General features: G+C 67.6%; 97 protein-coding genes and 2 pseudogenes (1 of these 99 cut by a window edge). 61 read left to right on the forward strand and 38 right to left on the reverse strand.

The features are described 5' to 3' along the window. On the forward strand, positions 1 to 837 hold the 3' portion of the coding sequence (locus GV792_RS16750; RefSeq protein WP_163825060.1) for an endolytic transglycosylase MltG. Its footprint begins 678 nt before the window's first position; only the last 837 of its 1515 coding nucleotides appear in the window; its start codon lies off the left edge, out of view; it ends in the stop codon at positions 835 to 837. Next, positions 827 to 1660 (forward strand): shikimate dehydrogenase, encoded by an 834-nt coding sequence (locus GV792_RS16755; protein ID WP_163825061.1) that lies wholly within the window; start codon positions 827 to 829, stop codon positions 1658 to 1660. The genes GV792_RS16750 and GV792_RS16755 overlap by 11 nt, the downstream gene beginning before the upstream one ends. Before the next feature lie 7 nt (positions 1661 to 1667). On the opposite strand, the gene trpB is transcribed toward GV792_RS16755, so the two are convergent. After that, positions 1668 to 2927 (reverse strand): tryptophan synthase subunit beta, encoded by a 1260-nt coding sequence (gene trpB / locus GV792_RS16760; RefSeq protein WP_256667920.1) that lies wholly within the window; start codon positions 2925 to 2927, stop codon positions 1668 to 1670. A gap of 162 nt (positions 2928 to 3089) precedes the next feature. Here trpB and GV792_RS16765 point away from each other — a divergent pair, with 162 nt between their 5' ends. Then, a complete protein-coding gene (locus GV792_RS16765) occupies positions 3090 to 3560 on the forward strand; it encodes a B-4DMT family transporter (RefSeq protein ID WP_256667921.1) in 471 nt (156 codons plus the stop codon). Positions 3561 to 3594: 34 nt separating this feature from the next. Here GV792_RS16765 and aroB read toward each other — a convergent pair whose 3' ends face one another. The 6 genes and pseudogenes from aroB to GV792_RS16795 form a co-directional block, all read right to left on the reverse strand. Next, positions 3595 to 4719, reverse strand: coding sequence for a 3-dehydroquinate synthase (gene aroB / locus GV792_RS16770; protein ID WP_163825063.1), 1125 nt, complete (start codon positions 4717 to 4719; stop codon positions 3595 to 3597). A 359-nt stretch (positions 4720 to 5078) separates the two neighbouring features. Then, positions 5079 to 5600: pseudogene (locus GV792_RS29620) on the reverse strand (shikimate kinase); the annotation flags it as partial. Then, the gene (gene aroC / locus GV792_RS16780; protein WP_175583348.1) at positions 5597 to 6823 is read right to left on the reverse strand and encodes a chorismate synthase; all 1227 of its coding nucleotides are present in this window, start codon (positions 6821 to 6823) and stop codon (positions 5597 to 5599) included. The gene aroC and the pseudogene GV792_RS29620, both read right to left, overlap by 4 nt. Before the next feature lie 87 nt (positions 6824 to 6910). Then, positions 6911 to 7441: a prepilin peptidase gene (locus GV792_RS16785; protein WP_163825065.1), complete on the reverse strand. Its 531-nt coding sequence runs from the start codon at positions 7439 to 7441 to the stop codon at positions 6911 to 6913. 134 nt (positions 7442 to 7575) lie between these two features. Next, positions 7576 to 8094: an acyl-CoA-like ligand-binding transcription factor gene (locus tag GV792_RS16790; RefSeq protein ID WP_163825152.1), complete on the reverse strand. Its 519-nt coding sequence runs from the start codon at positions 8092 to 8094 to the stop codon at positions 7576 to 7578. A 184-nt stretch (positions 8095 to 8278) separates the two neighbouring features. Next, complete coding sequence (locus GV792_RS16795) at positions 8279 to 10516, reverse strand: MMPL family transporter (RefSeq protein WP_163825066.1); 2238 nt, start codon at positions 10514 to 10516, stop codon at positions 8279 to 8281. 101 nt (positions 10517 to 10617) lie between these two features. On the opposite strand from GV792_RS16795, the gene GV792_RS16800 reads away from it, so the two are divergent. The 4 genes from GV792_RS16800 to GV792_RS16815 are packed head-to-tail and all read left to right on the forward strand — an operon-like array spanning position 10618 to position 13117. Next, on the forward strand, positions 10618 to 11745 hold the full coding sequence (locus tag GV792_RS16800; protein WP_163825067.1) for a M24 family metallopeptidase: 1128 nt from the start codon (positions 10618 to 10620) through the stop codon (positions 11743 to 11745). A gap of 35 nt (positions 11746 to 11780) precedes the next feature. Further along, a complete protein-coding gene (efp, locus tag GV792_RS16805; protein WP_163825068.1) occupies positions 11781 to 12344 on the forward strand; it encodes an elongation factor P in 564 nt (187 codons plus the stop codon). 6 nt (positions 12345 to 12350) lie between these two features. Next, positions 12351 to 12860 carry a transcription antitermination factor NusB gene (gene nusB / locus GV792_RS16810; RefSeq protein WP_163825069.1) on the forward strand — a complete coding sequence of 170 codons (510 nt, stop codon included), beginning with the start codon at positions 12351 to 12353 and terminating at the stop codon, positions 12858 to 12860. After that, on the forward strand, positions 12860 to 13117 hold the full coding sequence (locus tag GV792_RS16815) for a YciI family protein (protein WP_163825070.1): 258 nt from the start codon (positions 12860 to 12862) through the stop codon (positions 13115 to 13117). The genes nusB and GV792_RS16815 overlap by 1 nt, the downstream gene beginning before the upstream one ends. A 100-nt stretch (positions 13118 to 13217) precedes the next feature. On the opposite strand, the gene GV792_RS16820 is transcribed toward GV792_RS16815, so the two are convergent. Then, positions 13218 to 14723, reverse strand: a complete 1506-nt coding sequence (locus GV792_RS16820) for a serpin family protein (RefSeq protein ID WP_163825071.1) — start codon at positions 14721 to 14723, stop codon at positions 13218 to 13220. A 483-nt stretch (positions 14724 to 15206) separates the two neighbouring features. On the opposite strand from GV792_RS16820, the gene GV792_RS16825 reads away from it, so the two are divergent. Beyond that, positions 15207 to 15737 (forward strand): DUF4334 domain-containing protein, encoded by a 531-nt coding sequence (locus tag GV792_RS16825; RefSeq protein WP_163825072.1) that lies wholly within the window; start codon positions 15207 to 15209, stop codon positions 15735 to 15737. A gap of 68 nt (positions 15738 to 15805) precedes the next feature. Here GV792_RS16825 and GV792_RS16830 read toward each other — a convergent pair whose 3' ends face one another. After that, positions 15806 to 16780, reverse strand: a complete 975-nt coding sequence (locus GV792_RS16830; protein ID WP_256670513.1) for a quinone oxidoreductase family protein — start codon at positions 16778 to 16780, stop codon at positions 15806 to 15808. An 84-nt stretch (positions 16781 to 16864) separates the two neighbouring features. Here GV792_RS16830 and GV792_RS16835 point away from each other — a divergent pair, with 84 nt between their 5' ends. After that, positions 16865 to 17440 (forward strand): TetR/AcrR family transcriptional regulator, encoded by a 576-nt coding sequence (locus tag GV792_RS16835; RefSeq protein WP_163825073.1) that lies wholly within the window; start codon positions 16865 to 16867, stop codon positions 17438 to 17440. A gap of 103 nt (positions 17441 to 17543) precedes the next feature. Here the strand turns inward: GV792_RS16835 and GV792_RS16840 are convergent, their stop codons facing one another. Continuing rightward, positions 17544 to 18257, reverse strand: a complete 714-nt coding sequence (locus tag GV792_RS16840) for an HD domain-containing protein (RefSeq protein ID WP_163825074.1) — start codon at positions 18255 to 18257, stop codon at positions 17544 to 17546. A 190-nt stretch (positions 18258 to 18447) separates the two neighbouring features. Further along, the gene (locus GV792_RS16845) at positions 18448 to 19074 is read right to left on the reverse strand and encodes an alpha-ketoglutarate-dependent dioxygenase AlkB (RefSeq protein WP_163825075.1); all 627 of its coding nucleotides are present in this window, start codon (positions 19072 to 19074) and stop codon (positions 18448 to 18450) included. Between the two features lie 107 nt (positions 19075 to 19181). On the opposite strand from GV792_RS16845, the gene GV792_RS16850 reads away from it, so the two are divergent. The 15 genes from GV792_RS16850 (at position 19182) to GV792_RS29625 (ending at position 37953) form a co-directional block, all read left to right on the forward strand. After that, complete coding sequence (locus GV792_RS16850; RefSeq protein ID WP_218579959.1) at positions 19182 to 19832, forward strand: maleylpyruvate isomerase family mycothiol-dependent enzyme; 651 nt, start codon at positions 19182 to 19184, stop codon at positions 19830 to 19832. 95 nt (positions 19833 to 19927) lie between these two features. Then, entirely contained in the window at positions 19928 to 21397 is a 1470-nt protein-coding gene (gene cycA, locus GV792_RS16855) for a D-serine/D-alanine/glycine transporter (RefSeq protein ID WP_175583009.1), read from the forward strand. A 186-nt stretch (positions 21398 to 21583) separates the two neighbouring features. Continuing rightward, positions 21584 to 22261 (forward strand): bifunctional pyr operon transcriptional regulator/uracil phosphoribosyltransferase PyrR, encoded by a 678-nt coding sequence (gene pyrR / locus GV792_RS16860; protein WP_175584453.1) that lies wholly within the window; start codon positions 21584 to 21586, stop codon positions 22259 to 22261. Further along, complete coding sequence (locus GV792_RS16865) at positions 22258 to 23214, forward strand: aspartate carbamoyltransferase catalytic subunit (protein ID WP_163825076.1); 957 nt, start codon at positions 22258 to 22260, stop codon at positions 23212 to 23214. The genes pyrR and GV792_RS16865 overlap by 4 nt, the downstream gene beginning before the upstream one ends. Beyond that, entirely contained in the window at positions 23211 to 24530 is a 1320-nt protein-coding gene (locus GV792_RS16870) for a dihydroorotase (protein ID WP_163825077.1), read from the forward strand. Before GV792_RS16865 ends, GV792_RS16870 begins: the two co-directional genes overlap by 4 nt. Beyond that, positions 24530 to 25024 carry a PH-like domain-containing protein gene (locus GV792_RS16875; protein ID WP_163825078.1) on the forward strand — a complete coding sequence of 165 codons (495 nt, stop codon included), beginning with the start codon at positions 24530 to 24532 and terminating at the stop codon, positions 25022 to 25024. The genes GV792_RS16870 and GV792_RS16875 overlap by 1 nt, the downstream gene beginning before the upstream one ends. Beyond that, positions 25021 to 26136 (forward strand): glutamine-hydrolyzing carbamoyl-phosphate synthase small subunit, encoded by a 1116-nt coding sequence (carA, locus tag GV792_RS16880; protein WP_163825079.1) that lies wholly within the window; start codon positions 25021 to 25023, stop codon positions 26134 to 26136. The genes GV792_RS16875 and carA overlap by 4 nt, the downstream gene beginning before the upstream one ends. Then, the gene (gene carB, locus GV792_RS16885) at positions 26136 to 29477 is read left to right on the forward strand and encodes a carbamoyl-phosphate synthase large subunit (protein ID WP_163825080.1); all 3342 of its coding nucleotides are present in this window, start codon (positions 26136 to 26138) and stop codon (positions 29475 to 29477) included. Before carA ends, carB begins: the two co-directional genes overlap by 1 nt. 29 nt (positions 29478 to 29506) lie before the next feature. Then, complete coding sequence (pyrF, locus tag GV792_RS16890; RefSeq protein WP_163825157.1) at positions 29507 to 30331, forward strand: orotidine-5'-phosphate decarboxylase; 825 nt, start codon at positions 29507 to 29509, stop codon at positions 30329 to 30331. 907 nt (positions 30332 to 31238) lie between these two features. Beyond that, complete coding sequence (gene mihF / locus GV792_RS16895; protein ID WP_163825081.1) at positions 31239 to 31559, forward strand: integration host factor, actinobacterial type; 321 nt, start codon at positions 31239 to 31241, stop codon at positions 31557 to 31559. A 21-nt stretch (positions 31560 to 31580) separates the two neighbouring features. Beyond that, a complete protein-coding gene (gene gmk, locus GV792_RS16900; protein ID WP_163825082.1) occupies positions 31581 to 32153 on the forward strand; it encodes a guanylate kinase in 573 nt (190 codons plus the stop codon). 47 nt (positions 32154 to 32200) lie between these two features. Further along, the gene (gene rpoZ / locus GV792_RS16905) at positions 32201 to 32482 is read left to right on the forward strand and encodes a DNA-directed RNA polymerase subunit omega (protein WP_163825083.1); all 282 of its coding nucleotides are present in this window, start codon (positions 32201 to 32203) and stop codon (positions 32480 to 32482) included. A gap of 84 nt (positions 32483 to 32566) precedes the next feature. Beyond that, positions 32567 to 33790 carry a bifunctional phosphopantothenoylcysteine decarboxylase/phosphopantothenate--cysteine ligase CoaBC gene (gene coaBC, locus GV792_RS16910; protein WP_163825084.1) on the forward strand — a complete coding sequence of 408 codons (1224 nt, stop codon included), beginning with the start codon at positions 32567 to 32569 and terminating at the stop codon, positions 33788 to 33790. A 328-nt stretch (positions 33791 to 34118) separates the two neighbouring features. Continuing rightward, positions 34119 to 35330: a methionine adenosyltransferase gene (metK, locus tag GV792_RS16915; protein ID WP_163825085.1), complete on the forward strand. Its 1212-nt coding sequence runs from the start codon at positions 34119 to 34121 to the stop codon at positions 35328 to 35330. A gap of 73 nt (positions 35331 to 35403) precedes the next feature. After that, the gene (locus GV792_RS29625; protein ID WP_445738780.1) at positions 35404 to 37953 is read left to right on the forward strand and encodes a primosomal protein N'; all 2550 of its coding nucleotides are present in this window, start codon (positions 35404 to 35406) and stop codon (positions 37951 to 37953) included. 299 nt (positions 37954 to 38252) lie between these two features. Here the strand turns inward: GV792_RS29625 and GV792_RS16930 are convergent, their stop codons facing one another. After that, on the reverse strand, positions 38253 to 39101 hold the full coding sequence (locus GV792_RS16930; RefSeq protein ID WP_256671549.1) for an NAD(P)H-binding protein: 849 nt from the start codon (positions 39099 to 39101) through the stop codon (positions 38253 to 38255). A 72-nt stretch (positions 39102 to 39173) separates the two neighbouring features. Between GV792_RS16930 and GV792_RS16935 the strand changes: the two genes are divergently transcribed. From GV792_RS16935 to GV792_RS16965, 7 genes and pseudogenes are all read left to right on the forward strand, one after another. Next, on the forward strand, positions 39174 to 39752 hold the full coding sequence (locus tag GV792_RS16935) for a TetR/AcrR family transcriptional regulator (RefSeq protein WP_163825086.1): 579 nt from the start codon (positions 39174 to 39176) through the stop codon (positions 39750 to 39752). Positions 39753 to 39902: 150 nt separating this feature from the next. Then, the gene (locus tag GV792_RS16940; protein ID WP_163825087.1) at positions 39903 to 40568 is read left to right on the forward strand and encodes a PadR family transcriptional regulator; all 666 of its coding nucleotides are present in this window, start codon (positions 39903 to 39905) and stop codon (positions 40566 to 40568) included. Positions 40569 to 40630: 62 nt separating this feature from the next. Then, the gene (locus tag GV792_RS16945) at positions 40631 to 41656 is read left to right on the forward strand and encodes an esterase/lipase family protein (protein WP_375154314.1); all 1026 of its coding nucleotides are present in this window, start codon (positions 40631 to 40633) and stop codon (positions 41654 to 41656) included. A gap of 162 nt (positions 41657 to 41818) precedes the next feature. After that, positions 41819 to 42361, forward strand: coding sequence for a peptide deformylase (gene def / locus GV792_RS16950; protein WP_163825088.1), 543 nt, complete (start codon positions 41819 to 41821; stop codon positions 42359 to 42361). Beyond that, a complete protein-coding gene (gene fmt, locus GV792_RS16955; RefSeq protein WP_163825089.1) occupies positions 42361 to 43284 on the forward strand; it encodes a methionyl-tRNA formyltransferase in 924 nt (307 codons plus the stop codon). The genes def and fmt overlap by 1 nt, the downstream gene beginning before the upstream one ends. A 596-nt stretch (positions 43285 to 43880) precedes the next feature. Continuing rightward, positions 43881 to 45209: pseudogene (locus GV792_RS16960) on the forward strand (RsmB/NOP family class I SAM-dependent RNA methyltransferase); the annotation flags it as partial. Between the two features lie 130 nt (positions 45210 to 45339). Then, positions 45340 to 45687: an MmcQ/YjbR family DNA-binding protein gene (locus tag GV792_RS16965; RefSeq protein WP_163825091.1), complete on the forward strand. Its 348-nt coding sequence runs from the start codon at positions 45340 to 45342 to the stop codon at positions 45685 to 45687. 21 nt (positions 45688 to 45708) lie between these two features. On the opposite strand, the gene GV792_RS16970 is transcribed toward GV792_RS16965, so the two are convergent. After that, positions 45709 to 46632 carry an RNA polymerase sigma factor SigF gene (locus tag GV792_RS16970; RefSeq protein ID WP_163825092.1) on the reverse strand — a complete coding sequence of 308 codons (924 nt, stop codon included), beginning with the start codon at positions 46630 to 46632 and terminating at the stop codon, positions 45709 to 45711. Beyond that, the gene (locus GV792_RS16975; RefSeq protein ID WP_163825093.1) at positions 46632 to 47054 is read right to left on the reverse strand and encodes an ATP-binding protein; all 423 of its coding nucleotides are present in this window, start codon (positions 47052 to 47054) and stop codon (positions 46632 to 46634) included. The genes GV792_RS16970 and GV792_RS16975 overlap by 1 nt, the downstream gene beginning before the upstream one ends. Positions 47055 to 47182: 128 nt before the next feature. On the opposite strand from GV792_RS16975, the gene rpe reads away from it, so the two are divergent. Next, positions 47183 to 47839: a ribulose-phosphate 3-epimerase gene (gene rpe / locus GV792_RS16980; protein ID WP_163825160.1), complete on the forward strand. Its 657-nt coding sequence runs from the start codon at positions 47183 to 47185 to the stop codon at positions 47837 to 47839. Between the two features lie 18 nt (positions 47840 to 47857). Here rpe and GV792_RS16985 read toward each other — a convergent pair whose 3' ends face one another. Then, the gene (locus tag GV792_RS16985; RefSeq protein WP_163825094.1) at positions 47858 to 48328 is read right to left on the reverse strand and encodes a hypothetical protein; all 471 of its coding nucleotides are present in this window, start codon (positions 48326 to 48328) and stop codon (positions 47858 to 47860) included. A gap of 839 nt (positions 48329 to 49167) precedes the next feature. On the opposite strand from GV792_RS16985, the gene GV792_RS16990 reads away from it, so the two are divergent. From GV792_RS16990 to GV792_RS17005, 4 genes are all read left to right on the forward strand, one after another. Continuing rightward, the gene (locus tag GV792_RS16990; RefSeq protein ID WP_163825095.1) at positions 49168 to 49791 is read left to right on the forward strand and encodes a riboflavin synthase; all 624 of its coding nucleotides are present in this window, start codon (positions 49168 to 49170) and stop codon (positions 49789 to 49791) included. A gap of 95 nt (positions 49792 to 49886) precedes the next feature. Further along, positions 49887 to 51131, forward strand: a complete 1245-nt coding sequence (locus GV792_RS16995) for a bifunctional 3,4-dihydroxy-2-butanone-4-phosphate synthase/GTP cyclohydrolase II (RefSeq protein WP_163825096.1) — start codon at positions 49887 to 49889, stop codon at positions 51129 to 51131. Between the two features lie 28 nt (positions 51132 to 51159). Beyond that, the gene (gene ribH, locus GV792_RS17000; RefSeq protein WP_163825097.1) at positions 51160 to 51639 is read left to right on the forward strand and encodes a 6,7-dimethyl-8-ribityllumazine synthase; all 480 of its coding nucleotides are present in this window, start codon (positions 51160 to 51162) and stop codon (positions 51637 to 51639) included. Positions 51640 to 51641: 2 nt separating this feature from the next. Then, positions 51642 to 52151: a PH domain-containing protein gene (locus tag GV792_RS17005; protein WP_175583010.1), complete on the forward strand. Its 510-nt coding sequence runs from the start codon at positions 51642 to 51644 to the stop codon at positions 52149 to 52151. A 112-nt stretch (positions 52152 to 52263) separates the two neighbouring features. Here GV792_RS17005 and ggt read toward each other — a convergent pair whose 3' ends face one another. After that, positions 52264 to 54213, reverse strand: a complete 1950-nt coding sequence (gene ggt / locus GV792_RS17010) for a gamma-glutamyltransferase (protein ID WP_163825098.1) — start codon at positions 54211 to 54213, stop codon at positions 52264 to 52266. A 110-nt stretch (positions 54214 to 54323) separates the two neighbouring features. Between ggt and GV792_RS17015 the strand changes: the two genes are divergently transcribed. From GV792_RS17015 to tpiA, 11 genes are all read left to right on the forward strand, one after another. Next, positions 54324 to 55130 (forward strand): NmrA family NAD(P)-binding protein, encoded by an 807-nt coding sequence (locus GV792_RS17015; protein WP_163825099.1) that lies wholly within the window; start codon positions 54324 to 54326, stop codon positions 55128 to 55130. Between the two features lie 258 nt (positions 55131 to 55388). Continuing rightward, entirely contained in the window at positions 55389 to 57062 is a 1674-nt protein-coding gene (locus GV792_RS17020; RefSeq protein ID WP_163825100.1) for a sigma-54-dependent Fis family transcriptional regulator, read from the forward strand. 83 nt (positions 57063 to 57145) lie between these two features. After that, positions 57146 to 58654 (forward strand): aldehyde dehydrogenase family protein, encoded by a 1509-nt coding sequence (locus GV792_RS17025; RefSeq protein WP_163825101.1) that lies wholly within the window; start codon positions 57146 to 57148, stop codon positions 58652 to 58654. Positions 58655 to 58681: 27 nt separating this feature from the next. After that, positions 58682 to 59800, forward strand: a complete 1119-nt coding sequence (locus GV792_RS17030; protein ID WP_163825102.1) for an NDMA-dependent alcohol dehydrogenase — start codon at positions 58682 to 58684, stop codon at positions 59798 to 59800. A gap of 175 nt (positions 59801 to 59975) precedes the next feature. Further along, complete coding sequence (gene uvrC / locus GV792_RS17035) at positions 59976 to 62006, forward strand: excinuclease ABC subunit UvrC (RefSeq protein ID WP_163825103.1); 2031 nt, start codon at positions 59976 to 59978, stop codon at positions 62004 to 62006. Between the two features lie 88 nt (positions 62007 to 62094). Further along, complete coding sequence (rapZ, locus tag GV792_RS17040) at positions 62095 to 63048, forward strand: RNase adapter RapZ (protein WP_163825104.1); 954 nt, start codon at positions 62095 to 62097, stop codon at positions 63046 to 63048. Then, the gene (locus GV792_RS17045) at positions 63045 to 64091 is read left to right on the forward strand and encodes a gluconeogenesis factor YvcK family protein (protein ID WP_163825105.1); all 1047 of its coding nucleotides are present in this window, start codon (positions 63045 to 63047) and stop codon (positions 64089 to 64091) included. The genes rapZ and GV792_RS17045 overlap by 4 nt, the downstream gene beginning before the upstream one ends. Continuing rightward, positions 64082 to 65065 (forward strand): DNA-binding protein WhiA, encoded by a 984-nt coding sequence (whiA, locus tag GV792_RS17050; RefSeq protein WP_163825106.1) that lies wholly within the window; start codon positions 64082 to 64084, stop codon positions 65063 to 65065. Before GV792_RS17045 ends, whiA begins: the two co-directional genes overlap by 10 nt. A 366-nt stretch (positions 65066 to 65431) precedes the next feature. Further along, complete coding sequence (gene gap, locus GV792_RS17055; protein ID WP_163825107.1) at positions 65432 to 66448, forward strand: type I glyceraldehyde-3-phosphate dehydrogenase; 1017 nt, start codon at positions 65432 to 65434, stop codon at positions 66446 to 66448. A gap of 5 nt (positions 66449 to 66453) precedes the next feature. Further along, positions 66454 to 67674 (forward strand): phosphoglycerate kinase, encoded by a 1221-nt coding sequence (locus tag GV792_RS17060; RefSeq protein ID WP_163825108.1) that lies wholly within the window; start codon positions 66454 to 66456, stop codon positions 67672 to 67674. Further along, positions 67674 to 68459 carry a triose-phosphate isomerase gene (gene tpiA, locus GV792_RS17065; RefSeq protein ID WP_163825109.1) on the forward strand — a complete coding sequence of 262 codons (786 nt, stop codon included), beginning with the start codon at positions 67674 to 67676 and terminating at the stop codon, positions 68457 to 68459. The genes GV792_RS17060 and tpiA overlap by 1 nt, the downstream gene beginning before the upstream one ends. Before the next feature lie 131 nt (positions 68460 to 68590). Here the strand turns inward: tpiA and GV792_RS17070 are convergent, their stop codons facing one another. Beyond that, a complete protein-coding gene (locus tag GV792_RS17070; RefSeq protein ID WP_163825110.1) occupies positions 68591 to 69388 on the reverse strand; it encodes an META domain-containing protein in 798 nt (265 codons plus the stop codon). Positions 69389 to 69630: 242 nt separating this feature from the next. Between GV792_RS17070 and GV792_RS17075 the strand changes: the two genes are divergently transcribed. The 3 genes from GV792_RS17075 (at position 69631) to secG (ending at position 72205) form a co-directional block, all read left to right on the forward strand. Further along, positions 69631 to 70203, forward strand: coding sequence for a hypothetical protein (locus GV792_RS17075; RefSeq protein ID WP_163825111.1), 573 nt, complete (start codon positions 69631 to 69633; stop codon positions 70201 to 70203). Between the two features lie 126 nt (positions 70204 to 70329). Further along, on the forward strand, positions 70330 to 71928 hold the full coding sequence (locus GV792_RS17080) for an MFS transporter (RefSeq protein WP_163825112.1): 1599 nt from the start codon (positions 70330 to 70332) through the stop codon (positions 71926 to 71928). A 43-nt stretch (positions 71929 to 71971) separates the two neighbouring features. Continuing rightward, entirely contained in the window at positions 71972 to 72205 is a 234-nt protein-coding gene (gene secG, locus GV792_RS17085; protein ID WP_163825113.1) for a preprotein translocase subunit SecG, read from the forward strand. A gap of 34 nt (positions 72206 to 72239) precedes the next feature. Here secG and GV792_RS17090 read toward each other — a convergent pair whose 3' ends face one another. Beyond that, a complete protein-coding gene (locus GV792_RS17090; protein WP_163825114.1) occupies positions 72240 to 73088 on the reverse strand; it encodes an SDR family NAD(P)-dependent oxidoreductase in 849 nt (282 codons plus the stop codon). Between the two features lie 55 nt (positions 73089 to 73143). Between GV792_RS17090 and GV792_RS17095 the strand changes: the two genes are divergently transcribed. Further along, positions 73144 to 74145 (forward strand): alpha/beta fold hydrolase, encoded by a 1002-nt coding sequence (locus tag GV792_RS17095; RefSeq protein ID WP_309138526.1) that lies wholly within the window; start codon positions 73144 to 73146, stop codon positions 74143 to 74145. A 60-nt stretch (positions 74146 to 74205) separates the two neighbouring features. Here GV792_RS17095 and GV792_RS17100 read toward each other — a convergent pair whose 3' ends face one another. Beyond that, positions 74206 to 74661, reverse strand: coding sequence for a nuclear transport factor 2 family protein (locus GV792_RS17100; RefSeq protein ID WP_163825116.1), 456 nt, complete (start codon positions 74659 to 74661; stop codon positions 74206 to 74208). Positions 74662 to 74835: 174 nt separating this feature from the next. Then, positions 74836 to 76056: an erythromycin esterase family protein gene (locus tag GV792_RS17105; RefSeq protein ID WP_163825117.1), complete on the reverse strand. Its 1221-nt coding sequence runs from the start codon at positions 76054 to 76056 to the stop codon at positions 74836 to 74838. 114 nt (positions 76057 to 76170) lie between these two features. Here GV792_RS17105 and GV792_RS17110 point away from each other — a divergent pair, with 114 nt between their 5' ends. Together GV792_RS17110 and GV792_RS17115 are read left to right on the forward strand one after the other, a co-directional pair. Beyond that, on the forward strand, positions 76171 to 76866 hold the full coding sequence (locus tag GV792_RS17110) for a MerR family transcriptional regulator (protein WP_163825162.1): 696 nt from the start codon (positions 76171 to 76173) through the stop codon (positions 76864 to 76866). Between the two features lie 88 nt (positions 76867 to 76954). Beyond that, positions 76955 to 77623, forward strand: coding sequence for a molybdopterin-dependent oxidoreductase (locus GV792_RS17115; protein WP_163825118.1), 669 nt, complete (start codon positions 76955 to 76957; stop codon positions 77621 to 77623). Between the two features lie 385 nt (positions 77624 to 78008). Here the strand turns inward: GV792_RS17115 and GV792_RS17120 are convergent, their stop codons facing one another. The 7 genes from GV792_RS17120 to GV792_RS17150 all read right to left on the reverse strand — a co-directional run bounded on the left by GV792_RS17120 (position 78009) and on the right by GV792_RS17150 (position 82593). After that, positions 78009 to 78845 (reverse strand): ESX secretion-associated protein EspG, encoded by an 837-nt coding sequence (locus GV792_RS17120; RefSeq protein WP_163825119.1) that lies wholly within the window; start codon positions 78843 to 78845, stop codon positions 78009 to 78011. Then, positions 78842 to 80206 (reverse strand): hypothetical protein, encoded by a 1365-nt coding sequence (locus GV792_RS17125; protein ID WP_163825120.1) that lies wholly within the window; start codon positions 80204 to 80206, stop codon positions 78842 to 78844. Before GV792_RS17125 ends, GV792_RS17120 begins: the two co-directional genes overlap by 4 nt. Continuing rightward, positions 80206 to 80610: a hypothetical protein gene (locus GV792_RS17130; RefSeq protein WP_163825121.1), complete on the reverse strand. Its 405-nt coding sequence runs from the start codon at positions 80608 to 80610 to the stop codon at positions 80206 to 80208. The genes GV792_RS17125 and GV792_RS17130 overlap by 1 nt, the downstream gene beginning before the upstream one ends. Before the next feature lie 45 nt (positions 80611 to 80655). After that, the gene (locus GV792_RS17135; RefSeq protein ID WP_163825122.1) at positions 80656 to 81219 is read right to left on the reverse strand and encodes a DUF3558 domain-containing protein; all 564 of its coding nucleotides are present in this window, start codon (positions 81217 to 81219) and stop codon (positions 80656 to 80658) included. A 190-nt stretch (positions 81220 to 81409) separates the two neighbouring features. After that, positions 81410 to 81787 (reverse strand): hypothetical protein, encoded by a 378-nt coding sequence (locus GV792_RS17140; protein WP_163825123.1) that lies wholly within the window; start codon positions 81785 to 81787, stop codon positions 81410 to 81412. A gap of 241 nt (positions 81788 to 82028) precedes the next feature. Next, positions 82029 to 82223 carry a hypothetical protein gene (locus tag GV792_RS17145; RefSeq protein ID WP_163825124.1) on the reverse strand — a complete coding sequence of 65 codons (195 nt, stop codon included), beginning with the start codon at positions 82221 to 82223 and terminating at the stop codon, positions 82029 to 82031. Positions 82224 to 82407: 184 nt separating this feature from the next. Continuing rightward, entirely contained in the window at positions 82408 to 82593 is a 186-nt protein-coding gene (locus GV792_RS17150; RefSeq protein ID WP_163825125.1) for a hypothetical protein, read from the reverse strand. A gap of 290 nt (positions 82594 to 82883) precedes the next feature. Here GV792_RS17150 and GV792_RS17155 point away from each other — a divergent pair, with 290 nt between their 5' ends. The 3 genes from GV792_RS17155 (at position 82884) to GV792_RS17165 (ending at position 86060) form a co-directional block, all read left to right on the forward strand. Then, positions 82884 to 83774: a helix-turn-helix domain-containing protein gene (locus GV792_RS17155; RefSeq protein ID WP_218579957.1), complete on the forward strand. Its 891-nt coding sequence runs from the start codon at positions 82884 to 82886 to the stop codon at positions 83772 to 83774. Further along, entirely contained in the window at positions 83771 to 83980 is a 210-nt protein-coding gene (locus tag GV792_RS17160; protein ID WP_163825127.1) for a DUF397 domain-containing protein, read from the forward strand. Before GV792_RS17155 ends, GV792_RS17160 begins: the two co-directional genes overlap by 4 nt. A gap of 670 nt (positions 83981 to 84650) precedes the next feature. Beyond that, positions 84651 to 86060 (forward strand): glycoside hydrolase domain-containing protein, encoded by a 1410-nt coding sequence (locus GV792_RS17165; RefSeq protein WP_163825128.1) that lies wholly within the window; start codon positions 84651 to 84653, stop codon positions 86058 to 86060. 43 nt (positions 86061 to 86103) lie between these two features. Here the strand turns inward: GV792_RS17165 and GV792_RS17170 are convergent, their stop codons facing one another. The 5 genes from GV792_RS17170 to GV792_RS17190 all read right to left on the reverse strand — a co-directional run bounded on the left by GV792_RS17170 (position 86104) and on the right by GV792_RS17190 (position 89995). After that, positions 86104 to 86454 (reverse strand): DoxX family protein, encoded by a 351-nt coding sequence (locus GV792_RS17170; RefSeq protein WP_163825129.1) that lies wholly within the window; start codon positions 86452 to 86454, stop codon positions 86104 to 86106. 144 nt (positions 86455 to 86598) lie between these two features. Then, positions 86599 to 86748: a hypothetical protein gene (locus GV792_RS17175; RefSeq protein WP_163825130.1), complete on the reverse strand. Its 150-nt coding sequence runs from the start codon at positions 86746 to 86748 to the stop codon at positions 86599 to 86601. Positions 86749 to 86766: 18 nt separating this feature from the next. Then, positions 86767 to 87240 carry a hypothetical protein gene (locus GV792_RS17180; protein WP_163825131.1) on the reverse strand — a complete coding sequence of 158 codons (474 nt, stop codon included), beginning with the start codon at positions 87238 to 87240 and terminating at the stop codon, positions 86767 to 86769. Positions 87241 to 87359: 119 nt separating this feature from the next. Continuing rightward, complete coding sequence (locus GV792_RS17185) at positions 87360 to 87635, reverse strand: DUF4242 domain-containing protein (protein ID WP_163825132.1); 276 nt, start codon at positions 87633 to 87635, stop codon at positions 87360 to 87362. 71 nt (positions 87636 to 87706) lie between these two features. Beyond that, on the reverse strand, positions 87707 to 89995 hold the full coding sequence (locus GV792_RS17190) for a thiamine pyrophosphate-dependent enzyme (RefSeq protein WP_163825133.1): 2289 nt from the start codon (positions 89993 to 89995) through the stop codon (positions 87707 to 87709). Between the two features lie 360 nt (positions 89996 to 90355). On the opposite strand from GV792_RS17190, the gene GV792_RS17195 reads away from it, so the two are divergent. From GV792_RS17195 to GV792_RS17215, 5 genes are all read left to right on the forward strand, one after another. Then, the gene (locus tag GV792_RS17195; protein ID WP_163825134.1) at positions 90356 to 90754 is read left to right on the forward strand and encodes a TOBE domain-containing protein; all 399 of its coding nucleotides are present in this window, start codon (positions 90356 to 90358) and stop codon (positions 90752 to 90754) included. 11 nt (positions 90755 to 90765) lie between these two features. Beyond that, positions 90766 to 91539, forward strand: a complete 774-nt coding sequence (modA, locus tag GV792_RS17200) for a molybdate ABC transporter substrate-binding protein (protein WP_218579955.1) — start codon at positions 90766 to 90768, stop codon at positions 91537 to 91539. Next, entirely contained in the window at positions 91536 to 92348 is an 813-nt protein-coding gene (modB, locus tag GV792_RS17205) for a molybdate ABC transporter permease subunit (RefSeq protein ID WP_163825135.1), read from the forward strand. Before modA ends, modB begins: the two co-directional genes overlap by 4 nt. After that, entirely contained in the window at positions 92345 to 93394 is a 1050-nt protein-coding gene (locus tag GV792_RS17210; RefSeq protein WP_163825136.1) for an ABC transporter ATP-binding protein, read from the forward strand. Before modB ends, GV792_RS17210 begins: the two co-directional genes overlap by 4 nt. Before the next feature lie 194 nt (positions 93395 to 93588). Next, the gene (locus GV792_RS17215) at positions 93589 to 94053 is read left to right on the forward strand and encodes an aminoacyl-tRNA deacylase (protein WP_163825137.1); all 465 of its coding nucleotides are present in this window, start codon (positions 93589 to 93591) and stop codon (positions 94051 to 94053) included. A gap of 107 nt (positions 94054 to 94160) precedes the next feature. Here GV792_RS17215 and GV792_RS17220 read toward each other — a convergent pair whose 3' ends face one another. The 6 genes from GV792_RS17220 to tkt form a co-directional block, all read right to left on the reverse strand. Further along, on the reverse strand, positions 94161 to 94712 hold the full coding sequence (locus tag GV792_RS17220) for a hypothetical protein (RefSeq protein ID WP_163825138.1): 552 nt from the start codon (positions 94710 to 94712) through the stop codon (positions 94161 to 94163). 155 nt (positions 94713 to 94867) lie between these two features. Further along, positions 94868 to 95623, reverse strand: a complete 756-nt coding sequence (pgl, locus tag GV792_RS17225) for a 6-phosphogluconolactonase (RefSeq protein WP_163825139.1) — start codon at positions 95621 to 95623, stop codon at positions 94868 to 94870. After that, the gene (gene opcA, locus GV792_RS17230) at positions 95616 to 96524 is read right to left on the reverse strand and encodes a glucose-6-phosphate dehydrogenase assembly protein OpcA (protein WP_175583011.1); all 909 of its coding nucleotides are present in this window, start codon (positions 96522 to 96524) and stop codon (positions 95616 to 95618) included. Before opcA ends, pgl begins: the two co-directional genes overlap by 8 nt. Then, positions 96521 to 98086 (reverse strand): glucose-6-phosphate dehydrogenase, encoded by a 1566-nt coding sequence (gene zwf, locus GV792_RS17235; protein WP_163825141.1) that lies wholly within the window; start codon positions 98084 to 98086, stop codon positions 96521 to 96523. The genes opcA and zwf overlap by 4 nt, the downstream gene beginning before the upstream one ends. Before the next feature lie 5 nt (positions 98087 to 98091). Next, positions 98092 to 99222: a transaldolase gene (gene tal, locus GV792_RS17240; protein ID WP_163825142.1), complete on the reverse strand. Its 1131-nt coding sequence runs from the start codon at positions 99220 to 99222 to the stop codon at positions 98092 to 98094. A gap of 6 nt (positions 99223 to 99228) precedes the next feature. Then, positions 99229 to 101370 (reverse strand): transketolase, encoded by a 2142-nt coding sequence (tkt, locus tag GV792_RS17245; RefSeq protein WP_163825143.1) that lies wholly within the window; start codon positions 101368 to 101370, stop codon positions 99229 to 99231. Positions 101371 to 101763 lie beyond the last annotated feature (393 nt).

Genomic DNA, 101763 nt, shown 5'->3' on the forward strand with positions numbered 1-101763 from the left:
GCCGACGCGGTGACGGCGCTGGTGAAGCCGGAGTCGCGCGTCGGCAATCTGGTCATCTCCGAAGGCAGGCAGCTGCACGACCAACACGATGTGAACACCGGCGCACGCCATGAAGGCATCTACACCAAGATCTCCGAGGCCAGCTGCGTCGGTGCCGAACCCGAGCGCAAGTGCGTCACCTACGAGCAGCTGGCGGCCGCGGGTGCCGGTATGGATCTGGCTGCGCTCGGCGTGCCGGAATGGGCGATGGAGTCGGTGCGCCAGGTCCCCGACCGTGCACGTCAGCTCGAAGGCCTGATCGCCGCGGGAAGCTTGGATTTCGATCCGAGCGGAACACCGGATCAAATTCTGAAGGAACTCGTCAGCGCGAGCGCCGCACTCTACGAATCCACCGGTCTGCTGCAGTCCGGCGGTGAGACCGGCCTGACGCCCTACGAGTCGCTGATCGCTGCCTCGCTGGTCGAACGTGAAGCGCTGCCGCAGGACATGGGCAAGGTCGCGCGAGTGATCGTGAACCGGCTGAAGGTCGATCAGCCACTGCAATTCGACTCCACCGTGAACTACTCCCTCGACACCACCGAGCTCGCCACCACCGACTCCGACCGGGCGCGGGTCACACCGTGGAACACCTACGCCATGTCCGGGCTGCCCGCCACACCCATTTCCTCGCCGTCGGCGGAGGCGTTGCGCGCGGTGGAACAGCCCGAACCCGGGCCGTGGCTGTACTTCGTGACGATCGATCAGCAGGGCACCACCTTGTTCACGCAGAGCTATTCGGAACATCTGCGCAATATCGACCGCGCCATGGAAAGCGGGATCCTCGACAGTGGGCGCTGAGTTCTCCAGCGCCGAGGTGCGCAAGGCCGCGGTGCTCGGTAGCCCGATCGCGCATTCGCGGTCGCCGCAACTGCATCTGGCGGCGTATCGGGCGCTCGGGTTGCCGTGGACCTACGAGCGCATCGAATGCACGGCCGAGCACCTACCGGGCCTGGTCGACGGACTCGGCCCCGAATGGGTGGGGCTGTCGGTCACGATGCCGGGCAAGGAGGCCGCGCTGGCGTACGCGACCGAGCGCACCGAGCGCGCGGAACTGGTCGGCTCGGCCAATACCCTGGTCCGTATCGACGGCGGCTGGCGTGCCGACTGCACCGATGTCGACGGCGTCCTCGGGGCGCTACGCGGCGGTGGCGTCGACTCGCTGTCGGAAGCGCTGGTGCTCGGTGCGGGCGGCACGGCACGTCCGGCGCTACTCGCCCTTGCCGAGCTGGGTGCCGAGGCAGTGACGATCGTGGCCCGCGATGCCGGGAGAGCCTCGAGTGCGGTGGATCTCGCGCATCGGCTGGGACTGAAGGCCACCGTGATCGGCTTCGACCCCGGCGCGGTGGGTGGTGCCGCCGCGCGGTCGGGCGCCGCGGTGAGTACCGTCCCGCCGTCGGCCGCGAGCGCCGTGGCCGATGCGGTCGCCGCCGCACCGGTGGTGCTCGACGCGATCTACAACCCGTGGCCGACCCCGCTGGCCGAGGCCGTGGCCCGCGCGGGCCACATCGTGGTCAGCGGACTCGACATGCTGATCAACCAGGCCTACGGGCAGGTCGAACAGTTCACCGGGCGCCCGGCCCCGCGCGCGGAAATGGCCGCGGCGCTCGACCCGATTCGCTGAACCGTCCTCAGCGGCCCACACCGAGCCGTTCGGACGCGATAGCCAGGTCTTTGTCGCCGGTTCCCGACAGGCACAGCACGACCAGCGCGCCCGGCGCCAGCTCGTCACGCTCGGCGCGCTCCATCAGGTGACCAACGGCATGCGCGGATTCGAGGGCCGCGAGCACGCCCTCCGTATGGCTGAGCGCCTTCAGGCCACGCAGTGCGTCGGCATCGGTGGCGGTACGGACGCTCGCCCGGCCGGCATCGCGCAGGTAGCTGAGTTCGGGGCCGACGCCGGGATAGTCGAGACCGGCGGCGATGCTGTGAGTGCGAATGATCTGGCCGTCTGTGTCCTGCAACAGATAGCTGAACGTGCCGTCCATCTCGCCGCGGCTGCCCGCAGTCAAGGTGGCGGCGTGCTCGCCGCTGGACACGCCACGTCCCGCCGCCTCGACGCCGACCAGTTCCACCTCGGGATCGGCCGCGAACGGATGAAACAGCCCGAGGGCATTGCTGCCACCACCGACACAGGCCAGCACGAGGTCGGGCAGCCTGCCTTCGGCCCGAAGGATGTCCGCGCGAGTTTCGGCGCCGATCACCGTCTGGAAATCCCGTACTATGCGCGGGTAGGGCGCGGGACCGACCACGGTACCGAGCAGCAAATGGGTGCTGGGGAGACTGGTCACCCACTCGCGGACCGACGCGCTGATGGCGTCCTTGACCCGGCGGCTGCCGGTCTCGACGGCCCGCACCTCGGCGCCGAGCAGCGTCATCCGGGCCACCGTGGCGGGCTGGCGGCGGATATCCTCGCCGCCCATGTAGATCACGCACTCCAGGCCGAGCATCGAGCACACGGTGGCCACCGCGACGCCGTGCTGCCCTGCGCCCGTCTCGGCCACGATCCTCGTCTTGCCCATGCGGGCCGCCAGTAGTGCCTGTCCCACCGCGTTGTTGATCTTGTGCGAGCCGGTGTGCGCCATATCCTCGCGTTTGAGATACACCGTCAGCCCCGGCACGCCGAGGCTCGCGGCGAAGCGGGGGACTTGATGCAATCGCGTCGGGCGTCCCACCCGCTCGTGTAGCAAGGTGGCGAGCCGGTCGGTGAACGCGGGATCGGAGCGTGCGGCCTTATACTCCTGCTCTAGTGCGAGCAGCGCAGGCATGAGGCCTTCGGGAACATAGCGTCCGCCAAAGGCGCCGAATCGGCCGTTCTCATCCGGATACTCGCCGTGTCGATAGATCGGCTCCACACCGAGATCGAGAACCATCCGCGTCTTCGCCTCCATCGTCGAGAACCGACCAAAAAGTCTTTACCAGTGGTGCGACTGCTTCGCCACGGCTGGGAAACGCCGCAGTGAACTGGCGGTGATGGCCGCTGACGGCGACGCGAGCAACTCTGTAACGGGTTCTAGTTTTGCGCGGAGGGGTTGAGGGTTATGGTGTTCGGCATGACAGCTTGGGTGTTGCGGGCCACAGTGCTCGGTGCGCTGGTCGTAGCCCTGCGGGTCCTGCTGGGGTTCGGCATGGTGAACTGGCCGACGCAGGGCGCGTGGATGCGGCTGCTCTGCTTGGTGGTGATCATCGGCGCGGTGGCCGGATGGGGCTTCCTCGACGGTCGCCGTGACCGGGCCGCTCACTCCGAGGGCGAAGGCAGCTCCGATCTGACGATCCTGTGGCTGAAGGCCGCGGTAGCAGGCGGTCTTGGCAGCGGTCTGGTGTCGTCGATCCTGGACATGGTGCCCAACGTCGACCTCGGCGACAACGGCCTGCTGTTCGAAATGACCGCGGGCGCGTCGTTCATCGTCCTGCTGATCTTCATCCCGGCCTTGGCCGGTATCGCGATCGGGCGCCGGGCTGCCGGACGCAAGAACGGTGCGGCTCCGGCCGGGTCCCACCAGCCGATAGCCGCCGCGTCCTGAATGGATGCTCCCGGGCGCGCCCGGGAGCATCGCTCTACAGCAGGATTGCGCCGCCCGCGCCCGGTTCGGCGTCACGGGCGATCGCCGAGTACGCAGCGGCGAGCAGCGTGGGATCGGGTCCTTCGAGGCGGCCGGGCTTGGCCAGACCGTCGAGGACCACGAAACGCAGGACGCCGGAACGGGTCTTCTTATCGGTCTGCATCGACTCGAGCAACTGCGGAAGGGCGTCCGCATCGTAGGTGGTGGGCAGGCCGACGCTGTCCAGGACCGTGCGGTGCCGGTCGGCGGTGGCGTCGTCGAGTCGCCCGGCCAGACGGCCGAGTTCGGCGGCGAACACCAGGCCCACCGAGACGGCGGCGCCGTGACGCCAGCGGTACCGTTCCCTGCGCTCGATCGCGTGGCCGAGAGTGTGTCCGTAGTTGAGGATTTCGCGCAGCGCCGCCTCCTTGAGATCGGCGGCCACCACCTCCGCCTTGACCGCGATCGCGCGGCGGATCAGTTCCGGCAGCACCTCGCCGGTGGGGTCGAGCGCGGCCTTCGGATCGGCTTCGATCAGCTCCAGGATCACCGGATCGGCGATGAAACCGGCCTTGATGATCTCGGCCATGCCCGCGACGATTTCGTTGTGCGGCACCGTTTCCAGAGTGGCCAGATCGACGAGGACCGCGGCAGGCTCGTGGAAGCAGCCGACCAGGTTCTTGCCTGCTTCGGTGTTGATGCCGGTCTTTCCGCCGACGGCGGCATCCACCATGGCGAGCAGGGTGGTCGGCACATGCACGATCTTCACCCCGCGCATCCAGGTGGCGGCCACGAACCCGGCGAGGTCGGTGGCGGCGCCGCCACCGAGACTGACGACGACGTCGTTGCGGGTCAGCCCGATCCGGCCGAGCACTTCCCAGCAGAAACCGGCCACGGCCAGTTCTTTACCGGCTTCGGCGTCGGGGATCTCGATGCGGTGTGCGTCGATCCCGGTGTCGGCCAGCGCCTTACGCACCACCTCGGCCGTTTCGGCCAGCGGCGGCTGATGGAAGATCGCGACCGTGCGCACGCCGGAACCACTGCCGGTGACCGACTCGACGAGCTCGCCGAGCAAACCGCGGCCGATGATCACCGGATACGGGTCGGCGGTGCGGACCTGGATGCGACTCGGCTCTGTCACGTGCTCTGCTCCGATTCTGTGCGTTCTTGTTGTGTGCGTGCGCGTGCGCGAGCCCGGCGAGCCCTGGCGCGGCGTGATCGACCGCTCGAGGAGGTGTTCGCGGCGGTTGCGTTCTGGCCGGTGGCAGCCGTGCCCGACTGCCCGGTAGTGGTGCCGGACTGCCCGGTGGTGACCGTGCCGGACTGCTCGGTTGTCCCGTTCTGTCCGTTTGCGGCTGCCTGCGCGGCTTTGCGGGCCGCTGCCCGTGCTCGAGATCGGCGGCGGGCCCTGGATCTGCTGCTGCCCTGCGGTGTGGTGGCGCGCGGCACCCGGTTCTGTGGCTCCGCGGTGTCGGCTGCGGCCGGTCGCACCGATTCCAGCGCCAGCTTGCCAAGGATCATCTTCACCACTCGGCCGGGGCTGCGCCCATCGGTGCGCACCCGAACGGTCGCGACCTCCCGATAGAGCGGACGGCGGCGGCGCATCAGCTCGCGGTATTTGGCGCCGGGATCGGTACCGTTGAGCAGTGGACGGGCATTGCTCGTCCCGGTGCGCCGAAGTCCTTCGGCCACACTGATTTCCAGGTACACCACGGTGCGGTCGCGCAGCAGGGCCCTTGTGTTCTCCGAGAGCACCGCGCCGCCACCGAGCGACACCACGCCCGGTTCGTCGAGAATCGCGCGGCGAACCACCCGCTCCTCGATCTTGCGGAACTCCTCCTCGCCGTCGGTGGCGAAGATGTCTGCGATGCTGCGCCCGGTCTCGCGTTCGATCCCTGCGTCGGTGTCGTACAACTCGACCCCGAGTTCGCGGGCGAGCTTGCGGCCGATCGTCGATTTACCTGCCCCGGGAGGTCCGACCAGCACCACGCGCGGAGCGCGCGGGTCGGCCTGGGAGATCATCGCGCCCGACTGTCCGCGTCGGTCGGCGCCACATGCGGACGGGAGCTGATGCGCTTGACGTAGCTGGTGACGTTGTCGGTGATCTCGGCAATCGAATCGCCGCCGAACTTCTCCAGCGCCGCCTGCGCGATCACCAGCGCCACCATCGATTCGGCAACCACACCCGCGGCGGGTACCGCGCACACATCGGAGCGCTGATGGATCGCCACAGCCTCCTCGCCGCTGCTCATGTCGACCGTCGACAGCGCACGCGGCACCGTGGAGATCGGCTTCATCGCAGCACGCACCCGCAGTGCTTCGCCGTTGGTCATACCGCCCTCGAGGCCTCCGGCGTGGTTGGTCGAGCGCAGCACACCGTCGGGGCCGGGCCGCATCTCGTCGTGCGCTTGGCTGCCGCGGCGCCGCGCGGTCTCGAAACCGTCGCCCACCTCGACGCCCTTGATCGCCTGGATGCCCATGAGCGCGGCAGCCAATCGGGAGTCGAGCCGGTTCTCGCCGCTGGTGAACGAGCCGAGGCCGACTGGAAGGCCCTCAACGACCACCTCGACCACACCACCGAGAGTGTCGCCGTCCTTTTTGGCTGCCTCGATCTCGGCGATCATGGCCGCTTCGGCGTCGGCGTCGAAGGCGCGCACCGGGCTGGCGTCGATCGCGTCCAGATCGGCCGCGGTCGGGGTGTGGCCGGTGGTGTTGGCAGCGGTGCCGATCGAGATCACGTGCGAGACGACCTCGACCCCGAAGGCCTGGCGCAGGAAGGAACGCGCCACCGTGCCTGCCGCGACACGGGCCGCGGTCTCGCGGGCGCTGGCGCGCTCCAGAACCGGACGGGCGTCCTCGAAGCCGTACTTGAGCATGCCCGAATAGTCGGCGTGACCGGGACGGGGGCGAGTGAGCGGGGCATTGCGGGCCAGATCGGCGAGCTCGGCCGGATCAACCGGATCGGCGGACATGACAGTGGTCCACTTCGGCCATTCGGAGTTGGCGACCTCGATGGCGACCGGGCCACCCATGGTGCGGCCGTGGCGCACACCGCCGACAATGGTGACCTTGTCGGCCTCGAACTTCATCCGGGCGCCGCGCCCGTACCCGAGGCGTCGACGCGCCAACTGTGCGGAGATCTCGTCCGACGTCACCTCGACCCCGGCCACCATGCCCTCGACGATGGCGACGAGAGCGGGACCATGGGATTCTCCAGCAGTTATCCAGCGCAGCACGCCGTCCATCTTCCCATGTGGACGCTCCCGGATGGGAAACCGGTCCGCCGTGATCAGCGGCACCCTCCTCGCCTGCGCGGAATGGTTGCCGCGCGGTCACCCGAACGCCACCGCCAGCAGCGTCGCCGCGCACATCGACGGGCCGTGCGGCACGATGACCGGGTCGGCGCCGATCGGTCGCGTCGGTGCGCGCACACGCCGCCACGGGGTCGCACTCCGGACCGATCCGGTCGACCGCCTTGCTGATGTGGACACCAACGGGTCGGCACAGACGGATCCCGAGAGCGCGGCGAGACCCGCGACCGCGGTCAACGCCGGTGCCACCACCGCGGCCCAGGCCCAGGCCTGCCCGCCGCTCATGCCCGCCGCCGCACCCAGCCCGACGGCGAGTTTGACGTCACCGGCCCCGAAAGCCGCCGGCGACACCAGATGCACCACGAGATATACAACGGTGAGCAGGGCCGCCCCCGAGGCAGCCGCGGCGAACCGGCCCGTACCCAGCGCAAAGATGAGGATGACGACGGCCCCGGGCGCGGTGAGCAGGTCGGGGAGACGACGTGACCGGATGTCGCTGATACTCAACGCGATACACCACGCGCCGAGCACGAGGAACGCGAATATCTCCATCTATCGACAGTGACGTACCGGCCGACGGCGTGATGCCCCCGCAGGCCGGGTTGTGGACAGCCGCCTCTGCTGTGAACACCCATAGTTTCGGAGGCAACGCGACCGGCGCTTGATGCGAATGAGGTGTCCGTCGATCAGAAAGACAGCCCCGCGGCGAGCCGGTCGAGTGCCTCGTCGAAGATCGGAACTACTTCGAGGTCGGGATCCTCTACCCAGCGGCGCATGAAGCCAAGCGCGATTCCCACGACAGCGCTGGTGAACCAGGTGATCTCCGGATCGTTGGCCGCGCGGCCGGTCTGGTGGGTGATCTGCTCGGCGATCGCGCGCTCCATGGTCATCAGGTTGGTCAGCGTGGCGCCGCGCAGGCCCGGTTCGGTCAGCATGAGCCGGGTACGTCTCCTGCCGAGCTCCATATCGGCTTGCGACATCGAGGCGGTCACCGAGTGCAGGGCAGCGCGCAACGATTCCACGACGGTCGAATCGGCGGGCTGCTCCGCGAGTTCGGTGAAGAAGACGTTGTCGAACTCGTCGGTGATGACCAGATCTTCTTTGGTGGCGAAATAGCGGTACACGGTGCTCGGGGCGACCTCGGCCGCCGCCGCGACAGCCTCCACAGTGGTGGCGTCGTATCCGTTGGCCTCGAACAAATCCATGGCGTGGCGCTGAATGGCCGCGGCCGTTCTGGCCTTCTTGAGCTCGCGGAGCCCGCGTGCTGGTTTCGCCGCACCGGTCGCCGGTTTCGCCCGGCCGGCTGACGGCCCGAGGGAAGGCTTTCCGGCGTCCCCGGATTGCTGATCTCGGACCGACGACCTCACCGTGTACCTCAACTTCCTGTGATCAACTCCGCGGATGCGCCTGCTTCGATTCTGCTACAGCGACCTCGGCCACCGTTGGTACCTCGCCAGGTGCTGCGGTCTGTGACGTGGCGGGCTCGCCCGAGGCGCCGTCGTCGAGCCGTCGGCCCTCCACATCCACCTCCGGCAGCAGACGATCGAGCCACCCCGGCAGCCACCACCCGTACTTGCCGAGCAGCGACATCGTCGCAGGGACCAGCGTCATCCTGACCAGGAACGCATCGAAGAGCACCGCGGCCGCGAGTGCGAATCCGAAGGACTGCACCATGGGCGTCGCCGAGAACAGGAACCCGGCGAAAACACTGATCATGATGATCGCGGCGGCGGTGACCACGCGAGCGCCCGCGGCGAAACCGTCGATGATCGCGACGTCGGTGCTCTCCCCGCGCAGGTGCTCTTCACGCATCCGGGTCACCAGGAATACCTGGTAGTCCATCGCCAGCCCGAACACCATGCCGATCAACACCACCGGCAGCAGATTCACGATGAGCCCGGAGGAATGCACGCCGAGCAGATCGTTGAGCCATCCCCACTGGAACACCGCCACCACCATGCCGAAGGTGGCGGCGACGCTGAGCAGGAATCCCGCGGCGGCCACCAGCGGTACCAACACCGAGCGGAAGACCAGGATCAGCAGGAGAAAGGCCAGCCCGCCGACCAGAGCGAGGTAGGGCAGGAGGGCAGCGCGCAGTTTCGCCGAGGAATCGATATCGATCGCGGTCTGACCGGTGACCATCACTCTGGCGTCACCCGGCAGCGCGGCGCCTCCGGCCTCGGTGCGGATGGCGTCGAGGGCATCCTCGGTGCCGGCGTCGGTCGGCCCGTGTTCAGGGACGACCGCCAGCAGCGCAGTGCCGCCGGAGGAGTCGAAGACCGGTGGTGCGACCGCCGCGACGCCCTCGAGGCTGTCGATGATCGCGCGCACCCTGGCCGCCGCCGTCGCGGCGTCACCCTCGGCACCCGCGTCGACGACAACAGTGAGCGGGCCGTTGACTCCCGGACCGAATCCGTCGGCGATCAGGTCGTATGCCTTGCGCTGGGTGGTGTCCGCCGGCGCGGTGCCGTCATCGGGGAAGCCGAGCCGAAGTCCGAGTACTGGGATCGCGGCGAGCAGCAGAACCGTTGTCGCGCCGAGCAATACCGCTAGACGATGCGTGACGACGAATCCCGCCCATCGCCTGCCCATCGGCACCCGCGCCGCAACCGCGACCCGCTGTGGCCTGCGGACCCGCACCAGCCGCTCACCGGCCAAGCCCATCAGCGCGGGCAGCAGCGTCAACGCCGCGAGCACCGCCATGGCGACGGTGAACGCCGCGGCAACACCGACCTGGGTGAGTGCGGGAATCCCGACCACCGACAAACCGGCCAGCGCGATGATCACGGTGAGCCCCGCGAACAACACCGCGGCCCCGGCCCGGCCGACCGCCTGGCCCGCCGCCTCCGGCCGGTCGTATCCGGCCGCCGCGAGCTGGCGGTAGCGCAGGATGATGAACAGCGAGTAGTCGATCGCGACGGCGATCCCCAGCATCAACGCCAGCGCCGAGGTATCGGTATTCAGATCCGTGAATCCGCTGGCCGCGGTGATTCCCGCCAGCCCGACGGTGAGCGCTGCGGAAGCCACTACCAGTGGCAATCCGGCCGCGAGCAGTGATCCGAGGGTGATCAGCAGAACCACAGCGGCGACCAGGACACCGATGGCCTCACCCGCACCCTCGTCGGGGGCCGCCGCCGCGTCTCCGCCGGCCTCGGCGGCCAATCCGGCCTGGCGCGCCGTGGTGAGCGCATCGGCGACGGCGTCGCGATCGGCGTCCGAGAGTTCTTCCCTGCCGACGCGATAGGACACCTCCAGCAGGCCGGTCCGCCCGTCCGGTGCGATCGCGCCCTCGCCGAGTTCGCTCACCTGCGCAACGTGCGGGCCGGCGCCGAGCTGGTCGCGAACCTGTTCCACTGCTTGCGACGCATCGCCGAGCCGGGTGCCCTCGGGCGCGACCAGCACCACGCGCGCCACCGCGCCGTTCGCGGCGACGTCGGGGAACCGTTGCGTCATCACATCGATCGCCCGCTGCGATTCGGTGCCGGGCACCGTGAACGAATCCGACGTCGGCCCGGACAGCACGGCCGCGCCCGCGATCGCCCCTGCGAGCACCGCGAGCCACAGCACAACGACCGCGCCGCGGCGGCGAAAGCACGAGACCCCGAGCCGATAGAGCAGCACTGACATAGGAGACACCACCTATTTGAGAGTGAACTATTAAATCGGAGTGTACTCCCAAACTGTGTTCGAATGTCGGGCCTGCCCCATGACGGCGGTAGTTTTGATCCATGTCTGCTGATGCTGCGGGGCTGCGGCCCGACTACGCGGCCCGTCGCGGCGCGCTGCGGAGTCTGCTGGTGGAGAACGAGATCGACGGATTACTGGTCACCGACCTGATCAACATCAGGTATCTGACCGGCTTCACCGGTTCGAACGCCGCGCTGCTTGTGTCGTCGTGGGACTCCCACGGCGCCGAGGATCACACCGTCATCGGGACCGACGGCAGATACCGCACGCAGGTCGCCGAACAGGTGCCGGATCTGCGCGCCGAAATCGTGCGTGCCAGCACCCGTCGAGTGGTGGAACTGGCGGGGGAGTGGCAGGTCGGCCGGGTCGGCTACGAAAGCCACGTGGTCACCGTCGATGAGCATCGCGGCTTCGAGGAACTCGGCACCGGCCTCGAGCTGGTCGCCACTCCGGCACTCGTGGAGCAGCTGCGCACCATCAAGGACGCCTACGAGGTGGATCGGCTGCGCGCGGCATGCGCGGTCGGTGACGCAGCCCTGGCCACCCTGCTCGAACGGGGCGCCCTGCGCCCCGGGCGCACCGAACGTCAAGTCGCCCGCGATCTGGAATGGGCGATGTTCGAACACGGCGGTGACGCCGTCGCCTTCGAGACCATCGTCGCCGCCGGCGCGAATTCGGCTGTCCCGCATCACCGTCCGACCGATGCCGTGCTCGCCACCGGCGATTTCGTCAAGCTCGACTTCGGTGCCGTCGTCGGTGGTTACCACTCCGATATGACCCGCACCCTGGTGCTCGGTCCGCCGACCGACTGGCAGCGCGAGGTCTACGCGCTGGTCAAGGAATCGCAGCGGGCAGGCCGGGAAGCGTTGCGGCCGGGTGTGCCGGTCGCCGACGTGGACGCCGCGGCCCGCGCGGTGATCGACGCCGCAGGCCACGGCGCGCTGTTCGTGCACGGGCTCGGACACGGCGTGGGACTGCGTATCCACGAAGCACCCGGAATCGCGAAAGCGGGCACGGGTACACTGCTGTCTGGCGTGGCGGTGACCGTCGAACCAGGTGTGTACTTTCCCGGCCGCGGCGGGGTCCGGATCGAGGACACGCTCGTGGTGCGCGAAGGGGGCCCTGAACTGCTCACCCGCACCAGCAAAGACCTGACCGTCGTCGAGTGACGCCGGTCGCCGAGAACCGAGGAGATCCGAAGACAGTGGCGGACACCAGCGACTTCAAGAACGGCCTCGTGCTGAAGATCGACAATCAGCTCCAGCAGATCGTCGAATTCCAGCACGTCAAGCCGGGCAAGGGCCCCGCGTTCGTGCGGACCAAGCTGAAGAACGTTGTCTCCGGCAAGGTCGTCGACAAGACGTTCAACGCTGGCGTGAAGGTCGAAACCGCGACCGTCGACCGTCGCGATATGACCTACCTGTATCACGACGGCTCGGACTACATCTTCATGGATGGCGAGACCTACGACCAGATCCACCTGGGTGAGGCCACCGTCGGCAAGGCCGGTGGCTTCCTGCTGGAGAACATGGGCGTCCAGATCGCCATGTACGAGGGCGAGGCACTGTTCATCGAGCTCCCTGTCTCCATCGAGGTCGCGGTCACCCACACCGAGCCGGGCCTGCAGGGCGATCGCTCCAGCGCGGGCACCAAGCCCGCCACCATCGAGACCGGTGCCGAGGTGCAGGTCCCGCTGTTCATCAATGTGGGTGACAAGCTGAAGATCGACACCCGCGACGGCAGCTACATCAGCCGCGTCAACTCCTGACGCCGGATGGCGGACCAGCCCGCGGAGAAGAAACCCGCATTCAAGAAGCTCGGCGCACGCCACAAGGCGCGGCGTCGCGCGGTGGATCTGCTGTTCGAAGCGGAGGCCCGCGATATCGACCCCGCCGATCTGATCGACGAGCGGATCGAACTGTCGGCCAGTGACCAGGCGGTCGCGCCGGTGCATGCCTACACCCGCACCTTGGTCGAGGGCGTCGCCGACGATCTGGACCGGGTCGATGGCACCATCGAGTCCTATCTGCAGGACTGGACGCTGTCGCGGCTGCCCGCCGTGGACCGTGCCATCCTGCGGATCGCGGTATGGGAGCTGTTCCACGCCAACGACGTGCCCCCGGTGGTGGCGGTCGATGAGGCGGTGGAACTGGCCAAGGAGCTGTCCACCGACGACTCGCCGTCATTCGTGAACGGCGTGCTCGGCCAGGTGGTGCTGGTGGCGCCGCAGGTGCGCGCCGCCGCCGCGGCCACCCGCGCGCCGCGCCCCGACCCGGAGCAGTGATGCACAAATACCTGGTCATGGTCATGCGCACGCCCAGCTTCGACCCTGCCGTCGTCGAACCGCACAAGCAGTTCCTCGCCGAACTGCGCGACAAGGGCATGCTGCAAGAGACCGGCCGATTCACCGACGGCACCGGCGGCGCCTACATAGTGCTGGCCGAATCGCTGGACCAGGCACGCGAGATCGTGTTCACCGATCCGGTGCACACCACCGGCGCGTCTGAGGTCACGGTGTACGAATGGGAGATCACCGGCTGAGGTTGCCGGTGGATACCAGACCACGGTCCCGGTCGCGACGTAGTTCGCGGCCGGGACCGCGTCATATCCAGGGCATCTCGCCGAGCGAGCGATCCCGCGATCAGGGCTCCTGCGACCATGAGGGCAGCGGGGGCGGCGGATCCTGCCGGTGTGGTTGCGGGGTCGGGTTTTGTTGTCGATCGGCGGGTGTTCCGGGGCTGCGCGGCGACGGAGCGGGCGGAGCCCAGTCGCGCTGCCATGGTGGCGCAGGTATGTCAGGGGGCAGCGGAGGTGGCGGTGGTGGGGGCGTCGGGTACCGGCGAGGCGTCTGCTGATGGGGGTGCGGTGCTGGTATCGGGCTCGGCGGCCATGCCGGTACCGGGCCCGGGTGCGGAACCGGCCGGGGGTGGTGGGAGTCGAAGTCGACAGGACGTTGGACGGCACGCTGTTCGTGCTTGGTAGGCGCCGGCGGTTCAGGTGGCCGGGAGGCGATCCAACCAGCGACGATGGCGAGACCTGTGGGGCGATGGACGGCGAGGAAGCCGAACGGGCGGTCGAAGGTCGCGGTATAGACCTTGATGCGATGTTCGGTCGGCGGTGGCGGCATGCCGCGGACGTCGAGGCTGATCGCGGTGACTGCGGCGGCCTCGAACCCCTCGCGCGTGAAACGGGCGAGGACATCTTGTGCGCCTTGCTCGACCGACAGGGGTGCCGGTGAGATTCCCGGGAAGTGATCGCCGTTTGTTCTCGCCGTTGTCAGGCCGAAGAGTGCGGCCAAGGTCGGACTGCACAGATCATGCTTCGACCGCACCGCGAACGGCGGCAGTGTGAGATGCAGCTGATCCCGTTCCTGCAGCGAAATCTCCTCGCGCACAGTCAGGCCTGGACCGTTCGTACCGACAGCGAGGGCTGGACGCACGTCGAGGCCCTCGGTGAGTGCGTTGAGGCCGGTGGTCAGCACATCGGCAGCTGTACCGGCGCCCTGCAACAGATGTACGTCGACGTCGCCCGTGCCCTCGACGATGATGCGCGTCACCGGGCTCGGCCCCTCGAGCAGCGTCGCGCACCACGCCGTGCCGGTGGTTCGGGACAAAGCGGGGACGGTCTTGTCCTGCCAGGGACCTGATGCCGGGGTCATTGTTGTCTCGTAGAACACCTCGCGCCAACTGGTTCGCGCGACGAGTGCAGTCGCGAGCACGAGCACCGTATCCCGTGTCAGCTGCAGCGGGAATTCCTTGATCAGCCCCTCGGTACTCTCGCCCGCCCATGCGTCGAGTGCGGCCTGGTCGGTGATCAGGTCGACCGTGCCACGGGGAAGGCTGCTCAGCCAGTCGCTGTTGAGCGGGAGCGTGCGTTTCACCCAAACCCCGAGCGCCGCGGACAGGTGACGTGAGTATCGCATCGTATCGATCAGCCGCAGGGCCGCCGAATGCGCTGCGTCGGCGGGGATTCCAACCGCAGCCTCCAATTCCATACGCGCAGGGTTCCGAGCGGCGGAGGCGAGCAGACCCAGCAGGGGCCACAATCCGGCCCCCGACACGACGAAATCCTCATTACCGGCTACTTCGCACCAGCGACGAGTGAGTCGGTTGGCGGCATCGACGTGGGGTTCGACTACGGTCCGCATTGCCCAACCCTATCGGCGGCAGGGCGTGCGGCTAGGCGGAATCCGGCCCGTTACCGCGTCGGTCCTGTGGTTCTGCTCACGTGAACCGCTGCCGGACAATCGGATTCGATGGCCGGTGCGCGGGAAGTCGCCGCGCGGTCAGGATAGCGGCGAGCGTCCGAACAACGCAGGCCGAGGACTGAGGCGCAGCACGCTCCCAGCTCGCAGATGATGAACGTTGGCACGAGCCAGGTCCGCCGACCATGTCCGCGCTCCCGCCGGGTGGGTGTACTGGAACCCGGCGAGAGCGCGAGCAGGAGCCGTGAACGGCCCAACTCGAGAATGAGGAGACGACCGGGAAGGTCGGTCCTCGGTCTCGGCGTCGATCCTGCATCCTCAACCGCACTCGAGGTCAATTCGGTTGTCGGTACCGCCCGGATGCCCGCCACAGTGAGAGACAGATAGAATTTCTCTCGCAACATTTCCACGGTGAGGAGTCGGGCGATGACCGAGAATCAGCGCACGGTACTGAGCGGACGCTGCACGCCGGAGCAGGCGTGGGCGGTGTTCGACGATCTGCCCGCCGCTCGTGTAGCCGAGGTGACCACCGGGCGCTGGCGCGGCAGCGAGGTGGATACCGGACATCCATGGGCCGGCGTGCTCGTCGAATCCGGCTGGTACGGGAAACAATTCGACAGCCCGGACGCGGTGCACCCCCTGCTGTTCTCCGATGAGAACGGTTCGATTTTCGCGGTCGATCCGCGCCGTGCCCCATTGGGGCTTGCCGGTCGCTTCCCGGCCACCTGGCTGCGTCCGGTGCGCAACAATCTGCGGATCCTCTCGCCTGCGCTGCGCACCAAGAAGCCGACCGCCCGGCTGCGCGATATCGACTATCGCGGCGTCGTCAGTGCGGCCATGGTCTATGACCATCTGCCGATCATCGACCACTTCCGCCGCCTCGACGAAGACGCTCTGCTCGGCGTGATGGATATGCGTGGCCTGGCCGAGCCGTACTTCTTCCTGCTGGAGCGCTGAGCGGCACTGACGACCGGCTCAGGCGTGTCGCGCAGCGGCCGCGGCGGCGGCAGCTGATCCGCGCTGGTCTATCGATCTGCGCCGGGCCGCAGGATGATCTTGCCGAGCGGCGCGCGCGATTCGACCAGCTCATGGGCCTTGCCCGCCTGCTCGAGCGGCAGCGTCTTCTCGACGGCCGGTGCCAGTGACGGGACACGTCGCAGAATGTCGGCGCGGCGCCCGGCTACCCGCTCCAGCCAGGCCGGTCCTGCGCAGCCGATGAGGGTGAGCCCACGGGGGATCAGGTCGGCCGCCGACACCTGTGCCGACGCACCGGACAACCAGCCGTAGCTGAGTATTCGGCCGCGCCCGGGGGTCATCGTGTCGAGTAGGTCGAGTGCGGACGTCCCGCCGAGGGAATCGAAGACGACATCGACAGTGGCGCCGTCCAGCTGCTCACGCAAGGCAGTAGTCCACTGCGCTTCCCGATGATCGACCACCTCGTCGGCTCCCAACTCGCGGGCCCGTTCGATCTTGGTCGCCCGGCCCGCGGTCGCGATCACACGCGCCGCGCCGAACTCCTTGGCCAGCTGGACCAGGAAACTGCCGACGCCCGTTGCCCCGGCCTCGACCAGCACCGTCTCGGTTCCGGTGAGCTCGGCGGCCTCGAGCAGTGCGATCGCCACCGAACCGCTCATGACCGCCGCCGCAGCATCGTCGGCGGAGACTCCGTCGGGAATGGGAACGGCCGCATCGACGGGAGCGCAGACGAACTCGGCATAGGCCCCGGCGCCCAACGTGTTCACCATCATCCGGCGGCCAACCAGGCTCGGATCGACCCCGGCGCCCACTTCGGTCACCTCGCCCGCCGCCTGGAATCCGAAGACCACGGGCGGTTCTGCGGCCATGGGGAAAATTCCTGAGCGCAAGAGGGTTTCGGGGTAAAGCACGGGAATGGCCTCGGTGCGGATCATGATCTCGCCGGCTTCCGGCCGCGGCGCGGGAACCTCGCGAGCGACCAGCACCTCCGGCCCGCCCACGCTCGTCATTACGATTGCCTGCATCAGAACTCCATAAGTTGACTGACGGTCAAATTATCGTTGCCAACGATATGGACCGCCGGTCAACTTGTCAATGAAAGTGGTGCGATGACCGACCGCCGTCCGAAGGAACGCGCGGATGCCGCGCGCAACCGGCGCGCGATCCTAGAAGCGACCGCCGCCCTGCTCGCCGAGCACGGTGCCGAGGCGATCACGATGGATCGGGTCGCCGCGGCCGCAGGCGTCGGGAAAGGGACCATCTTCCATCGCTTCGGGAACCGAGCCGGGCTGTTGCACGAGATGGTGGCCGAAAGTGCGCTGACCCTGATGGGGGCGGTCAAAGATGGTCCGCCGCCACTAGGGCCGGGCGCGCCGGCGGGGGAGCGGCTCGTCGCGTTCTTCGAGGCGATGGCGTGGCTGGTGATCGACAATCTCGAGCTGATGGCCGTCTACCGGACGGAGCCGCCGCACCCGAGAACCGCCGAGTTCCACCAGTTCTGGTTTGAGCACATCACCGCATTGCTGCGGGAGGCTCGTCCCGACCTCGATGCCGAGATCGTCGGACGGCTCCTGCTGGACAGTCTGGCCGGGCAGACCGTGCCCGACCTGGTCCGGTCCGGCGACACCGATCGGGTGCTGTCGGCGGTCCGTGCCCTGATGGAATCGGTGCTGCGGACCTCGTGAAGCGCGGCGGGACCCTGTGAACGGGCGGGGTGCACAGCCACGGTGGGTGTCGCGGCCGCTCGGATGCCGGGTCCACGGGGGTGCCGCGAGTTCGGCCGACTTTTCAGTGCGGCGCCAGGATGGCGTCGAATCGTTGGTCGGCCAAGTCCAGCTGCTCGAGGATATGCACCTTGACGTGCTCGGCGAGCGGGGTGTCCGCACGGAGCACCAGATCACGGTAGACGTCGGTGAGCGGCCGGTATTTGGCGGCGAGTTTGTGCAGGACGGGCCCTGTGGCATACAGGATGCCCACGCCGTTGTCGGTGAAGTCCGACAGTTTCACCACCCGTGCCCAGGGTGCGCGCTCGAGCTCGGTGGTGACATGCTCGCGGTATTGCTCGTGCCGGTCGCGGGTGGGGTCTGGCGCCGGGGTCGTCACCGCCGCAACGATATCCGCGACCCGCTCACCGAAGCGGTCGGCCAGCTCAGCCAACGCACCGGCAGTCCCCGGTTCGGGGCGGGCGCCGGCCAGCTCCGTGGCATGGTCTTCTACCGCGTCGTGCAGCAGGCCCGCGATCACCACCTCGGCGTCGCGCACCTCGTAATGGCTGGCGATTCGGATCGCCACGCGCAGTAGGTGATTGATATACGGCTCGCGACCGTACCGATCGTCGCGGTGTAGTTCGGTGGCCAGCTCGAGCGCCGCGGTGAGCCGTTCGGCATCGGGTGACTCCGCTGTTTCGAGCCGGAACCGTCCGCGCAGGCCCTCTTCGCCGTACACATCGCTGATCGTGTGCAGCGGCATCACCGCCAGCACCCCCGCCCCAGGATCATTCATGCGCCAAATGTAGCGGTGGGGTCCGACACTCCGCTGTGGCCGCCGCCACGTTCGATCGTGCCGGTGCCCCCGGAGCTGACCGTGCTCACCAAGCGCGTGCGCTGATCCGGGGACGCTCCAGCGGCAGGTCCGGATCCGCTCCGCAGAGATTCGGCGGATCGCCCGTGTGGGACCTCCCGCGAGCCGACCCTTAGCGCACGCCGCGTGGGCGGAATTGGATGCTGATGCGCGGGCCGACTGCTTTACGGGTCTTGGGAACGGCGTGCTCCCAGGTGCGCTGGCATGAGCCACCCATGACGAAGAGGTCGCCGTGGCCGGGATGGAAGCGCAGTGCGCTGCCGCCCGAGCGGTGCCTGAGTAGCAGCGGCCGCGGCGCGCCCAGAGTCAGAATCGCCACCATGGTGTCGTGCGTGGCTCCGCGTCCTATGGTGTCACCATGCCACGCCACGCTGTCGCGCCCGTCGCGGTAGTAGCACAGGCCTGCGGTACGAAATGGCTCGCCGAGCTCCGGTCGGTAGTGCTCGGTGAGCGCGTCGCGGGCGCGGTCCAGAATCGGATCCGGCAGTGAATCGGATTCGCCGTAGAAGGACAGCAGTCGTGGCACGTCCACGATGCGGTCGTACATCGGCCGACGCTCGGCGCACCACGGGACCTCTCCCGCCAACCGTTCGAACAACTCGTCGGCACCGCGCAACCAGCCCGGTCGCAGATCCACCCATGCCCCATCGTCGAGCTGCCTGCGATGCACCCCGGTCAACGGCTCCAGTTCGATCTCTCCGAACCCGTCGAGCAGCGATCCTTGCAGTGGTGTCGGCATGCCGACAGCCTACTCCGACATTCGAACATATGTTCGCATTTGCCGGAGGTGATTGATCGAGGGTCCGCCCGACCAAGCGAATCGGGACGAAACCACTTGGAGGAATCATGACCAGTTCCGAACACGAAGGCGACGCACCGGCAGCCGACGAACAGCATGCGACGCCGTCTGCCGCGATGGCTGCGCCCAGCAGCCCGGCCCAGCGGCACGCCTACGACGCCGCTCGCTTCACCGAACTGGTCGTATCCGCCTCGGCAGGCGACTGGGCACGTCCGAGCCCGGTCGCGGAGTGGACAGCACTCGACATCGTGAAACACCTCGTCGAGTGGTCGCGCGGTTTCCTGCGTGGCGCCGGGATCGAACTCGAGGCGCTGGACGTCGACGCCGACCCGGTCTCCGCCTGGAATCAGCACACCGCCGACATCCAGGCCATCCTCGACGAGCCCGGCGGGCGTATGCACAGCGATCCGCATACCGGTGACAAGCCGGTGGACGAGGCGATCGATGAGTTCTACACCGCCGATATCTGGATGCACTCCTGGGACCTCGCCAAAGCGCTCGGTCGTGAACCCGATCTCGGTGAGCAGCGGTGCCGTACCGCACTGGCCGCCATGGAACCGATCGAGCAGATGCTGCGCGACAGCGGACATTTCGGTAGCCGCGTCCCGGTCGCCGACGGTGTCTCGGCGCAGGATGAGCTCATGGCCTTCATCGGGCGTGACCCCGCCTGGCGGCCCGGGCGCCGAGCGGGCGGCTAGCGGATCGATCCGGGTGAACATCAGGTCCGCCGATCGCCGCCGAGCACCGTGATGGTCGAATGGGACGCTACGCGCTCGTTTTCGGAGGGAGATCTATGGCCGTGCTGCAGAAAGGCGCAGGTTCGGGGGACGAGGGGCGAGACGGTGGCGGCCAAGGCCACCTGAGCCGACAGCTTGCCAACCGGCACATCCAGCTGATCGCGATCGGCGGCGCCATCGGTACCGGCCTGTTCATGGGTTCGGGTAAGACGATTTCGCTGGCCGGGCCCTCGGTGATCCTCGTCTACATGATCATCGGCTTCTTCCTGTTCTTCGTCATGCGGGCGATGGGCGAGTTGCTGCTGTCGAACTCGGAGTACAAATCGTTCAGCGATTTCGCCGGTGATCTGCTCGGGCCGTGGGCGGGGTTCTTCACCGGATGGACCTACTGGTTCTGCTGGGTCGTCACCGGTATCGCCGACGTGGTCGCGATCGCCGGTTATGTCGCGTACTGGTGGCCGGAGCTGCCGTTGTGGATTCCGGCGCTGATCTGCATTGCGGTGCTGCTGGTGCTGAACCTGCCCACGGTGCGGGCGTTCGGTGAGACCGAGTTCTGGTTCGCGCTGATCAAGGTGGTCGCCATCGGTGCACTGATCGTCACCGGTCTGGTGATGGTGCTGACCGGCTTCACCGGTGACAGCGGAAGCACGGCCTCTTTGGCCAACTTGTGGAACGACGGCGGCTTCTTCCCGATGGGACCGATGGGATTCGTGGCCGGATTCCAGATCGCGGTGTTCGCCTTCGTCGGTATCGAGCTGGTCGGCACGACCGCCGCCGAGGCGAAGGATCCGGAACGGACGCTGCCACGGGCGGTGAACTCGATTCCGGTGCGCGTGCTGCTGTTCTATGTCGGTGCGCTGATCGTCATCTGCGCCGTGACGCCGTGGCGGGAGGTCTCGGCCGACGAGAGTCCGTTCGTGGCGATGTTCACCCTGGCCGGGCTGGGGATCGCGGCGAGCGTGGTCAACTTCGTGGTGCTGACCAGCGCCACCTCGAGCGCCAATTCGGGCATCTACTCCACCTCGCGCATGGTGTACGGCCTGGCCGGTGACGGCGATGCGCCCGCGGTGTTCGGCAAACTGTCGCGCAGGCATGTGCCAGCCAACGCACTGCGCTTCTCCTGCGCATTCCTGATGATCGGCGTGGTGCTGCTCTACGCGGGCCAGTCGATCGTCGAAGCGTTCACGGTCGTCACCACGATCTCGTCGCTGTGCTTCATGTTCGTGTGGACGATGATCCTGGCCAGCTACCTCGTCTACCGGCGCCGTCGCCCGCACCTGCACGCCGCCTCGACGTTCAAGATGCCCGGTGGTGTGCCGATGGTCTGGGCGGTGCTCGGATTCTTCGCGTTCCTGGTCTGGGCGTTGACCCAGGAGTCCGACACCCTGCAGGCGCTGTTGGTGACGCCGATCTGGTTCGCGGTGCTCACGCTCGCCTACCTGGTGGTCCGGCGCCGCCCGCACCACAAAGCCCTGCGTGAACAGCATCGCGACAAGGTCCTCGCCGAAACCTCCGCCCTGGGGTGATCGGAGGACCGGCCGTTGTGCGGGTTGTCGGGCTCACATGTGCACTGGATCGCCCCGTCCGTGTCCTCGCTCACACCTCCCGGCCATGCCCTCACCTGGTGAAAAGCCGCCGCGCGGGGCTGATAGGCTGCTCGGCGTAAGACATCCTTTAACGGACCGTCCGGTGAGGCGGGGAAGGAGGTCGGCATGGCTGTGCCCGAAGAACGGGCAGCCGCGTCGGGCGCTGCCGAGGCCGAATCGTCGGCAGGCAGCAGCGACGCGAGCGGGGCATCAACCCCCGCGGAGCGACACACCCCGGAATGGGTGTCGGCGGGACGGGAACTGTTGTCCCCCTCCGACGTCGGTCGCACCATTGCGCGCATCGCGCACCAGGTCATCGAGAAGACCGCCCTCGATTCGGGTGATCCCGCCGCACCACGGGTGGTGCTGATCGGCATCCCGACCCGCGGCACCACCCTCGCGGCCAGGCTCGCGGACAAGATCGAGGAATTCTCCGGTGTTCGCCCCGCACTCGGGTCGCTGGACATCACCCTCTACCGCGACGACCTGCGCAGCAGGCCGCACCGCCCGCTCGAACGCACCTCCGTCCCCGAGGGCGGCATCGAAGACGCGCTGGTCGTCCTCGTCGACGATGTGCTGTTCTCCGGCCGCACTGTCCGCTCGGCCCTCGACGGCCTGCGCGACCTCGGCCGCCCCCGCGCCGTGCAGCTCGCGGTCCTGGTGGACCGCGGCCACCGCGAACTGCCGATCCGCGCGGACTTCGTCGGCAAGAACGTGCCGACCGCCCGCAGCGAGGACATCTCGGTCCTGCTCACCGAACATGACGGCCGCGACGGTGTGTACCTGCACCAGGAGGAAGCGTGAGGCACTTACTGACGGTCACCGATCTGGATCGGGCCACCGCCACCGAGCTACTCGACGAAGCCGAACGTTTCGAACAGGCGCTGCTGGGTCGTGAGGTCCGCAAACTGCCGACCCTGCGTGGCCGCACCGTGATGACGGTGTTCTTCGAGAACTCCACCCGTACCCGGGTCTCGTTCGAGGTCGCGGGCAAATGGATGAGCGCCGACGTCATCAATGTCAGCGCGAGCAGTTCCTCGGTCGCCAAGGGGGAGTCACTGCGCGATACCGCGCTCACCCTGCACGCCGCGGGCGCCGACGCACTGATCGTGCGCCATCCCGCCTCGGGTGCGGCGCATCAGATCGCACGCTGGTTCGAGGACTGGGCACAGACCGCGGGCGGATCGGTTCCCGCGGTCATCAATGCCGGTGACGGCACACACCAGCACCCCACCCAGGCACTGCTGGACGCGCTCACCCTGCGTCAGCGCCTCGGCACCATCGACGGCAAGCGGGTGGTGCTCGTCGGTGACATCCTGCACAGCAGAGTCGCCCGATCCAATGCCTTCCTGTTGTCCACCCTCGGCGCGGAGGTGGTGCTGGTCGCACCGCGCACGCTGCTGCCGATCGGCGTGGACAGCTGGCCGGTGCGGATCTCGCACAGCCTCGACGCCGAACTGCCCGGCGCGGACGCGGTGCTGATGCTGCGAGTGCAGGCCGAACGGATGAACGGCGGCTTCTTCCCGTCGGCGCGCGAGTACGCGGTGAACTACGGCTTGTCCGAGCGCAGGCTCGCTCTGCTGGACGAGCATGCGGTGGTGCTGCATCCCGGCCCGATGCTGCGCGGTATGGAAATCGCGTCGTCGGTGGCGGATTCGCCCAAGGCCGCGGTGCTGCAACAGGTGACGAACGGAGTGCATATGCGAATGGCGGTGCTGTTCCGGCTGCTGGTCGGTACCCAGGAGGCGGTGGCGTGAGCTCCGTGTTGCTGAAGGGCGTGCTGGTCTACGGCGAGGGCGAGCCGGTCGACGTTCTGGTCGCCGACGGTGAGATTCGCGAGATCGCCACCGACCTCGGTGTCATCGACGGGGCCGAGACCATCGACGGCAAGGGGGAGGTCCTGCTGCCCGGTTTCGTCGACCTGCACACCCACCTGCGTGAACCCGGACGCGAGGACACCGAGACCATCGAGTCCGGTTCGGCGGCGGCCGCACTCGGCGGCTACACCGCGGTCTTCGCGATGGCCAACACCAACCCGGTGGCCGATTCGCATGTGGTCACCGATCATGTGTGGCGGCGTGGTCAGGAAGTCGGCCTGGTCGACGTCTATCCGGTCGGTGCGGTCACGGTCGGACTCGCGGGCAAGCAGCTCGCCGAGATGGGCACCATGGCCGCCGGGATCGGCGCGGTGCGGATGTTCTCCGATGACGGCCACTGCGTCTACGACCCGCTGATCATGCGTCGTGCGCTGGAATACGCGAACTCGCTCGGCGTGCTGATCGCCCAGCACGCGGAGGAACCGCGGCTGACGGTCGGCGCCGTGGCGCATGAGGGCCCCACCGCGGCCCGGCTCGGGCTGGCAGGCTGGCCCCGCGCCGCCGAGGAATCCATCGTCGCCCGTGACGCCCTGCTCGCTCGCGATGCCGGCGCCAGGGTCCACATCTGCCACGCCTCGACGGCGGGCACGGTGGAACTGCTGAAATGGGCCAAGGCCCAGGGCATCTCGATCACTGCCGAGGTCACGCCGCACCACCTGTTGCTCGACGACTCGCGGCTGGAGACCTACGACGCGGTCAACAAGGTCAATCCGCCGCTGCGCGAGGCCTCCGACGCCGTCGCGCTGCGGCAGGCGCTGGCCGAGGGCATTCTCGACTGCGTCGCCACCGACCACGCACCCCACGCCGAGCAGGACAAGTGCTGCGAATTCGCCGCCGCCCGCCCCGGAATGCTCGGACTGGAGACCGCCCTGTCGATCGTGGTGGAGACCATGGTCCGGCCCGGTCTGCTGGACTGGCGCGGTGTGGCGAAGGTGATGAGCGAGCGGCCCGCCGAGATCGTCGGGCTGGACGGACATGGCCGGCCGATCGCGGTCGGTGAACCGGCCAACCTGGTGCTGGTCGACCCCGACACCACCTGGACAGTGCGCCCGAAGGAACTGGCGAGCATCTCCGACAACACGCCCTACGCGGACATGACGCTGCCGGCGCGCGTCACCACCACGATGTTGCGCGGCCGGATCACCGCCCGCGACGGTGCGGCGGTGCCTGCGGCACTGGCCGGAGGTGACGTGTAATGGAGCGGACACTGTGGGTGGTCGGCCTGCTGCTCTTCTGGGCGGTGCTGATCTATCTGATGTACCGCGGCTGGCAGAACCGCGCGCAGCGCCAGGCCGCGCGGATCGGTGAACTGCCGCCGGTCCCGCAGGAGCTGGGCGCTCAGGTGCTGGAACCGACCACCGGCCTCTACCTCGGCAGCACCATGGCGCCGAGCTGGCAGGACCGGATCGCGGTCGGTGATCTCGGCTTTCGAGCCACCGCCGAACTCACCAGGTTCGAGCGGGGCATCCTGCTGGAGCGCGACGGCGCGGCGGTGATCTGGATTCCTCAGGAGTCCATCACGGCGGTGCGCACCGAACGCGGCCATGCGGGCAAGGTGATGACCGAAGATGGTGTGCTGGTGATTCGCTGGAAACTGCCGACCGGAACCGAGATAGATACCGGTTTCCGAGGTGACGACAAGACGGTGTATCCGGCGTGGGCACGGGTGACGACGGGAGACGAGGGATGAAGCAAGAAGCGGCTTTGGTGCTGGAGGACGGCCGGGTATTCCGTGGCACGGCCTACGGCGCCGTCGGCGAAACACTCGGTGAGGCGGTGTTCTGCACCGCGATGACCGGCTACCAGGAGACCCTCACCGACCCCAGCTATCACCGCCAGATCGTGGTGGCCACGGCCCCACAGATCGGCAACACCGGCTGGAACGACGAGGACGACGAGTCCGGCAAGATCTGGGTCGCCGGCTACGCGGTGCGCGACCCGGCACGCCGCGCCTCCAACTGGCGCGCCACCCGCACCCTGCCCGATGAGCTGGATCGCCAGGACATCGTCGGTATCGCGGGCATCGATACCCGCGCGGTGGTGCGCCATCTGCGCACCCGCGGTTCGATGAAGGCAGGCATTTTCAGCGGTGACGCCGTCGCCGCCACCGTCGACGAGCTGGTGGCCAGGGTCAACGGCCAGCCGTCCATGCTCGGCGCGGACTTGGCCGAGGAGGTCAGCACCGACGGGCTCTACACCATCGAACCCAGTGGCGACCACCGCTTCACCGTGGTGGCGGTCGATCTCGGGATCAAGACCAACACCCCGCGCATGTTCGCCGAACGCGGCATCCGGGTGCATGTGGTGCCGTCGAGCACCTCGTTCGACCAGATCCGGGAGCTGAATCCCAACGGCGTGTTCCTCTCCAACGGCCCGGGTGACCCGGCCACCCAGGACGGCGCGGTCGAACTCACCCGCGAGATCCTCGGTGCGGGTCTGCCGCTGTTCGGCATCTGCTTCGGCAACCAGATCCTGGGCCGGGCACTCGGCCGCGGGACCTACAAGATGAAGTTCGGCCATCGCGGCATCAACATCCCGGTCGTCGAACACGAGACCGGCCGCATCTCGATCACCGCGCAGAACCACGGCTTCGCCCTCGAAGGCGAGCAGGGGGAACAGTTCGACACCCCCTTCGGCAAGGCCGAGGTCAGCCACGTCTGCGCCAATGACGGCACCGTCGAGGGTGTGCGCCTGGTCGACGGCCGCGCATTCTCCGTGCAGTACCACCCCGAAGCCGCCGCCGGCCCCCATGACGCCGCGTACTTGTTCGACCGTTTCGCCGGTCTGATGGAAGGAGCCTGATGCCTCGCCGCACCGATCTGAACCACATTCTGGTGATCGGCTCGGGCCCGATCGTCATCGGTCAGGCCTGCGAGTTCGACTACTCCGGCACCCAGGCCTGCCGGGTGTTGCGCTCGGAGGGCCTGCGGGTCTCGCTGGTCAACTCCAACCCGGCCACGATCATGACCGACCCGGAGTTCGCCGACTCCACCTATGTCGAGCCGATCACCCCGGAGTTCGTCGAGAAGGTCATCGCCAAGGAGCGCCCCGACGCCATCCTGGCGACCCTCGGCGGGCAGACCGCGCTCAACACCGCCGTCGCCCTGCACGAACGTGGCGTGCTGGAGAAGTACGACGTCGAGCTGATCGGCGCCGACTTCGACGCCATCCAGCGTGGTGAGGATCGGCAGAAGTTCAAGGACATCGTCGCCAAGGTCGGTGGCGAAAGCGCCCGCTCCCGCGTCTGTTTCACCATGGACGAGGTGCGCGAGACCGTCGCCGAACTGGGCTTCCCTGTCGTCGTGCGGCCCTCGTTCACCATGGGCGGCCTCGGCTCGGGTATGGCCTACAACGACGCCGACCTCGACCGCATCGCCGGTGGCGGCCTTGCCGCCTCGCCGACGGCGAACGTGCTCATCGAGGAATCCATCCTCGGGTGGAAGGAATACGAGCTCGAGCTGATGCGCGACGGTCGCGACAATGTCGTGATCGTCTGCTCCATCGAGAACGTCGACCCGATGGGCGTGCACACCGGTGACTCGATGACCGTGGCGCCGGCCATGACGTTGACCGACCGCGAATACCAGAAGATGCGCGATCTCGGCATCGCCATCCTGCGCGAGGTCGGTGTCGACACCGGTGGCTGCAACATCCAGTTCGCGGTGAACCCCGCCGACGGGCGCCTGATCGTCATCGAGATGAACCCGCGTGTGTCGCGGTCCTCGGCGCTGGCGTCGAAGGCCACCGGCTTTCCGATCGCCAAGATCGCCGCCAAGCTGGCCATCGGCTACACCCTGGACGAGATCGTCAACGACATCACCAAGGAAACCCCGGCCTGCTTCGAGCCGACGCTCGACTACGTCGTGGTGAAGGCGCCGCGGTTCGCGTTCGAGAAGTTCCCCGGCGCCGACGCCACCTTGACCACCACCATGAAGTCGGTGGGTGAGGCGATGTCGCTTGGCCGCAACTTCACCGAGGCGCTGGGCAAGGTGCTGCGCTCACTGGAGACCAAGTCCACCGGGTTCTGGACCACCGACGACGGTGTGTGGGCGCCGGCCTCCGATACACCCGAGGCGATCCAGGCCGCGATCACCGCCATCCTCGACGACCTGCGCGTGCCCACCGAGGGGCGCATCTACCAGGTGGAGCGGGCGCTGCGGCTGGGCGCGAGCATCGAGGACGTCGCCGCCGCCTCCGGGATCGACCCGTGGTTCGTCGCCGAGGTCGCCGGCCTGGTCGAGTTGCGTCAGGAACTGCTCGAGGCGCCCGTGCTGGACGAGTCGCTGCTGCGGCGGGCCAAGCACTATGGTCTTTCCGATCGCCAGATCGCGGCGCTGCGTGCCGAGCTGGCAGGGGAGAGCGGTGTGCGTGCGCTGCGGCACCGGCTCGGTGTGCGCCCGGTGTTCAAGACCGTCGATACCTGCGCGGCCGAGTTCGAGGCCAAGACCCCGTACCACTACTCGGCCTATGAGCTCGATCCTGCGGCGGAGTCCGAGGTCGCGCCGCAGCGTGAACGCGACAAGGTGCTGATCCTCGGTTCCGGCCCGAACCGGATCGGTCAGGGCATCGAATTCGATTACTCGTGCGTGCACGCGGCGCAGACGCTGTCGCAGGCCGGGTACGAGACGGTGATGGTCAACTGCAACCCGGAGACCGTCTCCACCGACTACGACACCGCCGATCGCCTGTACTTCGAGCCGCTCACCTTCGAAGATGTGCTCGAGATCTACCACGCGGAGTCCGAATCGGGCACCGTCGCCGGCGTCATTGTGCAGCTCGGCGGCCAGACCCCGCTCGGCCTCGCGCAGCGGCTCACCGACGCGGGCGTCCCGGTGGTGGGCACCAGCGCTGCCGCCATCGATCTGGCCGAGGACCGCGGCGAATTCGGCGACGTCCTGGTCGCGGCCGGGCTGCCGGCACCGAAGTACGGCACCGCGACCACCGTCGAGCAGGCCAAGAAGATCGCGGCCGGGATCGGCTACCCGGTGCTGGTGCGGCCGTCCTACGTGCTCGGCGGTCGCGGGATGGAGATCGTCTACGACGAGACTTCGCTCGAGGGCTACATCTCCCGCGCGACCGAGCTGAACCCGGAACATCCGGTGCTGGTCGACCGCTTCTTGGAAGACGCCATCGAGATCGACGTCGACGCGCTCTGCGACGGCGAAGAGGTCTACCTGGGCGGCGTGATGGAGCACATCGAGGAGGCCGGTATCCACTCCGGTGACTCCGCCTGTGCGCTGCCGCCGATCACTCTCGGCCGCAGCGATATCGAGGCCGTGCGCCGCTCCACCGTCGCGTTGGCCAAGGGCATCGGCGTCAAGGGTTTGCTCAACGTGCAGTATGCGCTCAAGGACGATGTGCTCTACGTGCTCGAGGCCAACCCGCGTGCCAGCCGCACCGTGCCCTTCGTTTCCAAGGCCACCGCCGTACCGCTGGCCAAGGCCGCCGCACGGATCATGCTCGGCGCCACCATCGCCGAACTTCGCAAGGAGGGCATGCTGCCCGGTGAGGGCGACGGCGGCCACGTCGCGCTCGATGCGCCGGTCGCCGTGAAGGAGGCCGTGCTGCCGTTCCACCGGTTCCGCAAGGCCGACGGCAGCGGCGTGGATTCGCTGCTCTCGCCGGAGATGAAGTCGACCGGCGAGGTCATGGGTATCGACGCCGATTTCGGTACCGCCTTCGCCAAGAGCCAGGCGGCGGCCTACGGTTCGCTGCCGACCGAGGGCACCGTGTTCGTCTCGATCGCCAACCGCGACAAGCGGGCGATGGTGTTCCCGGTCAAACGTCTCAACGATCTGGGCTTCCGCATCCTCGCCACGGAGGGCACCGCGGAGATGTTGCGCCGCAACGGTATTCCCTGCGAGCGGGTGCGCAAGCACTCCGAGGACGGTCCGGTCGATGAGCCGACCATCGTCGAGCAGATCCGTGACGGCGAGGTCGACATGGTGTTCAACACCCCCTACGGCAACTCCGGACCGCGCGTCGACGGATACGAGATCCGCAGCGCGGCAGTGGGTGTGAACATTCCGTGCATCACCACGGTGCAGGGTGCGGCCGCGGCCGTGCAGGGCATCGAGGCCAGTATCAATGGTGGAATCGGGGTCCGGTCGCTGCAGGAACTGCACGCCGTACTGCGCGGGTGAACCACGAACAGGAGAACGGAGCGGGATCGGTGAAGACCTTCGGCGACCGGCTACAGCACGCCATGCGGCATTTCGGGCCGCTGTGTGTCGGCATCGATCCGCATCCCGGCCTGCTGTCCCAGTGGGGCCTGACCGACGACGTGGACGGTCTGGAGGCCTTCGCGGAGATCTGCGTCGAAGCCTTCGACGGCTGCGTCGCACTGGTCAAACCACAGGTGGCGTTCTTCGAGGTGTACGGCGCGGGCGGGATCGGTGTGCTCGAGCGCACCATCGAGGTGCTGCGTGATTCCGGCACCCTGGTGCTGGCCGATGCCAAACGCGGCGATATCGGCTCCACCATGGACGCTTACGCCCGTGCCTGGCTCGGTGACGGCCCGTTGGGCTCGGATGCGGTGACGGTGTCGCCGTATCTGGGCTTCGGCTCGCTGAACCCGGCCCTCGAGCTGGCGCAGGCCAATCACCGCGGTGTGTTCGTGCTCGCAGCGACCTCGAACCCGGAAGGCGCCGAACTGCAGCGCGTCATCGCAGGCGACGGCCGCACCATCGCTCAGACGATGGTCGACGCCGCCGCGGCCCGCAACGCGGATACCGCCTTCGGTTCGGTCGGTGTCGTTGTCGGTGCCACGCTCACCGAGGCACCCGATGTGAGCGCGCTCAACGGGCCGATCCTCATGCCGGGTGTCGGCGCCCAGGGCGGGGGAGCGGAGTCGATTCGCGCCCTCGTCCCCGACCACCTGCTGCACGGCGTGGTCCCCAACGTCTCGCGTGAGGTACTGCGCGAGGGTCCCTCGGTCCCCGCGCTGCGCGATCGACTCACCGCCCTGCAGGAAGACTTCGCCTTCCTCCAGGCTTGATTCTGCGCGAGCAGTACACGATCGCGGCGTTCGTCGCGGCGATTCGCGTCGGGATGTCTCATGCACGACGCATCGGCCGTGGTGCTGGTGTCGGCGTCACGGCGGTGGGATGCTGTGGAGGTTGGACGGGGGATCGTCGGCGGGGCAACGACCGGCGGTTCGTCCACACGGCACCTCGCTCTTGCGGGGGACATCAGGTCCGGCCCGCCCACCCCTCGGGCCGGGCCTGATTCGTGTCCGCGACCGTGCGAGCCGACGCGGAGCGTCTTCCGAACCGGCGCGTGCCGGTGGTGTTCACGCCGAGTGTGCTTCCTGGTGCCCTGAGGGATCGCTGAAACGCCGAGTGGTCAGTTATGGGGGAAATATCGGGGGACGCCGTGTCGCTCCCCGTAGACGTGTCCACCGGCCCGTGCGGCCCTGTTCGGATCGGCCGACCGTGTGTTGCGGGCCGGCACTGACACCGTCGCAGCAACCGATGATGCCCGGATGAGGGGTGTCGGCAAGACCCTGTTCGCAGGCACTCGCGACGTCCGGAGTCGCCCGCAGAGTGCTCGGTGTGCGACACGCGTGTGATTCCTGGGGCGACACGCAGAAATTTTCCAGAAAGTTCCTGGTCGGGAGGTTTTGAGTTTGCCAGCGGCGTGTCGGGCTCCGTGGCAACCGGTCCGCTAATTCGTTCCGTGTACGAAAACGCCCTGCTGACAGGCTGTTTCGTGCATTCGAACCGGTGTTCGGGAGGGTGGGCGAGCCGGGTCGGGCATTGCCTCCGGCGTCCCCTACGGCATCGTCGAATCATGCGCTGACCTGGGGGGTGGGTTCGCAATCGGCCGGAGTCGTGGGTACGGTCGCTGTCACTGCCGGGTTATCGGGCAGTAGTTGATGCAATGAACGATGAGACGGAGGAACCGTGGCCCTTCCCCAGCTGACTGACGAGCAGCGCGCCGCTGCTTTGGAGAAGGCGGCTGCCGCTCGCCGCGCTCGGGCGGAGCTCAAGGAGCGCTTGAAGCGTGGCGGCACCGACCTGAAGAAGGTCCTCGCCGACGCCGAGACCGATGAGATCATCGGCAAGATGAAGGTGTCCGCCCTGCTGGAAGCCCTGCCCAAGGTCGGCAAGGTCAAGGCGGCGGAGATCATGACCGAGCTGGAGATCGCTCCCACCCGCCGTCTGCGCGGCCTGGGCGATCGGCAGCGCAAGGCCCTGCTGGCCAAGTTCGACCTCGGCGCCTGACAACCGCCGGTGGTCGAACACATGACGAAGGGTCGGCTGGTTGTTCTGGTCGGCCCCTCGGCCGTGGGCAAATCCACCGTGGTGCGCTGCGTTCGTGAACGTCTACCGCACCTGGTGTTCAGTGTGTCGGCCACGACCCGGGCCCCCCGGCCCGGGGAGGTCGACGGCCGTGACTACCGGTTCGTCACCCGCGCCGATTTCGACGCGATGATCGAAGCCGGTGACCTGCTCGAATGGGCCGACATCCACGGCGGACTGCAGCGCTCCGGAACCCCGGCCGTACCAGTACGTGAGGCATTGGCCGCAGGCCTGCCCGTCCTGGTCGAGGTCGACCTGGAAGGCGCTCGTTCGGTGCGCAAGGCGATGCCCGAGGCGATGCTGGTGTTCCTGGCCCCGCCGAGCTGGGATGAACTGGTCTCCCGGCTGCGCTCGCGCGGCACCGAATCGCCGGAGGTCATCGAGCGCAGGCTCGAGACCGCGCGGACCGAACTGGCCGCCTGTGACGAGTTCGACATCGTCATCGTGAACGACGAGGTGACCAGTGCCTGCGAGCAGTTGGTATCGTTGTTCGTTAGCACAAATTCGAGTTCGTGACATCAGTCCGCGACAACATCGGTAAACAACCCGCAGGAGCCCCCCTAGTGAGCAGTTCGGACACTCTCGCCGCGCCCGCCTACGACACTCCGATCGGCCTCACGAACCCGCCGATCGACGAGCTGCTCGAGCGCACTTCGTCCAAGTACGCCCTTGTCATCTACGCCGCCAAGCGGGCACGTCAGATCAACGACTACTACAACCAGCTCGGTGACGGCATCCTCGAGTACGTCGGCCCGCTGGTCGAGCCCGTCGCGCAGGAGAAGCCGCTGTCGGTGGCCATGCGTGAAATCCACTCCGACCTGCTCGAGCACACCGAAGGCGAGTGACCTCGTCCCGGTGAGCCCGGTGCGCGTCACTGTCGCTCGCCGGGCAGACCGGGCGCTGGTGTCCCGCACAACACAGGAGGCGCAATGACCACACGGGTCGTTGTCGGGGTCGGCGGGGGCATCGCCGCCTACAAGGCGTGCGCTCTCGTGCGCCGCTTCACCGAAACCGGACACCAGGTCCGGGTGATTCCCACCCAATCGGCCCTGGAGTTCGTTGGCAAAGCTACCTTCGAGGCGCTGTCGGGCAACCCCGTGCACACCGGGGTCTTCGCCGACGTGCCCGAGGTTCCGCATGTGCGGCTCGGTCAGGAAGCCGACCTCGTCGTCATCGCGCCGGCGACCGCCGATCTGATGGCGCGCGCCGCCACCGGCCGGGCCGACGATCTGCTCACCGCCACCCTGCTCACCGCGCGATGTCCGATTCTCTTCGCGCCCGCGATGCACACCGAGATGTGGGAGCATCCGGCCACCGTCGCCAATGTCGCCACCCTGCGTGCGCACGGCGCCAATGTGATGGAACCTGCCTCGGGCCGGCTCACCGGCACCGATACCGGTCCAGGACGGCTGCCCGAACCCGAGGAGATCTTCGGCCTGGCGACGCTGCTGCTGGAACGCGCCGACGCCATGCCGCGTGATCTCGAGGGCCGCCGGGTGGTCATTACCGCCGGTGGTACCAGGGAGCCGCTGGATCCGGTGCGTTTCCTCGGCAACCGCAGCTCCGGTAAGCAGGGGTACGCCCTGGCGCGGGTGGCCGCCCAGCGCGGGGCGCACGTCACGCTCATCGCGGGCAATACGATCGAGATGGCCGCCCCCGCGGCGGTCGAGTTGGTCCACATCACCACCGCCGACCAGCTCAAATCCGCCGTGGACAAGCACGCGGCCGGCGCGGACGCGGTGATCATGGCGGCGGCGGTGGCCGATTTCCGGCCGACCAATGTGGCCGCCGCCAAGATCAAGAAGGGTGCCGGTGAACCCGACACCATCGCGTTGACCAAGAACGACGACATCCTCGCCGGCCTGGTCCAGGCGCGCCGCGACGGGCAGCTGCCCGGCACTGCGATCGTAGGATTCGCCGCCGAGACCGGAGATGAACACGGTGACGTGCTCACCCACGCGCGCGCCAAACTGGCCCGCAAGGGGTGCGATCTGCTGGTCGTCAATGCGGTCGGCGAGGGCAAGGCGTTCGAGGTCGATACCAACGACGGCTGGCTGCTCGGTGCCGACGGCACCGAACAGTCGCTGGATCACGGGTCAAAGGCGCTGCTGGCGAGCCGGGTGCTCGATGCGCTCGGACCGCTGCTGAGCTGAGCCGACGCGGCGGGCACCATGGCAGACCGACTCCGAGATGCGTTGCGCGACCGGCGTAATCACGTCAACTCGGTGCGCGAGAACGCATCGGCGGCGTCTAATGGGAGCGGGTAGTCGAACAATGCCACCGGCGGATGGGACCGCAGTCCGGGACAGCGGACCGGCATGTCGGTGGTTTGGAATAGTCTGGGACCAGGATTGCGCCCCGGCGTGGGAACGTTGTCGTCGAACCGAGTGGTGTCGCCGAACGTAGGCATCGCAGCAGCGGCAGCGCGGCGCTAGGGTCGCAGACCGAGAAGAGCAACCCGTTGAGGGAGAGGGAACAACTGTGCGCACGACCGGCAGTCGGCTATTCACCAGTGAGTCCGTGACCGAGGGTCATCCGGACAAGATCTGTGACGCCATCAGCGATTCCATCCTCGACGCGTTGCTCGCGGAGGATCCGCGCAGCCGGGTCGCGGTGGAGACTCTGGTGACCACCGGGCAAGTGCACGTCGCCGGTGAGGTCACCACCGAGGCATACGCGGACATTCCGCGCATCGTCCGGGAAAAGGTCCTCGAGATCGGATACGACTCTTCGGCAAAGGGTTTCGACGGCAACTCCTGCGGTGTGAACATCGCCATCGGCGCGCAGTCCCCGGACATCGCGCAGGGCGTCGACACCTCGCACGAGGCGCGCGTCGGCGGCTCCGACGACGAGATCGAACAGCAGGGCGCCGGTGACCAGGGCCTGATGTTCGGTTACGCCACCACCGACACCCCGGAGCTGATGCCGCTGCCGATCGCGCTGGCGCACCGGCTCTCGCGCAGGCTCACCGAGGTGCGTAAGACGGGTGTGCTGCCGTATCTGCGTCCGGACGGCAAGACCCAGGTCACCATCGAGTACGAAGGTGATCGCCCGGTCCGGCTGGACACGGTGGTCATCTCCACCCAGCACGCCGCCGATATCGATCTGGACAACCTGCTCGCCCCGGATATCCGCGAGAAGGTCGTCGAGTCGGTTCTGACCGACCTGTCGCTGCCCAGCCTCGACGTCGCCGACGTGCGGCTGCTGGTCAACCCCACCGGCAAATTCGTGCTCGGCGGCCCGATGGGTGACGCGGGCCTGACCGGCCGCAAGATCATCGTCGATACCTACGGCGGCATGGCCCGTCACGGTGGTGGCGCGTTCTCCGGCAAGGATCCGTCGAAGGTCGACCGGTCGGCCGCCTACGCCATGCGCTGGGTCGCCAAGAACGTGGTCGCCGCGGGCCTGTCCGACCGGGTGGAGGTGCAGGTCGCCTACGCCATCGGTAAGGCGGCGCCGGTCGGCCTGTTCGTGGAGACCTTCGGCACCGAGAAGGTCGACCCGGCGCGGATCGCCAGCGCCATCACCGAAGTCTTCGACCTGCGTCCCGGTGCGATCATCCGCGATCTGGACCTGCTGCGCCCGATCTACGCACCGACCGCCGCGTACGGCCACTTCGGCCGCACCGACGTCGACCTGCCCTGGGAGCACACCGACCGCGCCGACAAGCTGCGCGCCGCCGCCGGCCTGTAGTTTCCGCGCCCGGGTGAACGAACTCGCGGCCGATAGCACCCCCGGCGACGCACCGTCGCCGGGGGTGTCGGCTGTGTCGGGGACGTCGCCGGGGGCCGACGCGGTGCTGTCGCTTCCGATCGCCCGGGTGCTTCCACTGCTGACCCCCGCGCACCTGGACCGCGACTTCGACTATCTCGTTCCCCCCGAACTCGACGCGATCGCCCAACCCGGCGTCCGGGTCCGCGTCCGCTTCTCCGGTCGTCTGGTCGACGGCTACCTGCTCGCGCGGCTGACGCGCAGCGACCACTCGGGGAAACTGGCACCCCTGGACCGAGTGGTGTCGGCCGAACGGGTCCTCACACCCGAAATTCTGCGCCTCGTTACCTCCGTTGCCGCTCGCTATGCCGGCACCCGCGCCGATGTCCTTCGTCTTGCCATACCGCCACGGCATGCGCGCACCGAGAACGGTATGACGGCCGAGTCCGCAACGAAGAAGTCGTCCAAGGCGAATAAGTCGTCCGAGGGCGAGAAACACGCTGCGGGCGGGGAGGATTCGCCGACTGCCGTGGGGTTCGCGAATCCGCCCGCCCCCTCATCGGCAAGCGCCGGCAGCGACACCGGCTCGGACACAATCGAAACCGACGTCAACATGCCGCAGGACCGGCATCCGGTCGATCCCACGCCGTCGATGGTGAGTACCGAGGACTCCGCGCCGATCCCGAATCGTATTGCCGCGGAGCCGGACTCATCCCATCGATCGTCTTCGGCGCCTTCGCCTCCGAGTGGGACGGCCGGTCCCGGCACGCAAACCGTTCGGCATGGCGGGCACATCGCCGTTCCGGAGGACGACTTCGACGCGGCTCCGCGGTCAACCTCCCGTGACGTCGGCAGCGTCGAAACCTCTGTGCGCGAGGGGGATCGGGCCATCGCAGAGGCGACCCCCCGCGCCGACGGGCCCGATCATTCGGCCGACCAGACGTACATCGCGGCAAGCGAGGCACCATCGGATCTGTTCTCGCGCGCCGGTGTCGATCCCGCACGGTGGAGCAGATACCAGCACGGCGGGAGTTTCCTCGAAGCGTTGGCGCACGGTAAAGGTGTGCGGGCGGCGTGGCAGGCGTTGCCGGGGGAGCAGTGGGCCGCACGGTTGGCGGAGCTGGCGGCGGTAATGGTCGCCAGTGGTCGCAGTGCGGTGCTGATGGTGCCCGACCAACGGGATCTCGATCGCGTGCTGGCCGAATGTCAGCGGCTGGTGGGGGACAAGGCGGTGGGTTTGTCGGCGGGGCTCGGGCCCGCGGCACGCTATCGGCGCTGGCTGGCGGTGCTGCGCGGGACAGCGCAGGTGGTCGTCGGAACCCGCAGTGCGGTGTTCGTTCCCGCCAACGACCTCGGCCTGATCGCGCTGTGGGACGACGGTGACGACACCTATGCCGAGCCGCGTGCCCCGTATCCGCACGCCAGGGAAGTGGCGATGCTGCGCGCCCACGAGACCGGCGCGGCATTCGTGGCGGGCGGGTTCGCACGGACCGCCGAGATCCAGGCCGTGGTCGACTCGGGATGGGCGCATGATCTGGTCGCCGACCGGGCGACGCTGCGATCGGCCGCGCCGCGGATCAGCGCACCGGGTGACACCGATGTCGCCCTGGAACGCGATCCGGTCGCCCGCGCGGTGCGCATACCGGGCGCGGCGTTCGCCGCGGCACGTGCCGCGCTGAAGGAAGGTGCGGCCGTGCTGGTGCAGGTGCCGCGCCGCGGCTATGTGCCATCCCTGGCCTGCGGGAAATGCCGGACGCCTGCGCGCTGCCGACACTGCAACGGCCCGCTCGCCCTGCCGGAGAACCCCCGCCGCGGCGGACACGAACCGTCCGATATCGCGCACAGTCCCAGTTGCCGCTGGTGCGGTCGCACCGAGGCGGGTTTCCGATGCCCGGCCTGCGGATCGCGGGCACTGCGTGCGGTCGTGATCGGCGCAGCCCGCACCGCGGAGGAACTCGGCCGGGCCTTCCCCGGCGTGCCCATCCGGGGGTCCGGCGGTGGCTCCGTCATCGACACGGCCGAACCCGGTCCACAGGTCATCGTCGCGACCGTCGGCGCCGAACCGGTGCTGCCGGGCGGCTACGGCGTCGCCCTTCTCCTCGACGGGTGGGCCCTGCTCGGCCGCGCCGACCTGCGCGCCGCCGAAGACGCCCTGCGCCGCTGGATGACCGCCGCCGCACTGGTTCGTGCACACGGCCAGGTGCTCGTCATGGCCGAACCGTCCATCCCGACGGTCCAGGCGCTCATCCGCTGGGATCCGATCGGGCATGCCAGGGCCGAGGTCGACAGTCGCGCCGAGGTCGGTTTCCCGCCCGCGGTGCGCATGGCGGCTGTCGACGGCACCGCCGAGGCCATCACCGAGCTCCTCGCGGCCGCCACCCTCCCGGAATCAGCCGATCTGCTCGGCCCGGTGCCGTTGCCGCCCTTTGCCCGCAAACCCTTCACCGGCGACTCCCCGGCCGAGGTCGAACGCATGCTGCTGCGCACCCAACGCCGCGACGCCGCAGGGCTGTCCCGGGCGCTGGCCGCCGCCCAAGCCGTCCGCAGCGCCCAACGCTCCGACGCCCCGTTGCGCGTACAGATCGATCCCGTTGACATCGGCTGACCTTCTGGCAGCGGGGTGTGCCGGTGTCGCCCGGGTTCGCGATGCGTCGGTGCCTCGCCGCGGGTGCCGATCGATCCGTCGAGGTCGGCCGACTTCGTGGCCACGGGTGCAGCGGTATTGCCCGAGTCCGCGACGGTCGCCGTCGGCCGGTCCTGCCGCAGCGGGTCCCGTGCGCCGAGCGTTTGCCCCGAGTTCGCGACGCTCCGGTGCCTGGCGGGGGTGCGGATCGATCGGTCGACGCCGCCGCCCCGCGCGCCGGTGCGCGCGGGGCAGGACCGTGCGACCGGCGCCTCCTGAACTCAGCGGAACGCGGCGATATGCGCCTGCGCCCACTCGGCGAACGTACGCGCCGGTCGGCCGAGCACGTTCTGGATATCGGGGCTGATCCGCAGCTCATCGGCAGTGGGAGCGCCGATGATGTCCAGCGTGGTCTCGACTACCGGTTCGGGCATGAACCCCAGCATCGCTTCCCGAGCCTGCGCCCGCGTCTGCTCGACGAACCGGATCGGCTCACCGAGAGCCGCGCCCAATGCCGCGGCCCGCTGCCGAGGGGTGCTGAGCTCAGGCCCGGTGAGCGTGTAGACCCGGCCGGTGTGAGTGTCGTCCAGCAGCGCCGCAGCCGCGACCTCGGCGATATCGCGCGGGTCGACGATGGGCAGCCCGATATCACCGAATGGTGCCGCGACCGTCCGTGCTTCGCGAACCGACCCCGCCCAGGCGTAGGCGTTGGAGTCGAAGGCTCCTGGCCGCAGGATGGTCCACTCCAGCGCCGACTGGCGGACGGCTTCGTCGAAGCCGAGCGCGACAGTGCCGTGTGAGGCCGAATCCGGCCGGGTGGCCACGCCCTGGGAGGACAGCAGCACCACCCGGCGGACGCCACCGGCCTTGGCGACATCGAGGATGTCGGCCGGCCGCATCAGATGCGCACTCATGCCGGTGTCGTGCAGGAATAGGGCCTCTGCTCCGTCGAGGAGGGGACGCAGGCTTTCCGGATCCGTCACATCTGCCTGGCGTGTGCGCACACCCTGCGGGACCGAGTCGGGTGTGACAGTGCGCGACACTGCCGTCACGTCCGCGCCCGCTGCGGCTAGGGCGCCCACCAGCGGGGTGCCGACATTTCCGGTTGCTCCGGTGACCACGATCATCATTCAATCCTTAGTTAGTTGGCTGACTTAATCGACCATAGCGGAAGCGTCACGCACTTGTCTAGAGTTAGTTGTATGACTGACTCAGTGCGTGCGGTGAAGGTGGGAAAGCGGGAGCGGTTGATCGAGGCCGCCGTTCAGGTCTTCTATGAACGCGGCGTGGAGAAGACCACTATTGCCGATATCGCCAAGGTGGCCGATGTGCCGGTGGGCAACGTGTACTACTACTTCAAGACCAAGGATCAGCTGATCGAAGCGGCGGTCAGTGCGCATCGGCAACGGTTGGCGCGACTGCTCGATGAGCTCGATCGCCTCGGCAACCCGCAGGCTCGACTACGCGGCCTCATCGCCGGATGGGTCGACCTGCGCGACCAGGCGGCGCAGTTCGGCTGCCCGTTCGGCACGCTCGCCTCGGAGATGGACAAGCGCCCCGAGATCCTCGACGAGGAGATCGCCGCCACGATGCGCGTCCTCGTGGACTGGACGCAACAGCAGTTCGAGGCCATGGGCCGCACGGATGCGGCCGAACTCGGCGTCGCCCTCATTGCCGCATATCAAGGAATATCGCTGCTCACCAATACTTTTCGTGATCCAGGCCTGATGGCCGCCGAGGGTGACCGGTTGGGGCGCTGGATCGATTCGCTGGCTGCCTGAGGCCTCGACCATGCGCCGGCGGGGCGCCCGTTTCGTGCGGAGCGTCACGCCGGCGGCGCTGAAGAATCTCGAAGAAGGGGTTGTCATGGATAGATTGCCGATATATCGTCGATAGTGTTCAACAAGCACGAGAGCCTGAGGAGGCTTGACATGGAAAACACAGAGATGCATCGAGAGCATGGGCGTCGCGGTGGTCGGCAACGGCCCGGATTCGACGAGTTCGGGCCGCGGCGTGGCCAGTTCCGTCGCGGCGGTGGCGGTCGCCATGGTTTCGGCCCCGAGTTCGGGCCGGGCTTCGGTCCTGGTTTCGGACCCGGCTTCGGTCCGGGATTCGGCCGTGGACGTGGCCGCGGCGGCCGGGGCAGACGCGGTGACGTCCGCGCGGCCATCCTGCTGCTGCTGACCGAACGTCCTATGCACGGCTACGAGCTCATCCAGCAGATCCGTGAGCGCAGTGACGATCTGTGGCGCCCGAGCCCCGGATCCATCTACCCCGCGCTTGCGCAGCTGGAGGACGAGGGCCTGGTGCTCATCGAGAAGGTCGCCGGTCGCAAGACCGCGAAACTGACCGAATCCGGCACCACCTACGTCGAGGAGCATCGCGACGAACTCGGCGATCCGTGGGCCGATGTCAAACAGGACGTCGGTGCCCAGGCGATCGACCTGCGCGCGCTGGTCGGACAGCTCATGGGCGCGGTCGCGCAGGTCGCGGCGGCGGGTACCCCGGACCAGGCGGCCAAGGCGGCGGATGTGCTGAACGAAGCACGCCGTTCGCTGTACCGAATCCTGGCTGACGACGAAACCCCCGAAAAATAACGGGGTGGTGAATACCCAGCTCTGGGGGCGCATTTCGCGCAGACAGGGTAGATCATTGTGACATGGAACAAGCACGCGGTTTGTGGGGTCGGGGAACGTCACAATGGGTTCGGGCCGTACTGGCCGGCGTCGCGGCTGCGGCCGTGCTCATCGGTACGGCGACGGCGCAATCCGGGTCGGCAAGGGCCCAGCCACCCGGATATCAACCGCCACTGGTGCCCACCGGGTCGGCGCCACCACAGCCGGACCATCTGGCCGCCGCCCTGTATATGAAAACGCACCCGAACGCCGTCCCCGAAGGGACCAACGACTTCGGCTGCACGCCCTCCGCCGCCCACCCGCGTCCGGTAGTTCTGGCACACGGCACCGACGCCAGCGCCTATTCCGATTGGTCGACCATCGCCCCGCTGCTCGCGGCCGAGGGATACTGCGTCTTCGCCCTGAACTACGGCGGCAAACCGGGCGCGACCAGCTTCGGCACCGAGGATCTGCGGCTGAGCTCCTACCAGATCGGCGCCTTCGTCGACGACGTCCTCGCGGCCACCGGTGCCGAGAAGGTCGATCTGGTCGGCTTCTCGCAGGGCGCCAATGTGACGCGCTACTACATCAACAAGCTCGGCGGTGCCGACAAGGTCGGCCGCTGGGTCGGCCTGGCCTCGCCGAGCTACGGCGGGGTGATGTACGGGCTGGTGCCGATCGCCCAGGCCGTTCCCGGTGTTTTGGAAGCATTCGCACAGGTGACATCACTGGCTGCGATACAGCAGGTGCAGGGCTCACCGATCATGCTGGAGCTGAACGCGGGTGGCGACACCGTGCCCGGGGTGCACTACGTGACCATCGGCAGCCGTGTCGACGAAATGATTCAACCCTTCGAGAACATCGCCCTGCACGGCCCCGGTGCCGAGAACGTCGTGATCCAGGACCGCTGCCCCGCGAACCTGACAGGTCATTTCCATATGGTCTACGACCCGTTCGTGATGCAGTTGTTGCTCGAGGCTCTCGATCCGGCAACGGCGCCGTCGCCGGTCTGCGAACCCGTGCAACTCGGTACAGGCATCCCGCAGGTGGTCATCGGGGGCAATATCTGAGCGGGAACGCCACGGCGGGCGGCCGGACGGAGGGCTCGACACCCCGCCCGGACCGCACCGGATTTGTACCAGCAATCTGTCGCGGCATCCGGGATCTCCGGCCGGCCCGGCGTGCTCTCTAGAATGGGGCGACCGAATTTCCTCCGTACACCGGGAGCCGCCGTGACCATTCAGCCCGTTCGCCTGTTCGGCGACCCCATCCTGCGAGCCCGCGCCGCGGAGGTCACCGAATTCGATCGTGAGCTGCGGCAGCTGGTCACCGACCTCACCGAGACCATGCACGATGACGGCGGGGTGGGCATGGCCGCACCGCAGATCGGTGTCGGGTTGCGCGTATTCGTCTACGACACCGGCGATGCGGCCGGTCACCTGGTGAACCCCAGCTGGACCGTGCTGGACGAGCAGGAGCAGGTCGGGCCGGAGGGCTGCCTGTCGATTCCCGGCCTGCGCTACGACACCCGCCGGGCGCTGCGCGTGCATGCCTCGGGTGTGGACATGACCGGTGCGCCGGTCGAGTTCGATGCCGAGGGCCTGCTGGCGCGCTGTGTGCAGCACGAATCCGATCACCTCGATGGCGTGCTGTTCATCGACAAGCTCGAGTCCGCCGACCGCAAGGACGCGATGCGCTCGATCCGGGAATCGGACTGGTTCGCCGCGGGCATCACCGTGCGCCCCAGCCGGTCGGTCGCCGAGCGGGGTCGCTGATGCGCATCGTGTTCGCGGGTACGCCCGAACCCGCGGTGCCGTCGCTACAGCGGTTCATCGACTCCGAACGACATGAGGTCGTCGCGGTGATCACCCGACCCGATGCTGTCGCCGGACGTGGCCGCAAGATCACCCGCTCCCCGGTCGGCACACTGGCCGACGAGCACGGCATCCCGGTGCTGACCCCCTCGCGCCCTGCCGATCCCGAATTCGTCGGCGGGCTCACGGATCTGGCGCCCGACTGTTGTCCGGTCGTGGCCTACGGGGCCTTGCTTCCGCAGCAGGTGCTCGACATTCCTCGGTTCGGCTGGATCAACCTGCATTTCTCGCTGCTGCCGGCGTGGCGTGGCGCAGCGCCGGTGCAGGCAGCCATCGACGCGGGTGACGAATTCACCGGCGCGTCGACCTTCCAGATCGAGGCCGGGCTCGACACCGGACCGGTCTTCGGTGTGGTGACCGAACGTATCGCCGTCACCGATACAGCGGGCGCACTGTTGGATCGGCTCGCCGACAGCGGCGCGGTGCTGTTGGAAAAGACTCTCGACGGTGTGGAAGACGGGACACTGCAAGCCGTTCCGCAATCCGGCGACGGTGTGTCCTACGCTCCGAAGGTATCGGTGGAAGCGGCCAGGGTGCGCTGGGATCAGCCTGCGCTGGCCGTGAACCGCCGGATCCGGGCCGTTACTCCGGCGCCCGGCGCATGGACCGAAGTCGCGGGCAACCGGCTCAAGCTCGGACCGGTGGAACTGGTCGAAGAAGTGCTTCCGGAACGGCATATCGAGGTCCGTAAAACCGGTGTGTTCGTGGGTACCGCGACCACGGCGGTGCGTCTGAATCAGGTTCAACCGCAGGGCAAACGCATGATGGCCGCTCTGGACTGGGCGCGCGGTGCCCGCCTCGAGCCGGGCGCGGTGGTCGAATGAGCGGCAACGATCGAGAGCGCGGCGGCGCCGATTCCGGTGGCACGAACCGGCGACGTGACATGTCGCGGGGGTCAGCCGGCCGGGGCCGCTCGTCCGATGCGGGCTCGGAGGGTTCCGGTGCCGATCGGCACCGCGGCGGAGGGGAATCGAGCATCGAACGTCGCCGATCTGCGGGTGCGGGGCGTAGGGACGCAGCCGCGGGGCATCGAGGTGGAGGAGCGCGCGCAGGTACCGGGGGGCAGCGCGACAGCCGCAGCCGAGGCACGGGCCCTGAAGCTGTGTGTCGTGACCGGGAAGACCAGCGCGGCCAGGGAGGGTCCAGGTCCGGAGGTCGTTCGTGGTCTTCCGAGGCAGGCTCCGGTGGAGGCCGCGGCCGCGACGAGCGACCGTCTCGTCAATCGGGCGGTGCGGGCGGGGAGCGCGGCAGCGGCCCGGCCGGGTATGGCGCTCGGTCGGGTGAATCCGGCCGAGGAACCGGTGGCGGTCGCGGCCAGTCGAAGGGTGCCGATCACCGCGGGAAAGGTCGCGGTGCCGCCGGCGATCGTGGCGCTAAAGCCGGTGCGCGAGCGCAAGATCGGGGCCGGCGGCACGGATCGGTCGATCCGGCGCGGGAGGTCGCGTTGGAGACGCTGCGCGCGGTGCGTGAACGTGACGCCTACGCCAACCTGGTGCTGCCTGGCCTGCTGCGCGAACGCCGACTCGAGGGCAGGGACGCGGCGTTGGCCACCGAACTCGGGTACGGCGCGTGCCGGGCGCAGGGCGTATTGGATGCGGTGATCGCCGAATGCGCCGGTCGCGACGTCGCCGATATCGACGGTCCGCTGCTCGATATCTTGCGGCTCGGCGTGTACCAGCTGCTGCGCACCCGGATCGGTGCCCATGCCGCAGTCGACACCTCGGTGGCGTTGGCGCGGGCCGAATTCGGTGCGGGCAAAGCGGGTTTCGTGAACGCGGTGCTGCGCCGTGCGGGAGAGCGTGCGGCGGCCGAATGGGTCGAGCTGCTCGCGCCACGCGATCCAGTGGGGCACCTGGCCTTCGAGTACGCGCATCCGACCTGGATCGCGCAGGCATTCGCCGATGCGCTCGGCGCCGAAGCGGCCGAACTGGGGGATGCGCTCGCCGCAGACGACGCTCGTCCGTCGGTGCATCTGGTGGCGCGGCCCGGTGATATCACCGCCGAGGAGTTGGCCCTGGTCACCGGTGGTGAGGAGGGCCGCTGGTCGCCATACGCGGTGTATCTGGAAGGCGGCGATCCGGGCAAGCTGGAGCCGGTGCGCGAAGGTATGGCCGCCGTGCAGGACGAAGGCAGCCAGCTGGTCGCGCTCGCGCTCACTCGCGCCCCGCTCGAGGGGCCGGACAACGGCAGGTGGCTCGATCTGTGCGCAGGCCCCGGCGGTAAAGCGGCCCTGCTCGGTGCGCTCGCCGCGATCGACCGCTTCCACGTCGACGCGGTGGAGCCCGCCGAGCACCGTGCCGAACTCGTCCGCAAAGCCACCTCGGATCTCCCCGTCCAGGTGCACGTCGCCGACGGCCGCGACAGCGGTCTGACCCCCGGCTACGACCGCATCCTGGTCGACGCACCGTGCACCGGGCTCGGCGCGCTACGCCGCCGCCCGGAGGCACGCTGGCGCCGTACCCCTGCGGACGTCGCCGACTTGGTGGTGCTGCAACGCGAACTGCTGGCTGCCGCTTGGGATCTCCTTCGTCCCGGCGGAGTGGTCGTCTACTCGACGTGCTCGCCACACCTGCCGGAAACGGTGGCCGTCGTCGCCGACGCCGTCCGCCGCACCGGCGCCGAACAACTCGACACCCGCACCTACGTTCCCGGCGTCCCGGACCTGGGCCCCGGCCCAGGCGCGCAACTCTGGCCGCACCGCCACGGGACCGACGCCATGTTCCTGGCCGCGCTGCGCAAACCGGTGTAGTGGCACTCCGAGGCCGCTCGTCGTCCGCGACGGGCGGCCTCGGCGCCGCGATCGGGTGACCCGGAGGGCAGTGGCTGGATCTGCGACATTCGTCCAAGCCACCGTGCAAGCACGGGTGCACACTCGACTCATGGGAATCGACTGGGCGGGTGTGGTGGCGCTGGCGACGGAGTTGCCAGGGGTCGAGGAGTCGACCTGGTGGCGGACGCCGGCGTTGAAGGTGGGCAAGAAGGGGTTCGCGCGGCTGCGGGTGGAGGCCGAGGGCGGGCTGGTGTTGCTGTGTGACGCGCAGGAGAAGGTGGCGCTACTGGCGTCGGGGGATCCGGCGTACTACACGACGCCGCACTACGACGGGTATCCCTACATCCTCATCGATCTCGACCGGGTCGAGATCGACCAACTGCGCGAACTGCTGGATGCGGCGTGGTGGTTGTCTGCACCTGCGAAGCTGCGCAAGGAACGCGAAGGCGCGGGGTGAGCCGGGAAATCAGCGGCCCGGCTATTCCCGCGAGGACTGTTCGCGCAGGCGGGCAAGGGTTTTCGCGAGGATGCGGGAGACATGCATCTGCGAGATTCCCATCTGCTGCGCGATCTGGGTCTGCGTCATGGATTCGAAGAATCGCATGGTGAGAATGCGGCGTTCGCGTTCGGGTAGACCGTCCAGCAACGGACGGATGGCGACGTACTCCTCCACCCGGTCGAACTGGGACTCCTCTTCGCCGAGGGTGTCCAGCAGCGACGCGTCGGTATCTCGGCCGACAGAGGCGGCGTCGATAGAGGTGGGCTGGTAGGCGTTGCCCGCGATGACGGCCTGAGTGACCTCGTCCGGGTCGACGTCGAGTTCGGCCGCGATCTCCTTGGCGGTGGGCGAGCGGCCGAGGGTTTGGGACAGCGAGTCGACCGCGGCGCCGATGCGCAGGTGGGTTTCCTTGACCCGTCGCGGCACCCGCATCGCCCAGGTGTTGTCACGGAAGTAGCGCCGGACCTCGCCCATGATGGTCGGCACGGCGAAGGACAGGAAGTTCGAGCCGCGTTCGACGTCGAATCGGTCCACGGCATGCACCAGGCCGACGCGTGCGACCTGGGTGAGATCGTCGAACGGTTCGCCGCGTCCGCTGAACTTGCGGGCGATGTGGTCGGCGAGGGGGATGCACCGGTTGATCAGTTCGTCGCGCAGCGTGGTGTAGGCGCCGGTGCCGGTGTCGGTGGCGGCGAGCCGGGTGAACAGCGCCGCGACATCGTCGTATCCGGACACCTGGGTTTCTGTGTCCTCGTCGGTGTCCTCGGGCTGCTCGACGTCGGCGGGCTGTTGGGCGTTGTCGGCGGGCTGTTCGGTGCTGTCGTCGTGCTGTGCGGTGGGGTCGGGTGTTTCGGGAGCACCGTCGTTGTCTGCGGAGTCGAGCACGGTGTCCTCGTCGGCCACTACGCCTTCCCTCGGACGCGACGGAATTCGACCGTCGTGGGGTACCCGGAGGCGGCCGGATCGAAGGGGCTCTGGATCGCTTCGACCGAATCGGTGAGCGTGCGAAGCACATGCCAGCCGAAGCTGCGCTGGTCGGGCAGCCCTTCGTCGGCGGCAACCCCGGACACGTGCACGCGCAGTTCCAGGTCACCGACGGTGAACCGGCAGTGCAGGCTGCTGTCGGGTGCGGCGACAGCGATGAGCGTCGAGCACACTTCGTCGACGGCGAGTCGGATATCGGCGACTTCGTCCAGGGTGAAATCACTGAGCAGGACCAGCGTTTCGGCGAGCCCGCGCACGATCGGCAACTGACCGACCGATGCCGCGACCCGAATTTCCACCGGGGTGCTGTAGAGCCCCTGTTCCGCCGAAATATTGATCACGCCATGAGGCTACCCACTCCGGGCCCCGGCAACCCAACTACGGCTGTGACCCATCCCGCAGTGCGCGCGCCCTACCGTTAAACTGCCGCGTTGTGTCCACGCCGACGTTCTCCCGCCCCAAGTCCCCGATGATCGCTCCGTCGATTCTGTCCGCCGATTTCGCGCATCTCGCGGACGAGGCGAATGCCGTGTCCACTGCCGACTGGCTGCATGTCGATGTGATGGACGCGCACTTCGTTCCGAATCTGACCCTGGGGCTGCCGGTGGTGGAGAGTCTGCTCAAGGCCACCGACATTCCGCTGGACTGCCATCTGATGATCGAGGATCCGGGCCGTTGGGCTCCGCCGTATGCGGAGGCAGGCGCCTACAACGTGACCTTCCACGCGGAGGCCACCGACAATCCGGTGGCGGTGGCGCGCGATATCCGGGCGGCGGGCGCGAAGGCGGGCTTGTCGGTGAAGCCGAACACGCCGATCGAGCCGTATCTGGAGATCTTGCGCGATTTCGACACTCTGCTGGTGATGAGCGTCGAGCCCGGTTTCGGCGGGCAGTCGTTCATCGCGCATGTGCTGGACAAGGCGCGCACCGTGCGGCGTCTGGTGGATTCGGGTGAGTTGCGGCTGGTGGTGGAGATCGATGGTGGTATCAATGCCGACACCATCGAGCAGGCCGCCGAGGCCGGTATCGATTGCTTCGTCGCCGGTTCGGCGGTCTACAACACCGCTGATCCCGGCGCCACCGTGGAGACGCTGCGCAGGCAGGCCGCCACGGTGTGGGCGCGCTGAGCCGGGATCGCCGCGGCGCTATACCTGCTTGATCCTGCGGGTGCCGAGCGCTCGGATGGCTTCGATGACGGCGCTTTGCGGCGGCCGATCGGTACCGCTTTCGGGTGCCTTCACCCAGCTCCGATAGCCGGTGCGTTCGTCGTCGGGGGAGGGCAGCACGATGTGGCTGCCTGCGCTGGCGACGGTGGCGTAGAGGCGGAACAGTTCGGCGGATTCGGCGGCGGTGAGGCTGTCGGGGCGGGCTGGGCCGGTAAGGAAGGTCCAGCGGAGGGCCCGGGGATGCGCGACGACGGGTCCGGCGATGTCGGCCAGGCGCAGCCGTTGTTGTACGCGTTCGCCGAGTTCGGCGGGCATGGTAATGGCGCCGTACCGGGCACCCATTTTCAGGAGTATGCGTCGTGAGGTGGGGTCGATGGTGGCTGGGAACTGGTATTCGCGCCGATAGCTGACGCAACGGTTTTCCAGTGTGAAATCGACGAGCGTTGTCACGCCGCACCCCCGGTGGTGTGGTTTTCGCTGGTGGATGTGTGCTGATCGACGGGCTCGGTGTCTGCGCCGATCTCGATTCTGTCCACGGTGATCTTTCGGCTTCCTCGAGTGGTGGACTTGCTGTAGTGATGCGGTGGCGCCGTCGCGCGATCGGCCTCGTGCTGATCCGACGACAGGTTGTGCTGCCAGGATCTGAAACACCTTGGTGCACAATGGTTTACCAGCGTGCTCATGGCAGGGGAAACTGTGGTCGGTGGTGAGGTGTCACGTGTGGCGTGCCGAGATCGAACTGCCGTGTAGGACTCTGTCGTCCGTGGTCACTCTGCCGTACGGAAACGCTGGTGCTGTTGAACGGTGGGAGTCGGCTACATAACGATTTTGCGTCAATATTCTGCCCGGCGCAAGAGATTGCGGAAATTTATGTTTCGGCGGTGTTTCGTACGGGCACCGACTGTACGGGCGTTACATGACATTCTTCTGTGCGTTGTGCAAAATGCCGCCCAACAAAGGCTACGGACCGAACGAGCGGTATTTTCCGAATATCGGTAAAGAATTCCCTGGCCGAAAATTATCGGTCCCCGTTCGGCTGGGACGGACACGGCCCGACGGTTGGGTTCGACGGCGTGTCACGGTCTCGCTGTCCGAGGTCGACCCGCTCCGCGGCTCGCTCCCCGCGGTGAATTACCGCCGATGGTTGCGGCGGATGTGGTCCGGCCGCGCTCACCGAGCCCGGTGGCGCGAATTAGGGTGAATCACGAGCACGGCACGGCCCTCGGGAATACCGGTCCCGGTCACGGCCGTTCCGCAACCGGAAGACCACACGCGACAGGGAGTCAGGCATGTTCACAGGCATCGTCGAGGAGCTGGGCGAGATCGTCGCCACCGAGCAGCTGGCCGACGCCGCACGGTTGACGATCCGGGGCACACTGGTGACCTCCGATGCCGGCCACGGCGACTCGATTGCCGTCAACGGGGTCTGCCTGACCGTCGTCGATGTGGTCGACGGCAATTCCTTCACCGTCGACGTGATGGCCGAAACCCTGAACCGTTCCAGCATCGGTGGACTCACCTCCGGCGCCAAGGTCAATCTGGAGCGCGCCGCGGCACTCGACAGCCGCCTGGGCGGACACCTGGTGCAGGGGCATGTCGACGGCACCGGCACCGTGCTCTCGCGCACCCCGTCGGAGAACTGGGAGGTCGTTCGGATCTCGCTGCCCGACGCCATCGCCAAGTACGTGGTCGAGAAGGGCTCCATCACCGTCGACGGCATCTCCCTGACCGTCTCCGGGCTCGGCCTGTCCGATGCCCCTGCCACCGACGGCAACAGCGACTGGTTCGAGGTCTCCCTCATTCCGACCACGCTGTCGATGACCAACCTCGGCACCGCCGCCCCCGGCACCGTGGTGAACCTGGAGGTGGACGTCATCGCCAAGTACGTCGAACGCCTCCAGCAGCGCGGCTGACCACACCGTCCACCAGGCGGGCCACTGCCTCCGGAGCGACACTCCCCACCCAGTAGTGTGGGGTGGCACCTTATTCGAGATGGAGCACAACAGACGTGACCAGGTTCGACAGCATCGAGCGCGCAGTCGCCGATATCGCCGCCGGTAAGGCGGTCGTCGTCGTCGACGACGAGGACCGGGAGAACGAGGGCGACCTCATCTTCGCGGCCGAGAAGGCCACCCCGGAGCTGATGGCCTTCATGATCCGCTACACGTCCGGGTATATCTGTGTGCCCCTCACCGGTGAGGACTGCGATCGTCTCGGCCTGCCGCCGATGTACGCGCTCAACCAGGACAAGCACGGCACCGCCTACACGGTGTCGGTCGACGCCAAGGAAGGCGTCAGCACCGGGATCTCCGGCGCGGACCGGGCCACCACCATCCGGCTGCTCGCCGACGCCGACGCCAAGGCCGACGACTTCACCCGCCCCGGTCATGTGGTGCCGCTGCGCGCCAAGGACGGTGGCGTGCTGCGCAGGCCGGGGCACACCGAAGCCGCAGTAGACCTCTCGCGCATGGCCGGGCTGCGTCCGGCCGGCGTGATCTGCGAGATCGTCAGCCAGAAGGACGACGGGCACATGGCCCGCACCGAGGAACTGCGCGTCTTCGCCGACGAGCACGAGCTCGCACTGATCTCCATCGCCGACATGATCGCCTGGCGCCGCAAGCACGAAAAGCATGTGGTGCGGGTGGCCGAGGCGCGTATCCCCACCGTGCACGGCGAGTTCACCGCGGTCGGCTACCAGAGCATCTACGACGAGGTCGAGCATGTGGCGCTGGTGCGCGGCGACATCCTCGACGGTGACGACGTCCTGGTCCGGGTGCATTCGGAATGCCTCACCGGCGATGTGTTCGGCTCGCTGCGCTGCGATTGCGGTCCGCAGCTGGACGCCGCCATGGAGATGGTGGCCGCCGAGGGACGCGGTGTGGTGCTCTATATGCGCGGGCACGAGGGCCGCGGCATCGGGCTGATGCACAAGTTGCAGGCCTACCAGTTGCAGGATTCCGGCCACGACACCGTCGATGCGAACATCGAGCTCGGGTTGCCCGCCGACGCCCGCGACTACGGCACCGGTGCGCAGATCCTGGTCGACCTCGGCATCCGCTCGATGCGGCTGTTGACCAACAACCCGGCCAAGCGCGTCGGACTCGACGGCTACGGGCTGCGGATCACCGAGCGGGTACCCATGCCGGTGCGCGCCAATGCCGAGAACCTGCGGTATCTGCGCACCAAGCGCGACCGCATGGGTCACGACCTGATCGGTCTGGACGACCTGGATCTGGGAGAGACCGCGCAGTGAATCCGGTCGGACGGAAAGGCGAGAACCGATGAGCGGTACCGGCGTACCCACTTTCGCGCTCGAGGATGCCAAGGAGCTCGAGCTCGGTATCGTCGCCTCGCGCTGGCATACCCAGATCTGCGACACCCTGGTCGCCAACGCCGAGCGCGTGGCGAAGGAAGCCGGCGTGCGCAAGGTGACGGTGGTGCGCTGTGCGGGTGCGATGGAGCTGCCGGTCGTCGCGCAGGAACTCGCTCGCACCCACGACGCCGTCGTCGCGCTCGGCGTGGTGATCCGTGGCGACACACCGCATTTCGAATATGTCTGTGACGCGGTCACCGCGGGCCTGACCCGGGTATCGCTCGATGAAGGCACCCCGGTCGCCAATGGTGTGCTCACCACCAACAACGAGAAGCAGGCGCTGGACCGGGCCGGGCTGCCCGGCTCCGCGGAGGACAAGGGCGAGCAGGCCTGTGCCGCCGCCCTCGATGCCGCGTTGACTCTGCGCTCGCTGCGCGGGTCGAACTGACGATGCCCGTCGTCCGCATCTGGCGCAGGAATGCGGGCCCGGCACCGGCCGGGTCGGCCACCGAGCAGCCCGTCTGGGATCTCGAGGTTCGCCCGCGCCGGGCGCGGCGGACCGCGATCGTGGTCGCGGTGATCCTGGTGATCGCGTTCACCGCCGCCGGGATCTTCCTGCGCGTCGGCTCCACCGGCGTGCATTTCCGGGTGCTCGATCAGTTCGCCATGGCCGGGATCGGCGTGCTCGGCGCGTGCGCGGTACTTCTGCTCACGCGCCCACGGGTGCGGGTCGGCCCCAAGGGCGTGGTGGTCCGCAATGTGCTCGGGGACAACGAGTTCCCATGGAAATACGTTCGCGGGGTCTCCTTCCCGGATCGTAAGTCCTGGGCACGTCTGGAACTCGTCGACGACGACTATGTGCCGATGCTGGCCATCCGCTCCAATGACAAGGAATATGCGGCCGCCGCACTCGATCGGTTGCGTGAGCTGGGCGCGAAATACTCCGGTTCCACGGACTGAGCGCTCGGGATCGGCATGCCCGATTCAGCGAGCCGGCCGGAGGACGCGAGTTCCGGGCAGTGGGGACACCGGCGCCGACCGGTGTCCCCGCCCTCGGCGCAACGGCGATCGATCAGCGGGTGTCGCCGAGCACTTCACCTTCGCGGCGTGGGTCTGCGCCGCCGATCCAACCGTCACCGTCGCGGCGAACCACGCTCAATCCACTCGTTTGCGGTGCCACCGACACCTCGTGTCCGAGTTCGCGTAGGCGCACGATCAGCGGGTCATGGGCACCGTCGTCGCTCGCGTCGATCGCTGGATGCTCACCACCCACCCCGGTGACCGGCGTGTTGGCCGCACCGAAGGACACCGCCGATACGGCCTGCTGCGGGTCCAGGCCCCAATCCAGCATGCCGATCAGTGTTTTGACCACGTACTGAATGATCACCGAACCGCCCGGTGACCCCGCGACGTGGGTGAGTTCTCCGCGCGCACCGTCGGCGCCGTCGGAAAACACCAGGGTCGGGCTCATCGAACTGCGCGGTCGCTTACCGGGCTCGACGCGATTGGCCACCGGCAGACCGTCCTCGCCGATCGGTTCGGCGGCGAAGTCGGTCATCTGGTTGTTCAGCACGAACCCATCCGCCATGTGGAACGAGCCGAAGGCCGATTCCACCGTGGTGGTCATGGCGGCGGCATTGCCGTAGGAGTCCACGATCGAGATGTGGCTGGTGCCGTGCTCGGGCGTCTGCGGCCCGACACCGACCGGTACCGGCCCGAAATCACCGGGCTGTGCGGTACCCATACTGCGGCCCGGATTGATCAGGGCGGCGCGGCCCTTCAGGTACTCGGGGTTGACGAGCGTCTCGGGGGAATTGCCCGGCAGTGGCACGAAATCGGTATCGGCGACGTACTTGTTCCGGTCGGCGTAGGCCAGCCGTTCCGCTTCGGAGATCAGATGCACCGCTTCGGCTTTCGGCTTGCCGCCGTTGCGATCGACATTGTCCGGGCCGAGGGCGGCCAGATCGAAGTTGGACAGGATGCCGAGCGTGGCGGCGACGGCGATACCGCCCGAGGACGGCGCAGGCATACCGCAGATTTCGTGCGCGCGGTAGTCGGTGCACAGCGCGGTGCGCTTCTTCGCTTGGTAGTTCGCCAGATCCTCGGTGGTGAGGAGGCTGGGGGTGCGCCCGCCGGAGCCGGAGGTGGCGGCGTCGACGATGTCGCGGGCGATGGCGCCGGTGTAGAAGGCGTCGGCTCCGTCGGTAGCGACGGCGTTCAGCGTCTTCGACATCGCGGGATTGGTGAGGACCATGCCGGCCGGTTTGGGCGAGCCGTCGGGGTTGAGGAAGTACGCCTTGGCGGATTCGTCCACCGCGAGATTCGGTGCGGATTCAGCGATCTGGCCTGCAAGGCGTGGACTGATCTCGAAGCCGCGGTCGGCCAGCGATACCGCCGGGTCGAACAGGTCCGCCCATGGTGTCTTGCCGTGCTCACGGTGGCTGAGTTCGAGCATGCGCAGCACCCCTGGCACCGCGATCGCCCGGCCGCTGGCCCGCGCGTCCGGTTTCGGTGCGGTGCGGTCGGTATCGCTGACCCAGCGCAGATAGTTCTCGGTGGCGGCGGCCGGTGCCGTTTCCCGGCCGTCATAGGCCTCCACGGATTTGCTGGCCGCGTCGTAGTAGACCAAGAACGCGCCACCGCCGATACCGGAGGCCTGCGGTTCGACCAGTCCGAGCACCGTCTGTGCCGTGATCAGCGCATCGGCTGCGGTACCGCCGTCCCGCAGCACTTCGCAGGCCGCCTGGGTTGCGAGCGGATTCGCAGTGGACACCGCAAAGGTCGCGGTGCGCACCGGCGTCATGTCGCTGCGGTATCCGGAGGCGATCTCGGGATTGGTGCTCAAGTTCTGCGTGGTGGGCGCACCGCCCTCGGTGGCGGGTGCGGCCGTGATCACCGTGCCGTTGGGAGCGGTGGTGCAGGCCGCGGTCTCCTCGGCATCGTCCGCGCAGCCGGTGGCCAGCGAAATCACGAGCGCCGCAACCACGGCCGCACCGATCCGAATCTGTCGCATGCGGGTCATGCACGGACTGTATCGCCCGTCATCGGCACCGACCCGGCTTTCGCGGCCGAACGCGGCTTGACCTGAACAAAGGTTCAGCTAGTAGCGTCGCGCAAGGAAAGGAGTCTGCAATGTCGATATTGGTAACGGGCGCAACGGGAAACACCGGGCGGCACGTGGTGGCCGAGCTGTTGCGGAGAGGCAGCGCCGTGCGCGCGCTCACCCGAGATCCGCAGCGTGCGGCGGCTGTGCTGCCTGCGGGCGCGGAGCTGGTGGCCGGTAGCCACACCGAACCGGACACCCTCGCGGCCGCATTGGACGGTGCGACCGGTTTGCACATCACGGTAACCCCCGGGGTGGCGGAGGCCGGTCCGGAGTTGGTTCGCCGCGCGGTGCTCGCGGGAGTCGAACGCCTCACTATTCTCTGGGGTGGGCATGTCGGCCCCGCCGAAACCGCCGTCGCGGAATCGGGTGTGAGCTGGACTCGGCTCGAACCCCAGGAGTTCATGTCCAACACCCTCACCTGGGTCGAGTCGATCCGCACCGAGGGCGTGGTGCGTGAGCCGTTCGACTTCCCGAGCGCCGTGGTGCACGAAGCCGACCTCGGCGCGGTGGCCGCCGTGGCCCTCACTGAGGACGGACACGCGGGCCGGGCCTACAACCTCTCGGGATCGGAGGCGCTGACCCCGAGACAACGGGTCGCGATGCTGTCCGAGGCCATCGGCCGCGACCTCACCTTCGCGCAGATGACCAGGCAGCAGGCCATCGACCGGTTGCTCGCCACCGGGGTATCCCTCGCCGACGCCGAATACGTCATCGGCTGGTACGCCGATCCGCCGGAATCGGCCCGGACTCCGGACGGGACACTCGAACAGGTGCTCGGCCGCCCGGCCAGGACCTTCGCCGAATGGCTCACCGAGCACAAGGACCGGTTCTGAAACGCTGATGGTCCTTTCTCCGGGCCTCCGGGCCCGGAGAAAGCGGCCCGTTCACGGCACCGATCTGGCTACCATCGGGACAACCCGGAGGCCAGCCGGGTTCGAATGCCGCGCGTCCCGCTGGTCCAGTGCTGAGCCGGTGGATGCGGCGGCCGAGATGTGTCGGTAGGCGATATCGAGTACGGCCGCGGTGACAGTACGGTCCCGGATCTCCGGTGGACTCGGTGACGAATCGCCAAGCTGCCCCGGAGGAACGAGATGTCGCAGGTCGAAGTATCCGAAGACGGTCCGGCCGCGGAGGGCCCCCGTCCGGATATCGCGCTGTCATGGCAGCGGTCGCGAATGTGCGGGGTAGATCCCGGCGCCGACGTCGACAACGATCCGCAGCCGGATCTCGACAGCGCCGACCGGCTGCTGCACGCCGCGCAGCCGATTCTCACGGAACTGGCCGCGCAGCTGTCCGGGACCGGGCTGGCGGCGTTGCTCGCCGATGGTGACGGCCGGATCGTCTCGCGCACCTCCGACGGCGACCTGACCCGCTGGATCGAGCGGGCCGGTGTGGTGGTGGGGACGCGGCTCGGCGAGGACCAGGCAGGTACGAACGCCCTCGGCACTCCCTTGGAACTGAAACGGCCCATCGTCATCAACGGGACCGAGCACTACCTCGAACGGTTCAAGGACATGAGCTGTTACGGGCAGCCCATCATCCACCCGGCGACTCGCCGGGTCGAGGGCGTGCTCGATCTGACCACTCGTGGCGGCCATGCGAACCCGCTGTTCGCACCACTGGTGGCGCGGGCGGTCGCCGATATCGAAACGCGGCTGCTGGCAGGGCGCCACGCCGCCCAGCAGCGGCTGGTGGATGCGTTCCAGCGGGTGCCGGCCCAGCGCAATCTGGCGGTGGCTGTGATCGGTGGTGAGCTCGTGCTGGCCAACCCCGCCGCGATGAGTCTGTTCGATCAGGCCGACCATCAGATGCTGCGGGACTTGGCCCTCGATCTTCGACCCGGTGGGACACGCCGGATCGCACTGGAATTGTCCTCGGGAGAGCGCGCGTTGGTCGAAGCCGACGGCATCCCCGGCACCGACGGCGGCGCGTTGTTCGTCGTGCGAACCGGGCGGTCGCCGCGGATCGCACGGACCCGCGGGCGCAGCGAATCCGCTGGTGACCGGCTACAACGGCGACTGCGCGCCATCGCGGCGGCCGAGGGTTCCGTGCTCATCGCCGGAGAGCCGGGCACCGGTCGCAGAACCGCCGTCGCCGATCTGGTCGACACCGCGGACGCCCGCTCCATCGATGCCGCCACCATCGCGTTGTGCGGCTGGGGCCCGTGGTTGGGTGAGCTCACCGCGCAGCTGGCAGCCGATCCGGATTTCCTGGTGCTGGAGAACGCCGATCACCTACCTACAGAGATGGTCGGCATGCTCGGCGAGCTACTCGCGACAACCCGGACCGCACGCCTGGTGGTGACCTCCGGTCCATTCGGCGCGCTCGTGCCCGAGCTGTCGGGGTGGTTGGCGCGGTGCGCGCATCGGGTAGAGCTGGTGCCGCTACGGGATCGGCGCGGTGAGCTTCCGGAACTCACCGAGCGCATACTCACCACCCTGCGTCCGGGGCTACGTATCACCGTGTCGGCGCTGGGTGCGCTGCGCGTTGCGGAATGGCCGGGCAACATGGCGGAACTACGCGCGGTGCTGTCCGCTGCAGCGCGCAACTGCCGCGACGAGCGCATCGATATCGCGGATCTGCCGGAATCCTACCGCTTTTCGTCGCGGTTGGCCCGATTGTCCGAACGTGACCTCGCCGAACGGCGCGTCATCATGGCCGCGCTTGCCGACTGTGGCGGTAACAAGGTGCACGCGGCGCGGCAGCTCGGTATGAGCCGGACCACGCTCTACGCGCGGATGCGGACCCTGCACATCGGTTCGTAGCGGTGTTCAGACTTTGAACAGTTAGCCCGGGCCGTTCCATCGGAATATGGCGTGTGTCACAGCACGATTCCTTTGGAGGTTCGATGACGACGGTGTCGGAATTCCCGATCCGGACGCAGGTCCGTGATTTTCTCGATCGGCCCAAGCGGCTGCTCATCGGTGGTGACTGGGTGGAGGCGGCATCCGGGCGCACCTTCACCACCGAGGATCCGGCGACCGGCGCGCCCCTCGCCGAGGTCGCCCGTGGCGGCGCCGAGGATGTCGATCGCGCGGTGCGGGCGGCACGGCAGGCATTCGACGACGGGCCCTGGCCGTGGATGAAGCCGAACGAGCGTGAACGCCTGCTCTGGCGGGTCGGCGACATCCTGTCCGACCGCGCCGCCGAATTCGGTGAGCTGGAGGCCCTGGACAACGGCAAATCGGCGAGCATTGCCACCGCGGTGGACACCGCGTGGGCCGCCGATGTGTTCCGTTACTACGCCGGATGGGCCACCAAGATCGAAGGCTCCACGGTCAACGTCTCCATGCCGTTCGCGCCGGGCGCCCAGTTTCACGCCTACACACTGCGCGAACCGGTCGGTGTCTGTGGGCTGATCGTGCCGTGGAACTTCCCGTTGCTCATGGCGGCATGGAAGCTGGCTCCGGCACTGGCGGCGGGAAACACGGTGATACTCAAGCCCGCCGAACAGACCCCGCTGACCGCGCTGCTGCTGGGTGAGGTGTTCCAGGAGGCCGGTTTCCCGCCCGGCGTGGTGAATATCGTGACCGGCTTCGGGGACGCGGGCGCAGCGCTGTCGGCTCACGACGGGGTCGACAAGATCGCCTTCACCGGGTCGACCGAGGTCGGCAAGCTGGTGGTCGACGCCGCCAAGGGCAACTTGAAGAAGGTATCGCTGGAGCTGGGCGGCAAAAGCCCGAATGTCGTGTTCGCCGACGCCGATTTCGACTCCGCGGTGGCCGGATCTGTGAATGCGTGGCTGTTCAACCACGGCCAATGCTGTGTGGCGGGCACCCGGCTGTTCGTGGAGGACAAGATCTTCGACGAATTCACCAGGGCGGTCGCCGATGTGGCGGCGGCGGTGAAGATCGGCCCGGGTCTGGATCCGGCCACCGAACTCGGTCCGCTCGTATCGAAGGAACAGTTCGACCGGGTCACCGGCTATCTACAGGCCGGGCTGGCCGACGGTGCCCGCGCCCTCACCGGCGGCAACCGGCACGGTGACACGGGCTATTTCGTGGAGCCGACAGTGTTCGTCGATGTCCGCCCGGATTTCAGCATTGTGCGCGAGGAGATTTTCGGTCCGGTCGTCGCGGCTCTGCCGTTCAACGCGGACGACGGTATCGGCGCTGCCGTGGCGGCCGCCAACGACTCCCCGTACGGTCTCGCCGCCGGCGTGTGGACCCGCGATATCGCCAAAGCTCACCGCACGGCGCGTCAGCTGAAAGCCGGGTCGGTGTGGGTGAACCAATACAACGGGTTCGACACCGCCATGCCGTTCGGCGGATACAAGCAGTCCGGTTGGGGCCGTGAACTCGGCGCCGCTGCCATGGACCTCTACCTGCAGACCAAGTCCGTCAACGTCGCCCTCTGAGCGACCGTCTTTATTTGGGAGTCTGACGTGAAAACCACCGCAGCCGTTCTTCTCGACGCGAGCAAGCCCTTCGAGCTCATGGAACTCGATCTCGACGGGCCGGGCCCGGGCGAAGTACTGATCCGCTACACCGCCGCCGGACTGTGCCATTCCGATCTGCATCTGACCGACGGTGATCTTCCGCCGCGCTATCCGATCGTCGGTGGGCACGAAGGCGCCGGCGTCATCGAGGACATCGGTCCTGGCGTCACCAAGGTCAAGCCCGGCGATCATGTGGTGTGCAGCTTCATCCCGAACTGCGGGCACTGCCGCTACTGTTCCACCGGCAGGCAGAATCTCTGCGATATGGGTGCCACCATCCTGGACGGATGCATGCCCGACGGCACCTACCGATTCCACGGCAACGGAATGGATTTCGGCGCCATGTGCATGCTGGGCACCTTCGCCGAGCGGGCCACCATCTCCGAACACTCGGTCGTCAAGGTCGACGAATGGCTTCCGTTGGAGACCGCGGTCCTGGTCGGCTGCGGTGTGCCCTCGGGCTGGGGCAGCGCGACCTACGCCGGCAATGTGCGCGTCGGTGACATCACCGTCGTCTACGGGATCGGCGGGCTCGGCATCAATGCCGTCCAGGGCGCGGTACACAGTGGCGCGAAGTACGTTGTGGTGATCGACCCGGTGTCCTTCAAACGAGAGACCGCACTGAAGATGGGCGCCACGCACGCCTTCGCCTCCGCCGACGAGGCTGCGGCGAAGGTGGCCGAACTGTCCTGGGGCCAGGGCGCCGATCAGGCCATCATCACCGTCGGCACCGTCACCGAGGACGTGGTATCGGCCGCATTCGATATCGTCGGCAAGGGCGGCACGGTGGTGATCACCGGCCTCGCCGACCCGGCCAAGGCCACCGTCCATGTGTCGGGCGCGATGCTGACGCTCAACGAGAAGACGATCAAGGGAACCCTGTTCGGCTCGGCGAATCCGCAGTACGACATCGTGCGGCTGCTGCGCCTCTACGACGCGGGCCAGTTGAATCTCGATGATCTGGTCACTACGAAGTACCGGCTCGAGGACATCAACCAGGGCTATCAGGATCTGCGCGACGGGAAGAACATCCGCGGCGTGGTCATCCACGACGGCACCGACTGACCAGCGGATTCGCACGGCCGGGTGCCCGCAGGGCATCCGGCCGTCTGTCGTTGCGGTCGGTTGTCATGCCTGTGGGAGCAGGCACCGAGCGGCCGGATCGGTTCCGGACTCACACCGGGTGCCACGGACCCGCTCCCGCGGGCGGATTGTCGGAGGCCGTCGATAGGCTGGGTGGGTGCCAGATCCCGCGACGTACCGGCCGAAGCCGGGCACGATTCCCGTCGAACCCGGTGTGTACAAGTTCCGGGATTCCCATCGTCGCGTCATCTATGTCGGCAAGGCCAAGAGCCTGCGTTCCCGATTGAACTCCTACTTCGCCGATGTCGCCTCGCTACACCCACGCACCCGCCAGATGGTGACCACCGCGGCAAGTGTCGAGTGGACGGTGGTGTCCACCGAGGTCGAGGCGCTGCAGCTGGAATACAACTGGATCAAGGAATTCGATCCGCGATTCAACGTCCGCTACCGCGACGACAAGTCGTACCCGGTCCTGGCTGTCACTCTGAACGAGGAGTATCCGCGGCTGTTCGTCTACCGCGGGGCGCGCAAGAAGGGGGTGCGCTACTTCGGCCCCTACGCCCACGCCTGGGCGATCCGGGAGACCCTCGATCTGCTGCTGCGGGTGTTCCCGGCGCGCACCTGCTCGAACGGAGTGTTCAAGCGGCACAGTCAGATCGGACGTCCCTGCCTGCTCGGTTATATCGACAAATGCTCGGCGCCGTGCATCGGCCGGGTCGACGCCGAGGAACACCGGCGCATCGTCGACGACTTCTGCGACTTCCTCGCCGGGCGCACCGATCGCATGGTCCGTGAACTGGAACGGCGCATGCACGACGCGGCCTCGGACCTCGACTTCGAGACCGCCGCCCGCCTGCGCGACGATGTGCAGGCGCTGCGCCGGGCACTGGAGAAGCAGGCCGTGGTGCTCGGCACCGGCACCGACGCCGATGTGATCGCCTTCGCCACCGACGAGCTCGAGGTGGCGGTACAGATCTTCCACGTGCGTGATGGCAGGGTGCGCGGCCAACGCGGCTGGGTGGTCGACAAGTCCGGCGACGCCGTCGACGTCCCCGAGGCGGGCGGCGAGATGGGCGCGCTGGTCGAGCAGTTCCTCACCCAGTTCTACGGTGAACAGGCCGCTGTCGCCGCACAGGGCGCCGAGGAGCAGTCGGCCACCGTGGTGCCGCGTGAAGTGCTGGTCCCCGACCTTCCCGCCGATGTGGACCAGGTGCAGCAGTGGTTGTCGCAGTTGCGCGGTTCGGCGGTGCAGGTGCGGGTGCCGCGCCGCGGCGACAAGAAGGCGCTGGCCGAGACCGTGCAGCGCAACGCCAAGGAGGCGCTGGCTCAGCACAAGCTGCGCCGGGCAGGCGATCTGACCTCCAGATCGGCCGCGCTCCAGGACATCCAGGACGCTCTCGACCTCGATACCGCCCCGCTGCGCATCGAATGTGTCGATATCAGCCATGTCCAGGGCACCGATGTGGTCGGGTCGCTGGTGGTGTTCGAGGACGGTCTGCCGCGCAAATCGGAGTACCGGCACTACACCATCAAGGAAGCCGCCGGCGACGGCCGATCCGATGACGTCGGCAGTATCGCCGAGGTCACCAGGCGCAGGTTCGGTCGGCTGCGCCGGGAGCGTGACGCCGCCGAACGCGTCGAGCTCGACACTCCCATCGCATCCGAGGCATCCGCTGAGCCACCCGAGGGCGACGAGGAGCACACCACGCTGCCCGGGATCGATCCCAAGACCGGCAAGCCGCGCAAGTTCGCCTACCCGCCCAACCTCTACGTCGTCGACGGCGGCGCACCCCAGGTTGCGGCGGCCGCCGAGGTGCTCGACGAACTCGGTATCACCGATGTCGCGGTGATCGGCCTGGCCAAACGCCTCGAGGAGGTGTGGGTGCCCAACGATCCGGACCCGGTGATCATGCCGCGCACCAGTGAGGCGCTGTACCTGCTGCAACGGGTACGTGACGAGGCCCACCGGTTCGCCATCACCTTCCACCGCAGCAAACGCTCCCGCCGGATGACGGCGTCCGCGCTGGATTCGGTGCGCGGGTTGGGTGCGGCACGGCGAACCGCGCTGGTCACGCACTTCGGATCGGTCGCCAAACTGAAGGAGGCAACGGTCGAGGAGATCACCGAGGTACCCGGCATCGGTGTGGCGACGGCACAGGCGGTGCTGGCCGCGTTGCGCGGAGATTAGCCGAGTTCGCGTACGTTGTGTATGCGCCGGATACCGAATCCGGTGCGCGATGATCGAGAGGCACCCAAGACAACAGATCCGGTGGTACATGACACGCGTCGAATCGAACAGCAGCGGCCGTGCCCCCGGGCCCGCCGCAGCGCGCGGCGGGCCCGCCGGTGCGCAGGTAGAGGTCGTCCTGGTGACCGGCCTGTCCGGAGCGGGCCGCGGCACCGCGGCGAAGGTGCTCGAGGACCTCGGCTGGTATGTCACCGACAACCTGCCGCCCGAACTGATCGGGCGCATGGTCGAGCTCGGTGCCGCCGCGGAGCCGCCGATCCGGCGGCTGGCCCTGGTCATGGATGTGCGCAGCCGTTTCTTCACCGGCGATCTGTCGGTGGTCACCGAGCAGCTTCGTGAGCGTGGCGTGCGGACGAGGGTGCTGTTCCTGGAGGCTTCCGACGATGTGCTCATCCGCCGGTTCGGGTTCGCCCGGCGCCGACACCCGTTGCAGAGCGAGAGCGCCGACGGCACCTTGTCCGCGGGTATCGCCGCCGAACGGATTCGCCTGTCCGCGGTGAAGGCTGCCGCCGATCTGGTCATCGACACCACCGAGCTGTCCATTCATCAGCTGCACCGCAAGCTGGAGGAAGCCTACGGTGGCGGTGCCTCTGCCGCGCTGCAGCTGACGGTGCAGTCGTTCGGTTTCAAGTACGGAGTACCGCTGGACGCGGACATGGTGTTGGATGTGCGTTTTCTGCCCAATCCACATTGGATACCGGAACTGCGGGAACATTCTGGCCAGGAGTCGGTGGTCAGCGAGTACGTGCTGTCGCGCCACGGTGCGGACGACTATCTGCGTACCTGCCACCACCTGCTCGACCTGGTCACGAACGGTTACCGCCAAGAGGGGAAGCGATACATGACGGTGGCAGTGGGGTGCACCGGCGGCAGGCACCGCAGCGTGGCGATCGCCGAAGCGCTTGGCGAAACGATGCGGACCGACTCCGACGGTGCCGTGGATGTGGTGCGGGTGGTCCATCGGGATCTGGGGCGCGAATGACGGGCTGGGACACCAACCCCGCCATCGTCGCGCTCGGTGGCGGGCACGGTTTGTACGCGACGCTGACGGCGGTGCGGCGGCTGACCACGCGAATCAGCGCGGTGGTCACCGTCGCCGACGACGGTGGGTCCTCCGGCAGATTGCGCGCCGAGCTGGGTGTTCCGCCGCCCGGTGATCTGCGTATGGCGCTGGCAGCGTTGGCCGCCGACGGCGAGGGTGTGTGGACGCGCACGGTGCAACACCGATTCGGTGGCACCGGCGCACTGGCCGGGCATTCGGTCGGCAACCTGATCCTGGCCGGGCTCACCGAAGTCCTCGGTGACCCGGTGGCAGCCCTTGACCAGGTGGCGGCGCTGCTCGGCGTCACGGGGCGGGTGCTGCCCATGTCGCCGATCGCGCTCGACATCGAAGCCGACGTGTCCGGCCTGGAGGCCGACCCGCGCGTCAGCCGGTGCATTCGCGGCCAGGTGGCGGTGGCGACGACGCCGGGCAAGGTGCGTCGGGTGCGGTTGATCCCCTCGGATCCGCCCGCGAGCCCGGAGGCCACCTCAGCGGTCGAACACGCCGATGTGGTGGTGCTCGGCCCCGGTTCCTGGTTCACCAGCGTGATCCCGCACGTGCTCGTCCCCGAACTGCGCGACGCGCTGGTCTACACCAGGGCGCGCAAAGTGCTCGTGCTGAATCTGGCCGCCGAGCCGGGCGAGACGGCAGGATTCTCCGCCGAACGCCATTTGCATGTATTGTCCCAGCACGCACCGGATTTCGCAGTCGATGATGTCCTGGTCGATTCCGGATGCGTGCCCGAGGGCAGGGAGCGCGAACATGTGGCAAGAGCGGCCGAACAGTTGCGAGCGCGGGTAGTCTTTTCCGATGTCGCCGACGCGGGAACGGACCGGCACCATCCCGGAAAGCTTGCCGCCGCACTGGATCGACTGATCCGGGAACCTCGGCCGCAAATGTCAGGGCTTCGAGTCGAGGGACGGCACATGGGTCAGGATGTGCGGTCCGGGTTGGGTGGAAAGGAGCGCGTCTCGTGGCGATGACAGCCGAAGTGAAGGACGAGCTGAGCAGGCTCGCGGTGTCCCAGGTGAGTTCGCGCAAGGCGGAACTGTCCGCCCTGCTGCGCTTCGCCGGTGGACTGCACATCGTCGGCGGGCGAGTGATCGTCGAAGCCGAGGTGGACATGGGCTCCATCGCGCGCAGGCTACGGCGGGAAATCTTCGAGCTCTACGGATACGGCTCCGACGTGCATGTACTCGGTGCCGGCGGGCTCCGCAAGACTTCGCGCTATGTGGTGCGAGTGTCGAAGGAGGGCGAAGCGCTGGCCCGTCAGACCGGTCTGCTCGATGTGCGCGGCCGTCCGGTACGCGGGCTGCCGGCCCAGGTGGTCGGTGGCAGTGTCGGCGATGCCGAAGCCGCTTGGCGCGGTGCGTTTCTCGCGCACGGCTCGCTCACCGAACCGGGTCGTTCCTCGGCGCTCGAGGTGAGTTGCCCCGGCCCAGAGGCGGCGCTGGCGCTGGTGGGCGCGGCTCGGCGGCTCGGCATCTCGGCCAAGGCGCGCGAGGTCCGCGGCACCGACCGCGTGGTGGTGCGTGACGGCGAGGCCATCGGTGCCCTGCTCACCAGGATGGGCGCACAGGACACCAGGCTCACCTGGGAAGAGCGCCGGATGCGCAGGGAGGTCCGCGCCACCGCGAACCGGCTGGCCAACTTCGACGACGCCAACCTGCGTCGCTCGGCCCGTGCCGCCGTCGCCGCCGCTGCCCGCGTGGAGCGTGCGTTGGACATACTGGCCGACGATGTGCCCGACCATTTGGCCGCCGCGGGCAAGTTGCGCGTGCAGCACCGGCAGGCCTCGCTCGAGGAACTCGGTCAGCTGGCCGATCCGCCGATGACCAAAGACGCTGTGGCCGGCCGTATCCGGCGGCTGCTATCGATGGCAGATCGCCGGGCCAAGGAATTGGGTGTGCCCGATACCGAGTCGGCGGTCACCGCGGAACTGCTCGACGAGGCCTGAGCCGTCGGGCCGGTCGATTCGACCGGCCCGGTTCAGTCGGCGTGCGTGGTCGGTGACGGCTGCCAGGCGTGTGCCGGGCCGTTTGCGCGCTGGTTCGGTGGGCGTCCCTGCCGGAGCCTCCGGGCGGGGCGAACCGGGATGTTCGGCCACTGCGGGGTCGATGCGTGAGGGGGTGCACGCTCGGCGAACCGGTGTATACCGGCCGGTAACCAGGGTGGATGCCGACTTTCCGGTGCTGCTGTTGGCAACAAAGATACGCACCACCACCGGGCTTCAAATCGTGAGGTGCGTGTCTGTGAGGTTACGGCCGGGCACTACTGTAGGTGGCGACGGAATGAATCCGCTTGAAAGCTGAGGAGCGATAACGTGACTGTCCGGGTAGGCATCAACGGCTTCGGTCGTATCGGCCGTAACTTCTTCAGGGCGGTCGAGGCGCAGAAGGCGCTCGGCACCACCGACATCGAGATCGTCGCGGTCAACGACCTCACCGACATCAACACCCTGGCGACGCTGCTGAAGTACGACTCGATCCTGGGTCGTCTGCCCCAGGACGTGTCCGTCGACGGCGACACCATTGTCGTCGGTGACCAGCGGATCAAGGCGCTGGCCATCAAGGAGGGCCCGTCGGCCCTGCCGTGGGGCGACCTCGGCGTGGACATCGTCGTCGAGTCCACCGGCATCTTCACCGACTCGGCCAAGGCCAAGGGCCACCTGGCCGCGGGTGCCAAGAAGGTCATCATCTCCGCGCCGGCCTCCGGCGAGGACATCACCATCGTGATGGGCGTCAACGACGACAAGTACGACGGCAGCCAGAACATCATCTCCAACGCCTCGTGCACCACGAACTGCCTCGGCCCGCTGGCCAAGGTGCTCAACGACGAGTTCGGCATCGTCCAGGGCCTGATGACCACGATCCACGCGTACACCCAGGACCAGAACCTGCAGGACGCGCCCCACAAGGATCTGCGTCGCGCCCGCGCCGCCGCCCTCAACATCGTGCCCACCGGCACCGGTGCGGCCAAGGCCATCGGCCTGGTGCTGCCCGAGCTGCAGGGCAAGCTCGACGGCTACGCGCTGCGTGTGCCGGTCCCGACCGGCTCGGTCACCGACCTGACCGCGACCCTGGCCAAGCCCGCCTCCATCGAGGAGATCAACGCGGCGTTCAAGGCTGCCGCGGAGGGCCCGCTGAAGGGCATCCTGAAGTACAACGTGGACCCGATCGTGTCCAGCGACATCGTCACCGATCCGCATTCGTCGATCTATGACGCGCCGCTGACCAAGGTCATCGACAACCAGGTGAAGGTCGTGTCCTGGTACGACAACGAGTGGGGCTACTCCAACCGCCTCGCGGACCTCATCGGCGTCGTCGGCAAGTCGCTCTGACGCAGATGGCTGTCAAGACACTCGCAGACCTGCTGAGCGAGGGTGTCGAAGGTCGGGGCGTGCTGGTGCGCTCCGACCTGAACGTTCCCCTCGACGACAACGGTGAGATCACCGACGCCGGCCGCATCCTGGCCTCGGTGCCCACCATCAAGGCGCTGGTCGAGGCCGGCGCCAAGGTGGTCGTGACCGCCCATCTGGGCCGGCCCAAGGGCGAACCGGATCCGGCACTGTCGCTGGCGCCGGTCGCCGCGCGCCTGGCCGACGAGCTGGGCCGCAACGTCCAGCTCGCCGGTGATGTGGTGGGTCAGGACGCGCTCGCGCGTTCGGAGGGCCTCACCGACGGCGATGTGCTCATGCTGGAGAACATCCGCTTCGATCCGCGTGAGACCAGCAAGGACGACGCGCAGCGCGCCAAGCTGGCCGCGGCGCTGGTGGAGCTGGTCGGCGATGACGGCGCGTTCGTCTCCGACGGCTTCGGTGTGGTGCACCGCAAGCAGGCGTCGGTGTACGACGTGGCGAAGCAGCTGCCGCATTACGCGGGAACGCTGGTCGCCGCCGAGGTCGATGTGCTGGCCAAGCTGACCGAGAACCCCGAGCGTCCGTACGCGGTCGTGCTCGGTGGTTCGAAGGTCTCGGACAAGCTCGCGGTGATCGAGGCGCTGGCCCCCAAGGTCGACACTCTCGTCATCGGCGGTGGCATGTGCTTCACCTTCCTTGCCGCACAGGGGCTTCCGGTGGGTTCCTCGCTGCTGCAGGAGGAGATGATCGACACCTGCAAGCAGCTGTTGGAGCGTTTCGCCGACGTCATCCACCTGCCTCGTGACATCGTGGCGGCGGACAAGTTCGCCGCTGACGCCGATTCGAAGGTCGTTCCGTCCAACGAGATTCCGGACGGCTGGATGGGTCTGGATATCGGCCCGGAGTCGGTGGACCGGTTCGCGGCGCTGCTGACCGAGGCGAAGACGGTGTTCTGGAACGGCCCGATGGGCGTGTTCGAGTTCGACAACTTCGCCGCGGGTACCCGTGGTGTCGCCGAGGCGATCGTGACCGCGACCGGCAAGGGCGCGTTCACTGTCGTCGGTGGTGGTGACTCGGCCGCGGCCGTGCGCACGCTCGGGCTGCCGGAGGACGGTTTCTCGCACATCTCGACCGGTGGCGGTGCGTCGCTGGAGTACCTCGAGGGCAAGGAACTCCCCGGTATCAGTGTGCTGGAGGAGGACGCGTAATGGCTCGTACGCCGCTCATCGCGGGCAACTGGAAGATGAACCTCAATCACCTCGAGGCCATCGCTCTGGTGCAGAAGATCGCCTTCGCCCTGCCGGACAAGTACTTCGACAAGGTCGATGTCACCGTCGTCCCGCCGTTCACCGATATCCGCAGCGTGCAGACCCTCATCGAGGGTGACAAGCTGCGGATCACCTTCGGCGCGCAGGACGTGTCCGTGCACGACGAGGGCGCCTACACCGGCGAGATCAGCGCGTCCATGCTGGCCAAGCTCGGCTGCAGCTTCGTGGTCGTCGGGCACTCCGAGCGCAGGCAGTACCACAACGAGGACGACGCCATCGTGCTAGCCAAGGCCAAGCAGGCGCTGAAGCACGGGATCACTCCGATCGTGTGCATCGGCGAGGGTCTCAACGTCCGCGAGGCGAAGACCCACGTCGAGTACAACCTCGAGCAGCTGCGTGGTTCGCTCAAAGGCCTGACGGCCGAGGAGATCTCGAAGATCGTCATCGCCTATGAGCCGGTCTGGGCCATCGGCACCGGTAAGGTCGCCACTCCCGCCGATGCGCAGGAAGTGTGCGGTGCCATCCGCGGCGAGCTGGCGGAGCTGGCCTCACCCGAGGTGGCGGCGTCGGTGCGGGTGCTCTACGGCGGTTCGGTGAACGCCAAGAACGTCGGAGAACTGGTCTCCCAGACCGATATCGACGGCGCTCTGGTCGGCGGAGCCTCCCTCAAGGGTGACGAGTTCGCCACCCTGTCGGCCATCGCCGCAGGCGGCCCGCTGCCCTGATCGGGTAACGACTCGAGGCCCACCGGGATTCCGATCCCGGTGGGCCTCAGTCATCCACATCACCACCTGGCTCACCACACGGCATCGACTGCCTGCGCCCCAGTGACCAGCTGACTACTGTCCGGTGGGCGTTACTGCGCCCGCAGCATCAGCCCGTGGCCGTTGGGGTTGCGCAGGGTGAGTTCGTCGGCGTCGACGGTGGCCTGGGCGGTGCCGTCGAGGGCGGTCAGGACAGCCTGTTCGACTTCCATGGTCTCGGGATCGCACATCATCTTGGTGGTGGCGACGGCGAATGTGATGTCGGCGCCTTCGGGGGTTTCGGTGATCGCCGCCTGGCCGGTCATGCGGTTGCAGCCGGCGAAGCCGGTGAGGGTGCCGTCCTCGGCGATGGTGAAACTGGGCTGGAGTTCGTCGATCTTCTGCGAGTGGATCTGGGCGTCGGGGGTGAGCAGTGCGTTGACGACCCAGGGGGTGCCGCGCAGCGGGCGGTCGGGCATGAGGACCCTCTTGTCCATCATCACCACCGTGGTGTTGTTGCCCTCCAGGGTGAGCCGAGAGTCATCCAGGCGCCAGGTGGGGGAGGCGTTGAGCAGATCGCTGAGCCATTGATCGGCGTCCATCTTGTCGCCGGGACATGCCATGAGGGTGCTGGCCAGACCGGACACCTTCATGGTGTTGCCGTCGAGCACGACAGCGCCGTTATGGGTATTGCAGCCCGCGGATGCGGAGAGGCGGTCGTCGGCGAAGGCGAGCGTCAGCGGGCCGCCTCCGGGGATGGGAGTGCCCTCGACCTCGGTGGAGATGTAGGTGTGGCCCATCGGCGTCGGCGGGGGATCGGCCGGTTCGGCGTCGTCGTCGTTCGCACAGGCCGTGGCGGCCGCGAGGGTGAGCAGCAGCGCCGCTCCGAACCGGATCAGGTTTGCCGACATGTTGCGATCCTACCGGCGGGCGGCCCGCCGGCTCAGGATTCGCCGACCGTCGGGTGCCGTCGGCGTCGCCGACTCACACACCGGGCGGCGCTGCCAACTGCACGCCGACAACACCGAAAACCAGGTGACGCCTGCGAATATCGGCCGTACCGTATGTCTTCTGTCCGATGACGGGATCAGGGGAGGAAGCCGGTGGGTGCGGATTCGACGGTTGCATCGACGCTCGAAACGGATGCTCGCTGATGAGATTGTGGACCTTGCAGTCCCCGGAAGTCGTTGCGGCCGTGCGTGACAACGGCGTCTACCGCGCCGAGTGGGACCGTGCGATCGTGAACTGGCGTCCGGCCTACCGTGCCATGGTCGCCGAAATGGAGCGCCGGGGCATCGCCTGCCACGAAGCCGCACCGGTGTGGTGCTGGCCCGGCCGCGCGTGGCGGCGCGGGCCGACTCGGGACACCGCGAACAGCTTGCTCGGCCTCGACCAATGGGCACACGGCGTGCACCTGATGAAGCTCGACGTCCCCGCAGCGGTCACCATGGCCACCTCCTACGCCCGATGGAACGACTATCTCGGTGTGACGATGGAACTGCTCCGCTCGGCCGGGCGCAAGGACGGCCCCGCCTTCTCCGCCGACCAGGCGCCGATGGACTGGAGCCCCACCCTCGCCTCCGAGTGGGACAACATTCAGATCGTGATCCCCGAATTGCGCCGCGAGTGGATAGTCCGCACCCGCTACTACGCACCCGATGCCGAGACCGCCGCCCGAATAGCGGCCGACCCGGATCTCACGCCGACGCCTGCCGTGGCGCGCTGACGCATCTGTGTCGTGGCCGAACCCGTGCCTGCACGGGAGGGGCCAGCTGAGGGCGAACCGCGATGTCGGACCACCCGGCACGGTGATCGCCGAGATGCCGTCGGGGCCGCGACTAGGCTGTGCCGAGTGACCACCGCCGCACCGAAACCGCCCTCGACCTGGGCGCCGCTGCGCAATCGGGTGTATCGGGCGTTGTGGATCGCGCAGTTGGTATCGAATCTGGGCACCTGGATGCAAACGGTGGGTGCGCAGTGGATTCTGGTCGATCAGCCCAATGCGGCGGCGCTGGTGGCGTTCGTGCAGACGGCGACCACATTGCCGGTGATGCTGCTGTCGATTCCGTCCGGGGTGATCGCGGATCTGGTGGATCGGCGCAGGCTGCTGCTCGGTGCGCAGACCACCATGGCGTTACTGGCGGCCACCCTCGCGGTGACGACGGCGACCGGGCACACCACTCCCGCGGTCCTGCTGACGTTGCTGTTCCTGCTCGGCTGCGGTCAAGCTTTGACGGCTCCGGCCTGGCAGGCGATCCAGCCCGAACTGGTACCGCGCGAACAGATTCCGTCGGTCGCCGCGCTCGGCAGTATGAGCATGAACATCGGGCGCGCGGTGGGTCCCGCCATCGCGGGTGTACTGGTGTCGCTGTCCGGGCCGACGCTGGTGTTCACCCTGAACGCGTTGTCGTTCGGCGCCATCGTCGCCGCGCTCATCCTGTGGCGCAGGCCCTCCACCGAGCGGTCGCTGCCCAGTGAACGTCCGCTGGCCGCATTGCAGGCGGGTACGCGGTTCATCCGAGCCGCACCGGCGATTCGGCGCGTGCTGTTGCGTTCGATCCTGTTCATCGCGCCGGGTAGTGCGCTGTGGGCGCTGCTGCCGGTCGTCGCGCGTGACGGTCTACATCTCGGCTCTTCCGGATACGGCCTGATGCTCGGCGCGCTCGGTGCCGGCGCCGTCCTCGGTGCGCTGGCGTTGTCCCGGGTGCGTGCGCTGCTCACCCCGACCCGGCAGTTGGGGATCGCCGCGGTGTTGTTCGGGGTGGCGACCGTCGGCGCGGCCCTGCTGAACGCGGTGGTGCCGGTCCTGCTGCTTCTGGTGTGTGCGGGCTTCGCCTGGCTGCTCGCCTTGTCCACCTTGAACGCGACGATGCAGTTACTACTGCCCGGTTGGGTTCGGGCGCGTGGGCTGTCGGTGTACATGCTGGTGTTCATGGGCGGACAGGCCATCGGCTCGCTGGTGTGGGGCCTGGTGGCGGGCGCGTTCGGGGTGGTGGCGGCGCTGTTGGCCGCGGCCGTGTTGCTCGGCTGCTGTGCGCTGAGCACCCTGTGGCTGCCGATCCGCCATGACGCCGACGCGCTCGATCTCACCCCCGCGGCGTTCTGGCCGGAACCGCAGCTGGTGGAGGAACCGTCGCCGGCGGACGGACCGGTCATGGTGCTGCGCCCCTACGACGTGCCGCCGGAGCACGTCGAGGATTTCTTGGCGGCGATGGTGTTCGTCGGCAGGTCCAGGCAGCGCACCGGCGCGATGGAGTGGCGGCTCTATCGTGATGTCGGCGTCGTCGACCGGTATGTGGAGGCGTTCGTGGTGCGGTCCTGGTCAGAACATATGCAACAGCATCAGGTGCGGTTGACCGCGCAGGATCAGCTCAGGGAAAGCGCCGTGGCCAGGTTCGCCAGCGGCGACGAGACCACGATCACGCACCTGGTCGCGGTGCCCCCGCGCTGACCTGATTCGTTCCAGTCCACTCCATCCGCATAGACTGTCGGCCATGCGGATGTTCCTGGATATCCTCCTGATCATCACCAGCGTGCTGCTGGTGCTGCTGGTGCTGCTGCACCGCGCCAAGGGTGGAGGTCTGTCCAGCCTGTTCGGTGGCGGTGTGCAGTCCAGCCTGTCCGGCTCGACCGTCGTGGAGAAGAACCTCACCCGCGTCACCATCTTCGCCGGCCTCATCTGGCTGATCGCCATCCTCGGCATCGGCCTGGAGATCAAGTTCTCCTGATCGCCTCGGGGCGGGCGGCGCGAATGAGCCGTGATCACTCGGCGCGCGGCACCCGCCCGTCGATGTCGGTGAACCCGTACTCGTCGGCGAGGTCGGCGACGCGGAAGGCGCGGCCGGTGCGCCGTTTCCGGTCGGGATCGGCCGCCAGTGCCGCCACAGCGCGGCCCGGGAAGCGTGGCGTCTCGGCCGCATTGAGATCGAAAGTGCCTTCGCCGGGCAGCGTGACCTGTCGTTTGCCCTCGGCGTCGGCGGGAATCATCTGCAGCAGCTCGGTATCCACGATTCCGGGCCACAGCGACACCACGGTCACACCGGAATCGGTGAGTTCATGCGCCATATCGGCGGTGAGCCGGTCCAGGGCGTTCTTGGCGACGCCATAGACGGCATTGTGCATATAGCGTTCGGCGCCGGGGGAGGAGATATTGACGATCAGCCCGCCCGATTCCCGCAGCAGCGGCGCGGCGAACACGCTGGCGGCGTAGTGCGAGCGGACGCCAACGTCGAAGGTCTCGTCCCATGCGGACGGGGGTACCTCCCAGAACGATTTACCCAGCCAGCGGGCGGCGGCTGGGGAGTTGTAGACGTTGTTCACCAGCACATCGAGCCTGCCCTGCTCGGTGCGCACCATATCGAACAGGCGCGCGACGGCGTCGTCATCGCGGTGATCGCAGATATAGGGGATACCGGTGCCGCCGAGCTCGTCGATCTGGGCCGCAGTGTCGTGCACGGTGCCGGGGAGCCTGCCCGCCGTGATCGACCGTCCGGTGACGTAGACCGTCGCTCCGGCGGCACCCAGTTCGAGGGCGATGCCTTTACCGATGCCGCGGCTGGCCCCGGTGACTACCGCGACTCGGCCGTCTAGTTCTGCAGGTATTCCGCTCACGGTTTCGGGACATTACCGTGAAACTGAAACGCGTTCTAGGGTTCGGGAGGTTGTCGTGGATGTAGCGCATCGGTTCGTAACGACCAAGGGCGTGCGGCTGCACGTGGCGGAGCAGGGCGAGGGCTATCCGGTGGTGTTCTGCCACGGATTCCCGCACACCTGGTACGTCTGGCACCGGCAGATGGAGGCGGTGGCGAAGGCAGGCTTCCATGCTCTCGCGCCGGATATGCGCGGATACGGCCGCACCGACATCCCCGACGAAGCCGACGCCTACACCAACGAGGCCGTCATCGGTGATCTGCTCGCGCTGCTCGACGATATCGGCGCGGAGCAGGCCGTGTTCGTTGGCCTGGATTTCGGTGCCGCCCTGCTGTGGGAGCTGGCATTGCGGGCGCCGGAGCGGGTGCGCGGCCTGGTGGTGCTGAACAATCCGTTCACCCCGCGCGCACCGCGTGTGCCATCGAGCTACTGGTCGCGGATGGCCGAGAAGCATTTCCTGCACTTGGAGTACTTCCGGGAACCGGGTATCGCCGATGCCGCGCTGGCCGCGCAACCGCGCGAATTCCTGGCCCGGGTGTACTACGCCCTCAGCGGCGACTACCACTACCTCGACACCTGGCGGAATCCTCCGGGCATCAGCTACCTCGAGGCGCTACCGCCCGCGCCCGCGCTGCCGTGGAGCTGGCTCTCGACCGACGAATTCGACACCCTCGCCGCGGAATTCGAACGCACCGGCTTCACCGGCGGACTGAGCTGGTACCGCGCCATCGACCGCAACTGGGAGCTGACCGCCGATTTTTCGGGCGCGTCGGTCACTGTCCCGGTGTATTTCGTCTACGGGGAGAACGATCCCGATATGGAGGGTTTCAGCGGGCGCGACCCGCTCGACACCATGCGCGCGTATGTGCCAGACCTCCGAGTCGTCGAAAAGGTAGACGGCGCAGGTCATCTCGTCCAGTTGGAGCGCGCCGATGCGGTGAACAACTTCCTGCTCAGCAGTCTGGGTGAGCTCGGGGTCGCCGGTGCGTTCGCCGAGAATCGGACAGATTCGGCGTAGTTGATCAATGGGCAGGTCGGTGTCGGTTGGGCAGCGGTTCCGGCGACCTGCCCTGCTCGCCTAGTCGATCGGCTTCGCTGTTCGATCGTCGAATGCCTGGGCGACGGCGAGACTGTCCTCATAGACGTGGTGGCGGGTGATGAGGCCATCGTCGACGGTGACGTGCATGGCGAAACGCGAACGATAGGCACGCCCGGTCGGCCGAGCGGTTTGGCGGATCTCCCCGAGGATGACCGCATCGGCGCCGTCCACCAGGATGCGTTCGATCACTGTGCCGACCTCTTCGGGCACGTGGTACCGGGTGAGTTCGCGGTAGTGCTCGGCAGCGTCGGCGCGGGTGGCGCGGTGCCGAATCCAGGGAGTTGCGGCGCGACCATGCTCACTGTCGGGCCAATTCAGCTTCCAATCGCTTTCCGGGGCATACAGCGCGGCGATTGCGTCCGCGTCACCGCCGCCGATTCGACGGAGCAGCTCATCGACGATGAGGCGGGTGGTGCTGGTGGTGGTGTCGTTCACGCCGATGACTATGCCTGAGCGTGTGATCGGCGTCGACTACTTGTGGCGCGGCGACGGAGCCCGTCGGGGTGTGCGCACTGGCCATCGGCGAGGCGCAAGCGCACGGTATGTGCCGACCACCCGTCGGAGCCGTCGCTGGTCGGCACACGGCCGCTATTGCCCCGTCGAGTCCGACTACTGCCAGTACTGAACGCGCTGTCCATCGGTGTCGGCGACGAAGATGACCGCAGCGGCACCGTCCAGGTTCGACGGGCCGAACGGGATATGACCGGGCACGATCGGTTCGCCTGTGCCGATCGACGGGTCGAGCGCGGCCCGCAGGTGCTGTGCGGGGAACAGGGCGCGGCGGGCCGTGGTCGCTTCGGCCAATACCCCTTGGAAGGTGCCTGGTTCGCTGTGGGGGTTGGCGTCGGTGGCCACGAAGACGTAGCTCTCACCGAGTGTGAGCCCGACGAGAGCGCCTGCGCCGCACCAGCTCACATCCCCGCCCACCGACATCATGGACTGCGCCGACTGGAGGTGCACGTTGTGTGCGAACACCAGGCTCGGCCCGCGCTGCTGCTCCTCGGCGCGGATGGCGAGCAGGTTCTCGGCCATCATCTCGGCGCGCAGGCTGAGCAGGGTCGCGATGCGATCGGGGCCGGGGCTCGCCATGGCGGCGTGATAGCGCAGCAGGCCCAGCGCGCAGCGTGCGTGTGCGCGAGCAAGGTCGTAGCCGGTCGGGTCCGCGGGGCGCAGGCTGGGTGCCGCGCGACGCAACGCGCTCGCGAGGTCGTCGGCGACGATGCGCAGGGCGCGAGCGCGGTCGGAGGTGCCGATGGACGCTGTCGGGTCGTACATGGCCGCCGGATTCGTCCAGTCGGCGTCCTCGCCCAGCAATGCGTCGAGGTTCCGGGCCGACTCGGGCCGCAGCGCCGCGGGCAGGTAGTCGGCGACTGCGGACAGTGCCGGCCGCGGGCTCGGTATATCGGTCTGATCACCCGGTGAGTCGAACCCGTGGAAGCGGACCCGATCCTGTGGCGCGCGATCGGCATTGTGCGCGCGAAGCCATTCGACGAGTTCGCGATTGCCCGGGATGGCGCCGAAGTGGTGGCTGAACCCGGTCGAGAGCACGGTGTCGATCTCCGTGTCCGCACCGTTGACGTAGTCGTCGACAACGGACGCGGCGAACATATCGATCTCCAACACGATCGACCGGTATCCGCGTTCCACGAGATGCGCGAGCAGTTCGTTGCGTAGCAACGGGAACGCGGCGATCCCGTGGGTCGGCTCGCCGAGGGCGAGCAGGGCCGTCGGCTCGGCGCGGGCGGCGAGTAGTTCGTCGACAGCCTGGCCGAGGCTTGCCGCGTCGTCGAGTTGGCGGCCGAACTCACGCAGTGATGTGGCGGTAGACATGCAAAACCCCTTTTCGGAAGGAACCACCTTTGACAGTATCCTTGAAGGTTCGAGTGAAACTTTTACCGAGATTTCCAGCAGGTTTTGATTGAAAGCCTCAAATGGAGGTGCACACTGCGGCCCATCGATCTAGCCCGGGAACATGGTTTGTCCGCTCAGGCGATCCGCAACTACGACGACGCAGGCATTTTGCCGCTCACTGAACGCAGCGAGACCGGCTACCGGCGCTACACCCCCCTGCATGCGCAGGCGCTGCGCGCATTCCTCGCATTGCGCGGTGGCCACGGACACCAGCGGGCGCTGGAAATCATGCGCGCGGTCAACCGTGGCGACACCGAGTCGGCCTTCCGGCTCATCGATTCCGCGCACGTCGCGTTGCTCGACGAACGCCACACACGCACCGAGGTCGCGGCAGCTCTCGGCGCTCTGTCCACCACGACCCCGACTCCTGTTCCTGGTCGGCCGTTGACCGTGGGCGAGCTCGCCCGCCGCATCGGAGTGCATCCGGCGACACTGCGCACGTGGGAGTCCGAAGGCATCCTGCACCCCGAACGCGACCGTGCAACGGGCTATCGCGCATTCGGTCCTGACAACGTGCGCGACGCCGAGATCGCCCGGCAACTACGCCAGGGCGGCTACCAGCTTTCGCAGGTCGCGCAGTTCCTCGATCGATTGCGCGAGGCGGGTGGGGCGGACGCGCTGGCCGACTTCCTGGGCTCCTGGCAGGACCGCCTGACCGCGCGCAGTCGCACTCTTCTCACAGGCGCGGCCCGGCTCGATGTCTACCTCTCGATGCTCGAATCGGCGTAGGCGGACGGGCCAGTAGCAGTTCTCGACCTCGCTGTACTCGCAGTGTATGCTCCCATCGTATACGGCACCGTATGTTTGGAGGATCGACATGGCACTACCCCCGGGCCAACGCGCGGTCGACGGATTCCCGCGCTTCGGCACGCATCTCCAGCACCCACCTCCGGACGTTCCCGCCGATCCCGTGATCGAGATCGGTGGGGCGCTGAACGGAGCCATCACGCTGTCCGTGGCAGACCTCGCGTCATTGCCGCGGCGCGAGATCCGGGCCGACTTCCATTGCGTCGCCGGATGGTCGGCCACCGACCTGCTGTGGGAGGGCGTCCCGTTCGAGATCCTCTACCGCACGCGGGTCGAACCGCTGATCGAGGCGGGCACGTCGATCAGCCACGTTGTCTTCGAAGGTCTCGACGGATTCCGGTCGATCGTGCTCCTCGACGACGTTTTGGCCGACGATGTCCTCATCGCCGACCGTCTCAACGAGCAACCACTCGACAGCGACCACGGTGCCCCAGTGCGATTGGTCAGCCCCAACCAATACGGCTTCATCAATACAAAGCACCTCTGCCGCATCGAATTCCACACGACCGAACCCCCGATTCCGGACCGATGGTCACCTCTCGCTTCGCATCCCCGGGCCAGGGTGTGGGAGGAGGAGCGGCACCGTCATCTGTCCGGGCGATTGGTGCGGCCGATCTATCGGTCGCTGATCGGGCCGATTCGCAGGTTGAGCGCGCGGGGGAGTCGCGTGTCGGGGTGATTCCCCCGCTGATGGTCTCCGCTGGATTGGGCGCCCGAGTCGCGCGGGTTCGCATTGCTCGGAGTGGGGTGGCCGGCAGAACTGTGGCGTGCTCTGTCCCAAGTCGCCCGGTACCTGACCGGCGAAACGGTGGGAGAATCGGAGGTGAAGGCGCAATGGCCCTCCTGCATGTGGCCGTCACCGATCCGCTCGACGAACCATTGACTGGATGGTCGGATGAGGTTGTCGTCGCGCTGATGCCGGATGTGGAGCGCTGCTCCCGGATGTTGACCATGGCGCCGCACCGGCTGCTCGTCGGAGCTGGTGAACGATCCCTGCCTGCCCGATGCGGGTCGAAGTCGTTGAGACTGTGCTCTTCCGGCTGCTCCGACGGGTCGGGTCCGGACTACACCAACCAGCCCCGCTCGTTGCGCTGCTGGTAGTAGAGGTCGTCCTCGTCTTCCGCCGGATCGGGGACTCGCTGCGGTTGGCGGTTGGCGGCGGCGGTGGCTCGTAGCCGCTCTTGGAGTTGGCGGACGATTTCGTCGGGTGGTCCGGGCGTGACGGTGAGGTCCTCCGTGCTGTGGTGGTGCAGCAGGTAGCGGCCGTCGTCGGGGTAGTCGAGCCAGATGAAGGCGCGGCCGTCGTCGGTGGGGCGGGCGTCGAGGGTGTAGCCCGGGTAGACGGTGATTTCGCCAGTGCCGATGCGGGGGCGGCGGAAGAAGCGGTTCATCTCCTCGGCGGGGGACAGGCGCGTCGGATGCCGGGAGTAGACCGGCTGGTTCAGCTCGGAGCGGCGGGCGCGGAACGCGCGATGGGAGCCGCCCGCATAGCGGGGGAGCTTGCCGACGATTTCGGCCGCCATCGCCGTGGACCGGCATTGGGTGATGATGATGTCGCGCCCGTGCTCACGGGTCGGACCCGATTGCTGGACGGCGATGGTGGCGACGTTGTCGACGACACCGGCGTGCACCCGCGCGACTTGCGACTGCTGCGGACCGTAGAAACCTTCGACCTCCACGCGCACTTGCGGTTCCAGCAGAATCGACAATGCGTTGTAGAAACGCTCGTCGAAGACGCGCTGCAACCGTTGCCCCGCCTCCATGCGCATGCGTTCGTAATCGTCGAGATGCTCGACGAGTTCGGGCCGAAAGCTCAGCGGATACGGCAGCCGGTCGCGGCCGAGCACTTCCAGCGCGATGGTGAATGCGAGACCATCGAGCTGCCAACGATATTCACTCATGCCCCGATGACTCCACCCGGCGGTAGCACGCGCGGCTGTTCACCGAGCAGTTCGGTGGTGCGATCCTGCACCAGATAGTCCGGGGTCTTGTGCTCGTCTTCGTCGTCGCCGCCCTTACCGCGGGCGCCGCCGGGCGGCATCATGCCCATCGGCATACCGCCTCGGCCCATGCCGCCGGCCTTCGCGGCAGCCGCGTTCGCGCCGCCTGTGCCGCCCGACTGGCCGAGGCCACCGCCAGGGAGGCTGCGGCCCGCACCCGGTGTGCCGCCGGAGCCGGTGCCACCGCCTGAACCGCCGGTTCCGCCAGGGAAGCCGCCGCCGGGGAATCCGGAGGTGCTCGAACCCGGCTGGTTGGAGCGGGCGAGCGGTTCTTCGAGCGAGCTCTTGGGTGTTGCCGAGTCGAGAGCGGAGGCCGCGGTGGTGGACGGGTCGGTCGAGCTCGGGGTAGTCGATTCCGGCTCGTCGTCGGTGTCGTCGTCCGTCTCGTCAGGCTCTTCGGTCCCGGGTGTGACCGGCTCGTCGATCCCCGGGTTCACTCCGCCGGGTGGATTGACACCGCCCGGCGGATTGACCCCACCCGGGGGAACGACGACCTCGGGCTTGTGCTCGTCGACCGGGCTCTGTGGTTTCGCGAGGATGGGAGTGCGGTCGTCGACCGCGACAGCGCCCGGCTGATACACGTTGATCATCACGTCTTCGGCCAGCGCTTCGGCTTCGTTGGCGCGATGCTTGTTCGTCTTGAGTACGCCGTTCATGGGGATGTGGCCGACGAACTCGTCGAATCCCGAGACCGAGACCGGTGGTGCGACCGACATCTTGGCCTGGCCCAGGTAACCCTGGATCAGATCGATGCCGTTGGCGACCATCTGGAAGGTATTGGGGAGCTTCTTGGCCGAGTCGGTGTAGGCGCGGGTGCCGTTCATAGCGGCATTGGCCGCCTTGCCCGACCACTTGTCGTTGATGGCGGTGTCGACGGCCTTGCGGAAGTCCTCGATCGCGGTGGTGGTGCCCTCGGTGAGCCGCCGCCAGCCGTCGGCGCCGGTGTTGATATCACCTTCGGCTACGGCCGGATTCTTGCCATCGCCGTTGAGCGCATCGTAGATCTGCTTGTGAGACCACGTTTTGAAGGGTTCTTTAGGCCCGCCACCCGGGGCCCATGCACCCTCATATTCCTGCTTGAGCCGCTCCCATTCGCCATTGATGATCTGCCGATCGGGGTCCCACTTCTGGGTGCCGCTGTTACGCAACCCCTCGGCGGTATCTTGGTTGTGCTGCGACTCGGTGTAGTTGCGGCTCACCTGCGCGCCGCCGGCGATGGCGCCGACCGCCACGACCGCGACACCTATCAGTGGAAGAACCATCAGCTAGCCCCCTCTCCAGCTGTTGTGACATTTGCGCCGACCGTCTGGTCGGTGGTCTGGAGTCGCCCGATCGCGGCGGCGTAGGTGTCGTGCATGAGCTGGGCGATCTCGATGTGCTTTTCGAGTCGTTTGACGGCGGAATCGTCGGGATCGTCGGAGCGGGCGGCTACCGCCTTGGCTTGGAACTTGTCTCGGAGGTGCAGAGCCGAGGGGAGGCCGCCGTAACCGGAGAGATGCTCTAGCTGCTTGGCCTTCACTTTGAGGTCGTCAAGCTTGAGGATGTAGTCCGCGCAGGCAGCGCGGAGTGCCTCACCAATTCCGTCTTCCATCTTCAGATCGCCGTCGATTGCCTGCTGCTTGAGTTGCTGCCACTTCTGTATCTGTGCCTGAGTGTCATCGCTCATTACATCGTCCCCTGCGCATTCTCCGATATCGACTTGCCGAGCCAATCATTTCGGCAGGTAGGGCTCTAGATCTTCGGCGCGCTCGAGCGCGAGCGCGCATACATCCAGATCGCGCTTGCCAAGCCGGGTCCACGATGCGCTGACGTTGAACATGCCTTGCTCGGCGGGGAAAGCTACGTAGCAGATCTCTCGCTCGGTGTCGCTACTGTCGAAGTAAGACAGTCCGTTCCGAGGGCCGACCACGACCTCCTTGAGGTCGGTCAGATCGTCCCTTGCGCGCGTCTCGTCGATCGTGTGGCTCGTGGAAAACACCCCTATGCGGTAGCCACGGTCCGCGGGTTTCCAATTGCACACCCGCCAGGTAGAAGGCCCTTCGGGTGGATCCGTCAGGACGTCCTTCGTCGATGGATCGAGCCCTGCTGCACCGAGCGCCTCGTCGCTCAACTCCGAGCACGGGTTGAAGATCTCGATCTCGTCCAGGTTCCGGGTGGTCGTGGCCGTGTCCGACCCCGCGGCCGTCGGCTCCCCCTCCGTGGTCGACCCGCATCCGGCCGCGAGCAGCGCCACGGCTGCTGCGGCCATGGTGGCGCGTAGGACGTCGGTTCGCATAGCTCTCCCTGGGCGTCGGCGTCGGATTTCCCCGTTCATGAATATAGACGCAGGGTGCCCGCAGTCGGTTCCATCTGATTCTGAATCCGGATGCGGACTATGGACGAGCCGCTGAAACAGCAGGTAGGGGCTGTTTGTGGGTGAGAGAGGCGTGCCTGCCCTGCCCGGGTCACGCGGGCAGGGCAGGCGGTCACCGATCGAGGTCGATGCGGGGGTGTAGGACCTCGCCGGTGCGGAGTGCGCAGAAGGTCCGCAGGACGATCGACTGTCGGTGGGTGACGTGGCCGGGGTGTGGGGTCAGGACAACGTCGGTGGTGCCGGGGTCGAGGGTGCGGAGTAGGCGGAGGAGATCAGCGGTGGCGTCGTCGCCGGGCACTGTGAGGATGTGGGTGAGGTGATAGCCGTTGGCGATGGCCATCAGGCGTAGGCGGGCATGTTCGAAGCCGGGGTAGGTGGTGAGGTCGGCGCGAAGGTAGCCGATGGCGTGTGAGCGGGTGGGGAGATGCTCTCCCGGTGCAGGTTTCGGGGGACCTGGCAAATCGAGGATTTCGAATTGACTGTGGTTCATGGAAAGTGACCGTTCGTCCGGCGGGTGGCAGGCGGATTCGGGCATGATGAATTGGGGTGGTCTGTCGATTGAGAAGTGAGGGAGGGGCGTGCCGGTAAACGGTTGCGCCGTAATTGCGCAACCGGCATGCCGTAGAGGCGGACGAATAGTGCTGTCGCCGTGCGGGTGACGGCCAATTCGGATGGGAATATTCCGAGTGGAATAGTGGGGTGAATTCGGGTCGATCGGACCCGGCTCGGCGCTATTCGCTCAAGTATCTTTCGATGTCGTCCAGGGTGTGCGCCGTGTACAGCTCGACGCCGTCGGTGGCGTCGAGCAGCGTCCACCGGTTCTCGTCCGGGTCGGCGATCAGGTGATAGCCCGCGCGGCGGGCGCGGGGTGTGAGGAAGCGCAGCCGGGCCGCCGTTGCGGGGTCTGCGCGCGGGTGCTCGTTCACCGGGCTCGGCTCCTGTTCGCGGGGTCGGACTGCCAGTTCCGCAGCGCCTCGGCGAGTCGGGTCAATGATCGAGTATCGGTGATGGAGGGGCAGTTCGGCGGGTATTTCGGCGACGGGACCCCGGACTGGCCGGGGGTGCGTCGCGGCAGGGCCATGCGCATCGAAACCTCCACGGTGATTGATTTCAGAAGCCCATATGTGGGCGGTCGGCGGGCACCATGCGTCCATCCGCGACCAGGCGGGCCTTGGCTTGCTGTTTGATCGGGCACACCGAGACCAGGCACTCGACGTGCCGTTGCATCACCTGATGGGCGTTCTCGACCGTCATGATCGGCACACTCTGGTGATGGGTCACCGGCAGATCGAACATCGTTGACACCTCGAACTTTCTGGGTAGGGGAAATTTGGGTGTGCCCGGCGGTAAGAACAAACCATCGATTCTGCGATGCGTCGGCGCACCGTGCGGAGGGGCATCGGCGGCGGTGCGCTGTCATTGCGACCGCCGGGCACTCACCTAGTAAACAAGGGATTTGCCTGATCGCGGAAGTGACTGTATGAATTTGGCGCACAATGAAATTGATCCACCTGGATCGGTTGCTCCAAGCTAAATGACCGTTCCATTTGAACTGACATGACGGTGAGCGAAGCTAACGAAAGGTGATGTTCGTGCCAGTGGAATCGAACCCCTCGACCCTGCCGCGCCGAGTGCTCGGAAGGCGGTTGCTCGAGCTGCGTGAGTCACGAGAACTGAGTCGTGCACTTGCTGCACGTCAGGTCCAGATGGGTGCGCAGACGTTGTGGCGCTTGGAGTCCGGGCGCAGTAGTGAAGTGAAGCGAATGGTGATCAACGCTCTTTGCGATCTCTATGAGTCGAGCGCGGAGGATCGGCGCGAGCTGCTGTGGCTGGCCGAGGAAACCAAGAAGGAAGGGTGGTGGCAGTCTTACGCCGACGCGATGGTGCCTGAGGTGGAGATGTATCTCGATCTCGAGCGGGCCGCTTCCACTGTCACCACGTGGCAGTCGGTGGTTGTGCCTGGGCTCTTGCAGACCCCCGCGTACCGACGGGCGATGTGGGAGGTATTCAGCTCGCAGGGTCGCGAAGTGGACGGCGATCGAGAGATCGACCTTGTCACCAAGCGCCAAGCCAGACTCGACGATGTCGAAGGCTTTGCGCTGAACGTGCTCCTGTGGGAGTCAGCCCTGCGCCACCGCATCGGCGATGTGAGCGACATGGCGGACCAGTTGGAACACCTCATCCAAGCGTGTGGTCTGCCGAACGTGTCGATCCGAGTGGTCGAGCTGTCGGCCGCTAGCCACCTTGGGCTGATATCCAAGGACTTTGTGTACCTGGAGTTTCCGCAGCACCTGAATCCGGTGTTGAGTGAACCACCAGTGGTGTACGTGGAGGGATACACGGGGGACCTCTACCTGGAGAAGCCTCAAGAGGTTCGGCGGTATCAGGCCGCATGCGCCGACATTCGGCGGGTAGCGTTGGACGAGCCAGACACTCGGGGTCTGCTCGAGGCACTACTGAAGGAGTACCGTTCGTGAATACCGATTTGGCCGGTGCTGTTTGGTTCAAGAGCAGTCGCAGTACCACCGGCAAGGAGTGCGTCGAGGTCGCGCATCTCGATTCCGGCATGGTCGGCATGCGTGACTCGAAGAACCCCACCGGCCCCGCATTGGTCTTCGGCCCCGGCGGGTGGGACTCGTTCTTGACGGGGGTGTCGCAGGGCCGCTTCGACCGGCCCGCCTGACCAGGGGGCACTACTGGATCGCAGACCGCGCTTCCGAAGCTACGGGCAGACTCGGCGGCGCGGTCCTGATCACCTGCGTGTGTTTCTCGTCGGCGCAACAGCACCGACGAGATCGCGCTGAGGGTCGCGCTCGCCCGCGGCCAGCTCTCCGCGCTCCGCGACTCAGACGTGGAAGACAAGCGGCAGCTGGTGGGCCAGGCGGGTGTCTCGCTCAACCTGGTCGCTCACATCGGCGGCCGTCCGAAGGCCTCAGCAGCGCCGGGCATCTCGTCGGCAATCCGCCGCATCACGGTGCCCCGCAACTCGTTGGTCTCATGGTCGGAACGGCCGGGAACCCATCTGGACACGATGTGGCAAATCGCGGCCGCGATCGGCCTCCACCTCGTATCGTGAAAGGTGCGACCTGCCAGCGGGAGAGCTGTTCGGGCCCAGCGCATTCCCAGCTTCACACGCTTGCCAGGATCTCGATGTGTTTGCCCCGGCACGAGGGCGGGGTAATGCAGATGTACCGGCAAGGCGGCAACAGGCCGCGAGTGTGTTCTCAGCTGCGGTTGTGCCTGGGACCTAGACCTGCCACTGCTCGCCTGCCCATGTGGCCCGTCGAGTGGGGTTCCCCGCCGGCGCAGGGATGCGATCGAGGAAGGTTCGGCGAGGAGTAGGGAGAACGGTTGTGCAGCTGCTGGACTTCTCAGCGAGCCTGATAGACCCGCAAGCGATCGTCGACGCCGGGTACGGCGGCGTGATCGGCTACTTTTCAGAATCCCGGCCGGGGACCAACTTCGGCGCGAAGCCCCTGCGGCGCGACTACTGCGACGCGTTGCGCGCGCACGGGCTGGAAATCGTCTCCAACTACCAGTACGGCAAGGGCGACACCTCCGATTGGCTCGGCGGCTACGACGCCGGCGTGCACCATGCCGAGATCGCGGTGCGCTTCCACACCGAGGCCGGTGGGCCACCGCGGCGACCGATCTACGCGCCGGTGGACTCGAATCCCACCCTGCAACAGTGGAACGACCTGATCGCGCCCTTCCTGCGCGGCTGGGCCAGCGTGGTCGGGCTCGAATGGACCGGGATGTACGGCAACGCCCGCTGCATCGAATGGGCGCTGGAAGACGATGTCGCCCGATGGTTCTGGCAACACAACTGGTCCGGCGACCCGGACCTCAACGTCGATCACCCGGCCGCGCATCTGCACCAGATCGAGATCGACTCCCGTCAGGTCGGTGGAGTGACGGTCGATGTCAACTCCGTGCTGAAGCCCGACTACGGGCAATGGTCGCTCGCGGGTAGTGCGCCGAGGCCGGAATTTCGTGAGATCAACGAGATCGGTGTCTCCCCGAACTGGCATTCCCGTGAGGGCGCGCCGATCCTGTGGTGGCTATTGCACACGCAGGAAGGCAACGGCACCGCGGAATCACTGGCGAACTATCTGCAGAACCCGAACAGCGGCGTGTCGTACCACTACACCATCGACAACTCGGTGACCGTCGTGGACGTCGTGGCCACCGATGTCGCGTCGTGGTCGGTCCTCGACGCCAACAACCGTTCGATCAACCTGTGCTTCGCCGGGAGTCGCGCGGCCTGGTCTCGGCAGCAATGGCTCGACAACATGGGTCGCGCGATCGACGTCGCCGCCTATCTCGCCGTTCAGGACTGCCGCAGATACGGCATCCCGGCGCGGGTCATCTCACCCGCCGAACTCGGCGCCGGTCAGGCCGGCATAGCCGACCACTACGCGATCACCGAAGGCCTCGGCGTCGGGTCACACACCGACGTCGGCCCGAACTTCCCCTGGGACATCTTCTCGGCCGCAATCACCAAGTACGCGAATGGAGCTGACATGTCATTCCTCGAAGAGACCATCACCAACTACCGAGGCGACATCGTCACCGTCGGCACCTTGCTGCACTACCTCGACAAACACGTCGGGTTGACCCTCGACCAAGTCGCGGGACCGGATACCTCCCGAGGCGCGGATTTCCCCGGCTGGGAGGCCCTGGGCGGGCGGACGGTCGTCGAGGCCCTCGCCGCGATCGGGGAGAAGCTCGGCATCGAGGGGTTCGGTAACCCGACACCATGACACGCACCAGGCATCCGCCTGCGCACACCCGAGCGGAGTGGCGCTAGGCGGATGCCAGCTGCACGGCAAGCGTCGCCACGGCGAGAAGCTCGACCACCACGGGGACCGCGACATGCGCGATATCGCGGGCGTGCATATGCGCCACGATGGCGAGCGCGAAATAGATGACCACCCCCACCGCGGCGGCGATGCCGAGTGGGCTCCAGAACAGGCCGGCGATCAGGCCCGCCGCACCCGCGAGCAGGATAGCGGCCAGGTAGTCCAGTTTCTCCTTCGGCACGCCGACCCGCTCGTACTGTGCAACCACCTCGGGTCTGTGGGACAGCTTCAGCGCGGCGGAGATGATGAGAACTGCGGCCAGCAGTGATGTGAGGACGATTGATGCGATATTCATGGCGGCTCCCGGCGGAGCCGTGCGGGTCCTACCCACACTCGGTGCTCCGCTGTCTGCACTTTCGACATTAGTCGAAGCCGCAGGTCGCGGCACCCTCCGATGTCAGCGAAGCGCGAGCGAGGCGCCGGAGACCTCCTGGCCCGCCTAGATCATCCGGACGAGCGCGTCCACGACGGCATCCGGAACGGGCCGCGCTGCGGTGCCCTGCCGTTCATCCATGGCCCTGCTCGGCGGCTGGGCCGCCACCGAGCTCGGCGGCACTGCGGCGGCGGCCGTCGATCGGGTGGCCGTCAATACATGATCGGTGGCCGCTCAGCGGTATTCGCCCGCCAAGTCCGCGTAATCGAGCCAGTGGGGTGTCGGTTGAACGTCCAAGTAGGCGGTGAATCGATCGAGCAGGTACTGCCAGCGTGGGCCGACGTGTGCGGCGTCGCCGGTGGGAACGTGACGGCGGACGAGTTCCAGGTTGGTGACGACGCCTACCTGGCTCAGGCGTAGTTCAAAGGCGCCGCCGTCGACGCTGGCCCGCAGCTCGTTCGGGGCCGAGCAGTGGTCGACATGCACCGTGAGTGGACCAGGCACCGGGCCGTCGGCGGGTTCGATGATGAGATCGGTGCCCGTCCCCGAGACCGCACCGAACCAGCGCACGACCTGCCTTGGCTCGGTGCACGCCGCCCACACCTCAAGCACCGGATGGCGGAACGAGCGCAGATAGTGCAGAAGGACGAGTTCATCGGGGCAATCGTGTTCCGGCCGCACCTCGCCGAGCATCGACATCGTCGTCATGGGGCACCTCCGCAGTCGAGTCCTGTCCAGGGTATTTCCCGTGAGCGGCGTGCGAATCCGGAATCGCCGAGCCGTCTCGGGAACTCATCGACGCGGTGGTTGGCGGCGAAGGAGTTCGATCACGCTTCCCCGGTGACCGGGTCGATGATGGCGCCGACCTGGTGAATGGCATCGCAGGGGAAGTCGCCGGACCGTGCGTGCTCGCGGATCAGCTCCTTGTTGTCAGCGTTGTAGACGCAGAACAGTTTGTCCTCCGTGGCATAGCTGTGCACCCATTGGATGTTGCCGTCCATATCGGCCAAGACGGCATTCGACTTGGCCGATAAGGCCCGTAACTGTTCCGGGCTCATCCGGCCGACGCCGGGCACTGTGCGCTCGATGACGTATTTGGGCATATGACCCATCTCCTTGTTCATGGCGGCGGTTGTCGCCGCGTATGGCGGGAAGTACGTACTCGGTGATCGGATCAGTTCGACATGATCGGGCCCGTATCGGTGGCCATGAGCGCCATCGCGGCGTTCTCGATCGCGGATTCGCCGAGCAGCACGGTCGCCGCGGCCGGGCCGAGCGGGACGAAGCTATCGGCGCTGGTGACGCGGGCGAGTCCGCCGGTGAACCCGGCGTCGACCAGAGCCGTGCACACCGATTCGGAGACCCCGCCACTGCGGCGGGTTTCGTCGGCGAGCAGGACGCGGCCGGTCGCCGCGGCATGGCGGCGCAGATCGTCGACAGGCAAGGGTGAGAGCCAGCGCAGATCGAGCACGCGGGCGTGAATCTCACGGGCGGCGAGCCGGCGGGCCACACGCAGACTCATCGGTACGCCGTTGCCGAAGGTGACGATGGTGAGGTCGGTGCCGTCGCCGTAGATCCTGGCCCGTCCTATGGGGACGTGCCCGGCAGCGTTCGCGGGTGCCAGCCAGCCGCCGTCGTCGGGTTCGTGCAGGTCACGGGTGTGGTACAGGGCGATCGGCTCGATGATGACGCACACCCGCCCGTCTACGCGCGCGGCGGACACACACGTGCGCAGCAGTGCGGCGGCGTCGTCGGCACGTGTGGGCACGGCGACCACGAGTCCTGGGATATCGCGCAATGCCGCGAGGGAATTGTCGTTGTGGAAATGGCCGCCGAACCCTCGCTGATACGCCAGGCCCGCGATCCGCACGACCATCGGATTGCGGTAGCGGCCCGCGGAGAAGAACGACAGGGTGGCGGCCTCGCCCCGCAGTTGATCGAGGGCGTTGTGCACATACGCCAGGTACTGGATCTCGGGAATCGGCACGAAGCCCGCCAACCCCGCGCCCAGTGCCGTCCCGAGCACGCTCTGCTCATCCAACAGGGTGTCGAATACCCTCCTGGCACCGAACTCGGTGCGCAGGCCCTTCGTGACGCCGTACACCCCGCCCTTGCGGGCGACATCCTCGCCGAAGACCAGCAGGTCCAGATCGCGGGTCAACAGGGCCCGCAAGGTGTGGTTGATGCCCTGCGCGAGGGTGAGCGGAACCTGCTCTGCCGCATATGGTTCGCGCCCTTCGGTCGGATCGGCAGGCTCCGTGGTCGGGGGCACCGGTCGAGGCGAAACGTGAGCAGAGGATCGCCGCAATGGATTGCCGTTCGCCGAATCCGCGCGCAGCACATCGGCACGCACCCGGGCCGGATGGGCGGGGGCCAGAGGAGCCATGACGGCAGCGGCTGAGCCCAGCTTCGGTGCGTTCGCCAGTTCATCGGCGACCTCGGCGACCCGAGAGGCGATCGAGTCGTAGCGGTCGAGCAGCTGCCGCGCAGTGCACGCGCCGGTGGAGACGAGCAGCCGCGCGGTCGCCACGATCGGATCGCGGGCCTCGTCGGCGGCGACCGCGGCCGCAGCGCGATAGGCGGATTCGACATCGGAGCCGGCATGGCCGAGCAGACGCACCATGCGCAGATGCAGGAACGCTGGCGCGCGGTGGGTGCGGACCCACTCGACCGCCTCGGTCGAGGCGGTGAGGACCTCGCGCAGGTCGCAGCCGTCGGCGGTGAAGAAACGCAGGCCGGGACGCCTCCCGTAGGCGTTGGCGATCCATTCCGGGGGTGTCGGCACGCTGATTCCGAGGCCGTTGTCCTCGCAGACGAACAGGATCGGCATCCCGACGCCGAGATGGGCGGTGTGGATCGCGGTATTGATGGCGCCGGTGGCGGTGGAATGGTTGGCGGAGGCGTCGCCGAAACTGCACAGCACCACGGCGTCGTCCGGCCAGTCACCCGGAACGCCGATGCGGGCGCGGCGGTCGATGGCGAACGCCAGCCCGACCGCACGCGGCAGCTGGGAGGCGATCGTCGAGGTCTGCGGGATCACCGCAGCGGCCTTGCCTCCGAACACCTTGTGCCGTCCGCCGGATATCGGATCCGCCGCTGCCGCAACAACACCGAGCAGCACATCACGCACCGGGTCGAGACCACCCACCCGGCGTGAGCGATGCACGAAGAACGCCCCCGACCGGTAATGCAGCAGGGCCGGATCGTCGACCCTGGTGGCCACCGCCAGGGCCGCATTGCCTTCATGCCCCGACGACCCGATGCTGTAGTAGCCGTGGCCGTTCCGGCCGAGGCGCCGCGCCGCCAGATCCAATTGCCTGCTGGTCACCTGGGATTCGAAGAGTTCGAGGCACAGCTCGGCCGGCAGTCCGGGTGTGGGTGCCGCCCCGGGCGAGTGGACAGCTCCCGACGCCGCCTCCGCCACCGCCGCGCGACATCGCCGCTCGAGGTCTGCCTCGCTCATTGTCGAGCCCCGTCCGGCCCGTCGCCGCTGGCCCAGCTCATGAGGTCAGGGTACGGCCGGCCCGCAACTCCCGGCCCGCGCCGCGCGGCAGTTCGCGGCGTCCCGGACTGCGCGGCGGGCGATAGGCCCGCGTGGCGCCCTTGTGGCTTGCTGGCGGGCTGCTTCGTGGAGTGTTCGGCCGGGAGCTGCCTATTACATTCGGCATATGTTGCGTAATGTAGACGCAACAGCGGTTCGATATGGTCGGTTTCTCCGCAAACGCGGGGGTGGTGCGGGTGGTCACGCCGGCCCGTCTGATGACCCGGTTGCGGGTCGCGAGTGTGGGGCGCGTTCCGCAACTACGTCGAATAGGCTGTCGAAGTGTCGAATCTGCGGATCAGTGAAGTAGCGGCTCTGATGGGTGTCAGCGATGACACGGTGCGGCGCTACATCGACCAGGGACGGTTGACCGCCATCCAGCTCGACAGCGGACGCAAAGGTATCGACGGACGCGAATTGGCCGAGTTCCTGCAACAGGGCAACGGGGTCACCGAAACCGGTGCCACCGTCGCCACGTCGGCGCGGAATCGGATGCGCGGGATCGTGACCCGGATCGTGAAAGACACGGTGATGGCTCAGGTGGAGATGCAGGCGGGCCCCTATCGCCTGGTTTCGCTGATGAGCCGGGATTCGGTCGACGAGCTCGGCCTCGAGGTCGGCAGCATCGCGGTCGCCTCGGTCAAGTCCACCCACGTCGTCGTGGAAATCCCGGAAAGTTGATGAGGTAGAACATGATGCGCACCCTGCGTGTGGTGCTGACGGTCGGCGCGGTAGCGCTGGCCGCGGTCGGCTGCGGCAACGACACCGAGCCCGCCTCGGACGGCACCGTCAGCGGCACGGTCACCGTTTTCGCGGCAGCGTCGCTGACCGAGACGTTCACCACGCTCGGCGAGAAGTTCGAGGCCGAGCATCCCGGCACCGACGTGGTGTTCAACTTCGGCGGCAGCTCGTCGCTGGCCGAGCAGATCGAGCAGGGGGCACCGGTCGATGTGTTCGCCTCCGCCGCACCGAAGAACATGCAGCAGGTGGTGGACGCGGGCGAGGTCACTGCCGAGCCGGTGGTCTTCGTGCGCAACCGGCTCGAGATCGCGGTGCCGACGGGTAACCCCGGTGGGATCACCGGACTGGCCGATTTCGCCGAGCCGGAGCAGACGATCGCGCTGTGCGCCGAGCAGGTGCCCTGCGGTGCGGCCGCTCAGAAGGTGTTCGACGCCGCCGGGATCACCCCGCAACCCGACACCCGAGAAACCGACGTCAAGGCGGTGTTGACGAAGGTGAGCCTCGGTGAGGTCGACGCGGGACTGGTCTACCGCACCGATGTGCAGGCCGCCGGTGACAAGGTCGAGGGCATCGAATTCCCCGAATCCGGCGCAGTGGTCAACGACTACCCGATCGCGCCGCTGGCCGTGGCACCCAACGCCGCGACCGCCGCGGCATTCGTCGAATTCATCGGCTCCGACACCGCACGTGCGGTCTTCGCCGAGGCCGGGTTCGACACTCCGTGACATCCACGGCGCGCCGACGGGCAGCGCGCGGACGACGGCCGCTGATCCTGGTGCTGCCCGCCGTGTGCGCCTTGGTCTTCCTGGTCCTGCCGATGATCGGGTTGCTGCTGCGCGCACCGTGGCGCACCTTGCCCGAACGGCTGCTCAGCGCCGAGGTCGGTGCGGCGTTGCGGCTGTCGCTGGTGTGCGCGACATCGGCGACAGTTGTGTGCCTGCTGCTGGGTATCCCGCTGGCGTGGCTGCTGGCCCGCGGTGACGTGCCCTGGTCCGGGCTGCTCCGTGCGCTGGTCACCGTGCCGCTGGTGCTGCCGCCGGTGGTCGGTGGTGTCGCGCTTTTGCTCGTGCTCGGCCGCCGGGGGGTCGTCGGACAGTATCTGTACGAATGGTTCGGATTCTCGCTGCCGTTCACCACCGCCGGTGTCATTGTCGCCGAAGCCTTTGTCGCGATGCCTTTCCTGGTGATCGCGGTAGAAGGGGCCCTGCGGGGCACCGATCCACGCTACGAGGAGGCGGCCGCGACGCTCGGCGCGTCCCGGTGGCTGACCTTCCGGCGGGTGACATTGCCCGCCGTGCTGCCCGGGGTCATCGCGGGCGCGGTGCTGTGCTGGGCGCGTGCGCTGGGGGAGTTCGGCGCCACGATCACTTTCGCAGGCAACTTCCCGGGTACGACGACGACCATGCCGCTGGCGGTCTACCTCGCACTCGAGACCGACCCCGAAGACGCGATCGTGCTGAGCCTGGTGCTGCTCGCGGTGTCGGTGGCGGTGCTGGCCGCGCTGCGGGACCGGTGGACGCGGGGCGCCCTGTGACCCTGCGCGCCACGATCCGGATCACCCGGGCGGCATTCGAACTCGACATCGCCTTCGAAGTCGCCCGAGGGGAGGTGGTGGCGCTGCTCGGGCCCAACGGTGCCGGAAAGACGACGGCACTGCGAGCCCTGGCCGGGCTGACCCCGCTCGACGGCGGCAGTATCCGGCTCGACGATCTCGTCTGGGACTCGCCACCGGAGCGTTTCGTGCCCGCCGAACACCGCGCGGCCGGCGTCGTCTTCCAGGATTATCTGCTGTTCGCGCACCTGAGTGCCCTGGAGAACGTCGCGTTCGGGCTGCGCGCCCGCGGATGGCATCGTCGCGTGGCCCGTGAACGAGCAGCGCACTGGCTGGAGCGGGTGGGGCTCGGCGCGCATACGGGTGCGAAACCGCGCACGCTGTCCGGCGGCCAGGCCCAACGGGTGGCGTTGGCGCGCGCACTGGCCACCGACCCCGCCCTACTGCTGCTCGACGAACCGCTGGCCGCGCTCGATGCGAGCACCAGAGTGCAGGTGCGCGCCGAACTCGCCCACCACCTGGCCGACTTCCCCGGCCACACCGTGCTGGTCACGCATGATCCGTTCGATGCCATGGTGCTGGCCGACCGGCTGGTCATCATCGAGAACGGTACGGTCGTACAACAGGGGGCGCCGAGTGAGGTCGCGCGCCGACCTCGTACCGACTACGTCGCCCACCTCGTCGGGCTCAACCTCTACCGAGGTACAGCGACCGGCACCAGCGTCGACCTCGACGGCGGAGGATCGTTCACGATCGCCGAGCCCGCCGACGGCGCGGTGTACGTGGCCTTCCCGCCCAACGCGGTGAGTCTGTATCCACAACGGCCGCAAGGCAGTCCGCGCAACACCTGGCAGGTGACGGTGGCCGGGCTCGAAGAGCATGCCCACCTCACCCGAGTGCGCCTGGACGGCGCGCCCGGCGTGCTGGCCGAGGTCACACCATCAACCGTCGCCGACCTGCGACTGCATATCGGAATGACGCTGTGGGCCTCGGTGAAAGCCGCTGAAATCCGCACCTACCCTGCGTGATCGTTTCGGCGGAGCCGGTCGGTAGTCGGCGACGCCGCGTTCGCGGCTACGTTACCGATGCGTACCGGCGTAAAATTCTCCCTGTTCAAGCCGTCCCACGACGCGGAAGTGACCTGCTGGATGGCAGGACTGTCCGTTGGCCGGTTCCGCCAGTGGTCGTCGACTCGCCCGCACACCAGTGGAAGGCAACGATCATGGGCATCGCAATGAGCATGCGCGAGTACCTCGACGAGCATCACGTGCACTATGACGTGACCGAGCATGACAAGACTCCCACCTCGGCCAGGACCGCGCAGGTCAGCCATATCCGCGGCCGGGAGCTGGCGAAGGGGGTCGTGCTGAAGAAGAACGGGGATTTCATGGTGGCCGTGCTTCCGGCCAATCGACTGCTCGACCTGGTGGAGGCAGGGTCGGTAGTCGGTGAGTCGGTCCGGCTCGCCTCCGAAGACGAGGCGGCCGCGCTGTTCCCGGACTGTGCGACCGGCGCCATCCCGGTGATGTCCGAACCGTACCGCGTGCCCTGCGTGGTCGACGACCACCTCGGCAACCGGGACGACATCTACTTCGAAGGTGGCGACCACGGCACCCTCGTCCATATGGCGGGCGCGGAGTTCGACCGGCTGATGTCGCACTTCCCGCACGGCAACCTCACCCTGTAGGTCGCCGGGCCCACAGTCGGGCGAGGTGAATGCTCAGTGCCGGGGACCGGGCGTGTGGCCACCCACGCGGCCTGGTGCCGGTGCGCAGCCGCACGCCCGAGCCGGAATCAGTCCTCGTCCAGCTCCAGGCGCACGCCGAACTCCTCGATCAGCACACGCGCCTGCTCATCGGTCGCCAGCACAAAGAAGCTTTCGCCAGACTGCTCCTGCTCGATGGCGAGGAAGGCTTTGCCATTGCCGGGGTCGAGTAAGGGCATCTGGTCCCATATGCCCATGTGGTCCAGGCCGCCCCAATCGTGATCCAACAACCATTCGAAGGTCTCGCCATTGCAGACGAATCGCAGCATATCGCTACCGTCCGAGTCGGTGGTCAAGGTGACATCGCCAATGGTCATGGTGCCGCCAGTGCATGTCGCCGCGTCGTCCAGCATGCTGGCGTAGGCGCTTTCCAGATCCTCATCCTCGACACTCTCGGCGTACACCGCGATCGCCACTCCGAAATAGGTCAGCGCGTAGGACAACTCCTCCCCGTCCAGCTCCTCGTGCTGCCGGTCGACGGCTTCATCGAGGACTTCCTGTGCGGTGTCGGGGGAGATCATGTCGAGCGAGATGAGCCGCTCGGCCAGGGTGGCGTAGGTCGCCGTGTGTGTAGATGTCACAAGGCACTCTTACGAGGCATACGCAACCACCGCAAACGGTGCACTTCCCATGGGCGGTCATTGACACCGACGACGCGCCCATGAACGATCCGCCTGCCCATGAGCTGCCGAGACCTCGCGTCGCACGAAGTAGGGAACTCGGGAGCGTCGCCTGGTCAGCGCAGCGAGGCCGCCGCCGCGCGGTCGAGCAACCAGGTCGTGGACTCCGAACCCGACGCACCCGCGGCCGGGATATCGACCGGTTCCGCACCTGCGATCGCAGCCGCCACCGCATCGGCCTTCGCCCCACCACCGACCACCAGCACCACATGGCGGGCGTGGCGGATGGCGGGCAGAGTCAGGGTGACGCGCACCGGGGGCGGTTTGGGGGAGTTGGTCACCGCGACAACGAGTTCGTGTTCCTCGCGCACCGCATCGGTCTCGGGGAACAGCGAATTGATGTGGCCCTCCCCGCCCATGCCGAGCAGGTGCAGATCGAAGGCGCCGTGCTCGGCGAGGTGCGCGTGCACAGCCGCCGAGTATTCGGCGGCCGCGGCCACCGGGTCGGGGTATTCGCCGTCGGAGGTCGCCACCGGATGCACGCGGTGCGGGTCGACCGGCACATGGTCGAGCAGGGCCTCGCGGGCCTGAAGTTCATTGCGTTCCGGATCGCCCGCGGGCACGAAACGCTCGTCGCCCCAGAACACGTCCAGCCGGGACCAGTCGATGTCACCGTCCGCTTCGCGAACCTTTTTCAGCAGGTCGATGCCGGTACCGCCGCCGGTGAGCACCACCGACGCCGAACCGCGCTCGGCCTGCGCCGCGACCACGATCCCGATGAAGCGCTTGGCCGCCGCGGCGACCAGTGCGTCGGCGTCGGGATGCACCTCGACGGTATCGCCGGGGAACTCCGAATCGGTGCTGCTAGTCATAGGTCACCCTTTCGATTCCGGCCAGTGCCTCGGCATAGATGTCGTCGGCGTCGAGTCGACGCAGCTCCTCGGCGAGGCAGTCCCGAGCTTCCCTGCGCGCCAATGCGATCCGCTGATCCGGTTCCCCGGTGCGGGTGAGCGTGGCGGTGACTCCGGTCTGCGGGCGGGTGATGCCGATCGACACCGTCGGCCGATGCAGCTCCACCTGTAGTGCGCCCGTCCGTCGATAGACCGGGCAGTTCAGACGTCCGGCGAGCCAGCCGGCCAGGATGTCGAGCGCCGGTTCGTCGCGCAGACCCGACACCGTCACCGATTCGACGGGCTCGAACGGCGGCTCATCCATCGCGGCGGCCAGCAGCGCCCGCCAATAGGTGATCCGGCTCCACGCCAGATCGGTATCGCCGGTGGCGTAGGAGTCGAGCCGCTTCTTGATGGTGGCCTGTGGGTCGGCGGCGAAGGTGGCGTCGGTGATCCGCCGGGCAGCCAGCCTGCCCACCGAATCCTTGGACGGGAACTCCGGAGCGCCACGCGGCCACCACGCCACCACCGGTGTATCCGGCAGCAGGAAAGGGATGACGACGCTGCTCTCATGGTTGATGAGCTGACCTTGCAACCGCAGCACGATCACTTCGGCCGCGCCCGCATCGCCACCGACGCGGATCTGGGCGTCCAGGCGGGTCTCGGCGTCACGGTCGCCCCGTGCCAGCACGACCACCCGGCAGGGATGCTCGCGGCTGGCGTCATTGGCGGCGTCGATGGCGTCCTCGGCCTCGGAACTGTCGAGCGTGCACACCACAAGGGTGAGGACACGGCCCATGGTGATGACGCCATTGCTCTCACGCAGCGCCACCAGCCGTTTGGTGACTTCGCCGGTGGTGGTGTCGGGCATGTCGACGATCACGGGCGCCGCCATTCCCGGCCGGTGCGAGCCAGCATCTCGTCGGCGGATTCCGGCCCCCAGGTACCGGCCTCGTACTGTTCCGGTTTGCCGACCGCCGCCCAGTGATCGAGCACCGGATCGAGGATGCTCCAGGACAATTCGACCTCCGCGTTGACCGGGAACAGGGAAGGAACTCCGAGCAGCACGTCCAGGATCAGTCGTTCGTAGGCCTCCGGGGAGGACTCGGTGAACGCCTCGCCGTAACTGAAATCCATATTGACATCACGCACCTCCATCCCCGATCCCGGCACCTTGGAGCCGAACCGCATAGTAATGCCCTCATCCGGCTGCACCCGGATGACCAGCGCGTTCTGGCCGAGTTCCTCGGTCATCGTCTGGTCGAACGGCAGATGCGGCGCGCGCTTGAACACCACAGCGATCTCGGTGACGCGCCGGCCGAGGCGTTTACCGGTGCGCAGATAGAACGGCACACCCGCCCAGCGCCGGGTATTGACCTCGAGGGTCAGCGCGGCGTAGGTCTCGGTCCGCGAATCCGGATCGAAGCCTTCCTCATCGAGCAGGCCGACGACCTGTTCGCCGCCCTGCCAGCCCGCCGCGTACTGGCCGCGCGCTGTGGTCTCGTCCAGCGGCTCGACCAGTGTGGTCGCGGAAAGGACTTTGATCTTCTCCATCTGCAACTGGTTGGGTGCGAAGCTGATCGGCTCCTCCATCGCGGTGAGCGCGAGCAGTTGCAGCAGATGGTTCTGGATGACGTCGCGGGCGGCGCCGATGCCGTCGTAGTAGCCGGCCCGGCCACCGAGGCCGATGTCCTCGGCCATGGTGATCTGCACGTGGTCGACATAGTTGGCATTCCAGATCGGATCGAACAACTGGTTGGCGAAGCGCAACGCCAAGATGTTCTGCACCGTCTCCTTGCCGAGATAGTGGTCGATACGAAACACCGTCTCCTCCGGGAACACCCGGTTGACCAGTGCGTTGAGTTCGCGTGCGCTGTCCAGGTCGTGCCCGAACGGCTTCTCGATCACCACTCGCCGCCACGGCGTGCGACCGTGCACCTTGGCCGGTTTGGCCAGCCCGTGCTCGGAGAGCTGGTCGAGCACCACCGGGAACATGGCCGGCGGAATCGACAGGTAGAAGGCGTGATTGCCGCCGGTGCCGCGTTCGGCGTCCAAACGCGCCAGCGTCGAGGCGAGTTGGGAGAAGGCGGCGTCGTCCTCGAAGGACCCCTGGACGAAACGGATGCCTTCGGCGAGGTGGTCCCACACCTCCTGCCGGAACGGTGTGCGCGCATGCGCCCGGACCGCCTCCAGCACGATATCGGCGAAATCGGCGTCGCCCATATCCCGGCGGGCGAAACCCACCAGCGCGAAACCCGGGGGCAGCAGCCCCCGGTTCGCCAGATCGTAGATGGCCGGCATGAGCTTCTTCCGGGACAGATCTCCGGTGACGCCGAAAATCACCATGCTGCACGGTCCCGCGATCCGCGGTACCCGCTTGTCCCGTCCGTCGCGCAGTGGGTTACGCCACCCGGCCGTGGTCGCTGCGTGCCCGGTACCGGCCATCAGGGTCAGTTACCCCCGGCCGCGGACAGCTCCTGTGCGGTGGCCGAAAGCAGTTCCTCCCACGACTTCTCGAATTTGTCGACGCCCTCGCGTTCGAGCACCGTGAACACATCGTCGAGGTCGATGCCGACGGCCGTCAGCTTGTCGAACACCTCCTGCGCCGCCGCGGCGGTACCGGAGACGGCGTCGCCACGGATCGCACCGTGATCGGCCACCGCTTCCAGGGTCTTCTCCGGGAGGGTGTTCACCGTGTTCGGTGCCACCAGTTCGGTGACGTAGAGGGTGTCGGAGTAGTCCGGGTTCTTCACCCCGGTCGACGCCCACAGCGGCCGCTGACGGTTACCGCCCATGGCCGCGAGATGGGTGAAAGTCGAGGTGTGCGCCCCGCCGTCGAAGACATCCTGATACTCGGCGTAGGCGAGTCGGGCGTTGGCCACACCGGCCTGACCGCGCAGGGCCAACGCCTCCGGCGAGCCGATCGCTTCGAGCCGCTTATCGATCTCGGTGTCCACCCGGGACACGAAGAACGAGGCCACCGAATGGATGTAGGCCAGATCGTGGCCCGCGGTACGAGCCTTGCGCAGACCGTCGAGGTAGGCGCCCATCACCGAACGGTACCGGGCAACCGAGAAGATCAGCGTGACGTTGACGCTGATGCCCTCCGCGATCACCGCGGTGATCGCGGGCAGGCCCTCTTCGGTGGCCGGGATCTTGATGAACAGGTTGGGACGGTCGACGATCTTCCACAGCTCGACCGCCTGCGCGGTGGTCTTCTCCGCGTCGAAGGCCAGCCGCGGATCGACCTCGATGGACACCCGGCCGTCGACGCCGCCGGTCTCCTCGAACACCCCGGCCAGCACATCGCAGGCCGCGCGGACGTCGTCGGTGGTGATGGTGCGGATGGCCGCGTCGGCGTCGGCGCCCTGGGCGGCCAGCGCCGCGACCTGTGCGTCGTAGGCGTGGCCCTTGCTCAATGCGCCCTGGAAGATGGTCGGGTTGGTGGTCACCCCGACCACGCTGCGCGTCGCGATGAGTTCCGCGAGATTGCCGGAGTTGATCCGGTCGCGGGACAGATCGTCGAGCCAGACCGACACTCCGGCCGCGCTGAGGGCGGCGACGTTCTCGTTCTGTGCCATGAGCACTTATCCCTTCACGTTGCTGAGCGTGCGCTCGGCGGCTTCCACCACGGCCTCGGTCGTGAAGCCGAACTCGCGGAACAGGGTCTTGTAATCGGCGGAGGCGCCGAAGTGCTCGATGGAGACGATCTCGCCCGCGTCACCGGCGAACCGATGCCACGGCATCGCGATACCGGCCTCGACGGTCACCCTCGCGGCGACCGACGGCGGCAGCACCTCGTCGCGGTAGGCCTTGTCCTGCGCGTCGAACCACTCCACGCACGGCATCGAGACCACGCGGGTGCCGATACCCTGCTCCTCCAGCGTAGTGCGCGCCTCGACGGCGAGCTGGAGCTCCGAACCGGTGGCGATCAAGATCACCTGCGGGGTTCCGGTAGAGGCCTCGGCCAGGATGTAGCCGCCCTTCGACACACCCTCGTAGCTGGTGCCCTCCAGGACCGGCAGGTTCTGGCGGGTCAGCGCCAGCGCCGACGGGCCGTCCTGATGCGGAAGCTCCGACACCGAGAAGTGCGAGCTGTGCTCGCTGCTGTCGCGCTCGAGGATGGTGCGCCAGGCGTAAGTGGTCTCGTTGGCGTCACCGGGGCGGACCACGTTCAGGCCCGGGATGGCGCGCAGCGCGGCCAGATGCTCGATCGGCTGGTGGGTGGGGCCGTCTTCACCGAGGCCGATGGAGTCGTGGGTCCAGACGTAGGTGACCGGGATCCGCATCAGCGCGGCCAGGCGCACCGCCGGACGCATGTAGTCGCTGAACACCAGGAAGGTGCCACCGTAGGGTCGGGTCGGGCCGTGCAGCGCGATGCCGTTGAGGATCGAGCCCATCGCGTGCTCACGAACACCGAAGTGCAGTGTGCGGCCGTACGGGTTGGTCTTCCACATGCCGGTGGAGATCGACTCGGGACCGAAGCTCGGCACGTCGGGCATGGTGGTGTTGTTCGATTCGGCGAGGTCGGCCGAACCGCCCCACAGCTCCGGCAGCACCGGCGCCAGCGCCGCCAGCACCTTGCCGGAGGCCTTACGGGTGGCGACACCGGCCGGATCCGCCTCGTAGGTGGGCAGATTCGCGGCCCAGCCCGCGGGCAGCTCGCGCTTGGCGAGACGGTCGAACAGGGCCTTGTTCTCCGGGTTGGCCCGCGCCCACGCGTCGAAGCCCTGCTGCCAGTCCTGATGCGCCTGCCGGCCGCGCTCGACCGCCTTGCGGGTGTGCGTGATGACGGCGTCGTCGACCTGGAAGCTCTGCTCCGGATCGAATCCGAGGATCTTCTTGGTGGCGGCCACCTCGTCGCCGCCGAGCGCGGCACCGTGAGAGGCGCCGGTGTTCATCTTGGTGGGCGCCGGGTAGCCGATGACGGTCCGCAGCACGATGATCGACGGCTTGCCGGTCTCGGCCTTGGCGGCCTCGATGGCGGCCTCGATCGCGACGACGTCCTCGCCGCCCTCGACGGTCTGCACATGCCAGCCGTAGGCGGCGTAGCGGGCGGCGACATCCTCGGTGAAGGCGATGGTGGTGTCGTCTTCGATGGAGATCTTGTTGTCGTCGTAGATCACGACCAGATTGCCCAGCTGCTGGGTGCCCGCCAGCGAGGACGCCTCGGAGGTGACGCCCTCTTCGAGGTCACCGTCGGAGGCGACGACGTAGACGAAGTGGTCGAACGGGCTGGTGCCCGGTGCGGCGTCCGGATCGAACAGGCCACGCTCGCGGCGGGCGGCCATCGCCATACCGACCGCGGAGGCCAGACCCTGGCCCAGCGGGCCGGTGGTGATCTCGACGCCGTCGGTGTGGCGGAATTCCGGGTGGCCAGGGGTCAGCGAGCCCCACTTGCGCAGGTTCTTCAGATCGTCGAGCTCGAGCCCGAAACCGGCCAGGTACAGCTGGATGTACTGGGTCAGGCTGGAGTGGCCACACGAGAGCACGAAGCGGTCGCGGCCGACCCAGCTCGGATCGCTCGGATCGTGGTTCATGACGCGCTGGTAGAGCACGTAGGCCAGCGGCGCGAGGCTCATCGCGGTACCGGGGTGACCGTTGCCCGCGTTCTGGACCGCGTCAGCGGCCAGCACCCGGATCGTGTCGACCGCCTTGGTGTCCAGGTCCGTCCAGTCGGCCGGATGGTTCGGCTGGGTGAGGGCGCGGATGTCGTCTGTCACTGACACGACCGAGGTTCTCCTGACATTGGTTTCGTCGACGATGGCGGGGTGGGTGGTGGCATGACGTACGGCAACGCCGAAAAGCGCGTGCCGGATGTACCTACCACCCTAGATGTGCCCGCCACCGGCCGCGCACGAACCCGGGCGAAATCGGCCGCTCGGCGGCGCGGCGAGTAGCGGCCGGATGCTCGGGCGCGTGTGCGCGTGTGCGTTCCGAACAGACCCGGTGCTGCTCACGGTCGATGTGGCGTCCGCCACGTACGCGTGTCCGCGCGCGTGAACTGCCGCTGTTCACACCGGGTGCGGGCGGTTACCCGTGGGTGAACGTGGGCCTGCCGGGGCAGGGGGCGCGGGTCGGGGCGGTAGGGGCGTGGGTCTACCATCGTCTGTAGTAGTGGC

The organism is Nocardia cyriacigeorgica (genome assembly GCF_010868145.1).
GTDB classification, from domain to species: domain Bacteria; phylum Actinomycetota; class Actinomycetes; order Mycobacteriales; family Mycobacteriaceae; genus Nocardia; species Nocardia cyriacigeorgica_D.

What these genes read in the sequence shown, in the direction of transcription:
- GV792_RS16875 (WP_163825078.1), top strand. Translation starts at nt 24,530, where the DNA reads ATGGAGCGGACACTGTGGGTGGTCGGCCTGCTGCTCTTCTGGGCGGTG.
- GV792_RS16990 (WP_163825095.1), top strand. Translation starts at nt 49,168, where the DNA reads ATGTTCACAGGCATCGTCGAGGAGCTGGGCGAGATCGTCGCCACCGAG.
- GV792_RS17115 (WP_163825118.1), top strand. Translation starts at nt 76,955, where the DNA reads ATGGCACTACCCCCGGGCCAACGCGCGGTCGACGGATTCCCGCGCTTC.
- GV792_RS17105 (WP_163825117.1), bottom strand. Translation starts at nt 76,056, where the DNA reads ATGTCTACCGCCACATCACTGCGTGAGTTCGGCCGCCAACTCGACGAC.
- cycA (WP_175583009.1), top strand. Translation starts at nt 19,928, where the DNA reads ATGGCCGTGCTGCAGAAAGGCGCAGGTTCGGGGGACGAGGGGCGAGAC.
- GV792_RS16845 (WP_163825075.1), bottom strand. Translation starts at nt 19,074, where the DNA reads ATGCCGACACCACTGCAAGGATCGCTGCTCGACGGGTTCGGAGAGATC.
- GV792_RS17025 (WP_163825101.1), top strand. Translation starts at nt 57,146, where the DNA reads ATGACGACGGTGTCGGAATTCCCGATCCGGACGCAGGTCCGTGATTTT.
- GV792_RS16840 (WP_163825074.1), bottom strand. Translation starts at nt 18,257, where the DNA reads ATGAATGATCCTGGGGCGGGGGTGCTGGCGGTGATGCCGCTGCACACG.
- GV792_RS17170 (WP_163825129.1), bottom strand. Translation starts at nt 86,454, where the DNA reads ATGAATATCGCATCAATCGTCCTCACATCACTGCTGGCCGCAGTTCTC.
- pyrR (WP_175584453.1), top strand. Translation starts at nt 21,584, where the DNA reads ATGGCTGTGCCCGAAGAACGGGCAGCCGCGTCGGGCGCTGCCGAGGCC.
- GV792_RS17120 (WP_163825119.1), bottom strand. Translation starts at nt 78,845, where the DNA reads ATGAGTGAATATCGTTGGCAGCTCGATGGTCTCGCATTCACCATCGCG.
- nusB (WP_163825069.1), top strand. Translation starts at nt 12,351, where the DNA reads ATGGCGGACCAGCCCGCGGAGAAGAAACCCGCATTCAAGAAGCTCGGC.
- GV792_RS16930 (WP_256671549.1), bottom strand. Translation starts at nt 39,101, where the DNA reads ATGATGATCGTGGTCACCGGAGCAACCGGAAATGTCGGCACCCCGCTG.
- GV792_RS16800 (WP_163825067.1), top strand. Translation starts at nt 10,618, where the DNA reads ATGTCTGCTGATGCTGCGGGGCTGCGGCCCGACTACGCGGCCCGTCGC.
- GV792_RS17045 (WP_163825105.1), top strand. Translation starts at nt 63,045, where the DNA reads ATGACGGGCTGGGACACCAACCCCGCCATCGTCGCGCTCGGTGGCGGG.
- coaBC (WP_163825084.1), top strand. Translation starts at nt 32,567, where the DNA reads ATGACCACACGGGTCGTTGTCGGGGTCGGCGGGGGCATCGCCGCCTAC.
- GV792_RS16935 (WP_163825086.1), top strand. Translation starts at nt 39,174, where the DNA reads ATGACTGACTCAGTGCGTGCGGTGAAGGTGGGAAAGCGGGAGCGGTTG.
- GV792_RS16795 (WP_163825066.1), bottom strand. Translation starts at nt 10,516, where the DNA reads ATGTCAGTGCTGCTCTATCGGCTCGGGGTCTCGTGCTTTCGCCGCCGC.
- GV792_RS17020 (WP_163825100.1), top strand. Translation starts at nt 55,389, where the DNA reads ATGTCGCAGGTCGAAGTATCCGAAGACGGTCCGGCCGCGGAGGGCCCC.
- rapZ (WP_163825104.1), top strand. Translation starts at nt 62,095, where the DNA reads ATGACACGCGTCGAATCGAACAGCAGCGGCCGTGCCCCCGGGCCCGCC.
- GV792_RS17015 (WP_163825099.1), top strand. Translation starts at nt 54,324, where the DNA reads ATGTCGATATTGGTAACGGGCGCAACGGGAAACACCGGGCGGCACGTG.
- GV792_RS16965 (WP_163825091.1), top strand. Translation starts at nt 45,340, where the DNA reads ATGGGAATCGACTGGGCGGGTGTGGTGGCGCTGGCGACGGAGTTGCCA.
- GV792_RS17135 (WP_163825122.1), bottom strand. Translation starts at nt 81,219, where the DNA reads ATGCGAACCGACGTCCTACGCGCCACCATGGCCGCAGCAGCCGTGGCG.
- carA (WP_163825079.1), top strand. Translation starts at nt 25,021, where the DNA reads ATGAAGCAAGAAGCGGCTTTGGTGCTGGAGGACGGCCGGGTATTCCGT.
- GV792_RS16945 (WP_375154314.1), top strand. Translation starts at nt 40,631, where the DNA reads ATGGAACAAGCACGCGGTTTGTGGGGTCGGGGAACGTCACAATGGGTT.
- GV792_RS17075 (WP_163825111.1), top strand. Translation starts at nt 69,631, where the DNA reads ATGAGATTGTGGACCTTGCAGTCCCCGGAAGTCGTTGCGGCCGTGCGT.
- GV792_RS16940 (WP_163825087.1), top strand. Translation starts at nt 39,903, where the DNA reads ATGGAAAACACAGAGATGCATCGAGAGCATGGGCGTCGCGGTGGTCGG.
- GV792_RS17150 (WP_163825125.1), bottom strand. Translation starts at nt 82,593, where the DNA reads ATGTTCGATCTGCCGGTGACCCATCACCAGAGTGTGCCGATCATGACG.
- gmk (WP_163825082.1), top strand. Translation starts at nt 31,581, where the DNA reads ATGACGAAGGGTCGGCTGGTTGTTCTGGTCGGCCCCTCGGCCGTGGGC.
- GV792_RS16825 (WP_163825072.1), top strand. Translation starts at nt 15,207, where the DNA reads ATGACCGAGAATCAGCGCACGGTACTGAGCGGACGCTGCACGCCGGAG.
- GV792_RS17190 (WP_163825133.1), bottom strand. Translation starts at nt 89,995, where the DNA reads ATGAGCGAGGCAGACCTCGAGCGGCGATGTCGCGCGGCGGTGGCGGAG.
- GV792_RS16785 (WP_163825065.1), bottom strand. Translation starts at nt 7,441, where the DNA reads ATGGAGATATTCGCGTTCCTCGTGCTCGGCGCGTGGTGTATCGCGTTG.
- fmt (WP_163825089.1), top strand. Translation starts at nt 42,361, where the DNA reads ATGCGCATCGTGTTCGCGGGTACGCCCGAACCCGCGGTGCCGTCGCTA.
- GV792_RS17070 (WP_163825110.1), bottom strand. Translation starts at nt 69,388, where the DNA reads ATGTCGGCAAACCTGATCCGGTTCGGAGCGGCGCTGCTGCTCACCCTC.
- GV792_RS17185 (WP_163825132.1), bottom strand. Translation starts at nt 87,635, where the DNA reads ATGCCCAAATACGTCATCGAGCGCACAGTGCCCGGCGTCGGCCGGATG.
- tpiA (WP_163825109.1), top strand. Translation starts at nt 67,674, where the DNA reads ATGGCTCGTACGCCGCTCATCGCGGGCAACTGGAAGATGAACCTCAAT.
- GV792_RS16850 (WP_218579959.1), top strand. Translation starts at nt 19,182, where the DNA reads ATGACCAGTTCCGAACACGAAGGCGACGCACCGGCAGCCGACGAACAG.
- ribH (WP_163825097.1), top strand. Translation starts at nt 51,160, where the DNA reads ATGAGCGGTACCGGCGTACCCACTTTCGCGCTCGAGGATGCCAAGGAG.
- GV792_RS16790 (WP_163825152.1), bottom strand. Translation starts at nt 8,094, where the DNA reads ATGGATTTGTTCGAGGCCAACGGATACGACGCCACCACTGTGGAGGCT.
- tal (WP_163825142.1), bottom strand. Translation starts at nt 99,222, where the DNA reads ATGGCACAGAACGAGAACGTCGCCGCCCTCAGCGCGGCCGGAGTGTCG.
- GV792_RS17130 (WP_163825121.1), bottom strand. Translation starts at nt 80,610, where the DNA reads ATGAGCGATGACACTCAGGCACAGATACAGAAGTGGCAGCAACTCAAG.
- GV792_RS16815 (WP_163825070.1), top strand. Translation starts at nt 12,860, where the DNA reads ATGCACAAATACCTGGTCATGGTCATGCGCACGCCCAGCTTCGACCCT.
- pgl (WP_163825139.1), bottom strand. Translation starts at nt 95,623, where the DNA reads ATGACTAGCAGCACCGATTCGGAGTTCCCCGGCGATACCGTCGAGGTG.
- rpe (WP_163825160.1), top strand. Translation starts at nt 47,183, where the DNA reads ATGATCGCTCCGTCGATTCTGTCCGCCGATTTCGCGCATCTCGCGGAC.
- GV792_RS17125 (WP_163825120.1), bottom strand. Translation starts at nt 80,206, where the DNA reads ATGGTTCTTCCACTGATAGGTGTCGCGGTCGTGGCGGTCGGCGCCATC.
- GV792_RS16820 (WP_163825071.1), bottom strand. Translation starts at nt 14,723, where the DNA reads ATGCGGACCGTAGTCGAACCCCACGTCGATGCCGCCAACCGACTCACT.
- secG (WP_163825113.1), top strand. Translation starts at nt 71,972, where the DNA reads ATGCGGATGTTCCTGGATATCCTCCTGATCATCACCAGCGTGCTGCTG.
- modA (WP_218579955.1), top strand. Translation starts at nt 90,766, where the DNA reads ATGATGCGCACCCTGCGTGTGGTGCTGACGGTCGGCGCGGTAGCGCTG.
- carB (WP_163825080.1), top strand. Translation starts at nt 26,136, where the DNA reads ATGCCTCGCCGCACCGATCTGAACCACATTCTGGTGATCGGCTCGGGC.
- GV792_RS17140 (WP_163825123.1), bottom strand. Translation starts at nt 81,787, where the DNA reads ATGAACCACAGTCAATTCGAAATCCTCGATTTGCCAGGTCCCCCGAAA.
- GV792_RS16830 (WP_256670513.1), bottom strand. Translation starts at nt 16,780, where the DNA reads ATGCAGGCAATCGTAATGACGAGCGTGGGCGGGCCGGAGGTGCTGGTC.
- trpB (WP_256667920.1), bottom strand. Translation starts at nt 2,927, where the DNA reads ATGGAGGCGAAGACGCGGATGGTTCTCGATCTCGGTGTGGAGCCGATC.
- zwf (WP_163825141.1), bottom strand. Translation starts at nt 98,086, where the DNA reads ATGGCCGGTACCGGGCACGCAGCGACCACGGCCGGGTGGCGTAACCCA.
- GV792_RS17155 (WP_218579957.1), top strand. Translation starts at nt 82,884, where the DNA reads ATGTTCGTGCCAGTGGAATCGAACCCCTCGACCCTGCCGCGCCGAGTG.
- GV792_RS17060 (WP_163825108.1), top strand. Translation starts at nt 66,454, where the DNA reads ATGGCTGTCAAGACACTCGCAGACCTGCTGAGCGAGGGTGTCGAAGGT.
- GV792_RS16835 (WP_163825073.1), top strand. Translation starts at nt 16,865, where the DNA reads ATGACCGACCGCCGTCCGAAGGAACGCGCGGATGCCGCGCGCAACCGG.
- GV792_RS17180 (WP_163825131.1), bottom strand. Translation starts at nt 87,240, where the DNA reads ATGACGACGATGTCGATGCTCGGCGAGGTGCGGCCGGAACACGATTGC.
- GV792_RS17005 (WP_175583010.1), top strand. Translation starts at nt 51,642, where the DNA reads ATGCCCGTCGTCCGCATCTGGCGCAGGAATGCGGGCCCGGCACCGGCC.
- GV792_RS17215 (WP_163825137.1), top strand. Translation starts at nt 93,589, where the DNA reads ATGGGCATCGCAATGAGCATGCGCGAGTACCTCGACGAGCATCACGTG.
- ggt (WP_163825098.1), bottom strand. Translation starts at nt 54,213, where the DNA reads ATGACCCGCATGCGACAGATTCGGATCGGTGCGGCCGTGGTTGCGGCG.
- aroC (WP_175583348.1), bottom strand. Translation starts at nt 6,823, where the DNA reads ATGGACGGCGTGCTGCGCTGGATAACTGCTGGAGAATCCCATGGTCCC.
- GV792_RS16765 (WP_256667921.1), top strand. Translation starts at nt 3,090, where the DNA reads ATGACAGCTTGGGTGTTGCGGGCCACAGTGCTCGGTGCGCTGGTCGTA.